Consider the following 112,330-nt stretch of genomic DNA (forward strand, 5'->3'; position numbering starts at 1 on the left):
GGGGAAAGGGGAGGGGGGGGGGGGGGGGGGGGGGGGGTGGGGGGGGGGGGTGGGGGGGAAACCCCACCCCCCCCCCCACGACCCCCCCGCTCAAAGTCGTGTATACGGGCGTGAATCAGACATTTCTCCACGCGAACGCGTCCTTTATGGACACTCGCGGTACGGCCGGCTCCCATCGGCGAGTCCGGAGCCAGGCCCCGATCACCTCAGGTCATTGCCGCGTCGCCGCAGTGAGCGGTAGAGCAGCCACAACGCCAGCGCGACCGGGGTCAGGACCGCCGTGAACAGGATTCCCGCGAACATCCCGTAGCCGTGCGGATCGGACGACAGGCCGGTCGCGCTGAGCACCGCGCGTCCGACGAGCAGCACGATCACCGCGGCGACGCAGGCGAACGCGCCCAGCACGATGCGGCGCAGCACCGTTCGCGAGGCACTCTCCGGCGTATCCATGAGCCATCACTCCGGGTCGGGAGTGCAGACGGTCAGGAACGACTTCCGGTTCTCACGCTGCACGGCCGCCGCGTCCATCCAGCCGCTCCGGCCGAACAGGTAGCTCCCGGACGGACGTTGGGCCGACTCGCGCAGCACCTGGGCGACGTCGGCCTTGGCGCCGTTCGCTTTCGGTCCGTCGACGGCGATGCTGAACGAGCCCGCCTTGGTCCAGTCGTAGTCCGCGGGCAGCGGTGTCCGCACCTGGAGCGGGCCACCTGTGTCCGGAAAGGACACCCCGAGCAGGTCCAGGTGCTCGACCCGCACTCCTGGCCGCGGCGCGGTCCACACCTGTTCCGTGCTCGCCTGGGTGCCGGAGTCGAACGTCAACCTCAGGCCGGTGACGCCCTCGCATGGAGTGCCCGTCCACAGTTTCAGGACACCGTCATCAACCCGGAATCCGGCCTCCGGTGGCAGCGACGGCGCGAACTGCGCCTTGGTGTCGCACGCCGCGGTCATCGCCACCACGAGCAAGGCGGCGCAGGCGACGCGCGAACCCCTAGTGATATCCGCCATCGGTCAGTCCCGCGTCTTCCTCGGTTTCGTTGCCGCCGGTGACCTGCTCCCACGCGTAGGAGGCAAGGAAGCCCGCGTAGCCTTCGCGCGCCCATTGCTGGGAGTGGCGCTCCTCGTGATGCAGCAACCGGTCCAGGTCGAGCGAACCCTGGGACGCGCCGTTGTCGCCCTCGTACCAGGCGTGGCCCGACTTCACGACCTCTCGGAGTTGCTGCGCCGGATCCTTCGGGTCGTCGATGTTCAGCATGAACGTGTCGCCCCAGGCGGTTCCGCCTTGCTGGCTGAACTGGTCCTGGACGAGGTTCCCGCCCAGGCCCATCATCATGCCGTTCGGGGTGGTCACCAGCCGTCCGCCGTTGCCGTGCACGAAGCCCACGTCGTCGTCGTAGCTCCAGGAGTTCTCCCGTTGCCGGTCGGTGATCCGCCGCAGTTCCTCGGAGCCGTACGGGGTCGGCGCGAAGTCGGTCTTCTCGCCTTCGGTCCCGTAGTCGGTGCCCGCGTTCAGGATGTAGGTCATCCGCACGGCCTTGGCCGCGTCGTCCCCGCTGATGTCGGTCGGCATCAAGAAGTACGACTTGAACGTCCCGTCGCCGTCCTCGTCCTCGCGGATCTCTTCCATACCGTCGAGGACCTTGAAGTCCTCCGGTGTGATGTCGTGGTCGTCGGCGATCTTCTTGATGGTGTCGATCGATACGCCCCGGCGTACGGCGTTCTCGAGCCACTGCCGGTAGTGGCCGGACGCGGGCGGCCCGGTCAGCAGCCCCGCCTCGCGCAGGGACTGCTCCATCTCGATGACTCCGGCCTCGATCTCCCCGCTCTTCCTGGCGCCCGCCAGGTCGGTCGCCCCGTGGTCGCTGATCTGGGCGTCCTGCGCGAGCCGCATCACCCGGGCGAGGGCGGCGTCGATGTTGGTCGCCGCCGTGAGGATCGCCTTGGTTTCCTGCTCCAGCTGCTTCCTGATGGTTTCGCGGTGCCGTCGGGACTCGGCGTACTCCTCGGCCTCGAATCGCGATTTCGGCGGTGGGTCGGCGGGTTTGTCGTCCACGAGCGCGCCGTCGGCGGCGACGCAGAACTGGTAGGTGCCGGCGAGGGAGTCGTTGTTGGCGACTCTGGTCTTCAGCGCGGACACCTCGTCCGACGCGTTCTGCAGGGCGGTTTCGACGGCGGACAGCTCCGCGATCAGGATCTCGGCCTTGTTCCGCGTGTCGCCCAGCGAACCGCGTGCGCGCTCGCCGGCGGGGCCTCGCCAATCGGGCAGTTTCCTGGCGTCGTCGAGTTCGTCCTGCAACCCGATGAGCTTGTCCCGCCGCCCGCCCAGGTTCGTGGCCGTCGTTTCGAGCGCCTCAGCGTCCCATTTGCGGACGTCGTCGTAGCCGATCGTCATCCCCCGAAAGCCTCCTCTGCGGAGTTCTCGTTTTCGGAGTACGCGTTCGCGGCCTTCGTGATCGAGTCGCTCCAGCCGTCGATCTCGCCGGCCCACCTTTTCCCGCGCTCGGTGAACGTCGACGCCAGCGTGGGCGCGTTCTTCGCGGCCTCCCCACCGGGCAACGCCGTCGCTATCGCGTCCACGCCGGTGCCCGGTTCCACGGCCCTGGCCTGGTCCGCGGCGGACCCCGCCGCCTTGGCCGCGTTCCGCAGCTGACCGATCTCGACCTCGTACCCGCTCACAGCCGGTGGACTCTACTTCAGCTCGGAAGCCTCCACAGGCGATTCGGGCGATTCTTCGACGACCGCAGGACGGGCGAGTTCGGCCAGCTGCCGGACGACGTCGTCGTACCGCGCCTGATCCGCGACGGCACGGGCCTGGGCCCGCTCCAGTTCTTCGGCCAGTGCCGTCGCCCGGGCTTCGGCGAGGCTCCTGGCCGTGTGCTCCTGAGCGAGTTCGGCTCGGACGCGGTCCAGTTCTCCACGCAGAGCGGCCGATTCCGCCCGCGCGGCGGCACAGTCCTTTTCGGATACCGTCGCCCTGGCCTTCGCCTCGTCGAGCCGGTCCAGCAGCGCTTCGAGTTCCGCGACCGCCCTGGCCAGCGCCGTGTCCCGCTCGCCAAGCTCCGCCGCCAGCCGGGTCTTCTCGTCCCGGACGGCCGCGAAGTCCTCGCGCAGCGTCCGGAGATCGGAGACCAGCGCGTCTCGGGCGCGTTCGGCCGCCACGGTCGCGGCTTCCGCGGCGCCCCGGGCCCGTTCGTGGGCGGCGACTTCGGCCCACGAACGCTGGCGGGTCTCCTCGGCGTCCTTCAGGGCCTGTTCGGCGGCGCGTTCCGCTTTGGCCTTGGCCATCTTGTCGTCGCGGGACGCGGCCAGCGCGGTCGCGCGCGCGGTGTCGGCCTTCGCCGCCGCCTGCTGCGCGTCCTCGGCCTCGCGCCGGGCCGCGGCCGCGTCGGTTTCGGCTTCGGTGACCCGGCCCAGCGCCGCCTCGGCGGCGTTGTCGAAGCGGGAGCGCATGGCGTCCAGCAGTTCCACGAGCGACGCCGCGGCCGGGGTGAACTCGTCGGCGATCCGGCGGACCTCCAGCAGCGGATCGGCCACGCTCGCCACGGCGGCCGCCCGCCGGGCGCGCGACGCGGCGTCGGCGTGGGTCTTGCCGCAGTAGGCCGAAGGCCTGCCGCCCTTGCGTTTCCCGTCGGCGTCCACCGCGGGCGGGGGCAAGGGATTCTCGCAGCCTTCCAGCGCGCACAGCCGGACCTCGTCGGCGTCCGTATCGATCACCGCAGCAGGGTAGCGCTGCCCACCCGTGCGAAAAGCGAGGCAACGCCGGTAAGACCGCCGATAGGGTCGATCGCATGCGTGTCCTGTTCACCTTCGCCGGCGGCAACGGTCACTTCCGGCCGCTGCTCCCCCTCGCCCGCGCGCTCGCCGACGCGGGCCACACGATCGCGTTCACCGGCGAGCCGTTCATGGTCCCGATCGTCGAGGCGGCGGGATTCGCCGCGTTCCCGTCGGGGCCCAATCTCGGCAGTGACGGCCGCCGTCGCCCGTTGCTGCCTGTCGACAGGGACCGGGAGGACGCCGACTTCCGTGACGGGTTCGTCCGTCGCACCGCACCCTTGCGCGCGAAAGACGTCTTGGCGCTCTGCGAAGACTGGACACCGGATCTGCTCGTCTGCGACGAAGCCGATCACGGCGCGATGATCGCGGCCGAAAAGCTCGATCTCCCCCACGCGACCGTCCTGGTCATGGCGGCGGGTGCCCTCATCCGTCCCGAACTTGTCGACGACGCGCTCAACGAGGTCCGTGCCGCCCACGGGCTTCCTCCGCAGCGGAACCTCGACATGGCCTATCGCCATCTCGTGCTCTCACCGTTCCCCGCGAGTCTCCGCGATCCCCGGTTCCCGTTGCCGTCGACGGCGCAGCCGTTCCACGATCCCGTTCCCGGACGTGGACCGGCGCCGGACTGGCACGTCGAGGGCCGCCCGACGGTCTACTTCACCCTCGGCACGATCTTCAACACCGAATCCGGCGACCTGTTCGCCCGGGCACTGGCCGGGCTGAAGGACGTCGACGCGACGTGTGTGGTGACCGTCGGGAACCTCATCGACCCCGCCGAGTTCGGCCCCCAGCCGGAGCACATCCATCTCACGAGGTACCTGCCGCAGGACGACGTCCTCCCGTACTGTGACGCGGCCCTCACCCACGGCGGGTCGGGCAGCCTGCTGGGCGCGATCGCGCACGGGCTGCCGATGGTGCTGCTCCCGATGGGCGCCGACCAGCCCCACAACGGTGACCGGGTCACCGAACTCGGGCTCGGCACCGTCCTCGGCGTCGCCGAAGCCACGCCGGAGGACATCCGCGACGCCGTGACCACGGTGCTGCGGGAATCGTCCTACCGAGAGGCGGCCGCGCGGTTGCGCGACGAGGTCACCGCGTACCCGCCACCGGAGAAGATCGTCCCGCTCCTGGAAGGGCTGCTGCGGTGACCACCGACCTCGGCGCCGCGATCACCCGAGCGTTCCGCGAGGAGTCCGGGCAGGTGCCAGGTGCGCAACGCGAGCGCGAACGCCTCCTGGACACATTCCTCGGCCTCGGCCTCGGCCGGCTCGGGGAGGCCGCCGGTGCCTACCGCGAGGCGTTCGCGCTCGCCGGTACCGACGCCGAGCGCGCCTACCTGTCGGGAAAACTCGCCGAAATCTCCTGACGCCGGGGTGTCTGTCCCCGGCGACGCCATTCGTCGGTGGGACGACAAGTCCCGAAAGGAAGGGGTCATCCGATGGCCGTTCTCGACGTTCCCGGCGCCCGGCTCCACCACACCGTCACCGGCAGCGGTCCGGCGCTGCTGTGCGTCCCCGGTGGTGCGGCCGATTCCGGCATGTTCGCGCCGATCGCGAGCCTGCTCGCGGAGCACTACACGGTGATCACCTACGACCCGCGCGGAATCTCCCGCAGCACCCTCGACGATCCCGACGAGGAGCATCGGATCGAGGTCCACGCCGACGACGCGCTCCGCCTGCTCGACAGCGTGAGCGAGGAACCGGCGGCGATCTTCGCGTCCAGCGGTGGTTGCATGCAGGCTTTCGAGCTCGTCGCCCGCCATCCCGGGCGGGTGCGGACGCTCGTGGCGCACGAACCGCCGCTGACCAGCCTGCTGGACGAACAGCCCGACATCGATCCCGACGAGCTACTGCGCATCCACCGCGAGCACGGCATCGAGGCGGCGATGGCGAAGTTCATGGCCGACGCCGGTTTCGAGGCGGGCGAGGGCGCACTCCCACCGGAGATGCGGAAGAACATGGAGTTCTTCGTCGCGCACCTGATGAAGATGATCGGGGACTTCACGCCGGATTACGCGGCTCTGAAGGCGTCGGGGACCCGGATCGTCGTCGGTGTCGGCAAGGAATCGGCCGGGCAGCCCGCACATGAGGCCGCGGTGCTCGCGGCCGGCCGACTCGGGCTGGATCCGACCTACTTCCCCGGTGACCACGGTGGTTTCGCCGCCGAAGCCACCGCGTTCGCTCCGCTGCTCCGGGAGGTGCTCGACGCCTGACCGGAGGTCAGCCGCGGACGTGCACGATCAGCCCGCCCACCAGAGCGCCGAAGCCACCGATCGCGGCCAAGGTCCGGACCAGGTTCCACCGCTCCCAGACACCCTCGAACTTCGCCCGCAGCGCCTCGAAGTCGGTTTTGTCGCCGTCGAAACCGGCTTCGAGCGCGTTGTTCAACGGCACGTTGAGTGCCATCGTCACGATCAGCATCACCAGCAGCAGGACGAACCCCGCGATGATCCACGGCAGCGCGGACCGCAGTTCCGACCGGAAGTGCAGCGCCGCCGCCACCGCGGCGAGCAACGGCGCGCCGCCGAAGCCGATCGCGAACCAGCCGTTGAGGATGGCGATGTTGATCTCCCGCATCCCGGTCACGTACGTCCGGGCGTCGGCCCGGCCCAGCCCCGGCATGACCGAGCACGTGTAGGCGTAGAACAAGCCCGCGATCAACCCCGCCGTGATGACGGCCGCGATCAGGACGATCTCGCTCAGCGTCGCCATTCCTGTCGCCTCCCTTCCGATTCCCGCTCGTTTCACTGATTCCAGACCCCGGTGGCCGCGGCCTTCGCGGCGTACTCGGAGAAGTCCCTCGCGGGCCTGCCCAGCACCTTCTCGACATCACCGGTGAGGGATTCGTTCCGGCCGTCGAGGACTCGAGTGAACAGGTCGGTCAGGCCTTCGATCTCTTCCTCCGGCACGCCCTGTTCGGCCGCTCCCGCGGCGAACTCCGCCGCGGAAACCGGAACGTACTGGATTTCCCGCCCCGAAGCCTTGCCGATTTCCGCCGCCGCGTCCGCGAAACTCAGCAATCGGGGCCCGGTCAGCTCGTACACCTCGCCGTCGTGCTCGTCGGTGGTCAGCGCCGTCACCACGACGTCGACGATGTCCTCGACGTCGATGAACGGTTCGGTCACCTGCCCGGCGGGCAGCACGATCTCCCCGGCGAGCACCGGTTCCAGCAGGAAGTGCTCGCTGAAGTTCTGTGCGAACCAGCTGGCCCGCACGACCGTCCACTCGGCACCGGAGTCCCGCACCCCCTGTTCGCTGACCACGGCCTCTTCCTCACCGCGGCCGGACAGCAGGACCAGTCGCCGGACGCCGTGGTCCACGGCCAGCTTCGAGAAGTCGCGGATCGCTTCGGCGGCACCGGGGAAGGCGAGGTCGGGGTAGTAGGTCAGGTAAGCCGCGCTGATCCCGGTGACCGCCGCCGTCCAGGTCGACCGGTCGTTCCAGTCGAACCCGGGACGCGACGCCTTGCGGACCTCGACGCCCCGCTCGGTCAGGCGTTGCGCCACCCGGCTCCCCGTCTTGCCGGTAGCGCCGAGGACCAGGACCGTCTCGTTGTTCTTCGTTTCTGTCATGTCCCTAGTCAAGCGTCTCCGAATGAGACGGAACATAGTTCAAAGGCTCTTTTCCATGTTTCATCGTCTATACTCCTCGGCATGGATCCCCTCGCCGGTCTGCTCGACGGACCCCGCGCCCGCGGCGCGTTCCTGCTGAAGTCGGTCATGACCCCGCCGTGGTCCCTGCGGATCGAGGACGAGGCACCGCTGACGGTGATGGCGCAGGTTCTCGGGGAATCCTGGGTCGTGCCCGACCACGGGGAGCCGATCCGCCTCGGCACCGGCGACATCGCCATCGCGCGCGGTCCGGACCCCTATCTCGTCGCGGACGACCCGGCCACGCCACCGCAGGCGATGATCCTGCCGGGACAGGAATGCCTGACCCCGGACGGACAGCACCTCACCGAACTGTCCGATCTCGGCGTCCGCACCTGGGGCAGCGATCCGGACGGCCCCGTCATCCTGCTCACCGGCACCTATCCGCTGGAGGGCGAGATCAGCAAACGGCTCCTCAACGCGCTGCCGTCACTGCTGGTCGTGCGGGACGAGGAGTGGGACAACCCGCTCGTGCCGCTGCTCGCCGGTGAGATCGTCAAGAACACGCCCGGTCAGGAAGCCGTCCTGGACCGCGTGCTCGACCTGCTCCTGGTCGCCGCGCTGCGGACCTGGTTCGACCGGCCCGGCGCCGAAGCGCCCGCCTGGTATCGCGCGCACAGCGACCCGGTCGTCGGGCGAGCGCTGAAACTGTTGCAGCACAAGCCTTCCGAACCGTGGACCGTGGCGAGCCTCGCGGCCGACACCGGAGTTTCCCGCGCCGCGTTCGCCCGCCGGTTCACCGCCGCCGTGGGCGAACCGCCGATGGCCTACCTCGCGAGCTGGCGTATCGCGCTCGCCGCGGATCTCCTGCGTCAGCATCCCGATGTCACGATCGGCGCGGTCGCCCGCCAGGTCGGCTATGGCAGTTCGTTCGCGCTCAGCACCGCGTTCAAACGCGAGCACGGCGTCAGCCCGCAGGGTTACCGCGCCGGCGTCGCGTAACGCTCGACCAGTTCCGCGCCGATCCGCGCGAGTTCCGCCTGGACCGACGGCGGCCCCAGCACTTCGATCATCGAGCCCCAGCCCGCGAGCTGCTGGGCGATCATCCATGCCACCGGCGCCGACACCGTCACCCGCACGCGTCCATCGCCGAGCGTCTCCTCCACAGTGGACTGCCGTCCGAAGTGGTCCTGGAGGATCGGAAGATGCCGCTCGGCGATGAGCACGGTCGCGTCCAGCCCGGAACGGCGTTCCTCGACCCGGTCGACGACCTGCTCCCACGCTCTCGACAGCTCGAAGTCGTCCGGGCGACCGGCGGGCAGGTCGCTGACCTCGGCGTCGGACATGCGGTCGACCCGGAAGGTGCGCTGGCCCTTCTCGGTGCCCGCGATGAGGTACCAGATGTCGTCCTTGTCCACGAGTCCCCACGGATCCACGATCCGCTCGACCGGTTCCGCGCCCTTTTTCGCGTAGCCGAAGCGGACTTTGCGGCGGCGGACGATCCCGGCCTGCAGCACGGTGAGCAGTTCGGGCCGTTCCTGCTCGCGCTCGCCCCACCGGGACGGGTCGATGACAACGGCGTCCGCGGCGGCCTGCGCGTCGACGCGGAAGGTGTCGGGCAGGGCCCGGACCAGCTTCCGCAGCGCAGATTTGACCTCGGGTGAGATCGACGCGGCCGGGCCCGCGAGCAGGAACAACGCCTGAGCTTCCGGCGCCGACAGTCCACTGAGGTCGGTCCGCGCGCCGCCGACCAGCGACCATCCACCGCCACGGCCGGGCTGCGGGTACACCGGCACACCCGCGGCGGACAACGCCTCCAGGTCACGCCGGGCGGTGGCGACCGAGATCTCGAGTTCCTCGGCCAGTTCGGCAGCCGTGACGCGGCCACGAGCCTGCATCAGCAGGAGGGTGGCCACCAGGCGATCGGCACGCATGCGCCCAGTCTCGCAGGCAAACCGCTCACCCGATGCACACTTTGCTCTCCCGCGTTTCGTCCTCTGAATGCGGTAGTTCGCGATGTCAACCACCGCATTCAGAGGACGAAACGCGAGGGGGGTTACCAGCGCGCGGGGTGCGCGAGCGACTCCGGCAGCTTCGTCGTCGCGTCACCCTTCGCCGCGTCCAGCTGGGACTGGATGAGGAAGAGCGCGTCACGGAAATCCGCGCCGCGGATATCGGCGTCACGCAGATCCGCTCCGGTGACGTCGGCCTGCCGGAGATCGGCTCCCCGCAGGTCCGCGCCGATCAGGTACGCCCCGCGCAGCAGCGCGCCGCGCAGGTTCGCCCCCTTCAGCTTCGCACCGATGAGGTCGGCGCCGCGCCGGTCCTTCTTCTTGCCGGGCACGGCGGCGCGGGCGAGTTCGCTCGCGCGCACCAGCAGCCCGTTCACCGCGGCCCGATGCGTGGGGACGTCGAGCTTCCTCAACACGCCGGGCGTGTCCAGTGTCATCCGCTCGGTCCGGTCGATCATCTCGACCAGGTCGTCGCGGATGGGCGCGGACGTCGGCAGCGCCGCCGCCTCGGTGAGGTAGTAGAGCAGTTCCTGCAGATCCCGCATGACCGGGAAGACCGCGAACATCGACTTGGCCGTCTTCGGCGCCTTCCGCCAGTCCTCGCCGTCGAAGGTGACCTGGGAGACCTTCTGGCCCGCGCCGAAGCAGTCATAGACCGTGCAGCCGGTGAAACCCTTCTTGCGGAGCTTGTCGTGGATGCCGCACCGGGAATCCTCGCGCAGGTTCGGGCACGCCTGACCGGCCGGTTTGGTGATCGCGAAATCGGCCGACGCCGCGAAGGCCGGGACGACACAGCACAGGCCGAAGCAGTTCTCGCAGTCGGCCCGCAGGCTGGAAAGGGCTGGCACGGTGGTTCGGACTCCAGATTTCGGCACGGTGTTCCAGCCACAGGGTACGGAGCGCACTTTCCGTGCAGGGCACCCGCCGCCAATGGCCGCCAGACGAAGGTCGGGTGCTGCCCCGTTCAGTCGATATCGGACATCTCGGCCGCTCAATAGCCTCGATCTTCGTGGGATTCGGCAGGTGCCGCCCCATGCGGTCGTGCCGGACCGCTTTCCGCCGCTGTGGTCCTGACCGGCCGGTCCCCTGCGAACGACAGGACGAACACATGCGAGAGACGAGACAAGCGCGTTGGCTGTCGCGTGCCGGAATGGTGAGCGCGGTCGCGGTGGCGATCAGCGTGACCGCCGCTCCGGCCCAAGCCGCCGAAGGACGGATCCTCGCCGCGGGATCCGCCGAAGCGATCCCGAACAGCTACATCGTCATGCTGAAGGACGGCGGCATCGTCGACGCGCTGGCGAACCGCTTCGGCGCGAAGGTCGAGCAGGTCTACAGCAGCTCGCTCAAGGGCTTCTCCGCGACACTGTCGGAGCGGCAGGCCAAGCGGCTCGCCGCCGACCCCTCGGTGGCGTCCGTCGAACAGAACCAGCTCGTCCACGCGGACGCGACCCAGACCAACCCGCCGTCCTGGGGTCTCGACCGCGTCGACCAGCGCAACCTCCCGCTCGACAACAAATACAGCTACACAAGCACCGGCGCCGGCGTGAACGTCTACGTCATCGACACCGGCGTGCGGATCAGCCACCAGACCTTCGGCGGCCGCGCCCGCAACGGCTACGACTTCGTCGACAACGACGCGGTCGCCCAGGACGGCAACGGCCACGGCACCCACGTCGCAGGCACCATCGCCGGATCGCAGTACGGAATCGCCAAGGGCGCCACCGTCTACGGCGTCCGTGTCCTCAACAACTCCGGCAGCGGCACCACCGCCGGGGTCATCGCGGGCATCGACTGGGTCACCAAGAACCACGTCAAACCGGCCGCGGCCAACATGAGCCTCGGCGGCGGCGCCTCCAGCACGCTCGATGACGCCGTCCGCCGGTCGATCGCCGCGGGCGTCACCTACGGCGTGGCCGCCGGGAATTCCAACTCGAACGCCTCGGGCTTCTCCCCCGCCCGCGTGACACAGGCGATCACCGTCGGCTCGGCCATCGAAACCGACGCGCGTTCCAGCTTCTCCAACTACGGCAGCGTCGTGGACATCTTCGCGCCGGGCACGAACATCACGTCGTCGTGGAACACCAATGACACCGCGACGAAGACCATCAGCGGCACCTCGATGGCGACCCCGCACGTGGTCGGTGTCGCGGCCCGCTTCCTGCAGAACAACAAGAGCGCCACACCCGCGCAGGTGGCCACCGCGCTGATCAACGCGGCCACCCCCGGCAAGGTGACCAACCCGGGCTCCGGTTCCCCGAACCGGCTCCTGTACTGGGCGCCGTCCGCCTGACGGCTCGTGCGTGGTCAGGACGGCTAGAGCCATGGCCCCCGGCTGCGGTTGATCCCCCGGCTCAAGTCCGTGAAGGCCTCCTTGCCTACCCTCAAGGTAGGCAAGGAGGCCTTCACGGACCCGGCTTACGAGCCCGCTACAGCACCTTCCGGATACTCGGCACCACGGCGGCGAGACCGGCGGCGTTCGGGTGCAGCGGAGCGAAGCTGTTGTTCACCACCGACGGGATGAGCCCCTCGATCCACTTGACGCCGATCGGCTGACAGGCGTCGTGACCGATGCTCGGCGTCCGGATGTCGACGTACTTCGCGCCGTGCGCGGCGGACTGCTCCGCCATCCGGGCGTTGAGCCGGTCGATGTTGGCCTGGATGTAGTCGGCGTCCTGCGGCAGGACCGGGACGAGCGGCCAGCATCCGCCCGGCTTGATCCCGGTCGGGTAGCCCACCATGACGATCTCGGCGCGCGGGGCGCGCTGGCGGATCTGCTCGATGACCGTGCCGTAGGTCGCGGCGAAGGCGTCGATCTTGGTGGCGTACTTGTCCACCCCGCCCGTGGTGTTGGCCGCTTTGCAGGAGGCACCCACCGGCAGCAGGTTCACACACGACGTCGCGAGCCCGACCAGGCCGACGTCGTTGCCGCCGATCCCGACGGTCACCAGTGTCGTGTCGGCCGAGAGCGCGTCGTACTGCGGCGGGTTGGTGCCGGAGACGATGCCCTTCTGCGGGTTGGTGAAATGGGACGTGGTCGCCGCGCCGCAGGTGACGTCGCGCAGTTCGTCGACATCGAGCTGCTTCGCCAGCAGGCCGGCGTAGTTGATCGCCGACCGGGCGCAGGTGAGCAGATCGGACTGCGGCAAGACCACCGAGCCCGCCGAGAACGAGTCGCCCATCGCGACGTACACCTGGCGTTCCGCCGTGGCGAGGGCCGGTGTCCCGATTCCGGCGAGGGTCAGTGCGGTGCCCGCCATCGCGGCGATCCGGGCGAGTCTTCCCCAGCGCGTACGTGTCACTGCCGCCTCCTGCATGCGTCGTCGAATGCCGCGATCAGCGTCCGCCGACCCGCGGAGAACCACTAGAACGGAGGCGCGCGTTCTTGATCGGGGTTTTGTAGGTTTCCTCTATGACGAAGGCGTCGGCACAGCCTTGGCGCAGGCTGGACGCTTCAGTGCTGACACGGCTGGAGCCGGACACCGCCGCGATCGCGTCCGCCGCGATGGACCAGGTCCGCGCCGGGCTCCGGACCCCGCTGGACGACCGGACGGCGGCGAACCTCCAGGTCACCCTCGACGTCGCCCTGCACGCCTTCTTCAGCGAGATCGGCCATCCCGACATCACGACCGACCGGGAGGTCTACCGGGCGCAGGGCCGGGCCCAGCACACCGCCGGCCGCAGCCTCGAGGAGATGCTCGGCTTCTACCAATCGGCGGCGCTGGGCGTCTGGCGGCAGCTCACCTCGGCGGCGCCCGCGGTGGATCTGCCGACCCAGGCGATCGTCGAACTCGGTGAAGCACTGTTCGCCTTCATCGCGGAACTCTCGGCGGCGGCCGCCGACGGGTACGCCGAAGCGCGATCACAGGCGGCGCGAGCCGGGCAAGCACGGCGCGACCGGCTCCTCGGCCTCCTGCTCGCCGAACCGGCCGCCACCCGCGACCAGCTCGACGACGTCGCGAACCAAGCCGCATGGGTGCTGCCCGGCCGACTCGTCATCGCCGTCACCAGCGCCGATATGGCACCGCAGCTGCTGGACCGGATGCCGGGACGGGTGCTGGTCGGCCGTCACCATGATCTGACCGCGATCGTCATGCCCGCCGACCGGCTCGAGTGGTACCTCGGCCGGTTGCGGGACCTGCTCGGCGACGACCAGGCCGGCGTCGGCCCGGCCGTACCGCTTCGCTCGGCCGCGCTCAGCGCCCGCCGGGCGAGCGCTCTGTGGCGGCTGACGCGCACCGGCGCGCTCGGCGACAGCCCGCTGGTCCACACCGTCGACCACCGCATCGATCTGCTGCTGACCGCCGATCCCGAACTCGCCGCCGAGTTCGCGAAGGACGTCCTCGCGCCGCTGGCCGGTCTGCCCGAACCGGCGAGGCAACGGCTCACCACGACCCTCGCGGCGTGGCTCGCCCGGCCGGACCAGCCACAGGCGATCGGCCTCGAACTGCACGTCCACGTCCAGACCGTCCGGTACCGGATCCGGCAGTTGCGGACGCTCTTCGGCGGCACGATCGACGATCCGGCCGGGCGATTCGCGCTGGCGATCGCGCTGAGAATCGATCCGCTGGTATCGAGGGAACCTACAAACCGTTCAGAGCTGGGCGTCCATTCGCTGCGTCCCGACGACGGACAGCAGGCGTAAGGCGTTCTCCGACGGCGTTCCGGGGTCGGCGGTGTAGATCACGACCTGCTGATCGCGGTCGGAAATGTCGAGGACGTCGCAGTTCACGCTGACCGGGCCGACCACCGGATGCCGGAAGGTCTTGCACAGGGTGGGCGCGGCGCACACGTCGTGCGCTGCCCACAGCCGGGCGAATTCCTCGCTGCCGTCGAGGAGTTCCCGGATCAGCCCGGTGACCTCGGGGTCGTCGGGATAACGACCCGCGGTGGCCCGGAGGTTGCGGACCGCGCTTGCGGAGAACTCGTCCACATCGGACACGCCGTAGAGCCGCCGCCCGTCCGGCCGCGGCGCGAGGAACGCGCGGCGCACGAGGTTACGGTCCCGCCGCGGCAGTGCGGAGAAGTCCTCCATCAACGCGGCGGCGAGGTCGTTCCAGGCGAGCACCTCGTAGGTCGCCGACAGTACGATCGCCGCCGCCTGCGGAAGACGGTGCAACAGCGCGAGAAGGCTCGGCCGGACCTCCCGGGACGGGCCGGGCGGTGGTCCCGGCGGCGCGCCGGCGAGGTGATGCAGGTGATCGCGTTCCACGTCCGACAACCGAAGGGCCCTGGTCAGCCCGGCCAGCACCTCACGAGAGGGCCGTGGACCACGGGACTGCTCCAGCCGGGTGTAGTACTCGGTCGAGATGAACGCCAGCTGTGCCACTTCCTCACGCCGCAGCCCGGGAGTACGGCGGCGGCGCCCGGCGGGGAGGCCGACGTCCGCGGGAGTGATCCGCTCGCGCCTGGTGCGCAGGAAGTCCGCGAGTTGTCGTCTGTCCACCACTCCAGTGTGGACGATGGCGGTACGTCAGCCAGGTACCGCCGGTGCCTGGATACGCGCCGACGGCGGAGGAACTCTCGGTGCCATGACCAACACAACGACTGTTCCGGGCCTGCTCGACGGCAAGGTCGCCTTCATCACCGGCGCCGGCCGCGGTATCGGCGCCGCCGCCGCGCGGCTGTTCGCCAGGGAAGGCGCCCGCGTCGTGCTCGCCGCCCGCACCGAGTCCCAGCTGAAGGCCGTGGCCGAGGAGATCCGCGCGGACGGCGGCGTCGCGGACCACGTGGTGTGCGACCTCGGCGACCCATCGAGCATCCGCGCGGCCGTCGGCCGTGCCGTGGAACTGCACGGCAGGCTCGACGTCGCGTTCAACAACGGCGCGACGAACGTGCCACCGGGCCCGATGGACCAGGTGACCGAGGCCGATTTCGACCGCATCTACGCGGTGAACCTCAAAGGCCCGTGGCTGGCGATGGTCGCCGAGATCGAGGCGATCCGGGCCACCGCGAAGACCGGTGCCATCGTCAACAACACCAGTGTCGGCAGCCTGATGTCCAATCCGGAACTCCCGGCGTACGGGGCGATGAAACGCGGCGTCAACAGCCTCACCGCCTCGGCAGCCACCACCTACGGCCCGGAAGGGATCCGCATCAACGTCGTCGCCCCCGGCACGACGTTGACCGAGATGTTCGACGAGTGGGTCAAGAGCTCGCCGGACATCCTCGACCGGCTCAACGCGCGCACGCCACTGGGCCGGGTGGCCGAACCCGAGGAGATCGCCGAGGCCGCCGCGTGGCTGCTGAGCGACCGCGCCTCCTATGTGACCGGGACGGTCCTGCGGGTGGACGGCGGCATGCTGTCCTGACCCGGGCGGGGTGGGTGATGCGCGGGAACCGGTGTCCGCCTGTCGGCGTCTGAACGCGCACGACCCACCCTGACCAGTGGTTGCCCGAGGAGAAGCCGATGCCGTTCCTGGATCCCGAACCGCTCTACGCCAAGCTCACTTCGGGCGACGCGGCGGGTATCGCCGAGGTCGGTGCCACCATCGCCGACACCAGGGCGTCGTTGCAGACGGTCGCGGACGGGATCTCCGACGGCGCGCTGCGGGCGGCACGGTCATGGCGTGGCACGGCGGCGGCCGAGTTCGTCGGCAAGGCGAAAGCGTCCTCGCGGGCCGTCGCCGAGGTGTACGGCCGGCTCCACACCGCGGAGGCGGCCGTCGAGGGCGCCGCGAAGGCGTACACCGCCCTGCGGACGGCAGCCGACGCCGCCATCAAGCCCTGGCGCGAACTCGGCCTGAGCGACCTCCTCGAAGCGCCGGAAATCGCGATGAAGACCGTCCGGGCGCTGACCGTGGCCCAGCAGACCTACGAAAGCAGGCTCACCGCGCTGGCGGCCACGACCGACGGCGGCGGTGAGGGCTGGGACAGCGAGGGCGACGCCGACATCAGCGGCGTCAACCCAGGCGAGCCGTGGACATCCCAAGGTCTGGCCTACGACGGCGAGAACCTGCTGGTGGGCTCGTACCACGACGGCGATGGGGACGGCTCCGGCGACAGCCCGATCGGGCCAGGGCTGACGCCGAGCAGGCTGACCTACGTCGACTACGAGACCGGTGTGGAAACGGGAAACGTCTATCTCAACGGCAACGGCGACGTCGGCGCGCCCACCCATACCGGTGGCGTCGCGACGGACGGCGAGCACGTCTGGGTGTCGTCCAACGAACATGTGTACGTCTACGACAAGGCCGAACTCGACGCCGCACAGGACAGCGGCAAGCCGGTCGACGCCATCGACGTGGTTCCGACGCCCGCCCACAGCTATGTCACCTACGCCCAAGGCAAGCTCTTCGTGGGTGACTACAAGAACAACCGGCTCTACGAAATTCCCGTCGGCCCGGACGGCTCACCCCAGCCGGACGAGGCCGGAGATCCGATCGAGACACCGAACAACGTCCAGGGCGTCGTGGTACGCGACGACGAGTTCATCTTCTCCTCGTCCGATGGGCACAGCGGCAAGTTCTATCGGCAGGATCGGACGCCGGAGTGGTACGACTTCAACGATCGTGAGGAGATCGAGCTGAAGGGCGGCGAGCCCGGCAACGAAGACGGCTACGACTCGCACGGTGTCGAGGAAGCCGTCGAGATCGACGGGGAGATCGTGCTGGCGCACGAATCCGGCGCCTACGGCTACCAGAAGAACCCGGGTTCGAAGTGGGACGAGCCCGAGCTGACCAGGATCGCCTTGGAGGAGCTGGGGCTCGATCCGGACGGCGCGCTCTCCCCCGGCGACGCCGGATACGAAACCGATCCCGATTCGCTGGTCGGTGCCGCGGGCGTCCTGGACGGGGCGACGTCGACGTTGAGCACGGCGGCCGGCGCGGTGTCGCGGCTGCAACTGGTGTCGCACCTGCTCGGCGAGGTCCCCGCCGCCACCACCTTCAGCGAGGCGCTGACCAAGCACATCAGCGCCGCCGGGGATCGGCTGACGGCGGGTGTGGACACGGTCGGTGGCATCGCCGACAGCCTGGTCACGGGTGCCGACACGTACCGGCGGATCGAGGACGGGATCCGCGAGGGGCTGGAAAAGCTCGGTAAAGCTCTCCCCTGAACAGGCCGCTCTTCAGGCGGCGGGTGTGCCGATCCTGTCGTGTTCGAGCGCGGTCAGGAGTTGCCGCAGTGCCTGCTAGGCGTCGCGCGGGGTCGAGGGCCGTCTGGATGAGCGCGCCGATGGCCGCGAACGTCTCGTCCGCTTCATGGACGAGTTGCGTGCCGGTGTCGGTGAGTTCCAGTAGCGAGGAGCGGCGGTCGGCGGGATCCGGAACGCGCCTGACCGAGCCGCGCCCTTCGAGGCGGTCGATTCTGAACCCGCCACGCCGTCTTTGCCTTACCCCTCAATAACTCTTCAGCCTCGGCTAGACGGCGCTGTTCAACCCGGGAAGCACCCCGGCCGCGTCCTGCCCGTAGCGGTAGTGGGCGATCACCGCGGCGCACCACGGCGCCCACGGGCCGGTCAATGCCAGCGGGCATGCCTGCGCGAAGTGCAGCTCGAGCCGATCGCCGATGAGCGTGAGGCGGGTGATCGTCTCGTAGTTGAGGTTGAGCCACTCCGTGGTCCCGCCACCGGGCAGCTCGACCCACAGCCGATGCGTCGTCAGCACCGCGCGCCACAGCGCGCGGGTACGCCACTGCAGTCCGGCGTGCCTGCGCAGAGCCCGCCGCTCCAGCATCTTCCTGATCGTCGCGCCGACGAGGTAGCCCGCGACCACCGGTGGCATCTCAGGCCCGGCGATCACGGTGGTCCCGCCATGGACGATCTGCGGTGCGTGCTCCCACAACCGCGCGTAGGTCAGCCCGGTCTGGACGGCGAGCGTGTGCTCGTCGGTGGTGCGCGCGAGGAACGAGAAGTCCTCGATCGGGCGAAGCCGGCCGCCGCGCAGGAGGTGTGCGTGAGTGGACCTCGCCTGCGCGCGGGGGTCGGTCGTCGTCTGGTCGTGAGTCATCGCGGCCATCGGACTTCCCCTTACTTCTCTGCGGCTTGAGCGAAATCGGAGCAGCCAGCGTACCGGCTACCCACGACATTTCGCAGCGAAAACGAGGATTTCGTGGCGCCTTCACCCATGTCGATCCGCATCCGGACCTGGATCACCTCACGGGCCGAATGGCGGAACGGGAGTAGCCTGCGAGCACGAGCGCCCGGTCGGCACTGCGAACTCCCGGCCCGGCGCGTGCAGGCAAGGTCTCGCGGGCGAAGACGTACCGGGGGATGGGGACGCGAGCGGGGGCTGCGCTGTGACTGAACCGGTGAGGAGATTGCTGGTCCCGAATTCGCCGTCGGCGAGCGCGCGGCTGGCGGACTGGCTGATCCGGGACCTGATGCCGATCGGGCTGCAGGCGTCCGGGTTGGAAGGGCCGGCCCAGGAATGCCGGGACCTGCCGCGTATCGACGTCGAGCGTGCCTCGCGGCCTGGCCTGCTCCGGCCTTACACACGCGCCGCCCGCCGTGCGGACGTCGCTGCTCACGAGATCTTCGAGCGCCGGACGGCTGGCCTGAGCTGGCCGCGACGCCGGCCCCGAGGCCAGTTCGGTACAACTCGCCCCCGGCAACCGGATCTGCTGAAGTCCTGATCGACGTCGACCCAGCACGTTCTCTCCCCCCTGCATCGATCTAGGTAGAGGAGGTCGACCGGCGCGACATCGGCCCCTGGTGGCCTCGACTGATGTCCGACCAATAGATCTTCGCCGGAACAGGACGCGCGCGGGGGGCCTACGGCAGGTCAGGCGTCGCTGACGCTGGTGTCTCTGCCAGGTCGTCGCCAAGGAGAATTGCCAACAGGTCGTGTCGAAGCGCAGTTGACGGTTCCGCTGTTGCGGCGAGGGCGCGCTGTCGGATGCGGGACAGCGTCGCCGCGACCTGCTCGTGTCGCGCTTGGACCTGGCTGGCCTGAGCCTGAGCTGCGGCGAGTTCGCCGAGCGCAGCCGCCAACTCGGCTCGGACGTCTGCGAGTTGTTCCTGTGATGCAGCCTCGCGTGCCGTTTGCTCCTCGATGGCCTCCTGGTGGCGGGCACCTTGATCTTGCAACTGCTTGCGGAGTGTGCCCAATTCTGTTGTCAGCTCGGTCTTCTGTGAGTCCAGGAGCCGCTCCCACGTTCTGCGCTGCCTCTCTGATTCGCTGAGTGCATCTCGTGCGGCGTCTCGTTCGGCAGTCCGTGTCGCCAGCTCCTCGCCACGGGTCGAGAGTGCGGCCGTCAGCTTGTCGGCACGGGTTCGTTGTTCGGCCGCTTCCTCAGCGGCTTCCTTTGCTCGCTGAGTGATCACTGCTGTGGCCGACTCTGCCGTCGCCTGCGCCAACTGGGCGGCAGACCGGGCCTCGACCGCCTCGTCAGCTGTCGCTCTGGCCGCAAACTCCGCCCGTTCAGCGACCCGGGCTACTTCAGCCGCCGCGTCGGCCGATTGCTCGGCCTCGACCGCTCGCTCCAGCGCTGCGTCCCGTTGCCGTCTGGCTTCCGTCGCCTCCTCCCGAGCTGCCTCGGTTTGACTGACGGCCGAGGTGATCTCGTCGCGCAGGTGCGCGGTGACAGCGTCGAGCGCGTTACTCAACGTTCGCAGGGGATCGATCACCGCGGCGGCGGCCTGGTCGAAGGCTTCTCCGGCCTCGGTCAGCGCCGCAGCGGGCAATGCCTCGTCGCCCAGCGCCTCCCGTAATGCCTGTTCCGCCGCGGCCAGTTGCTTGCAGCTCTTTCCGCCCGGCCACGTCCGATCAGGGCAGAACTCGTAGGGCCGACCCCCGCGCGGTCCCGGCGGCGGCAGCGGTTGCCGGCACTTGCGAAATCCACATCGCGCCTGCTCTGGCACACGGTCCTCGACGACCGCATCCTCGTTCTCGACCATGACCGGAGCCTACCTTGAGACTTACAAAACGCGTAACCGAGGTATCGGTATCACTATCTATAACCTAACTTAGCTACAGAAGGTACATTTTGTAGCTAAGTTTGGAGACTGCTCTCCGGAGCTTCGAGTTCTACCGCATGGGCCCTTGATCGCCCCCGAAACGGGCTTGAACGACCGTTCTGAAAACGCGTTTGACGTTACGGCCGGTAACAGGTTCAGCCCGCCATGCCAGATGGCCATCCCATTTCGTCACGGTGACGGTCTGAAGCCGCCACCGTGACGCGGCGCCCGCACACCAGGGGTCAGTCTTGCGGCGCCATTGCCTCACACATCTGGCCGAGACTGGCACGAGCCCGTGCCGCCTCGATCAGGGTGGGCATCACGTTGACGCCACTCGCCACCGCGTCTCGTATCGCCTTCAACTCGGCATCGCAGGCCCGACGCTCCACCCCTCGTTGAACCGACGGCAAGGGTTTATGGCGCTCCCGCTGGAGAACGACCTCTTCGGTCTCGGACCGAAGCTGGTCCTTGACTCCCACCCGGGGCCCTGGTTCACGTTGAGCCAGATCTTCGATCTCGGACTCCAGCCACCCGCTCCGGATACTGCCGAGCATGCCGCCATGGTCCTCGATCCGGCGGAGCCAGTCCTCCACCTCGGACCTCATCTCCGCCGCGATCCGCTCGATCACCGCCGAACCACCTAGCGGATCGACGTACCGGGCGACGTCCGTCTCCTCCGCCATGATCTGGTGGGTTCGCAGCGCGATACGGGCACCCAACTCCCCCGGCGTCTGATATGCCTCGTCGAAACTGCACACGTGCAGGGACTGCACCCCGCCCAGCACGGCCGCGAGCGCCTGGATCGTGGAGCGGACCACATTGTTCAGCGGTTCTTGGTGTGCGAGCGCGGAACCGAAAGTGTTGACCTGTACCCGCATCTTCATCGCGCGTTCGTCTGTCGCTCCCCAGCGTTCTCGCAACCGCTGCGCGTAGAGCGACCGCACCACACGAAACTTCGCGGCCTCCGCCAGCAATTCCATGTGCGCACCGAAGATGAAGGTGAACCGTCGAGCCACCTCGTCCACCCCCAGACCGCGGTCGACCATGCCTTGGAGGTACACCTCCGCGTCCGCGATCCCACATGCCACCTCAAGCGCCCGGCTGGCCCCCGCCTCGCGCGCGTGTCCGCCGGACAAAGACACCGGATTCACTGTCGGCAGGTGGCGAATACAGTGCTCCAGAACATCGAGCGAATAGCGCATGCTGGTGTCGATGTCGTAGATGTAGGCCTTGCGTGCCAGAAACTCCTTCGGCATCTCGTTCTGGAGCGTCCCGCGCAGCGAAGTCGGATCGACACCCGACTCCTCGGCCACCACCACCCACATGGCCAGCAGTATCGGTGCCGTGGCGTTGATGGTCATGGACACCGAGAGCCGGTCCAAGGGAATACCTTTGAACACCTCCGCGAGATCGTCGACGGTGGCGATCGAAACACCCGTACGACCGACTTCGCCTTCTGCTCGGGGGTCGTCGGGGTCGAGGCCGAGTTGCGTCGGCAGGTCGAACGCCAGCGACAGGCCGGTCTCGCCAAGGCCCAGCAGATAGTGGAAACGTTCGTTCGTAGAGCCCGCAGTGCTCAAACCGGCGAGCTGGCGCATGGTCCAGACTTTGGTGGTGTATCCGGTCGGGTGGATACCCGCGTCATAGGGGTACTCGCCGGGCCCTGCCATTTATGCCCCCTTCAGGCCATCAACGGCGCGATGTCCGCACCGAGTTTTTCGCGCATCACCGGATCGGTCACGCCGAGTCCTTCTTCGGGAGCCAGCGCGAGCACACCGACCTTCCCGAGATGAAGGTTCTCTTGCACCAGCCGTGCTGCTTCGGCGGCTTCGGCCAAGGGGTAGACGACCGAAAGGGCTGATTTGACGCGTCCGAGGGTGATGAGCCGGTTGACCTCCCATTGCTCTTGGAGATTCGCCCCATGGCTGCCGATCACCCGCTTGAGGCGCATCCACAAATAGCGATTGTCGAACTCGTGCTGAAAACCGGTACTCGATCCGCAAGTCACGATCGTCCCGCCACGCCCGGCGACGAAAACCGAAAGGCCGAACGTTTCGCGCCCCACATGCTCGAAGACGACGTGCGGATCGTCACCGACCGCTTTCCGGATTCTCTTGCCGAGTTGTTTTCCACCTGTCACCGGATCTTCGAGGTCGAGTTCGCGCCGGTTGATGACGTGCTCGCAGCCCATCAACCGAGCACTTTCCGCGCGCTCTTCCGAGCTGACCACACCGACCGCGATGCCACCACCGTTCCGGACGAACTGTGCCGCGTACACGCCGAGCCCGCCGGCCGCGCCCCAGATCAAGACGACATCGCCCTGCTTGATGCGCGCCCCGTGCTCACCGACCAGCATGCGATAAGCGGTACCCGCACACAGCGGACTGGCGGCGGCCTCCTCCCAGGTCAGATGAGGGGGCTTCGCCAGCAGTTGACTCGCCCGGACCACCGCGTACTGCGCCAGACCGCCGAAATTCGTCTCGAAACCCCAAGCGCGTTGCTCGCCGCCGAGCATGCTGTCTCCGTGCGTCGATGGCTCCTCATGGTCGACATGCGCCGTCGCGACCACGACATGATCGCCGACGGCCCAGCGGCGAACGCCGGAGCCGGCACGCACCACGACGCCTGCCGCGTCCGAGCCCAGTACATGGAACCGCTGGTCGTGACGAGCCGCGTCGCCACCCTGCCGTCCGAAATACTTGAGGAAGGCGAATGTCGGGACGGGATCAAAGGTCGCCGACCACACGGTGTTGTAGTTGATACCGCTGGCCATGACCGCGATGAGGACCTCGTCCGCCGCCAACGCCGGCATCGGCACCGGACCGATTCGCAACGAGCGCCGGACATCCTTGTCCTCGACACCTTGGAACATACCGACGTCTTCGGTGCGTGTGTGGACCGCGACGAATTCGTCAGGCACCGGTATGCGTTCCAAATCCTCCCTGGGCGCACCTTTGACTACAGCTTCGGCGAGAGCGTCCAAGTTCCCATCCAATCTCATCGGTTTCGGATGTCTTCGACAATGAGCGCGGCGACCGCGTCGCGGTCTGTCTTCCCGCTCGGCGTACGAGGCAGATAGGGCAGAACAGTCAGCGACAAAGGCAGCGATGCCTCGGGAAGCACTTCGCTCAGATAGGGGGAAATGGCGTGCCAGTCCGGTGGCGGACCTTCCTCCGACGCGGTGACGGCTGCCCGCAGGGTTCGCGTACCGGTACTCGCCTCGACGACTACACAGGCCGCGGCCTCGACGCCGGGCCTGCTCAGCAGATGGACGTCGATCTCCGTCAGGTTCACGCGGTACCCGCGGATCTTGACGTCGCTGTCCAGACGGGACATGAACTGCACGACACCGTCCTGGATGCGCACCAGGTCGCCTGTGCGGAAGACCCGTGTGTGGCCATGAGGCGTGGGGGCGACGGTGACGAAGCGTTCCGCGTTGAGTTCCGGCCGGTGTGTGTAGCCCAGGGAAACCGGTGATCCGGCTACGAGCAACTCACCGACGTCCGGCAATTCTTCGTCCTCCGGATCGATCAGCAGCTCACAGCCCGGCAAGGGAACACCGATCGGTGGCAGAGCAGGCCATTCGTCGGGATCGGCGGGCAGGATGTGCGACGACACCATCGCGGACTCGCTCTGGCCGTAATGGTTGACCAACCGGGCACCGGGCAGCCGTCGGAACATCGCACGGATCTGCTTGGTGGCCACCAGTTGCTCGCCCGCGGTATTAACTTCGACCAGCTGGATCCCGGCCAGATCAGGTGTCGCCTCCGCCACGATCGCCAGCATCTGCAGGGCCACGTAAGGCAGGAACATCCGCTCGACGCGGTGTTCCATCAGCCAAGCGAGCAGACCGACCGGGTCACGGCGCAGCCGTTCCGGCACGACGACCACTGTGCCGCCACCGCGAAGTGTGCCAAGTACCTCCTGGAAGTAGACATCGAAATTGAGCGGGGCGAACTGAGCGGTGCGCAGGTCCCGACGCGGTGAGTGCGAAGCCTGCCACTCCACCATGTTGTCCAGGCAGCCATGCGGGATCGCGACACCCTTGGGCCAGCCGGTTGAGCCCGAGGTATAGATGATGTAGAAGGCGGTATCCGGGTCGCAGGTGGCGGGCGGCTGGAAGACGACCACTTCGTCGGCGACGGAAAGCGAGTCGAAAGCGGGGATCGGGAGCGGTACCGGCGAATCGCTCAAGGCCGGGTCCGGTCCACTGTGGAGCAGCACCTTGGCGCCGCTGTCCTGGAGCATGTACTTCAGCCGCAACTCCGGATAGGCGGGATCGAGAGGTACATAGACGGCTCCAAGCAGCCCCGTCGCCAGCATCGCCGCGATGGTGGGCGCACCACGCTCGCCCGTGACGGCGACAGGGTCTCCTGTGGCGACGCCTTGCTCGTCGAGCAGAGCGGCGAGGCTCTGGGCCCATCGCAGGAGTTCCGCGTAGGTGAACCGGTCCTCGCCGTCGACGACCGCGATCGCTTGCGGCTGCCGGGCGGCTGTCCGCAGCAACGCAGTGATGAGGCAGGTCGGATTCGAGTCGCCACCCCACAGGGAGACCGGGAGACCGGCGTCCGTCATGCCCCCGCCTCCTGGCTCACCGCACAGTGTCCGTGCTCGCGCATCAGGCGCCCCAACTTCCGACGGTTTCCCTCACGGTCTTCGAAATGCCGGATCACCAGTTCCCGCATCTCGGCGGGCATCTCCTGGCTGAGCTTGAACATCGCGTCGACACCCTCGATCTCCAGGCGGAACGCCCCGACCCCCGGCAGAATCCGCCGGAAGTATTCCAGCGATGACGTCGGATCCCACTCTTCGCCTTGCGTGCTCTCCAGCTGTTTCACGGTCGCCAGGATGACTTCGAATGTCTCCTCGCGGTCCTGTACGAGACGGAGCCGGCCATGAAGGTGGATGGAGACGAAATCCCAGGTGGGGGCCGCCGGGTCCAGGCCATACGTCGCCGGAGTCACGTAGGCGCCCGGCCCCTGGAACACCAGCAGGGCCCGCATCCCGTCGGAAAGGGATCGCCAATGGGGGTTGGCCCGATTCAGGTGACCGATCACTTCCGAGCCGACCAGCGGCGCATCGTCCGGAATGGCGGGCGCGAGCAGAGCCGGGAGATGCGTGGAATAGGGAACGTCCGCCCCATTGGTGTTGAGCGTCGCCAGCGGATGGTCCCGCATGACGTCGCGCAGCCACGTCTCGTCGCGTACTTGATAGAGCTCGGGAACGAACACCGGATCACTCCTTCAGTGTTCAGTCAGAGACACACTCGACGATCGATTACGGGGATGCCGGGCGGGTCTTCCGGACGCCTCCAGCGCATCGGCGATCTCCCCAGCTCGTACCGCCACATTGGAAAGAAGACTGGACGAGATGCCGTGACTGTGTTCGGTGGAACCTTGCAGGAAGATGTCGACTTTCACGTCGTCCGTCGTCCGGACCCGGTAATCGCGCCCCACCTGGATGTTCCCGCGCTCGTCGCGCAGGCATCGCGTTCCGAGCTCGCCGAGCAATCGCAGCGGATCACCGGGGCGGTAGCCGGTCGCGTAGACGATAGCGTCGGCCCGGACCGCCGTGACATCGCCGGTCGGCAGGAACTCGAGCCGGACGTTCACGTCGTCGGTACCGACCTCTTGACCGCGCACCCGGGACACATTGTGGACGTGCAGACGCCGGACCCCGCTGAGGCTTTCCCGGTACACACGGTCATACAGGTCTCGTATGGTGTCGTCATCGACGACCGCGTAATTGGTGTTGGAATGGTAGTCGAGCAGCATCGCCTTCACGTCCGGCGGAGAAGTGAAATACCGGTCGACGGCGACCGGGTCGAAGACCTCGTTGGTGAACGAACTGTCGTCTGCGACGCTGAAGCCGTACCGCGCGAACACCGCGTGCACCTCCGCCTGCGGGAAACGTTCGTGCAGATAGCCGACCACTTCCGCGGCGCTCTGCCCGGCGCCGACCACGACGAAACGGGCAGGTGTCCCTGTTGCCGCCTTCTCCGCCTGGTAGAGCAAGTCCGAGCTGTGCCATATCCGGTCCCCCGCCTCGATACCCGCGGGAAGGACCGGCTCGAGCCCGGACGCGACGGCGATGGCTCGCGTCCGCACGGTCGACAGCGCACCTTGTCCGCGGACGACCACGTCGACGGCGGCCGTGGTGCCGCGAGCATCCGTGACCGGTCGTATTTCGACGACCTCACTGCCATAGTCGACATCGTCGGCGAGCTGATCGGCCGCCCAAGCCAGATAGTCGTGGAACTCGGTACGAAGTGGATAGAAGGACTTGCGGTTGAGAAACGTGGCGAAACGGCCTTTGGCGTGCAAGTAGGACAAGAATCCGAACCGGCTCGTCGGATTGCGCGGCGTGACCAAGTCCTTGAGGAATGACACCTGCATCGTCGCGCCGTCGATCAGCATGCCGCGATGCCAGCCGAACTCTTGCTGCTTCTCGAAGAAGCGCGCTTTGAAGACGGCCGCGGCGGACTCGGCCGATGCCCGTTCCCTGAGGGCTATGGCGAGTGCCAGGTTCGCCGGACCGAAACCCACGCCCACGACGTCCGCCGTATCGTCCGCCTCTGACTCGTACGCCATCGGTGATCCCTCCGTCGTTTCGTCACGGCAGCAGTCGAACTACGCCAACCAGCCGGGTCTACCGGGACTGCGGCGAGGGCTACCGGAGACGGTGGCAGAGACCGACGGCCTCGGGGCTACGGGATCGAAGCGTCTACAGGCGATGGCACATAGCATCTATTCCCCCATTGCGAATCAGCCGTTCCCGTGAAAGGAGGAGCGACCCATCAGGGTTCGTCCGTCTCCACGATGCCCCATACTGCCGTGCGAATACGTGGTGCGCAAACATTCCGATTGCGAAGGCCGGGAGCGGGCACGGTGAATCCGGTGTCCGGTCCTCACGGCTTTGCCATACGAGCAGGTTGCGGTGCCAGGACTTCCGGCGTCGGTGTCGCCCTGAGCCGGGAAAGGTAGTACAGCGTCGAGAACACCAGCACCGTCACCATGAAGATCAGCATCGGCCCGTGTCCGATCGTCCCGATCGTCAAGGAGCCGAGCGCGATGAATCCGGCCTGTGGCAGGCTGATGAGTGAATCGGCGACCGCGGACACCCTGCCGAGCATCCTGTCTGGGGCGAGATGCTGCACCTGCGTGTAGAAACCCACGATCACCGGGGCGATTCCGCCACCGATCACGACGAATCCCGCGATCGCGCTGATCGGGACCGGTATCAGGAGTGCGGCGTGTCCTGCGATGTATAGGAGCAGCCCGCAGAGAAGCAGCCGACGGGCACCAAGCCGGTCGACCATTCGGACGGTGACCATTCCGCCGACGATGGCGCCGACCGCTTGACAACTGCTCAGTACGCCCACAAAAGTGACAGAGAGCTGCAGGCCGTTCGACACAAGGGCGAACACGGTCGGCTGGATCAACCCGAAGACGGCGAGCACGCCCACCAGCGTGAAAGCGGTCTCCCGAAGTGGGGCGCACTGCCACAGGAATCGCGCGCCGGCGGTCATCTGGCGCACGAGAGGCTCACCACGCTCGTACTGTGGCTTGGGGTCATCGACGTCCACCAGCCAAACGCACACCGCGGCGACCAGATAGGTCGCGGCGTTGATCACCACCACCGCTTCCACGCTCGACGCGGCGAAAAGCGCGGTGCCGACGACCGGCGCGAACAAACGACTGATCTCTTTCAGGGTGCGCAGTTTCGCGTTCGCCCGGCCGATCCCCTTCGGTCCGGCGATCCTCGGGAGCAACGCGCCACCCGCGGCGTTGTGCAGACTCGTCCCGAACCCGGTGATCACCAGCACCGTGTAGATGATCCACACGTCCGAACTCGTGGTGGCGAACAGCACCAGACACGTGACGGGAGCGAGCACGAGGTTGATCGTCAACACGAGCCGCTTGCGCCGCACCCGATCGACGACCACTCCGAACAGCGGCGCAATGATACCTGGGGCGAGATAAGCCAGGAAGGTCATACCCGCCGCGCCGTCGCTGCCGGTCAAACTCTTCACCCAAAGGGCCGCTACCAGCCAAAGTGCGCTATCGCCGAACAGCGACAGACTCACGCCGGACAACCACAGGTTCAGGCTGCGAGTGCGGTGAGGGTTGGGTTCCTCTTGCAAGGGCTCTGGAGACATCCGGACCGGCACGGTATGACAATGTATCGGATGGTAGTCGTCGACGCGCAGCCTTCGACTCCTCGATCTCCGTTTCCGTGAAAGGCCGCTTGTGAACCCGAGCAATGAGAGAACAGCCGCACCGATGACCACCTGGGTCACGGCGGACTCGATCGACGAGATCCCGCCGGCCGAGTGGGACGCCGTGGCCGAAGGCTCCTCGCTTTTCGCTTGTCACCGCTGGCAGCGGTTTCTCGAAGACCGGCTCACCACGAAAATCGCGTATCTGCTGTGGCACGACGAGGACGGCAAGTTGATCGCGGCCCTGCCGACTTACTCCGGTGGGCCGGACGAGACACCGTCGCCCTTCACACTGACCAAGGTCATCCACTCGGAAGCCGCGTCGCCGTCGGGATTCGCGGTTCTGGGTGGGACGGCCTACGGATATCACAACGATGGATTGCTCATCCGGCCCGATGTGTCCGCCGGGGAGCGAGCCTCACTTGCTCGGACCATGGTCGAGACCTTCCGGGAGTTCGCGACTTCTCTGGGAGCCGAGTACACCGCTTTCCTCTGCGTGCCACAGGCGCGGCTCACCGAACTCTCCGAGGCGGGGTATGGGCACCCGTCGGTCGGACTGCTGAACACCGTCGCCACGCTGGATCTCCCGGCCACGACTTTCGAGGGGTACCTCCACACTCTCCCGAAGCGGCGGCGCCAGGAAATCGGCCGAGAACGCCGCATCTTCGAAAACAGTGGGCTCGTGTGGGGCCCCGCCACTTTACCGGATGATTTCGACGAGATCGCCGCGCTTTTCGAATTCACCTACCGCCAACATGGCTATCCCCCGGCCGACCCGGCAGGGCTCCGCCAGAACCTGGAGGCGCAAGCGCGATGCTTCGGCGAGGACACCTTGGTCCTCACCTGCCGCGACGAAGGGCGCCTGGTCGGCGCGGTGAGCGGATTCGTGAACGGGTCGCAATGGGTGGTCCCGTGGCTGGGCTTGGACTACGAGGTGGCGCGAAGGACGGCGCTCTATTTCAACCTCGGCTATTACCTGCCCATCGAATGTGCGCTGGCACGAGGGGCGACGACGATCGACTTCGGGATCAAAGCGCTGCACGCCAAAGTGTCGCGAGGAATGACGATCGAGCCGAAGTGGGCACTGGTCGAACCGTCATCCGAAGGAGCAAGTGGTTGGTCGGCCGCCGTTCGCGAACACAACCGCCAGAGCTTCGACGAGTTCCAGGAGGAGAACGGCGAGCGAGCGACGGAGTTCCTCACCGCGAAGTGGAGTCCCCAGGCGCCGCTTCCCGGCGCCGATTGATCGGACGCCCGGTTCGATAACGAATCCCTTGGCGATCGATCGGATCCCGGCTACGTTTGTTTCATGGTGGAGATGATCCCGGAAATCCACGGTCTTCCGATGACGCGCTCCTGCCCCTTCGATCCGCCCGACGAGCTCAGCGAGCTCAGGGAGCAAGCACCCCTTTCGCGGCTGATATTCCCCGATGGCCACCGCGGCTGGCTGGTGACCAACCATGCGCTGGCCCGGACCGTTCTCGCGGATCCACGGTTCAGCAACCGCAACGAATTCCGGCACTGGCCGGTCGAACGCGCGCGGACACAGACACGGCACGTGCCGACGCTGCCGGGGATGTTCAGTCGTCTGGACCCGCCGGAGTACACGCGCTATCGCCGTCTCCTCGCCGGGCAGTTCACGGTACGGCGCATGGCGACGCTCGAGCCGAGGATCACTGAGATCGCCGACGCCTGTGTGGACGAGATGCTCCGGGTCGGGCCTCCCGCCGATCTCCAACGCGATTTCGCGGTGCCGATCCCGTCGCAGATGATCTGCGAGTTGATCGGTGTGCCGCTGGAAGACCGCGAGGCTTTCCTCGAACGGACGAACGTGCTGGTCGACATGAAGTCGACCAGCACGGGCTCCGGCCATGCCTGGGCGTACATCCATGACTACGTCCGCAAACTGGTCGCCGCCAAGCGGGCCGATCCGGGCGAGGATCTGCTGAGTGGTTTGACCGAAAGCGACCTCACCGACGAGGAACTGACCGGGGCAGGGGTGACGCTCATCGTCGCCGGCCTGGAGTCGACCGCGAACATGATCGCGCTCGGCATCCATGCGCTTTTGCAGAACCCCGACCAGCTCGCCCTGTTGCTCGATGACATGACGCTGCTGGAAAACGCGATCGAAGAGTTGGTGCGCTACCAGACCATCATCCACATCGGCCCGTTCCGCGGCGCGCTGGAGGACGTCGAATTGGAAGGCGTGCAGGTCAAACGGGGCGAAGTGGTGCTGGTGTCGCTTCCCGCCGCGAACCGTGATCCGCTGAGGTTCGACGACCCCGACCGACTGGACCTGCGGCGCACGACGACCGGTCACGTCGGCTTCGGTCACGGCATCCACCAGTGCATCGGCCAGCAGCTGGCGCGCGCGGAGTTGCGGATCGGCTACTCCGTACTGCTCCGGCGGCTTCCCGGCCTGAGGGTGACCCTTCCGCCGGAGGAGATCGCGATGCGGCACGACATGGGTGTGTACGGGGTCAAATCATTGCCGGTGGAGTGGGATGCCTGACCAGTTGAAGATCGAGACGGACGTCGATGTCTGTATGGGCACGGGAGTCTGTGCCCTGACGGCTCCGGCGGTGTTCACGCAACGGGAAGACGACGGAACCGTCATCGTCAGGGTGGCCACGCCGGGAGCCGAGTTGCACGAAGTGACGCAGGCGGCGGCCTACAACTGCCCGTCCGGCGCGATTCGGCTGAACGTCAGCGAGACTCCGTGACGAAGTCCGTCATCAGAGCGGTCAGCCGACCGACAGCGGGTCCCGTCACCAGGCCGAAGTGATCGCTGGAAAGCGTTTCCTCGATCACTGCCCCGGTGAGGAATTCAGTCCACTTCCTCGTGGGTACAACGGTTTCCGATGCCGACACGAGCAGTGTCCGTACATCGACCGGGGCAGGCCGGTGGCGGTGGACCGCACGCACGATCGCCGAGTAGAGCCGGCGCCGATGCCGTAGTTCCGGAGACTCGCTCACGTCACGGTTGTCGAGCGTCAGCGCGATCTCAGCACGGAAATCGCTCGCGAGTCTTTTCTCATCGGGGAGTGAGCCGTCTGGCAGGACGGCGTCGACGAGAACGAGTCCGGCGATTTCGTGTTGCTGCCGCTGCCGCAGCCGGTGGGCCACGGCCTGCGCGATGATCCCGCCGAAGGACCATCCCGCGATGTACACCGGTCGGTCGGCGCAGAACCGGGTGATCAAGTCCGCGTACTGGTCCGCCATGGAAGTCACGGACGTCGGAAGAGGTCCTCCCGGCCGTTCCTCCGCTCCGATCCCCCAGCACTGGAATCTCGAGCCGGCCTTTTGCGCGAGCGGGGCGTAGCAGAGCGCCGAGCCTGAACTCGGGTGAATCAAGAACACCGGTGCCGCCTCGCGGTCGAGCCGAGCGCTACTGGTCAGGGCGGAAATCTGTGCCGGGAGCGCCTGCTGGGGCGCGACCGCCACCCGGTCCGCGAGCTCCGCGACGGTCGAAGCGGCGTAAACGTCGCCCACGGGCAAGGAGATCCCCAGCCGGCGCCTGAGCTCGGCCAGCAGGCGCACGATCCGGAGCGAGGTGCCGCCGAGTTCGAAGAAACCGTCGTGGATCCCGACCTGTTCGATGCCCAGTGTCGCGGCGAACGCCTCGGCGACGTGCCGTTCCGCGGTTGTCCGCGGCTGAGCCATCGGGGAACCGGCGGATGCGCCCGGTGACGGGAGCGCGGACCGGTCGACCTTCCCGTGCGGGGTCAAGGGGATGGCGTCGATCACGTCGACCGAGCTCGGCACCATGTAGTGGGGAAGCGACTCGCCGAGCCATTGCCGCAGCCGGGCAGGGTCACAGCTACCGCCTGGAGCGGGCACCACCCAGGCCGCGACCCGGGCATCGGCGCCGGAACCCACCAGGTGAACCACCACCTGCTGCACGTCAGGATGGCCGGCGAGAACCGTTTCGACCTCCCCGAGCTCCACCCGGAATCCGCGGATCTTGACCTGACTGTCGAGCCGGCCGCGAAAGGTCAGCTCACCGTCGCGACCCAGAACGCACCGATCTCCCGTCCGATAGACCGTCCCGCGACCGGGGACGAACGGATCCGGCACGAAAGCCTCACGGGTGGCCTCCGGGGCGTTTTCGTAGCCTTCGGCCACACTCACTCCCCCGATCCACAGCTCGCCCGGGACCCCGACCGGGGCCAAGTCTCCGAAGGCGTCGACCACGTAAGCGTGGGAATTGGCCCGCGGTCGCCCGAAAGGCAGGGGATCGACCTCGTCCGGCCCGCAGCGATGCCAGGCCATGATGACGGTCGCCTCCGTGGGCCCGTAACTGACCACCACCTCCCGTCCCCGCGCCGCCCAGCGAGCCGCGAGTTCAGCGGGGAACGCCTCGCCACCGATGTCGAGCAACCGGAGCGGCAGGTCGGGCCGGAGTGGCACGAGGTCCACGAAGGTCGGTGGCAGGACCGCCACGTCGATGCGCGCGTTCTGCAGGTAGTCGGAGAGATCGTCTGGTGCGCGGATCACTTCGAGAGAAGGCATGCACACGGTCCCGCCGCGGCACAGGGCGGTGAAGATTTCCAGGACCGAGACGTCGAAGGTGAGGTTCGAGAACTGGAGGACCCTGGTTCCTTCACCGATGTCGAAACAGTCGCCGTACTGGCGCACGAAGTCGGCTGCGGCCTCGTGGGACACCAGTACGCCTTTGGGACGTCCGGTCGAACCGGAGGTGTAGAGGACGTAGGCGGGACGGCGCCGGTCCTTTCCGGACGGACTGCGTATATCCCCCGCGCCGACCGCGCGCACCTCCGTGCCATCCACCATGACTCGGACACCTGAGTCGGCGAACTGCTTGTCCACCCGTTGCCGAGGCGCTTCCGGATCCACCGGCAAGTAGGCGGCTCCGGTTTTGAGAACGCCGAGGACAGCGGCCAAGAGCGCTACCCCGCGATCGGCCTTGACGGCCACCCGGTCCCCCGGCTCGACGCCGGCGTGCCGCAGTTTCCCGGCGACGGCGTTCGCCCTGATGTCGAGCTCGGCGTAGGTGAAGGTGCCGTCCGGACACTCGGCTGCGATCCGCGATGGTGCTACGTGCACCCAATGTGCGAAGGAGTCGTGCAGGTCCACCGTGGGCACCGGCCGCTCCGGGCCGGTCAGAGATTTGATGAGCTCTTTTCGAGTCGCGGGGTCCGTCAGCGTGATCTCCCGCAAGGGGCTCCGCGGTTTGGCGACCACCATCGTCACGACGTGTTCGAAGTGGTCCAGGAGCTGTTCGATCCGCCATCGGTCGAACAAATCGCTGGAGTACTCCACATAGAGAAGCGAACCGTCTCCGGCCGCCGACACCTGGATGTCGAGATCGAACTTCACCTGCCCGGTCGCGATCTCCCGGCTGTCTCTTGGCCGCAAGACCACCCCGGGCGCCAGAATCTGGTCCGGTGTTCCGCGCTCGAAGCCGAGCGCTGTCTGGAACAACGGGTTCGCACCTCGATGACGCGGCGGGCCGACCACCTCGACAACCTGGCTGAACGGGACCTCGCGGTGGCCGAGATCGGCGAGAAGGGCGTCCCGTGTCTGCCGGAGGAATTCGGCGAAGGGCAAGGTCTCGTCGATCCGGTTGCGGACGGCGAGCATGTTCACGAACAGGCCGACGGTGTCGAACGACTCGGCACTCGCCCGGCTTGAGGTCGGCACACCGATCGGGATGTCGGTACTGCCGGTCGTGCGGCTCAGCGTCCAGGCGAAGGCGGCGAGGATCACCATGAACGGCGATACCTGCTCACGCACCGCCAGATCCTCGACGTCGGCCATGAGCCCCGGCCGCAGTTCGCGTCGAAGCAGTTCGCCGTGATGTGCCCCCGCGGTGATCGGCCGAGGCCGGTCCGCGGGCAGTTCCACGTCTTCGAGGCCTGCGAGCCGCTTCTGCCAGTATGCGAGATGCTCGCCGATCGCCTCCTCGCTTCCGGAGGCGCGCTCCGTCCGGACGTGGTCGGCGAACTGCGGCGGCTCGATCGCCGAGGTGTCCTTTCCCCCGGCCCGGTAGTGCCGTCCGATCTCCTCGACCATCAGCTGCACCGACCAGCCATCGGCCACAATGTGATGAAACATCAGGAGCAGCACATGATGCCCGGCGCTCAAGCGATAGAGGGTGACCCGCAAGCGGTGCGGTCCGCCGAGATCGAGCGGCCGGAAACACTCCGCGCGCAAGGCTTCCCGCAGCTCCGGCTCGCCCGACGTCAGTTCCACCAGCGGGCACGCAAGTGGCGTCGGAGGCCGTACCCGGGCTGTGGGGATGCCGTCGACGTCCACGTACTCCGTGCGCAGGATCTCGTGGCGTTCGACCAGCGTTCCCAGTGCTTCACGCAGTACCTCGACGTCCAGCGCTCCGATGACGTCGTAGGCGATCGGAACGGTGTAGGCGGCCGACGGCTCCATCCGGTGAAGGAACCACAGTTGTTCTTGGGAATGAGACAGCATCAGAAGTCCAACTCGACGCCACAGTCCGTGGTCCAGTAATAGAGCTGGATGGCGGCTTCGATACTCAGCCGGTTCACGCCCGCGCCAAGCCCCTCGGACGGATCCGACAGCACCGCCTCGACCCGCTTGGCGTCCAGCAAGCCGGCGATACCGCTGGCCTTGTCCTCGCTGATCACTTGGAGCTGTTTGCGCAAGGATTGGCGATAGGCCGGATCCTGCGCCGTCGGAAAAGGAGACTTGCCGCGCCACAGGATACTTTCCGGCAGCAGGTCGGTCACCGCGGCGCGCAGCAGGCCCTTTTCCCTGCCGTCCAGATTCTTCATGGCCCAGGGGATGTTGTAGACGTACTCGACGAGGAGGTGATCGCAGAAAGGCACACGTCCTTCCAACGGGCCGGCCTGGCCCATGCGGTCTCGTCGATCCAGAACCGTCCGTAGATACCTGGTGAGATTGAGATAGGTGATCTCCCGCATCCGCCGTTCCTCGGCGGTTTCCGTTCCGGTGAGCGGGGTCTCCGCGATCGCCTCCTGATAGCGCTGGTCGATGTAGCCGGGCAGATCGAGCTCCTGGTAGAGCTGCCGATCGACGAGCCCCGAGTACATCTCCATTCCGTGGAAAGGCCCGATCCAGGGAAAGGTCTTGGCCCGGACATACCAGGGATCCTGGAACCAGACGTAGCCGCCGAACAACTCGTCCGCGCCGTCGCCGCACAGCGCCACCGTCGCGGTCGGCTGCATCCGGGCCGCCAGCCGGCGGAACGCGACATGCGTGTCCAGGCCTACGACCGGCCGGTCCATCCCGCTCACCACGGCCAGCTGTTCCAGCGGATCCATCAGGTCGTCGGTGGTCACCAGCAGTTCGCTGTGGTCGGTGCCGAGGCGCTCGACCATCGTCGCCACGTGAGGACTGTCCGGGGACTCGTGCATCTCGTTGCGACGGAAGTGTGCGAGGTTGTAGCCGTACTCCATCGAGAAGGTGCGCAACCGGTCACCACCGGCCCCCGCGCCGACCTCACGGTCCACGAGCGTGGACACGATGCTGGAGTCGAGGCCACCGGAAAGCATCACCCCGAGCGGTACATCGGAGACCACCTGGCGTTTTATGCTGTCTTCCAGCAGCTCCCGCACCGTGCGGATGGTCTCGGACAGGCTTTCGGCGTGCTCCCGGGCGGGGAGCTGCCAGTAATGGCGCCTGCTGAGCCCGTCTCGGCCGAAGGTCACGATCTCGCCGGGCATCACCTCCCTGACACCTCGGAAGACCGTGAGGCCGGGGGTCGGCGTATAGCCGAGAAGTTCGCGCAGGCCGTCGTGGTCGACGACGGGCCGTGCCTGTCCGGTGTGGAACAGCGCTTTGGGCTCCGACGCGAACGCGAATCCTTCGTCGGTCAGCGTGTAGTGGAGCGGATAGATCCCGAACCTGTCACGGATGAGGTGGAGCTGTTCCTTCGCCGCGTCCCAGACCGCGAACGCGAACATCCCCCGCAGCCGCTCCGCGCACGCGGGTCCCCATTCCTCGAAGGCACGGAGCACGACCTCGGTGTCGCTTCCCGTGATGAAGCGGTGCCCACGCCCGGTCAGCTCCCGGCGCAGGTCCACGAAGTTGAAGATCTCCCCGGTGTACGCGAGGACGGCCGGTTCCGCACCGTCCTCGGCATCTGCGCCCACCATCGGCTGGCTACCGCCGATCGGGTCGATGACCGCGAGCCGGGTGAACACCAGCAGCGCATGCCGCCCCAACCAGCGGCCGCCCGACTCGGGGCCGCGGTCGTGCAACGCCGCCGCGAACCGGTCAGCGGTCTGATCCCGTCCGCCGAGATCCGAGCTGAAGGAGATGATTCCGCCAATTCCACACACGTCGACTCCTGGAGGAACGGGGCACAGAGCCCGCCGATCGGTTCAGTAGACCTCGAAATACTCGCGCTGTTCCCAGTCGGTGACCTGGTCGGCGGCGTGCTCGACGCCGTCCGCGGCCGCCCACTTCTGGTAGCGCGTCCATTCACTTCGCTTGAGCAGCAGAAGAGCGCGCCACAGCGGTTCGCCCAACGTCTGCTTGAACAGCTCCGACGACTCGAAGGCTTCGAGCGCCGCAGCGAGCGAATCCGGTAAAGGTGCGGCATCGGTGGCGTGCGGGTCTGTGGACGCCATCCCCGGGTCCGATCCGCGATCGATGCCATCGAGTCCTGCGGCCGCTTGGGCGGCGATGAACAGATAGGGATTCGCGCACGGCTCCCCGATCCTGTTCTCGATGTGGGTCACCGGGTCCCCCTCCCCGCCAAGCACTCGAAGAAACGTTCCCCTGTTCTCCACGGACCAGACCACACGGTCCGGTGAAAGGCTGAACCGGTCGGCCATACGCCGGTAGCCGTTGACCGTCGGCACGCAAAGCAGGCTCGCGCTCTCCGCGTGCTCCAGCAGTCCTCCGAGATAGTGACTGCCGGTCGTGGAGAGGAATCCGCCCTCGCTCCCGGTTGCGAAGGCGTTGCGGTCACGGGCCAAGTCATAGAGGGACTGATGCAGGTGCCAGCCACTCGGGTCCAGGCCTGGAAGCGACGGGAGCGCCATGAACGAGGCGTGGTACCCGAGGCGAGCGCAGACCTGCTTGGTCAGGCTGCGGATCAGCAGCACCGCGTCGGCGGCGGCGAGACCGCTCATCGGGCTGAAGGTGCATTCCAGCTGCCCCGGCCCCGATTCGTGTTCGATCGTCCGCAGCGGGAGATCGACGTCCCGGTAGGCACGTGCCAACGGCGCGATGACCGGAAGCAGCTGATCGACGTAGAGATCGAGGTTGAACTGGTAGCCGGCGTTCACCGCCGCCACCGACGGTGCACTGCCCTGGATCCCGAAGCCGCCGGCGCTTTCCGGGCGGCCGTCATCCAGGAATCTGGTCAGTGTCCACTCGATCTCCAAACCGACGACCAGGTCGAGCGAGCGGGCGGCCAGCCGCTCGCTCTGCCGTTTCAGCACGGCCCGGCTCGACAGCGGATGCGGGGTGCCGTCCCTCAGGTACTCGTCCGCGACGACCCAACCGATCGCCGCCTCCTGGTGCGGCAGAACGCGGAACGTGTGCGGGTCCGGGACGAGGACGAAGTCTCCGGCCCCGGTCAGCTCGGGGACGCCGATCCCCGCGCCTTCGGTGAAGAAGTCGATGGCGACGGCATGACCGGTGTCGAATACGAGGGGGCCGGGGCTCGCGTCCATACCGTTTCGGAGGACAGTCCGGAACGCGGGTACGGTCAGGGTCTTGGAACGCACAAGGCCGTGGGGATCGCCGTAGACCACGCGTACCAGGTCCAGCCCGTCGAGCACAGTATCGAGCTTGGCGGCCTCCTCGCGTTGGGCCTCGCTCCACAGCCCGTGCCGGGCGATGAACCCGGGCGTACCGGTGCTGAACCCCGCGTAACGCTGGACGTTCGCGTACGCCGCGGCGACGCCGGGCTTGGCCTCAGTCATCGTTCCTCCTCAGATCAGACCTGCGGCGGTGCGTCCGTAGGCTGCTGCCCATGGCCGGATCCGTTCCAGGTCGCGGGCGACCGCGAGCACGGCGGAGTCCGCACGCCAACGGCCTACCAGTTGCACTCCCACCGGGATCCCGCGCTCGGTGAACCCGGCGGGCACCGACACCGCGGGCTGCCCGGTGATGTTGAACGGGTAGGTCGCCGGCGTCCAGGAAAGCCAGGACAGCCGGCCTTTGTGGACGGCTTCGGCAGGTTGATGAAGCTCAGTGGAGAACGGGCCGATCGGCACGGTGGGCATCGCCAGCACGTCCACATCGGCCATGGCCAGCCGTATCTCGTCGGCCAGCTTCCCCCGATCGCGCTCCGCGCGGGCGAGATCGACCGCCGACAGTTTCCTGCCGAGGTCGGCTACTTCCAGGCGTCCGGGTGCGGCGTGCTCGACGGGCTCTTCACCGGCACCTGCCGCTTCGGCGGCCGCGAGGATGGTTTCGAGAACGTGGTACGGGTCGGCGCAAGGGGGTCTCATCTCTCGTACCGTGTGCCCGGCCTCTCCGAGCGCGGCGACCGCGGCGTATGCGATCCGTTCGATCGCCACCTCCGGTTCGGGGCGGCCGAACGAGCGGATCCAGCCGATGCGCAGAGGCCGGTCCGTGGCTGGTCCCAGATCCCATTCGCCGGGCGGACCGGAGTAGGAATACACGTCCCTGGCGTCGGCCCCGGCCATGACCGACATCATCAGCGCCGTGTCGGAAACACTGCGTGTCAGCGGTCCCAGATGTGACAGGTTCTCCGGACTTGTTGGTACGTAGGGAATGCTGCCGAACGACGGCTTGAACCCGACCACTCCGCAGAAGGCCGCGGGAATGCGAACCGAGCCCGCGCCGTCGGTGCCAACGGCACCCGCGCCCAGCCCGGCCGCGACGGCCGCCGCGGCACCCCCGCTGGAGCCGCCCGAGGTGAGTTCGAGGTTCCACGGGTTACGCACCGGGCCGGCCAGCAAGCTGTTGCCCGAACCGCTCCAGCCGAACTCGGATGTCGCGGTCTTTCCGAGGAGCACCGCTCCCGCCGCTCGCAACCGTTCGACGACGGGGGGATCGAAGTCCGGAATCCAGTCGCGATGCTGCCAGGAACCTCTGGTCGTGCGCAGCCCTTTCGTCGCGATGAGGTCCTTGACGGAGATCGGAATACCCAGCAGCGGCGCTTCCCGCCAAGCCGTGTGACCGCCGTGTCGGATCCGGGTGGCGGCTGCCTCGGCCGCGGCCATCGCACCCTTCCGGTCCACCGTGATGAACGCGCCCAGCCTGGCGCCGACCGTCTCGATCCGCGCCAGCACGGTTTCCACGTGCTCGACCGGCGACAGCTCGCCTCGTGCGAACGCGTCGCGCAGGGTGGCCATGTCGCAGAACCGGTACTCGTCAGTCATCGAACCGGAACCCCCGATACCACGCGTTGTCGAACGCCGTGACCCGACGGCGATGAGCGGCCATCGCCTGGTGGAGCGTCGTCAGCATCTGGCCGACCGCGACCCCCGCGCGCAGATCGGCGAGTTCGAAGGGCGGCTCCTCGGCCCGCATGAGCCGCAGGTCGTACAGGCCGGGGCGGTAGGAGCCGTCGAAGTGAATTCCGATGGGTACACGGATCGCGTGACGAACGCCGAACGTGACATGGCCGGTGTGATGCTGGTCCGACCAAGTGGTGATGTCGGGCATCGAAGGCGCGAAGAACCAGTCGTCCCTGCCAGGGTGATGCCTGCCGAGCCCCATGGAGTCCGGAAGGTAGTGCCAGGTGTTGTAGCGCATCCTTGCGCTGTAGGAGGCCAGGGCTTTGATCAACGAGGCACGGTCATCGGCGAATCTCTCCCGGAACCGGTGGCTGGGCACGACGCAGCAGTAGTTCTCGTTCGTGGTCAGCCGCAGCACCCGCTCCGGTGAGTCGCTGCCGTCGGCCAGGTCGTCCAGGCATCGAGGTCCGCGTGCCATGGTCACATCCGAATCGGTCGCCTCGGCGACGGCGCCGAGCAATCCGTGGAGCAGTTGCTCGAAAGCCGAGCCGAAACGAGCGTCGCCTGCCGGTTCGGCCAGCGCTCGTGCCAGGTCGTCGGGGACGCGGAACGTACCGTCGGCCGTCTCGTCCAGGCTCGCCTCTTCGCGCAGGAACCCGACCACCTCGGCGGGAAGGTCGGCCGGGCCGACCCGAGGAACCAGCGGCCGCTCCTCCTTGTAGAGGTTGACGCCCTGGATGTACCGGTAGAACTGTTGACCGGAGCGGATCGATTCCGACCGCCGGGCCGCACACTGGACCGCCAGATCATCAAGCCTGCCCAGGATTCCGCCGGTCGGCATGGCCGCCGCGGAGTCGATTTCGAGGCCGCTGTAGCTGCACGTTTTCCGCCGAAGCCACGCCTCCAAAGCGGACGGTGTCAGCTGGCGGCTGTTGAACTCTTCCAGCCGAACCGCCGTACCGGACTTAAGAAGCGCGGCGGCGCACGCGACGAAGACGGCGTCTTCGACCCGCCACTCCGCCACTGCCGTCCGGCTCAGTTCGGTCAACACCGAATCCGGCGCACCGACGGCCAGCGACTTCCCCGGGAGGTTGGAGTGGCTGCCCAAGTTCGAATAGGTCCGGTCGCCGACGTAGATCCGCACCGGCGCGAGATGGACCAGCGCGTCGGAGACGGCGTTCAGCCGCTCGACGACCGCTTCGGGCGGCTCTTGTGCCAGCTCCGCAGCGAGATCGTCGAACTCGGATCGCTCGGCCCAGGCCGCTCCGCGCGCCAGGCGATCGGCAGTGGCGAGGGATTCAGGGGTAGGCCAGCAACCCTTGCCGATGCGGTATGCACCCTCGCCGGCGTCGGCATCACGTTGTCGGATCGCCAGCCTGCCTGTCGCGGTGAGCCAGAGCCACCAGCCGTCGTCGGTCCTGTCGTCGTCGGCCTCGGTCTCTCCATCACCTTCGAGCCCGATCCCCGAGCGGACCATCTCTTCCAGAAGACCCCGCTCCTGGCGACTGAGTGCGGCGATCCCCGTCTCCTCGTTGATGCGTCCATCCAGAGTGGCGGCGACGCGAGCCGCCTCCGACGCCGTCGACTGCTTCCTCGCCAGCGCGGCGGCCTCTGCCACGATCGCGTCGAAGCCGTTTGTCCTCAAGCCAGTCACCGTTCGCCCCCCCGAACCGATCTCTTCCGACTTTCGTGGATTCGTCCTGACTCAGCCCAACGCGTTCAGCACCCAGGCGGACTCGTGCCGGGTGAAGCCCACGTGGGGGTAGTAGTCGACCGCGGCGGGCGCGGACAGCAGGACGATCTTGGCTTGCGGCGCGAACTCCTGGGTGGCGCGGATCAGGCTCCGGCCCACTCCCTGGCGCTGGAACTCCACGTCGACCGCGATATCCGACATGTAGGTGACGTACGCTCCGTCGGTCAACGATCGGGCGATGCCGATCATGCGGCCGTCCAGCCGCGCGGTCACGATCAGGTTCGCCTGGCGGACCATGGTGGTGAAACGGTCACGTTGGTCGGTCGGACGGCGTTCGGCGAGTGTGGAAGCGTGGTAGAGCGCCGCCACTTCCTCCACATCGAGTTCCGCGCCGTCTTCGATTTCACATTTCCACATGCGATGAGGTCTCCTTGATCAAGTCGTGCAGCCGTTCTTTGAGGTGGCTCCGATTGGCCAGATACCTTTCCGGCCCGACGTCCAAGGGTTGTGCGACACCCCGTTCGCGCAATGCCTGTGCGAAATCCGCGGTACCGGACCAGGCCGAGTCGGCGGCACTCTGGACAGTCCGGTAGGCCTGTTCGCGCTCCATACCGGAAGAGACCAGATCGAGGTAGCCCATCGAGCTGTAGATCAGGCCCCGCGTGGCTTCCATGTTCTCCAGCATGCGTTCCGAACGTACGGTCAGGCCCGCGATGACGTCGGCGGCCGAAGAGAAGAGGAAATGGGTGATCATCAGGCTGTCGGGAAGAATCACGCGTTCCGCCGCCTGGTGGGCCAGATCGCGCTCGTGCCACAGCGCGACGTTCTCGAAGGCCACACTCGCGTGGGACCGCAGCAGTCGCGCCAGACCGCACAACCGCTCACTGGTGTTCGGGTTCCGTTTGTGCGGCATCGCCGACGAGCCTTGGTACTCGGAGGTTCGGGGCTCCTCCACCTCGCGGACCTCGGTGCGCTGCAGATGTCTGAACTCCAGGGCGATCTGCTCGACCACGGCGCCGGCGACGGCCAGCGCCGCCAGCAGCTCGGCATGCCGGTCTCTGGCCACGACCTGGGATGGGATCGGCTCGAAGCCCAGCCCCAAGGACGCGCATACGTGCGTTTCCACGCCTGGATCGAGGAACGCGTACGTTCCGATCGCGCCGGAAATCGTACCGACCGCGACGGCGGTGCGAGCCACCCGGACACGCTCCAGGCTCCGGTGCACCGCGAAGGCGTGAACTCCGAGCTTCTGGCCGAAGGTGGTGGGTTCGGCGTGGACCCCGTGTGTGCGACCCACGCACATCGTGTCCCAATGCTCCAGGGCACGGTCGACGAGCGTGGCGAGCAGGCGCGTCCCGGCGTCCAGGACGAGATCACAGGCGGCCTTCAGCGTAGCGCCCAGACCGGTATCGACCACGTCATAGCTTGTCAGGCCGTAGTGGACCCAACGGGCGGCTTCGGCGGGCATGGATTCGGTGTACGCGGCGAGAAATGCCAGGATCTCGTGATCGCGAGTCCGTTCCAGTTCGGCGACGCGGTCCGGGGTGGGCGGCGGTGCTTCGGCGATCAGGCGCAGTGTCGCGGCCGGGAAAGCCCCCTGCTCGGCCATCGCCTCGGCCACGAGGACTTCAATACGCGCCCACAGGCCATACTTGGCCTCGTCGGACCAGATGGCGGCCATCGCCGGCAACACGTAGCGGGGAATCATCCTCGTCCTTCGTCCAGGGCCTAGGGGATGTCTGCGGTCGACGGGCTCGTCGCATCGAGACAGATCGACCGGACTCGCGCGAGGTCGACCCTCCCTGCCCGGTCCCTGGGCAGCCGTTCGGTCAACACCACTTCGGTGGGCCGGGGTGCTCCCGGCGGCCAAACTCGAAGGACTTTCCGGCGCCACGTCCTCTCCGAGGCGGGATCCGATTCGGCGGTGCCGTCCGGCGCCAGCAGAATCCCGGGTGCCGGACGGCTCGCGTCGGCCCCGGGTACGACGGCCACCTCACGCACACCCGGCAGCGCCGCGATCCGGCGCTCGGCCTCCGCGCCTTCGAGATGCCGTCCCCCGAAATCGGCGGCCTGCCCCGCCAAGCCGAGGTAGTGGAGACGTCCCTTCGGATCGATGCGCGCGCGGATCTCGGTTTCCAGGTCGGGTCCTCCATCCCGCGGACGGAGCACCAGCGTTCCCGGAACCCGCGCCGGCAGTTCCCGCCCGTCGTGCGCGACCACGATCGGTCGCCAGTTCCCGGTGTTGTGGGCCAAGATCAGAGCGCCGTCGGGGACGTCCGGAGCCGGTTCCCACTCCCCCCACGCGATCGGGCCGGCTCGGTCGTCGTCGAGTACCAGCACGATCCGGCCACCCGAGTTCACGAAAGCCACCCGGTCCTCTGTGGGGAGGAATCGGTCGACCGGGACGATCATGGTGCCGGCTTCGAACTTCGGCACGGGTGCCACGGGCAGCGGGCAGCCGGGACTGTCGGAACGCCGAGACAGTGGTTCGTCGGGATCCGCGAGCGCCCGCTCCAAGGTCTCGTGCCAGCCTGACACGAAGTCCTCGGCGGTCTCGGCATCGAAAACGGAGGTCGCGTAATCCAGGCGGCCGAATACGCCTTCCGGGGTCTTTCGTAGCTGAAGCGTGACTTGGAAGGACTGGGACGAGTTCGGCGCGAAGAAATCCCAATCCAGCACAAGCCCCGGAACCTCGCCGAAGTCTGCTGCGACTCGCGGGTAGGAAACGCCGAACCGATCGAAGATGCTCGGCCCGATGTCGACGCCATAGCTCTGGCGGAGTTCGCGCATCAGAAGGTGGAACGGGACCCGCCGGAACCGGTCGATGTCGGCCAGGGCACGTCCGGCCGTGGTGACCAGGTCCCGGAGGCCGGCCCGCGGCGCATGCTCGATCACGCAGGGAACCATGTTGACCTGCATGGCAATGCGTTCCCTGGTGGCGGCGGTACTCGTGTCCGCCGGGATGGACAACGCGAAGCGGTCGTTTCCGTAGCGACCGAGCTGGGCGGCGGTCACGGCGAGCAGACCGGAGAAGAAGCTCGTCCCGGCTTCGGTTGTGAGAGCGGCGAGCCGCCGCAACCTTTGCTCGGGGAGTTCGAATCTCGACGTCGCGGCCATACTCGACACAGGATCGACGCGACTCGGCACGGGCAGTACCAGGCTGGGAAAGGTGCGCAGGTCGTGCCCCTGCCAATAGGTTGTCGCCGCCGCCAGCCCGGCTTTGTCCAAGTCGTCGGAGCCGGCCAGCGGAGCGACGGCTTCGACGGCCGCGGCCGGGCGAACCCCCGCTCGGATCTCTCGCAAGGCACTGACGAACTGGCGCGCGAACACGAATTTGGACCGGCCGTCGAACGCGATGTGATGAACCGCGATCACCAGCGTCCGCCGCTCATCACCGTGGTCGAGCAGGAAGAAACGGATGGGAGCACGGGACGTCAAGTCCCATGTCAGCGGCCGCCGGGCGCGATACCAGGCGCGGGCCGTCTCGTTCTCGGCGCCCGGCGCGCACGGAACAATGGGGTATTCGATTTCGAATACCGTTTCGGCGTCGTTGATCCGAAACCAGTACCGGTTATCCTGGTCGACGATTGTTCCGCGCAATTCCGGATGGTTTCGGCAAACTTCGGCGCAGGCCCCAGCGACCGCGTCGGCCTCCACTGTCCCGATCATCGTGACAACGAAGAATCCTGCGTTCACCTGTTCCGGATGCCGGAGCTGTTCCAGCCACACCGGTTCCTGCGCCATCGTCAATGGCACGGTCTCCCCGCATCCCCGCATCTGACTCTCTTCCATCGCTCGACGAGGGACAGTCAGGCGCTCTGCTCCTGCGCGAGGTCCGTCACCGCTGCCGCGAAGTCGCCGAGCACCGGGTTTTCGAACAACAGCAGAAGTGGGACGTCCACTTCCAATTCGGAGCGGATGAGAACGACGATCCGGGTGCCGACCAAAGAGTCGACCCCGAGCTTGAGCAGGTTGGCCGTCTGCGCCACCGGCTGCTTGAGGACGTCGGAGACAACTCTGGACACCGTCTCGCCGACGGCAGTGAGAAGGGGACCGGATATCGACAAGGAACGTAACCCTCCTGGTTGGGGACTTATCGTTCGCGCTACCTGGTGATGACCAATGATCCCAGTCTTACAGACGCCACCCCGAGCTGTCCACGAAGAACTGAGGAAATGGTTTCGCGGCAAGGAGTCGACCCGCGTCGTAACGAAGCCAGGACACCTGGGACATAGGACGGATATGCCGATTACGCGTGTATCCTCCCCCGATCACTGGCCATCCCGAGGCGACCGGCCGATGAGGGCGTCAAGATGAGACTCGCCGGGCATGTCACGAATTTCGTTGTCCAGCGGTGGCAAAAAAAGCTCTTCTCGCTCATTCGTGGAAGCTTTGCTTCCCATTTCGCACTATCGCTCGGCCGCTCGGCGGCGACACGGGATGAGCTGGACGAAATGAAGTGTGCGCCGATGGAACCAGTCCGGGCCCGCTGAAAGGAGTAATCACAACTCCTCAGCGGCCCCGGACGATACTCGAGGGCAGGAACGGGTCGCCGGCACGGTCCGGACAGCCGTGAGCAGACCCCGGAGGCGCCGCGGCTACTTCCCCTTTTCGGTGGCACCGATCTCTCGCGCGCGTTCCACTCGCTGCGCGAACACGTCTTCCATGACGTCGGCCATCTCCTGGAGCACCGACCGGCGCCGGCGCTTGGCGAGCCGGTCGATGTAGAGGAGACCGTCGAGGTGATCGGTCTCGTGCAGAAGACAACGGGCGAAATATCCGGTGCCCTCGATCACCAGCTCGTTCCCGTCCTTGTCCTGGCCGCGCACCACCGCTTTTTCCTCGCGGTGCAAAGCCGCGGTGGGACCTGGCACCGAAAGGCAGCCCTCATGAGCGTCTAGCAGACGTCGCTCACGTGGACCGAGTGGATCGACCGTGGGATTGAGGATATGGCCGACGTGGCGCACGCCGTCGTCATCGAAGCAGTCGTAGACGAACAGGCGCAGATCGACGCCGACTTGGTTTGCGGCAAGGCCGCAGCCCGCGGCCACGTACATGGTGACGAACATGTCGTCGATCAACCGGGACAGTTCCGGAGTACCGAACTCCGTCCGCGCGGGGGCGCAAGGCCGGTGAAGGATCTCCTCCCCCACGACCGTGACCCGCAGGACTTGGCCACGCGCGGCCTCGGGCGCACGGGCAGGGTAGTCGCCGTCCACAGGCACACCCTGGACTCGGGTGCGGCGGTCAGTGACCGGGATAGTTGCCATCGTCGTGCGATCCCTCCGAAATTCGCCGTCCCGTGACCAGGAAAGCCTGTTGGATTTGGTTCAATGGGCTCACTTTACCTTGGCGAAATGGCCGGTCCCGCAACGACACAGAGCCATCCGTGCGACAAAGCGAGTTCCCGTTTCCGCGGAGAATCGGACCGAAGCTGGCAGATGGAGCCGTCGCCGAAGTATCGTGACACCACGCGAGGCGGAGGGATGCCTGGACCTCACCCGCACCGCCGGAGGTGGTGAGAATTCGGGCGCCCGCATCGATTCACGATCCCGGAAGTGCAGACCCCGAGCAACCCTTCGAGGAGGAGCATGTACACCGACGCGCCGACGCCGGGACGTCCACTGCCGAGTCCGATCCGGGTCGTGGTCGCCAAGCCCGGTCTTGATGGCCACGATCGTGGCGCCAAGATCGTGGCGCGTGCTCTGCGCGACGCGGGCATGGAAGTTGTTTACACCGGGCTGCGGCAGTCTCCGGAACAGATCGTGCGTGTCGCCGTGCAGGAAGACGCCGACGCCATCGGCCTGTCCGTGCTGTCGGGAACGCACCTTTCGTTGTTCCGGCGCATTCTCGACCTGCTGGCCGAACAGGACGCGACCGACATCGTCGTCTTCGGCGGTGGCATCATTCCCGCCGAAGACATCGAAGAGCTGGCCGCGATGGGGGTCGCGCAGATCTTCACCCCCGGCGCCGCGACGACCGAAATCGTCGACTGGGTCCGGGACACCCTCGCCCCGGCCTCGATGGCATGATTTCCGCTGTTCTTGTGTACCCGGCACAACCACTACGGTGATCGGATGATCGTCGCGACCGACCGGAGCCCGGAGGACACCCGACAGTGAAACTCCTGTCCGGCCTCGATTCAGCCGCTGCCTCACCCGGAAAACCCGTGCGAGAGAGCGAAGTCTGGCCGGGGGTCACGGATCCGGCCGGTCTGCTCTCCGGCATCACGGAGTGGTTGACCGGATACGGCAACCACCAGACCCGCCGTACTTACGCCGAAGGACTGGGGCTGCCGGTGACCACCGACGATATCGGCGGCTGGATGGGGCCCCGGATCGGTGCCCCGGTCCGGGATCGGTGGGCTGACGCCTTGGCCGACTACGCCGAGGCCGTCGTCATCGCGCCCGCGGCCAAGCCGCCGGGACGGGCAGGACCTCCGCCCGCGGGCCGGGGACGGTTACGGGATTGCCATTGGCTGCGGTGGTGCGCGGCCAACGGGGTGGATCCGACGGTGGCGACATCGGCACAGGTGAAGACGTGGCTGAGGGACCTGGAGTCGGCGGGAGCGGCGCCGTCGACGCGGGACCGGATGTTGGCGACGGTGAAGACCATGTACGCATCCCTGGCCGATGCGGGGCTGGTGGCGGCAAACCCGGCAGCGCTGGACCGGCGGCGGCTCGGGCTGACCGCAGCAGCGGCGAGCACGTCGGCGACGGTCACCTTGACGACCCGGCAGGTCGCGGCATTACATCAGGCGGCGGGGACACCGCGGCGGGGCGCGAGTGCGTGTGATGTCGCACGCGCGGTCGCGATCGTCGCGTTGTTCACGCTGGGTTTGCGGGTCAGTGAGCTGTGCGGGCTCGACGACGCCGACCTGCATGTGACCCGGGGGCGGCGGGCGCTACGCGTGCGCGGCAAAGGCGGGAAAGTCCGCATCGTGTATCTGAGTGTGCCCGCTGAGCGCGCGTTGGTGGAGTATCTCGCGCTGCGTGCGGACGGTACGGGAACCGCGGTGGTGACCGGCGCCAGCCGCCGCGCCCTGCCCTCAGACCGCCCGCTGCTGGTGACCCGTGGCGGGCGCCGATTCGCCCGTCAGGCGATCTGGCAGCTCCTGCGCCGTCTCGCCGCGGCCGGCGGCCAGGACTTGGCCGGCGTCGCCGAGGCGATGCATCCCCACGCGCTGCGGCACTTCTACGTGACCGCCGCGGTCGAGGCAGGGGCCTCGCTGGAATATGTGCAGGCCGACGTCGGGCATGCCAGCATCGACACCACCAGCGGCGTCTACGATCACGCGGCCCGTGACCCGGCGCGCAGCGCGGTCGACCTCGTCGCCGACGCCTGGCACCCGAGCGGCACCTGACCCATGGTGACGCGGGCCAGGGTGGTGGCCCGGCAACGAGGCGGCTGCTGACGCCGCGGCTGGGACGGCTGTTCGACTGAGGTTTCCGCTCAGCCCAGGGACGCGCTCGCGGCGCGCAGTTCGTCGAGAGCCTTGATCAGAAAGGCGGCGAAGTCGTCCTCGGGAGCGCGGTCGCCTTCGGACCATTCGACGTAGCCCCGCTTGAAGGCGAGGACGCCGAGTTCGCTGGCGAGGGCGTCTCGTTCCTGAAGTTCGGCGCTCGCGGCGACCGCGGCCTTGAGCCGCGGGCGATCTCCCGGCTCATCGGGCCCATCGCGGTCGACGCGCGGACGAGACCCGCGGCGACCGCCTCGAGCGGACTGGCTTCCGCGGGCGCTTCGGAGATCCCTTCGGTCAACAGCCGACTCAGCGTTTCCTGTCCGGCGACCAGCAGTTCGCGCTTGTCGGGGAAGTGCCGGAAGAAGGTGCTCTTGGTGACCCCGGCCCGTTCGGCGATCTGCACGACCGTCGTGGCGTCGTAGCCCTGCTCGGTGAACAGGTCGACGGCCGCCACGACGAGGCGTTCACGCGCGTCCGGCACCCATCGACCCATGGGCTCATTCTCTGTGATGGGACTCTTGTCCCATCACTTTACGGAGAATCCATGCGCGTCTTCATCACCGGCGGCACCGGCCTGATCGGGTCCGCCGTGGTCGCCGAACTCCTCGGCAACGGCCACACTGTCCTCGCACTCGCCCGCTCCGAGGGCGCGGTTAAGGCCGCTTCGGCGCCGATCCGAGGCGGTCTGGCCGATCTGGACGTCCTGCGGACCGCCGCCGCCCAGGTGGACGGAGTGATCCATTTGGCTTTCGCCAACGACTTCAGCAGCTCCGAAGCCGTGGCGAACGCGGTCGCCGAGGAAAGCGCCGCCCTCGCCACCCTCGGTGAGGCGCTCGTCGGCACCGGCCGCCCTTCGTGACCTGTTCGGGCACGCCCGCCACGCCGGGCCGCGCCTCCACCGAGAGTGACCCGATTCCGACCGACGGGCCGGTCGGCGGCCGCGGCCGCGTGGTCACCGGGGTCCTGACGAGGGCACGGGCGGGTTCGCCGGCGTGCTGACCGGGATCGCGCGCCAGAGCGGAGTCTTCGGTTACCCGGGCGACGGCACCCAGCGCTGGCCCGCGGTGCACGCTCTCGACGCCGCGGTCCTGCTCAGGCTCGCCCTGGAGAAGGCCGAAGCAGGCACTGCCTGGCACGCCGTCGCCGACGAGGGCGACCCGGTGCGCGACATCGCCGGGGTCATCGGTGGGCGGCTGGGACTGCCCGTCGAATCCGTGCCGGTGGAGACCTACGGGCCTCTCGGCGTCATCTTCGCGGCCGACCAGCCCTCGTCCAGCGCCCACACCCGCCAAACGCTCGGTTGGACTCCCCAGCACCCGAGCCTGCTGAAGGACCTCGAGAACATCCAGCCCTAGGCCTCGAGGACGAAGAACAGAAAACTCAAGAAGGCGGTCTTGCCCGCGAGTTCCTCGGGGAAGCGCTCGTGCGCGCCCGGTGCCGGATGGGGCTCACTGATGACGGCGGTCCGGAAACCTGCCGCGGTGAACGCGTCGGTCATCGCGTGCAGAGGGCGATGCCAGTACGTCAGCACGGCTTTCCGGCCGTTGAAGGAGTACTCGTCGGACCACTTGGCGATCTTGAAGTAGTCCGAGTCGGGATGGACCAGTTTGAACAGGAGCGGGTGGTTGACGGCCATGATCAGCCTGCCGCCGGGTTTCAGTACGCGCCGGATCTCGGCCAGCGGAGCGGTCCAGTCTTCGAGGTAGTGCAGGACGAGGGCCGCGATGACGTCATCGAACGCGCCGTCGGGAAAGGGCAGCGGGGCGCCGATGTCGGCGACCTGGAGGGCCGTGTCGTCTCCGAGTCGTTTCCGGGCCAGCTCCAGCATCTTGGTGCTGGCGTCGAAGCCGGTCACGATGGCGCCCCGCTCCCGCAGCGACTCGAACAGGGGGCCTGCGCCGCAGCCGGCGTCGAGGATCCGCCTGCCGGCCACGTCCCCCGCGAGGTTCAGGATCGCGGGCCGTGTGTAGTAGGCATTGATCAGGCTGTTCTCGGACTCGGCCGCGTATGCCTCGGCGAAGCCGTCGTAGTCGTTCTCCATCGCTATGCCTTTCACCGGGCCGATCCGGGGTTCTTGCGGTGGTTGGCGTTGAACCGCGCTTTCTTCTGGCGATTCCCGCACGTGTTCATGTCGCACCATCGGCGGGTGCGGCTTTGACTGGTGTCGAAGAAGGCGGCCCGGCAGGTCGGTGACGCGCACAAGGCGAATCGTCCGTCGCGTTCACCCGCGATGATGCTGATCGCGTCGGCGGCGATCACGCTGAGGGCGTCTTCCACGCCGGAAACCCGCCATCGCCGCTCACCCTCGGGTGTCAGGACGGCAGCGGCCCGGCCCCGGGCGCTGCACTCGTTGATGACCCGGACGGCAGGCGCGGGGAGCGTGTCCTGGAGCGCGGTCGCGGTCGCGGTGGCGTGAATCGCTTCCCTCAGCTCACGGGCGAGGTCGAGCTGGGCGGTGGTGCAGGAGCCCACGTCGAGGCCGTTCACGGCCAGCCAGTCCACGAGCCGGTGCGGCGTGGGTATGCGCTCGACGGCGTCGCCACGACGCTCCGTCAGAGTCGCCGTGAAGCTGGTCGCCAGCACGCTACCGAGGCGGAAGTCGGGAAACCCAGCAGGCATGGAACCACCTTAGCCGGTTGCACACCGTCGGCCGGAACTGTTAGAACCGTCTTAGCCGGTTCCGCAACGCCAGGAGGTCTCATGACCAATGAGGTGCGAGCATTCGAAAGCCGGGCGACGGAGGCCGACCTCGAGGAGCTGCGGGCGCGATTGGCCGCGGCGCGGCTGCCCGAGGCCGAGACGGTCTGTCGCCCGGCGCCCGACCCGCGCCGATGGGACCAGGGCGTTCCTCTCGCCGACCTCGTCGAGGTCGTGGACTATTGGCGCACGGAGTACGACTGGCGGTCGTTCGAAGAGCGCCTCGACCGGATCGGCCAGTTCCGCACGACCATCGACGGCCTGGGGATCCACTTCCTGCATCGCCGATCCGCGCGTGCGGATGCCACTCCCCTGATCTTGACCCACGGCTGGCCGGGCAGCGTCGCCGAGTTCGTCGACGTGATCGAAGAGCTCGCGGATCCGAAGGACGCGGACGCGCCGGCGTTCCACGTCGTGGCCCCGTCGTTGCCGGGATTCGGGTACAGCGACAGGCCTGCCACCACCGGATGGGGCACCGAAAAGATCGCGTCCGCGTGGGTGGAGCTGATGGGAAGGCTCGGCTACGGCGAGTTCGTGGCCCACGGCGGCGACTGGGGAGGCAATATCACCACGGTGCTCGGCGGCAGGTTCCCGGCGCACGTACTCGGCATCCACACGACGTTCGCGCAGGGGCCGCCCGGGTTGTCCATGGACGGGCTGACGGCGGCCGAGCGCGAGTGGGCCGAGCAGACCCGTGATTTCTGGGGCCGTCGCGCGGCGTACGCGAAACAGCAGGCGACCCGGCCGCAGACCATCGGTTACTCCCTCGTCGACTCACCGGTCGGGCTGCTCGCCTGGATCCTCGACAAGTTCGCCGAGTGGTCGGACACCGAAGACGGTCCGTTCGAGACGATCTCCAGAGACCGCGTTCTCGACGACGTGACCCTGTACTGGCTGACACGGACCGGCGCGTCGGCGGCCCGCATCTACTACGAAAGCCACGATTCCCTGGACCCCGGACTCCGGGTCGACGTCCCGTCGGCGATCACCATGTATCCCCGCGACATCGAGAAATGCCCACGTCCTTTGGCGCAGGAGCGGTACCGGCGGATCGTTCGCTGGAGGTCTCCCGAATCCGGGGGTCACTTCCCGTCGCTGGAGGTTCCCGGATATTTCGTCAAGGACCTGAGGGAAGGTCTAGCGGCGGTACTGGCCGCAGCGGGTCGTTGAGGTTCTCGGGGAACGAAGCGCTCGCCGTCGAACACCATCTCGAGCGGCGGTCGTCGCGCGGCGGGCTGCCAGCCGGCGCGAAAGGCGTCACGAATGGCGCGGCGGACCTGCGTCTGCGTGGGCAGGAAGGCGTGGTGGTAGGGGTCGAGAACGAGAACCTGTCCGCCGGTGCCGTCTTCCTTGACGCGGATCACGCGCGTTGTCGTTTCCCAGTCGGCATCGAGGTGCCAGAGGAACCACTGGCCGTTCCGGAGCGAGACCCGGCGGGTGTCCTTCTCGGGCCAGGTCATCCCAGCGTGCTGCCGAGGAGGGCGAGCAGTCGTTCCCAGTGGCGCCGCGATCCGGCCTCGTCGAAGGCGTCGGTGTCGGACATGGTGAAGCCGTGGACGGTGCCGGGGTAGATCTCACAGCTGTAGCCGACGCCGGCGGCGTCGAACGCCTGGCTGATCTCGGTGATCGCCTCGGGTGTCATGTCGTTCTCGGCGAGTCCGAGGTGGACTTTCGCGGTGAGGCCCGGGATCTGCCGGTGCGGGCTGTCGGGCCGGTCGGTGACCAGGGCACCGGGATGGAACCCGGCGACGGCGGCGACGCGATCGGGGTGGGCCGTCGCGGTGCGCATCGCGAGGACGGCGCCCATGCAGTAGCCGATCGTGGCGACCGGTCCGCCGCGGACCTCGCGCCGGGAGGCGAGGAAGTCGAGGTACGCGGCGGCGTCGCTCAGTGCGCGTTCGGTGGTGTGCGCTTCGATGAGCGGCATGATCTGGCCGAAGAGCGCGGGACGGTTTTCGGTGGTGATGTGCTCGGGCAGGTCGAACACGGGTGCCGGGCGGTGCCGGTGGAAGACGTTCGGGACGAGTACGTAGTAGCCGTGTCCGGCCAGTTCGCGGGCCATGTCCCACAGGACGGGGCGTGGCCCGAACGCGTCCGGGTACAGGAGGACACCCGGATGCGTTCCGCCGTCGCCGGGGATGGCGGCGAAGGCGTCGGACTGGCCGTCCGGGGTGGGAATGCTCAGCGTTGTGGCGGGAATGGCGGTGCTCCCTCGTCTCGTCGGTGTAACCCCGAACGTAGACGATCAAGCTCAGCCCAGCCGCAGCCGATCGGCCAGTCCGGCCGCGGTGAACGCCGTCACCAGGTCGTCGCGGCCTTCGGTGAAGTGCGCCCAGCTGTCGATGTGCACGGGGACGACCGTGCGGGCACCGAGAATCCGCGTCGCCTCCGCGGCCAGCGCGCTGTCGAGGACGAGCAGGGCGCCGTCGAAGACCGGCTTCAGCCGCGGAGCCCCGGCGAAGAGCACAGCGGTGTCGACCGGGCCGAACCGGTCGGCGACCTGGCGGACGACGTCGAGCGAGGCGTTGTCGCCGCTGATGTAGACCGTCGGCAGGCCCTGGCCGGTGAGCACGAATCCGACGACGTCGCCGGTGACCTTCTCCGAGCCTTCCGGCCCGTGGAGCGCGGGCGCGGCGGTCACGGTCACGACTCCTCCGCCGGGCCGGTCGAGCTCGACCGTCTCCCAGGTCTCCAGCCCTTTCGCGGTGCCGCCCAGCCTGCCGGCGCCACTGGGCGTGGTGAGCGTCAGGGGCACGTTCGCCAGCAGCTTCCGGCCGGAGTGGTCGAGGTTGTCGGGGTGCTCGTCATGGGAGAGCAGGACGGCGTCGATGTGGCCGAGGTCCGCGGGGTTCAGCGATGCCGGCGCGGTCTTGGTGAGGCCGGGTTTCCCGTCGGGCCGCCCGTAATGGCCGGGTTCGTCGAAGGTCGGGTCGGTCAGGAATCGCAGGCCGCCGTAGTCGATCACCGCGGTCGGGCCGCCCGAGACCTGGACCGAGAGCTGTTCGCCGAGCTGGCGCATCGTTCTCCTCACGGATAAGTAATTCTGCTTCCGTGAGTACTCTAGCCAGTTCTCACGGACGAGTTCAATAACTTCCGTGAGGAACTACCATGAGAACGTGAACGACACCGCTGCCCTTCCCCCGGCCCCCGGCGCCGAGCAGTACGTCGCGCTGGCGCTCGCCAACACCACGATCGCGTTGCCCGGCGGCCAGTTCACCGATCTGCTCGGCACTCCGGCCGCCGCGACGAAGTGGCTCGCCGAACAGGGGCTCGCCCCGGTCAACGCCGGTTTACAGGAGATGTGCGCGGGACTGGTCCAGTCGTTGCGCGAGCAGGTGCGGGTGCTGCTCGCGTCGAGGTCGTGCTCGGATCCGGCTCCGAAGAGCGCCCTCAACGCCGTCAACGAAGCGCTGAGCAAGGCGCCCACCGCGGAACTCCTGCGCTGGGACCCGGCCCGCGGGCTGTACCGCACCGCGTCGCATCCGATCACCCAGATCGTCGAGCACGCGTTGGCGACGCTCGCCGCCAACGCCGCGGACTTGCTGACCGGTCCGGACGCGGAGCGGATCGCCGCCTGCGGGTCGCCGCCGTGCACGCGGTTCTTCCTGCGCAACGGGCGGCGCCAGTGGTGTTCCGTGCGTTGTGGTGACCGGGCTCGCGCCGCCCGCGCCTATGCCAGGCGCTCGCAGCCGGTCGGTCAGCGGTAGGACGCGAACTGGTCCAGCAGGGGCTTCGGGGAGTCTTCGGCGAAGCAGAGGACGAGGCTTTCGGCGGGCCGAGTTCGGCTACGTCGAGCATCGCGAGGGTTGGCGCCCTCTCCGGCGAACGGCGACATCAGGTGGGCGGCGTCCCCGAGCAGGGTGACACCGGGGACACGGTCCCAGCGGTGGCCGATGGGCAGCGCTTGGATCGGCCGCAGGATCAGCTCGCCGGTGATCAGCGCCCGCAGTCCCGTGTCCACCCGTCGAAGTGGTTCAGGACGACCTCAAGGACAACGGCAGAGAGATTGACTCTCCCTGCCACTTCCAACATATAGCGCACCCGGGGGCTTGCGGCAAGACCCCGGTCATGCCGCAGAATCCCCCGCCGTACCAGCACGAGTTCGACAAACGGGGGAACTCTTGATCGACGTGATCATCGCGGGCGGCGGACCGACCGGCATGATGCTGGGTGCCGAACTGCGGCTGCACGGCGTCCGCGTGGTCGTCGTGGAGAAGGACCTGGAGCAGACCAAGGTCGTCCGCTCCATGGGCCTGCACGCACGCAGCATCGAGGTGATGGACCAGCGTGGCCTGCTGCAGCGATTCCTCGAGAACGGAACGAAGTACCCGGTCGGCGGCTCCTTCGCGGGCATCATCAGACCGGCGCCGCCGCTGGACAGCGCGCACGCCTACATCCTCGGCATCCCGCAGACCGTCACCGACCGGCTGCTGACCGAGCACGCCGCCGAAGCGGGCGTCGAGATCCGCCGTAGCCGCGAACTGGCCGGGCTGAGCCAGGACGAGGACGGAGTGGAGGTCGAACTGGCCGACGGCACGAAGTTGCGCGCGCGATACCTCGTCGGCTGCGACGGCGGGCGCAGCACGGTGCGCAAACTCCTCGGGATCGGCTTCCCCGGAGAACCTGCCACCGCCGAGACCCTGCTGGGCGAGATGGAATTGACCGAGGACTGGGAAACCGTGCTCGCCGTGATGACCGAAGTCCGCAAGACCCAGCTGCGCTTCGGCCTCTCTCCCATCGGCGACGGGGTCTACCGGGTCGGCGTGCCCGCCGAAGGCCTGGCCGACGACCCGCGGATCCCGCCGGCCTTCGACGAGGTCAAACGACAGCTCAAAGCCGTCGCGGGCAGCGACTTCGGCGTGCACTCACCGCGCTGGCTCTCCCGCTTCGGTGACGCCACCCGCCTGGCCGAGCGTTACCGGGACGGACGCGTGTTCCTGGCGGGCGACGCGGCGCATATCCATCCGCCGGTCGGCGGGCAGGGGCTCAACCTCGGCGTCCAGGACGCCTTCAACCTCGGCTGGAAACTGGCCGCCGCGGTCAACGGCTGGGCGCCGGAGGACCTGCTGGACACCTACCACACCGAACGGCATCCGGTGGCCGCCGCGGTGCTGGACAACACCCGTGCGCAGATGCAGCTGATGTCACTCGATCCGGGGTCCCAGGCGGTCCGGCGGCTGCTGGCGGAACTCATGGGGTTCGAGGACGTGAGCCGGTTCCTGGCCGAGAAGATCACCGCGACCGCGATCCGCTACGACTTCGGCGAAGGGCACGAACTTCTCGGCCGCCGGATGCGGGACCTCGATCTCAAGCAGGGACATCTCTACGGGCTGACCCGCGGCGGCCGGGGTCTGCTGCTCGACCAGACCGGCGCGCTGTCGGTACAGGGCTGGTCGGACCGGGTCGATCACGTCGTCGACGTCAGCGAGGAACTGGACGTGCCGGCCGTCCTGCTGCGGCCGGACGGACACGTGGCGTGGGCGGGCGAAGACCAGCACGAGCTCGTCGGTGCCTTGCGCCGGTGGTTCGGAGAGGGCGAAGTCCTCTAGCGCGCCCGGGGACGGCGGCTATTGGCTGAGGACGTTCCGAATCCGCTACCACGACAGGAGTTGATGACCAATGGCCGGACGGGTGGTGCACTTCGAGATTCCGTTCGAGGACGGCGAGCGCGCACGCGGCTTCTACCGGGAGGTCTTCGGCTGGAAGGCCGACACGATGCCGGGGATGGACTACACGATGGTCGCCTCGGGGCCGACCGCCGAGACCGGCATGCCCGCGGAGCCGGGGTTCATCAACGGCGGGATGCTGGCCAAGGAACTCAGCCCCGCGTCGGGACCGGTGATCGTGCTCGACGTCGACGGCATCGACGACACGCTCGCGGTCATCGAGAAACAGGGCGGCACGACCCTCGTCGGCCGGACCGCGGTCGGCGACATGGGTTTCGCCGCCTACTTCAAGGACCCGGAAGGCAACGTCATGGGGCTCTGGGAGAACGCGGGCCAAAGCTGAACCCCGCGGGCCCGTGGCCGTCGTGGTCACGGGCCCTGCGGTCCCCGGTACGGCAACGTCTGGTTGTAGACGATGTTGGTGTTCGTGCTGCCGAAGAGCGCGAGCTCGTTGACGATCTCCTCCAGCCGCCCCATCGACGGGGCCGCGATCTTCAGCGAATAGCAGTCGTCACCGGTCGTGCGGAGGCATTCGAGGATCTCGGTCCGCTCGGCCAGGAGCTTGTGCAAGGGTGCGTGCTTGCTGCCCGGGTACTTCAACCGCACCACCGCGAGCACCACGTACCCGGCCTTCTCCAGATCGACCTCGGCGCGATAGCCGGTGATCACCCCCGCCGACTCCAGCCGCTTGACCCGTTCCGTCGTCGCCGACGCGCTCAAGCTGACCCGCTTCCCCAGCTCGGTGAGTGGCAGGCGCCCGTCCTTCTGGAGCTCGACCAGGATCGCCCAGTCCGTCGCGTCGAGAGTCTCGGCCATCCGGGGAGAATACCGGCAGATCCACGGCGGAAACGGCCATACGCCGGGAAAGATCCCTTCCCGGGATTCGGGCCCCGCCTATAGCCTTGACCTGTGCGAATAGGTGTCAACGTCCCGAATTTCGGACCGGGGACCGACCCCGGGATCCTCCGCGGCTGGGCCACCACGGTCGAAGGCCTCGGCTACGACCTGCTGATGGTGTCCGACCACGTCGCCATCACCCCCGACGTCGCCGAGCAGTACCCGGCTCCATTCTACGAACCGTTCACGACGCTGTCGTGGCTCGCCGGCGTGACCGACCGGATCCGGCTGGGCACCACCGTGCTCATCGTCCCGTACCGGCATCCACTGCTCATCGCCCGTATGGCCGCGAACCTGAACCAGCTCAGCGGCGGCCGGCTCGTACTCGGCGTCGCCTCAGGCTGGGCCCGTCAGGAGTTCGAAGCCCTCGACGTCCCGTTCGAGCACCGGGGACGGCTGACCGACGGCCACCTCGACGCCGTCCGGAAGGCGTGGGCCGACGACGCCGACTACCGCGCCGGCGAAATCCCGATCTGGGTCGGCGGCAACAGCGACGCCGGGATCCGCCGCGCCGTCCGGATCGGGGACGCCTGGCACCCGCTGCGGGCCACCCTCCCCTGGCTCACCGAAGCACTCACCAGGGTCAAGACCATCGCCGATGCCCACGATCGGCCGGTCCCCGCGTTCGCCCCGCGGATCGTGCTCAACGTCACCGAACGCCCCGCGACCGGACCCGATCGCCCCGCCGGGGAAGGCACGATCGAGCAGATCGTCGACGACCTCGACCGCCTGCAGCATCTCGGCGCCGAGACGATCGTGCTCGACCCGTTCTCCGGCGACCCCGACGAGACCCTCCGCCCGGAAGCCGCCTGGCAGGCACTGGCGACCGTGGCCGCACACTGGGAACTGGGCCGCTACCGAACCGAACAGGACCGACGATGACCGAAGAAGACGAGAAGTTCCTCCGCCGCGCCATCGAACTGGCCGCGAAATCCCGCAAGGACGGCGACCCGCCCTTCGGCTCGCTGCTCGTCGGCGCCGACGGCACGGTGCTGGCCGAGGACCACAACACCACGGTGTCGCAATCAGACATCAGCCTGCACCCGGAGCTGAAACTCGCCGTGTGGGCCGCCCGCGAACTCGAACCCACCGTCGCCGCGAAGACCACCATGTACACCAGCTGCCAGCCATGCGGGATGTGTCAGGGCGCCATCGAACGCTCCGGCCTGGGCAGGGTCGTGTTCGCCCTCTCCGGCGAACAGGTCACCGCGCTCAAGCCGCCCGTCACCGCACCGCCTGTTCGGCTGGAGGGGCCTGCGCTGTACGACGAGGCCCGCGTCCCCGTCGAGGGCTACTACACCTGAGCCCCGGTCCGTGAAGGCCTCCTTCCCTACCCTGAAAGTAGGGAAGGAGGCCTTCACGGACTTGCGGGTCGTGAAGGGGGACTTCACGGACCGGCGCATAGGATGATCACGATGTCCGCCGAACTCGTGCCCACCGCGCCGGAACCGCCGTCGCGGCTTCCGGAGACCAGGCCCGAGAACCGGCGGCGGATCCTCGCCGAAGCCGTCGCACTGCTGCCCGCGCTTCCTCCGGCCGACCCGCTCGACCGGTACGCGATCCGGCACATCACCACGCTCTGGCTCGAGACCGACAAGACCGATCACACCCGCCGCGCCTACTACGCCGACCTCTCCGCCTGGCTCGGCTGGTGTGCCCGCACCGGGCTCGACCCGCTCATGGCGCGCCGCGCCGACGTCGACGCCTGGAAGAACACCCTCACCGTCACCGGCAAGGACGGCCTGCCGCGGACTCCAACGTCGCGCGCACCCTCGCCGGCATCTCCAGCTGGTACCGGTACCTGCAGTCCAACGACATCGCCGACCGCAACCCGGTCTCCGCGGTCAACCGGCCCAAGACCGGCAAGACCCCGCCACTGCCGGCACTCGGCGGCGAGTCGACGGCGAAACTGCTGAACCACATGGAGAAGCGCGCCCGCGCGAACGACACGGAACCGTCCTGGCGCGACGCCGCAGTCGTCGCGATCCTGTTCTACACCGGCCTGCGCGTCTCCGGCCTCACCACCGCCACCGTGCAGGACCTCGTCCCCGCCGCCCAGCACCCGCTGCGCCGCTACCTCGAACTGCGCGCCGCGCGCACCGGCGTCCGCCCCGACGAGCTGACCGGCCCGCTGCTCGCGACCATGCCCCACCGCTACGACAGCACCAAATCCGGCGGGAAACCACTGGCGCAACGGGATGTCTGGTTCCTCCTGCGGGCACAGGCCCACGCCGCCGGACTCGCCGAAGCGAACACCATCTCCCCGCACACCGCGCGGCGCACCACGGGAACCCTGCTGCTGGCCAACGACGTCCCGGTCCAGAAGGTCCAGGACCTGCTGGGACACGCCGACATCCGCACGACCCGCGACCGCTACGACGCGCATCGCCACAAGCTGGAGACCTCTCCCGTGCACGCGCTCGCGCAACTGCTCGCCGACGCGCGACACCGTCAGAACTGAGCCTGCCCCAGCTGGGACTTCGTCGCCCCGATCACCACACCGTCGACACGCGCGAGCCAGCTCCCGCACAGGCACCGGACGTACTCAAGCCTCCCCTGGGAGACCCGCTGGGAATTCGTCGCGCTTCCAGGCAGTTCGGCCAGCGGCCACCCACACCGCGGGCACTCGTTCGCTTCCATGCCCCGATCGTGCTGTAATGAGTCAATGCACTTCAACCCTTACGGCGGTGCGGCGGCGCAGATCGCCGCCGACCTCGTCAACCTCGGCGACGCCGCCGACCCGGCGACGCTGACCACGATCTTCCGCGACCGCATGACCGTCGCCGCCGTAAAGGACCACGAATCGACCGAGATCATCGCCTGGACCAAGAGACTCCGCGACGTCTTCGAAGCCGACCCCGCCACCCGCGTCGACCTGGTCAACGCGCTGCTCCACGATTCCGCGTCCAAGCCCTACATCTCCACCCACGACGGCAAGGCACCCCACCTGCACTACGTCGACGCACACGCCGGCACCGCGTCCCGAGTCCGGGCCTACACCGCGGGCGGACTCGCACACCTCGTCTGCGACACTCCGGACCGCTTCGGCGTCTGCTCACGCGAAGGCTGCGAAACGGTCTACGTCGACGTCTCCCGCAACGGCCGCCGCCGATTCTGCTCCACCCGCTGCGCGACCAGGGTCCACGTCGCCGACCACCGGAACCGGCAAGCGGGCTGGATGTAGTCCGGCGTTGCCGGAGTACGGGCGCACGTACGCCCACTTGTCGAGCAGGGTGCGATTCAGACGCTCGACCGCGGCAGGAGCCGTCGTCTGTGAGGACACGTTCGGCGATGATGCCGTGGCCTGCCGATCATTGGCGATCCGTGCTCCGATTTTCGCCGGGACGCTCGCCGGGTGCGTCCCGTGAGCCGAAGCCACTGCCCAGGATGCGGAAGGCGTTGGAGCGCAGGGCGTGCCCGGACAGGGTGATCGCGTCTCCGCCCATGCCGCCGATACAGCTAGATCGCGTACCGCCACGCCGTCAGAGCGTGCGCCGAGAACCACGCACCCAGCACCACCCACGCCACCGCGGCCGCCACCGCCGTGACCGTCCGCCGTTTCGACAATCCGATCGCGATCGGCACCAGCACCGGGAAGGCGGGCAGGATGAACCGGATCTTCGCATCCGGCAACCCCCGCGTACCGATCGCCAGCAACAGCACCCCGGCCCCGTACAGCGTCAACGGCCACGGAACCCGGATGAACGCCGCCACCAGCACCAGCACCACCGCACCCAGCAGCAACAACACCGTCAGCGTGCTGAACACCGACTCGTCCCCGGTCAACCGCGCCAGCACCGAATCCGCGGTCTCCGCACCGAAGTCGAACTCGGTGTTCCAGCCCCGCAACTCGATGTCCTGCCAACCGGTCCAACTGCCCGTCCGATACGCGACGAACCCCAGATACCCGGCGACCCCCAGCGGAGCCACCACCGCACCCGCCAACGCCCACCAACGCTTCTCGGTACGCCGGAAGACCGCGACCAACGCCGCCACCACGACCACCGCGACCAGCACCACCGCCGTCGACCTCGACAACCCGGCCGCGAAAGCGCACAGGCCAGCCAGCATCCAGCGCCGCTCCAGCACACCCACCAGCGACCACACCGCGAAAGCGCAGAACACCGCTTCCGTGTAAGCCATCGAGAACACGATCGCCATCGGCGCCCCGGCCCACAACGCCACCAGCAACAACCCGGTCTGGTCACCCCGCTCCGGCGAAACCGCCCGCCCGATCCGGATCAACCCGCACGCCAGCACCAGACCGGCCAGCACCGACACCGTCAACGCCGCCGTCACCACATCCGGCCCTAGCCACATCACCGCGCCGACGAGCTTCGGATACAACGGGAAGAACGCCATCGGCGCGTCCGAATACGGCTGCCGCGCCGCGTCCAGCGTCCCCGGCAGATCCGCGTACCCGTGCACCGCCAATCGCAGATACCACTGCCCGTCCCACGCCGTGAGCCGATCGGTCAACGTGGCACCACGCCGAGCGGCCAGCAGATCGAGCAGCTGGACACTCGCCGTCCGGATCACGAGATACAACAGGATCGCCCTCGGATAAGGCGACCACGCCAGTCTGTCGAGCGCTCTCTCGAACACGCGCGCCGGACGCCCCTGCCGGGGCGCCCTCTCGGGAGCGGCGGGCTGATCAAGGTCGTCGACTTCTCGGAGCACGCTCAGAGTGTCCACAATGCGGGGCCAGCTCGCCGCTCGATCCCGAAGATTCCCAGGCTCCGCGCAGGTGGGGAAGGCCACAAACCCGGCTTGTGACCCCACCTCGATCTTGTGTTTCCCAGCCACCGCCCCCGCTCCTACGTTCGAAGTCATGAGCGAACAGAACCTCAAGGACACCGTCGCCATCATCGCCGGCGGCGCGAAGAACCTCGGCGGGCTCCTCTCCACCACCCTCGGCGAAGCCGGCGCCAAAATCGTCGTCCACTACCACGGCGACGCCTCCGCGGCCGACGCCGGCAAGACAGTCGAAGCCGTCCGCGGCGCGGGCTCCGAAGCCATCGCCGTCCAAGGCGACCTCACCGCGGTCGCCGACGTCCGCCGCCTCTTCGACACCGCCGTCGACACCTTCGGCGGCGCCGACATCGCGATCAACACCACCGGCATGGTCCTGCGCAAGCCGATCCTCGAAACGACCGAGGAGGACTACGACCGCATGTTCGCGGTCAACGCCAAAGCCGCCTACTTCTTCATCCAGGAAGCCGGACGACGCCTCTCCGACAACGGCAAGATCATCAGCCTCGGCACGTCCCTGCTGGCGGCCTTCACCGACGGCTACTCCACCTACGCCGGCGGCAAAGCCCCGCTGGAGCACTTCACCAGGGCCGCCGCCAAGGAGTTCGCCGACCGCGGCATCTCGGTCAACGTCGTCGCACCCGGCCCGATGGACACCCCGTTCTTCTACCCGCAGGAAACCCCCGAGCGGGTCGAATTCCACAAGTCCCAGGCGATGGGCGGACGACTCACGAAGATCGAGGACATCGTGCCGATCATCAGGTTCCTGGCCACCGACGGCGCCTGGTTCACCGGCCAGACGATGTTCCCCAACGGCGGCTACACCACCCGCTGACCCTTACGCTGGCCAAGACGCCGTAGACCGGACACGAAAAGGAACCCCGGGGTGGGCCTGGACCTGTACAAGCTGAACCACCTCATCGCCGTCGCCGAAGAAGGCAGCTTCACCCGCGCGGCGGCCCGGCTGCACCTGAGCCAGCAGGCGCTGTCGACGTCGGTGCGCACGCTCGAGCGGGAGGTCGGCGTCCCCCTGCTCGAGCGGAGCGCCACCGGCGTCACCGTGCTCCCCGCCGGACAGGCACTGATCGCCGACGCCCACCTCCTGCACGGCATCGCCGACTCCGCCGTCCGGCGCGCCAGGCGCATCGGCCGCAGCGAACCGGAACGCCTCCGCGTCGGCCACACCCCGGCCGTCACCGGCGACGAGGTCACCGCCCTGCTGCGCAAACACCAGAGCGACCCGGACCTGATCATCGACGTCAACCAGCGCTACCCCGACGAACTCGTCGCACAACTGCTCGGCGGGCAACTGGACCTCGGCCTCGGCCGCGCGCTGACCCTCGCGCACGGCCTGGTCGGGACCACCCTGATCCGGCAGCGGCTCAACGTCGCGGTCGCCACCGGACACCGGCTCGCCGAACGCGAGTACCTCGCCTTGACCGACCTCGACGGCGAAGAGATCACCGTCTGGGGACACCCAGGCCGGTCCGGCTACACCGATCTGCTCGTCAACCTCTGCCGCGACGCGGGATTCGAACCCAACGTACGCCGCAACCCCATCCAGGGAACGCCACCGGTGGCCGCCGTCCTCGACACCGAAGGCGTCGCGTTCGTGACCGCGTCACCCGGACCGGCGGCGGGCGGCGCCGTCCAGGTCAGGGAACTGCGGCCTGCCGCGCACGTCCCGCTGCAAGCCCTTTGGCCGCAGCACAGCACTTCCGACGCACGCCAAGCGTTTCTCGCGTCCGCTCAAGGCTTCTAGAGGCCGAGCCGGTCGTGGTGGTCCAGTAGCTTCGACAGCAGCTCGGTGAACCGCTTCCGCTCGTCGGCCGAAAGCGGAGCCAGCAGCTCGTCCTGCCGTTCGGCCAGCTGTTTCTCCAGCCGTCGCAGTTGCCGCCTGCCCGCGGTGGTCAGCGAGATGACGTTACGCCGCCGATCGGCCGGATCCGGGGCACGCTCGACCAGCTCACGTTCGGCGAGCTCGTTGATCGCCGCGACCATCTCGCTCACGTGGATGCCGCTCCGGCGGCCCAGCATCGCCTGGCTGGCAGGCCCGAACTCGTCCAGCGTCGCCAGCACGCGGTAGTGGTAGCCACGGGAGTCGACCGCGGCGAACCCGTCGGTCACCAGGCGATGCGCGTGGTTCGCGGTCTGCGTGAGCAGCCAGCTGGGCAGCTTCCGCCAGCCGCCGCACGGCTCGTCCGAGGAGTTCTCCATGTGACGAGTCTAACGAATCGTTGGGCACCCGAACGATTCCGGTATCGTTGGGACACCAAACGTTTATCTGCCCAACGAATCGAGCCAGGCGTGACGATCAAGCCCTTCCACATCGACATCCCCCAGACCGATCTCGACGACCTCGCCGACCGGCTGGCCCGCACCCGCTGGCCCAACGAGGTCGCCGACGCGGGCCTGGACTACGGATTTCCGCTCGCCCGTCTCAAGGAACTCGCCGAATACTGGCGAACCGGATACGACTGGCGCGCCCACGAAACCGAACTCAACAAGCTTCCGCACTTCACCACCGAGATCGACGGTCAGAACATCCACTTCGTGCACGTCCGGTCGGCGAACCCGGACGCGCTCGCACTGGTCCTCACCCACGGCTGGCCCGGTTCGTTCCTGGAGTTCCTCGACCTGATCGAGCCGCTCTCACCCGACTTCCACCTGGTGATCCCTTCGATTCCGGGCTTCGGGTTCTCCGGCCCGACCCACGAACGAGGCTGGAGCACCGACCGGATCGCCCGGGCGTGGGCCGAGCTGATGCGCCGCCTCGGGTACGAGCGCTACGGCGCACAAGGCGGCGACTTCGGTTCGGGGATCTCGACGGCACTCGGCGCGGCGGCACCGGAGCACGTGGTCGGGGTACACGTGAACTACCTGCCGACCCGGCCGGATCCGGACGCCGGTCTCGAACTGTCCGAAGAGGACGAAGCTCGCTTGGAGAAGGTGAAGCGACTCATGGCGAATCGCCCGCCGTATCAGGCATTGCAGGCCGCCACCCCGCAGACCATCGGCTACGCGTTGACCGATTCACCGGTCGGCCAGCTCGCCTGGATCGCCGAGCGCTTCGCACAGTGGACAGACCCGCGCACGCCGGTCAGCGACGACCGGATGCTCACCGACATCTCGCTGTATTGGCTGACCGCGACCGCGGCGTCGTCCGCGCGCCTCCACCACGACACCGGAAGGGGGAACGCTCCTTGCCGCGCCCCACTCGGCGTGGCGGTGCTCCCGCATGACATCACGCAGTCGGTGCGACCACTGGCCGAGCGGCTGTACGACATCAGGCACTGGTCGGAGTTCGACCGGGGCGGGCACTTCGCCGCGATGGAGGTTCCGGACCTGCTCGCCGAAGACATCCGGAAGTTCTTTCTCGGCCTCACCTCTGTGCAGCTTTTTGCGAGATGAGTCTGGGTTTTCTCTTTTGCCGTGCTGTATAGGTCGTTATACATTTCGAAGGTTCAGCATGTCGTCGGGAGGCCGGTCGGCCTCCCGACTGACCGGACGGCGATCGCCGCGCCACACTCCCCCGCCGTCCAGCGTCCTGTATGGCGCGCCACTCCGCTCCCCCTGGACGACGCCTGGCAAGCACCTCCGTGGCACTGAGTGCCAGTCCTTACTGTTCGGCCAAGGCGGCGTTGACCTTGGCGATGACGTCGTGCAGAGGCGTCGACGTGGTCATCACCGCCACCATGGTCGTTTCGACCGCGGCGTCCTGCACCTTGAACGCGTCGATCACCAGCGCGAATGCCTCCGCCGCGCTGGCCGCGATGTCGTCCTGCCCGCCACTGCGCAGCCAGCGCCGGAGCACGTGGTTGTTGGCGGCCGCGATCGCCGCCGCGGCCACGGCCGCCCGCAGGCTCGCCGTCTCGTCACCCTGTTCGGTGAACCGCGCCCGCAAGTAGCGGGCGAGCACGCGCTGATAGCGGTCGACGGTCGCGACTTCCTTGTCCCGCAACGAAGGCACCGTCCGCGTCAGCGTGAACCGCTTGAGCGACACGTCGAGTTCCGCGGCGTAGGAGTCGAGGACCAGTCCGACGGCGGCGCATGCCACCTCGACGGGATCACGGTCCGGATCCGCGGCGGCGAACGTCTCCTCCATCTCCGCCACGATCTCGTCGTGGTTGGCGAAGAGCACGTCGTCCTTGGCGTCGAAGTACCGGAAGAACGTCCGGCGGCCCACCCCTGCCGCGGCCGCGATCTCGTCCACCGTGGTGGCCTCGTAGCCCTTCGCCACGAACAGGTCCACGGCCGCCGCCGCGAGCGCACGACGCAGCCGGCGCCTCCCCGCGGGGGTCGCGCCGGCTCTGGTCACCGGCACCCGGCGCGGCGAATCGGTCATAGCGGGACGGTAGCAGCCACTTGCTAGTGGCACTGAGTGCCGTTAGGCTGTGCGGAGTTCCCGGGGCCGTGTCCCCTCCCCCGCTCGGAAGGCGCCGACGATGTCGCTGGACCACCAAGTGCTCCCGGTCGAGTCACGTTCGATCCGCCCCCGGGGCGATGCCTTCTACGGTCGGCTCTTCGGCTGGTCGCTCAAATGGCGAGGTCCGCAGCCGTTCCTGGTCCTCGAAAGCGGGATCTGCGCGGTGACCCTGCCCAAGATCAACGGCGCCCAGGTCCTCGCCCGGCTCGCCGAGACCGGCTGCGAAGGCCCCGCCATGACGGTACTGACGCAGCAGGGACCGCGTGTGGCCATTCTCGCGGAGACCGACGGGCTGATCCCCTCTCGGGATTCCCTGCCGCAGCACGTCGAAGTACTCGCCTGGGGCACACTGCTCCCCCTTCCCGCCGACTCCGGCCGGGCAGAGGCCCACGCGGAATGGCTCTCGGCACCGGATCCCCGACAGCGGTGGCTTCCCAGCCTGGACGCCGTCCTCGCGGGCGTCCGGCCGAGGTAGCGCACGCGGCTCATGCCGCCACCGACGCCTGCGCGGAAACGAGCAGCGCTCCACCGTCCGATTCGGACAGGGTGATCTCGAGAGTCGCCCCTTCCGCCAGCGGCGGCAGATCGCTCAGGGTCACGCGGCCGATCAGCCGTTGACCGCGGCGGGCGTTCACCACACCGGAACGCCGGACTTCGATTCCCGAGCGGTGCCACACGCGAACGCTGCCCGTCGCCCGGCCTCGCCACCGGCTTCCGCACCAGGCCGCGAGCGCGGCCCCGGCCGTGTTGCACAAGACGTCGTCCAGCGAACCCACCCGTCCGGCGCCCTGCCAGACCTGAAGGCATTCGATCGATACGGACACCGCGAACGCCGCCAGGACGATCCGCGGAACCGGCTTCGCCCAGTCGAAGCGCACCGGCGCCAGCACCGCGAGCGGCGCCAGCAGCAAAACGTTGCCCGCCAACTGGAACAAGGCGAGATCCGGGCGATCCTCGAAGACGGGCAGGACATCACCCAGCAGGTGGAGACTCACCGAGGAACCGCGGCCCGCCGTCGGCGCCGGCACGAACACGACCGGAAGCACCGCGAAAAGCGAGGCCAGCAAAGCGAAATCCAGCGCGATCGCGGACCGGCGACGCCGGTTCCCCCGAAGCCGCGCGACGAATTCGGCGACGACGGCACCGGCCGCGGCGGCGAGCAGCGACCACGGTGCGACGTCGGAGAACGCCCGCCACCACCATCCCATGCACTCCCCTTTCGCCGATGATCGTCTTCGGCGAGGGTGGCAGCATCGTGAAGACCAGACAAGGACCCTGGTTATTGTCGGTGAATAACTACCATCCGCGTTGATAGTTCACGGGGTTCGATTGTCACGGCCGTGCGGTCAGCGCCGGACCGATCCATCGTCGGACCAAGGCCCTCAACTGTTCGTCGGTGTGCGCCGGTGTCGAGGGGTACTGCAGGAACGACAGGAACAGCCGCATCAGCATTTCAGCGAGGCCCTCGAAGTGCTCGTCGGCCGTGACGCCCACCGCGGCCCAGTCGACCGGCACGTTCCGCAGGATCCGCGCGCCGAGCGCGAACGACTGCGAGGAAGTGACCGCCACGGTGAAGACATCGGCCTCACCCGCTTTCAGGAGCAGTCCCAGGTACGGCTCGTCGGGGACCGCACGGACGCCGAACACCACGGATTCCACCGCGACCTCGGCGGGGTCGGCGAACGTGGCCAGATGCCGCTCCATCCGGCCGGCGAACTCTTCGACCCGGTCCAGCGCGACGGCGCTGAGGATGTCGGCGAGACTCGGAAAGTAGCGGTAGACGGTCTGCCGGGTGACGCCCGCTTCCGCGGCGACGTCGGAGAGGCTGGTCTTGGCGAGGCCGACCCGGTCGATGCAGGCGGTCGCCGCCTCGACGATCCGGCGACGTGCCTCGCGCTCGGTTCCGGGCGGATTGCCCCGCCATCCGTGGTGCCCCATGCGCCTCATCTTCCCCGAACGGAGAATCTCAGACGGTGGCAGGTGCCAGGCGACGCACGTGGTACAGCGCGGCGAGCATCAGGCCGGCGGCCACGAAGCAGGCCAGTACGTACAGGCCGCTCCCCAGTGTGACACCGTCTTCGATGACGGCGCCCAGCCAGAACACGGCCATCACACCCAGGTAGACGGCGGGGAAGTACCGGACGAAAAGCGAACGAGGCTCTTCAGCGCCTCGATGCCGGACGAAGATCCAGATTCCCGCCGCCCACAGCAGCGCCAGCTCGACGGCGAGAATCCAGGTTCGCACCGTCACGTTGCCGCCGAAGAGGCTCGACGCGAGCCCGGCGATCGCCATGCTCAGCGGCGTGAGGACCCCGGCCACCACGATGCGTGCCACCAGCGACCACCCGCGCCTCGAACCACCGGCGAGCCGCACCACCAGATAGGTCATGGCGCCCATGGATACGGACGCGAAGAGCAGCATGCTGGTCATGGGCACGGAATCCAGTGCCGGGTGATTGACGATCCGGTTGTTCCCGTTCCAGGCCCACCACTTCAGCCGGGGCCCGAGGTGGTCGAAGACCTCGTAGAAGACCTGGCAGGCGAAGGCGACCGCCACCGACCCGGCCAGCGCGCCGCGCGCACGGAAGATCCCCAGCGACCGGACGAGTTCGTAGGCGAGCTGGCTGATCATCGGATAGAACGCCACGATGTAGAGGGGCAGCCGGTCCCACATGAACTGCACGGTGAACCGGTTGTGGGCGAAGATGAATCCGTACTGCCGCTCGAGGCCGAACCATTCCGGGAAGTACAGGGGCGGTTCGATGACGAAGAGGTAGACCAGCGAAGCGCACCACAGCGCCAGATTGACCGAGTCGCCCTGGCGGTGACGGCGGACGGCGTGCACCAGCGCGAACACGGCTCCGCCGAGGACGAGCAGTTCCAGCAGCGGCATCGTCCAGTGCCCCGCCGCCCACGGTGGGCGGATCGAGAGCCAGGCGGACACGTCGTGACAGTCGAAGCCGAGGCCTCGGGTGACGGCTTCCGCGTCCGCACCGCATACGGCGCTCATCGGGCGACCGCCGGTTCGGCGGCGCCACCTTCCGGTGAATAGTCCGTGACCGGCGGCTCGGCGCGGGCGTCGAAGTCGAACGGGATCCGGTGCCGCCCCAGCGCCGCCCGGATCCGGTAGCGCACGAGGCCCCCGATCACCCTCGGGTTCGTCATCATGTCGCGCAGCGACTCGTCGAGGTTGAACACCTTCGCGAAATGCTCGTCGACCACGTCGTCTTCGCGAGCTGCGCCGACGATGAGCCTGAACGCCGGACCGGACACCGCCGAGAGCAGACGTCGCTTCCACTCCCCCGCCTTTTCGGTGCCCACCGCGCAGGCGTACCCCTGGTCCCTCGCCATCGCCAGGCTCCACGGCACGGTGAGCAGCTTGCGCTGGGCCGCGAGGAAACGTGCGGAGAACCCGGTGTCGAGACGCTCGGCGCCGGCGAGGTGCTCGCGCAGCAGCAGCGCCGAACCGGCGGCGGAACTGATGCCCTGTGCGTAGAACGGGTTGAACGCGCAGATCGAGTCGCCGACGAACGCCAGCCGTTCCGGCGGGGTGCGGAGCCGGTCGTAGCGCCGCCATTTGTTGCCGGTCGATCGGGTGAGGTGCACCTCGGAGATCGGCGTGGACCGGTCCATCGCGGCCGCGAACAGCGGTGCCCGCACTCGGCGGGCGGACTCGACGAACGCCTCGGTGGTGCGGGGCATCTCGATGCCCCACGAGCCCATGCACGCGATGACCCGGTTGCCCTCGATCGGGAAGAAGTTCACCAGGAACTCGTGCTCGTCCGGATGCGGGCCCTTGTCGGGGGTCGGCATGATCACCAGATGCCGCCACCACCACGACGGCGGGCGCTCCTCGGGTGACGGCAGGTCGTACCAGCGTGAGGTGTAGGTGACCTTGGCGTCGAGGGTCCGCACTTCGGGTTCCGGCCAGCCGGCCGCCACCAGCCACGCGCCGACCGGGGAACCGCGGCCCATCGCGTCCACCACGAAGTCTGCGTCGAGGTGCTCCTCGCCGTCGCCCGTGGAGAAGCCGACCCCCGTGACGGCGCCGTCCCGGGTCTTCAGCCGACTGACCGCGACGCCCTCACGGATCACGACGTTGGACAGCCCGCGGACCTTGTCCCGAAGCACGCGTTCGATGAGGATCCGCGAGCTGTAGATCATCGTCATCGCGCTGCGTTTCCGCGCCGACCAGCCCTTCCCGTCGAGGTAGGCGGCGTCCATGGACGGCATGAGATGCAGTCCGCCGGCGGCGATGAGGTCGTCCTCGAATTCGGGGAACAACGCTCCGATCGCGCGGCGGCCCGAGTTCAGGAGGAAATGCGGATGTTTGCTCTGCGGCACCCCGCGCCGGTGTTCGGCCTCGGCCGGGAGCTCGTCGCGTTCGAGCACCAGCACGCGGTCGAAGTACGGGGCCAGCGCGCCCGCGGTGCAGAGTCCGGCGGCGCTGCCACCGAGGACGACGGCGGTCTTGCCGAGTCGCATACGACCAACTCCCAGCGTCATTCATACAGTTTGACAACGCTTGTATGAATGTATGAACGACGCCACAGGCTGTCAAGATGCCGACAGATGTGCCTGATGCCGTAACTCGCGTGATTAGAGCCGTAACTCGCGTGTTTGAAGCCGCATCACGCGTGTCTCGGGCCGGATCAGCGAGTTACGGCTTCAATCACGCGAGTTCGGTCTTCAATCACGCGAGTTCGGGCGGACGGACACGATCCGGAGCCTCGACCTCGCGGCGTCCGAGCAGCAGGCCGCCGACGGTCGCCGTACCGGCGCTGCCGAGTGCGATCCCCCAGCCGACCGGCCCGAGCGGCGTGCATCCGAAGAACTGGCTGACCCCGGGAGTCTGGACCAGGATCGCCAGCAGTGCGGCGGAGCCCAGCCCCGCGGCGAGGACGGTGCCGTCCCGGCCGCCGACGGCCAGCGTCTGCCCGAGCTGGGTACCGATCAGGGAGACGAGCGCGATCGTGCTCGCCCGCCGTCGCCTGCCGGTCAGCCGCGCGAGGGTCCACGCGGTGGATGCCCCGAGTGTCGTGGTCACCGCCCGCGTGGTGATGTCGCGCCGGAGAGCGTTCCCGAGCGACGCGCTGGGCCCTTCGCGCAGCAACTCCGGCACGGACTCGCCGTCCGGCCTGCTCAACGCGATCGCCAGCGCGGGCGCCAGGTCGGTGAGGAGGTTCATCAGCAGCAACTGGCGGGCGGTGAGCGGCGAACGCCCGGTGACGGCCGAGCCGAGCACGGTGAAGGCGATCTCCCCCAGGTTCCCGCCGAGCAGGATGCCGAGCGCCTCGCGGACCGACGCCCACATCGCCCGGCCTTCCACCAGCGCGGCGACGATCGTCTCCAGCCGGTCGTCGGTCACCACGAGGTCCGCGGCCGCCCTCGCCGCGGCCGTACCCCGCTGACCGAGCGCGATCCCGACGTCGGCGAGCCGGATGGCCGGGGCGTCGTTCGCGCCGTCACCGGTCATCGCGACGACCCGGCCACCGCGTTGGTACGCCTGGATGATCCGGACCTTCTGCGCCGGGCTGCACCGCGCGATCACGTCGACGTCGGCGAGTTCGCGATCGAGCTCTTCGTCGGCGAGTTCCTCGATCCTCGCGCCGGTGAGCACCTTGGTGTCGCCGTTGCGGCCGGTGATCTCCTCTGAGACGGCCTCGCCGGTGGCCGGATGATCGCCGGTGATCATCACCGTGCGCACTCCGGCCTCGCGAAGCCGATCCGCCGCCGGTGCGGCACTGTCGCGCACCGGATCCGCCAAGGCGATGAAGCCGAGCAACCGGAGATCGGCGACGTCGTCCTCCGAAAGGTCCTTTGTGGACACCGTGCGCTCGGCGACGGCGAGGACGCGGTGCCCGGCAGCGGCCAGGCGGCCGACCCGCTTCTCCAGCCTGCTCCGGACACCCACACTCATCGGCCGATCGCCGTGCCTGGTGCACAGCGGAAGGACGGTCTCCGGTGCGCCCTTGACGCACACCACGTGCCGTTCGCCGAGTTTCCCGTTGGTCGCGTGGAATCCCCGCGACGGCTCGAACGGGACGGCGCCCGTCTTCTCCCAGCCGCCGGCGTCCACGCCCGCGGTGATGCCGCCTTCGAGCACGGCTTGATCCGTGTGATGCGGCAGCTTCTCGGGGTTCTCCGCCCGGGGCGTCGCGCGGACGGCGGCGGCCAGCACCGACCGGTGGCTCTTCCGCAGCCGGCTCACCGAGGCGGTGGTCCTGCCGTCGTCGATCCGGTTGACGCTCAGCTTGCCTTCGGTGAGGGTGCCGGTCTTGTCGAAACAGAGGACGTCGACCCTCCCGAGCGCTTCGATGGTCCGCGGATTACGGACGAGCGCGCCGTGTCGGGCGAGCCGTCGAGCGGCCGCCAGCTGGGCCGCGTTCACCAGGAACGGCAGGCCTTCCGGCACCGAAGCGACCGCGAGGTTCACCGCCGCCCCGACACTTTGCCGCAGCGGTACGCCACGGATGAGCCCGGCGCCCGCGACGGCGGCCGCCGAGCCGGCCGCGACCGGCAAGGCTTGTTCGGTGAGCGACGCGAGCCGTGCTTCGACGCCGGTCTCTGGGGCGGCACCTCGTGCGGCGGCCATCCCCCGTCCGACCTCGGTCTCGTCTCCGGTCGCCACGACGACGGCGGACACCTTGCCCGCGGCGACCGTGGTGCCCTCGTACAGCATCGACGCCCGCTCGGCGAGTTCCGCGGCCACGACCGGCGCCGGGGTCTTCGGTACCGGCAACGACTCCCCTGTCAACGAGGACTCGTCGAGTTCCGCGCCGGTCGTCTCGAGCACCCGGCAGTCCGCGGGTACGACGTCGCCGGACCGCAGCGACACGACGTCACCCAGCACCAGCGCGTCGGCGACGATCTGCCGCTCGGCACCGTCACGCACGACGGTGGTCACCGTCGCGGACCGTTCGAAGAGCCCGGCGAGGGCGCGGTCGGTGTGCACCTGCTGCGCGCTGCCGATCAGCGCCGACACCCCGACGATTCCGGCGACCAGCGCGGCGTCGACCGGAGAGCCCACCGCGGCCGAAACCGCCGCGCCACCGGCCAGTACCGGGGTCAGCGGGTTGGCGAGCTCGGCCATGAACGCCTTCGCGATGCTCGTGCCCACGTTGCCTTCGCCGCCCGCGCGATCGGCGGGCGCCCGCCGCCGGGCCTCGCGCTCGTCCAGACCACGCGGGCCCGAACCGAGCCGGTCGAGCACGACGTCCGGCGGCATCAGGTGCCATGGCGGCGCCACACGGCCCGAGGAAGGAGCCTTCCGCTCGCCGGTGAGAGTGCGGGCGCGCCAGATCCCGTCACCGAAAGCCATGAGCGCCCCGGCGTTCACCGCGCGAAGCCCGCTCGCGGCGGGCCTGCGCCGGGCGCTGAGCGCGGTCACGCCACCGATTCCGCTGGCCGCGGTCGCGAACATCGTCGAGTCACGGACGACCGCTTTGGCGGCGGTGATCGCCTCGACGAGCAGGACGGCCGTGCCGATGTCGCGGCCGATCAGCACATGCGCGCCCCACGGCGGTGGGGTCCCGTCCTCGTGCACGCCGACTCCGCAGTCGGACGCCCCCAGCGCCCGGCGATCATCGGAGACCAGCATGACCACACGTCCGTCCGCCTGGAGTTCGCGGACGGCGTCGAGTACCTCCTCACCGTCGGTCTGGACCACCCGCACCCCGGTGGCCTCGGCCGCGGAAGCCAACGCGTCCACGTCGGGTGAGCGCTCCTGCGTGACGGCGAGCAGTCCCGCCGGATTCCCGTCACGGACCAGCCCAAGCACCATGTGGGCGCCCTGGTCCAGCATCCGCTGCCGGTCGGGGAATCCTTCGCCACCGTCCAGGTCTTCGACCGGCCCGAGCGTCCACTCGCCGTCCCGCCGGACCACCTCGGGTTTCTCCGGGTCGAATAACGCGAAAGCGGCAGCCGTCAGGTCCACGGGGTCACCACCGGGAAACGGGACCAGATCGCTGAGGACGTTCGCCCCCGCACCGAGCGCCGTGGTGTCGATGACGATCGTGTCGAGCAGGTCGAGCCCGCGCAGCACGGACCGGTCCATCACCAGCGCGCCGCGCCTGGCGAGGACTTGGCCCAGCTGGGCGGAATAGGCGGCCGCGCCGTTGGACGGGGCCTTGGGCAACGCGGAGATCCCGACCGCGGCGGCGCGCCTCGGCCCGACGAACGGCAGGGTCGCCGCGGCGGCCGCGGCTCCGGCGGTGATGGACCGGCGGGCGTGACGATCGGCGGCACTTTCCGGAAGCGGCCGTGGTCGTTCGCTCACCACCGAGTCCGCGCCGGCGTGCTCGCGCTGTCCGACCAGCCTGGACTCGGCCTCGCACCAGGCCCGCTGGTGCGCCTTGGCTTCCCGCCATTGGGTGCCGCGGACCATGATGTCCAGGACCGTCCCCTCGCTGCGGGCCGCGAGTCCGTGGACCAGCGCCGCACCGATGGAGGTGGCCGAATCCGCCCTTTCCCGTCCGCGCAGCTTCCGGTCCGCCAAGGCACGCAACCGCGGGTGCAGGTCGACGAGTGACGCCAGTGCCGCGACCTCCGTCGGCAACGGAGCCCACGGCATGATCTTCGAAGCCACCGACAGCATCAATCCCGCGGCGTCCGCCGCGAGTGTGGAGGGCAGCCGGGTCGCCGTGGTGCCGTCCGCCGGATGGTGCAGTTCGTCCTCCTCGACCAGCTCGGCTTCGGAAGCGGGCTCCGCCTCGGCTCGTTCGACCGCGCGGATCAGCTCCAGACGCCGGGGTCCCGGAGCCCCGACCGCGACGACGACTCGCGACGTCGGCGCGTTCACCTGCGCCCATCGCACACCGGGGATCTCCGTCAAGGCTCGTTCCACCCGCCGGGCGACGTGGGCGCCGTTCGGCCCTTTCACGCCGTGCGTCTCGATGTAGAGCCTGCCGGGACACGACCAGACCGCCCGCCGCGGTCCGCGTCCCGGGATTCCCTCCAGCGGCAGAAGTGCCAGCCCGGCCAGCCCCCGGGCGACCCGCCCCAGCGTCCGCGACGGTTTGGGGAAGGCGACACCCAGCACGTCCACGGTCTCCAGGTCCGTCCGCCGCATGCGGAATCCTCCTCGCGCTCGGTGCCTTGTGGATCTCACCGAGTACCCGCGTGCCGGAAGGTCGAATCCCCTTTCCGCCTCAAGAGGTGACGGAGTCGATCAACCGGTTGTACCGGAGCCTCAGCGCGCGTTCGAGGGCGGAGAAGAATCCCGCCACCCCGAGAGTGATCTTCGCCCACTGCGGCAGCGGTACCGGCGAAGTGAACGTGCCGACGTGTTCGGCGACGACGGGGATCTTCGTGACGGCCTCCGCGCCTTGGAGCAGACCCACGACGAGCGCGATCAGCAGGAATACGAGCGAGACCGCGCCGATCGCGGCACTGGTACGGGGGAACCGCCGTCCGAACCTCGCCCGCAGTCCTTCCTGCGAACGAGGGTGAGGACGCAGTGCTCGCTCGCCGCCGTGGTCGGGGACGAAGTGCATGCGCTTCAGCCCGACCGCGCTGGTGGCGACTTCGATGACACCTCCCGGCACGGGGAACGCCGCGGGAAGGTTGGACCGGAAGAGCTGGACACCGTCCCGGTACAGCGCGGCGGGGCTTTTCCCGACCGCGTCCTCGTGCTGCTTCCGGGTTTTGGCGTCGGCGAGGTACCGGACGTCGACCGCGTAGACGTGTGCTTCGAGATCGAGGAAGAACAGCGAACGGGAGAACAGCTGCCATCGGCGGTACTCGGCCAGCGCGGATCCGTCCCCGGACCTGACCCTGGAGAGCTGCCACCGTCGTTTGAGTTTCTTGACCATGGTCAGGACGTCGCTTCCGGTGGGTTGAGGTCGAGCAGGGCGTTCACGCGCTGCAGAACGTCGAGCTGGGCCGGGTTGTACAGATCCACCACGCCGTGGAGGACGACCGGTTTGGTGAGGGCCTTCCACGTCTTCGCGTCCAGCAACCCGGGCTGGGCTTCGTACTGGTCGCGGGCGACCGGCGCGAGGGCCTCGGCGATGCGCTGCCTCGTCGCGTCGTCGGCGTCCGCGGGCAGTTCGTCGAACTCCGTCTGGACGGCGGGCCGGGACGCCGGTTGGAGCGCGTGCAGCGAAGCCATCGTGGCCGGGTCCAGCACGGTCGAAAAGATCATCATCAACGACCGTTCCTCCTCCGTCATGCCCTCGACGTTCCCGTCGAAGCCCGGTGGCAGGTCCACCAGGCTGCGGCGGCGCAGGATCAAGGCCAATTCGTCGCGCATCCGCTGCTGCCGCTCGATACTCGCCCGCAGTTCCTCGTCCAGCGCGCGCAGCGTCTGCTCCGCGCGTTCGTCCGAGTCCGCCATCGCCGGGATTTCGGACAGCGGCACACCCAGGTCCACCAGCCGCCGGATCCGCAGCAACCGGACCAAATGCTCGACGCGATACCGTTTGTACCCGTTGTGTGCTCTTTCCGGCTCGTCGAGTAACCCGATCCGGTGGTAGTAGCGGACGGTCTTCAGCGTCGTGCCGGCCAGTTCCGCCAGCTCCCGTGTGCTCCAGGACATCCCCCGCATTGGACACCGTGCCCCAGGGGCATGGTCAAGCGGCTTGACCATGCCCCGAGGGCACGGCCTCGAATACACCGTCGGTGATCACACCAAGATCGGGGAAAGATGATGAGACGGAATCGAGTTGTGGCCCTGGCGGTGCTGCTCGGCCTCACGGCGCCGCTGTTCACGGCGCCCGCCGGGGCGGCCGAACCCGCGCAAGGCCTGGCGTGGGCCGCGTGTCCCGAGGACGTGGTGGTACCTGCAGGCATCGTGCTGCAGTGCGCCACCGTGCCGGTGCCACTGGACTACCGGATGCCGGAGGGCGAGCGGATCGACGTCATGATCTCCCGGCTGGCCAGCACGAAACCGGCGGCGCGGCGAGGCGTGCTCATGCTGAACCCGGGCGGCCCGGGTGGGCCTGGGCTGTCGTTCCCCGCTGATCTGGCCTCGCACGGCATGCCCGCGAGTGTCCTGGACGCCTACGACGTGATCGGCATGGACACCAGAGGCATCGGGCACTCGACGCCGGTGAGCTGCGGATTCACAGCGGAGCAGGAGTACCTGGGCAACATCCCGCCGTACGCGGTGGACGAAGCGGCCGTCGCCGAACAGGCGAAGATCGCGAAAGGCGTGGCCGCGCAGTGCGCCGCGAACGACAAGGACGGCAGGCTGCGGCACATCTCCACGGCGAACATGGCGAGGGACCTCGACCGGATCCGGGCCGCGCTCGGCGAGGAGAAGGCCAGTTTTCTGGGGTACTCGTACGGTTCCGCGCTCGGTGCGGCGTACGCGTCGATGTTCCCCGAGAAGTCCGACCGGGTGGTGCTCGACAGCAACGTCGGCGACACCCACCTCAACCGCGAGGGGCTGCGCAGGTTCGGGCTCGGCGCCGAGGAGACCTTCCCGGACTTCGCGAAGTGGGTGGCGGCACGGCATGAGTCGTACGGCCTCGGCCGTACAGCCGCCGAAGTGCGCAGGACGTACTTCGCGCTCGCGGAGAAGCTCGACAAGACCGCGGTGAACGGCCTCGACGGGCGTTTGTTCCGGCTGGCCACCTTCGCGGGCCTTTACGGGAAGACGCGGTACGGGCAGACCGCGCAGTGGTGGCAGTCGGTCCGTGACGGCGACAAGGCGGCGGCGGAACGCGTCGCCGCCGAAGCGAAGCGCCTGTCCCTGGCGGCCACGCCGTCGCCGACGGACAACGCGTGGTCGGTGTTCCTCGCGGTGACGTGCAATGACGTCGCGTGGCCATCGGAAATGCGCACCTATCAGCGGGGCGTGGCCGAAGACCGCGAGCGGTACCCCCTCTTCGGCGCCGCCGGAGCGAACATCCTGCCGTGCGCGTTCTGGCCTTACGCACCGGCCGAACCCCCGGTGGCGGTCAAGGACAAGGGGCCGGAGAACGTGCTGGTCGTCCAGAATCGGCGGGACCCCGCGACACCGCTGCGGGGCGGGCAGCTGATCGACGAGAAGTTCGGTGACCGGTCGCGGCTGGTGACCGTGGACGCCGACGGCCACGGCGTGTACGTCCTCGGCGGCAACGCCTGCGCGCTGAACACCACGACGAACTTCCTGATCTCCGGGAAGCTGCCGAAGCGCGACGTGTTCTGCAGGTGATCGACAGCGGGAGGGCCCAGGCGCGGTCCTGGGCCCTTTTGCTCCGGGCACGACGGGTCCCGGTGATCGCCGAACCGCGGTAAAGCCCTGTCTGCCGAAGGAAAGCGAAGACCGCGCTGAGCGCGTCGAGCAGAGCGCACGGCTGGATCACCAAGGCCGTGCCGACTTCGGGGAGATCGGAACGCAGCGGCACCAGTCCCAGTCTGCGGTCGACCACGATCATCTTCAGCCGGGCGGTGGTGACCACGCGGGCCTCTTCGCCGAGGGAGAGACACGCCTCGATGTCGGATGACAGATCGTGCGGTTCCAGCGTGCTGCGCTCGTAAACCCCGCGGAACCGCACACCCCGGCTCAGGAGGTCACGTTCGGCGGATGCAGCACACTCGGCGGTTGTGCGTACGGAGGTTTGTTGACGAAGGCGACCTCCTACTCGGCAGAGCGCAGCAGCTGATCGGCCCCGGTCGGCGATGAGCGTGTTCCCGTGGATCACCTCGATGAGGTCGACCGGGCGTTCACCGGACGTCGCCCGGTACCGCTCACGCAACCGGTCGGCGACCAACCGCGCACTCGCGAGTTCCCGCTCCTTCTGCCGGAGCATCGCCTCCAGCGCGATCTCCGGTCGCACCGCCGAATACGCCTCGGCCGGGCCGGGCAACCCGGTTCGCTGCCGGATTTCGGCGACGGTCATCGAACCGGTACCGGCGAACGCGTCGTAGACCTCGACGTCGATTTCGCTCAGACCGATGATGTCCAGCAATTCAGCTCCCGCCACGGTCGCTTTCGCCTGACGATACCGCTGGGCTTGGGCGGGCAAAAGGGACCGCGTTACGCCGAGGAGGGGGCTGCCAGACCCAGCGCACCGGTCTGGGTAGCATCCTGGTATGAGCAAGCGCTTAGTCAGTCTCGGAGACTCCTTCACCGAGGGTGTCGGTGACGAAGACCCGTCATCGCCCAACGGCGTCCGGGGCTGGGCCGACCGCGTCGCGAGTACCCTCGCGGCCAACCACCAGGACTTCCGTTACGCGAACCTCGCGATCCGCGGCAAGCTCCTCGGGCAGGTTCTCGCCGAGCAACTCGACCCGGCACTCGCGCTGAACCCGGATCTCGTGACGCTGTACGCCGGCGGCAACGACCTGATGCGGCCGAAGGTCGACATCGACGCCCTCATCGACGACTACGACGCCGCGGTCGGCAAGGTGGTCGCCACGGGTGCGCGGGTCATCCTCTTCACCGGTGTCGACGGGGTCGAGGACGCGTTGTTCCGCACGATTCGGGGTCGGGTCGCGATCTACAACGAGCACGTCCGCGGCATCGCGGCGCGGCACGGGGCACTGCTGGTGGACATGTGGGCGATGCGGCAGCTGCGGGACAGGCGGCTGTGGGCTCCCGACCGCTTGCACCTGAACTCGTTGGGGCACAACGAGATCGCCATCGCCGTCCTCGAAGCTCTCGGCGAACCGCACAAGCTGAGGCCCGCCGAACTCGGACCGCGGCCGCTGCTGAGCCCGCAAGCGCGGCGCACCGAGAACCTCCAGTGGGGCAAGGAGCACGCTGTCCCGTGGATCAAACGCAGGCTGCGTGGGGAGTCTTCGGGCGACTCGCTCGCGCCGAAGCGGCCGACGATGGAACCCTACGCCTGACGCGGCCGAAGCCCGTCGAAGAGGACGCAGATCGTCCGGGCCCGGAATTCGGGCCCGGCATGCTCCGCCGCCTTCGCCGTTCCGATGATCACCGCGATCAGTTCGTCGACGCCGATGTCTTTGCGGACGTCGCCAGTGTCCTGTGCCCTGCCCAGCAGGACGCCGAGTGCGTCTTTCAGCCGCGCGCCGATGACGGACCCGGCCTGCGGGACAGTGACCCCGGCCGCTGACAGCGCTTCGAAATAGGCGTTCTTGGCACCCGCCATCTCGATCCAGCCGGTCAGGAAGCCGAAGAACGTGGCACCAGGGTCGGGCGACTCGACGGCCACCGTGGCCTCCGCTTCGTCGACGAAGCGGTGCAGACGCGCGAAGAGCACAGCCTCCAGCAGCGCTTCCTTCGTCGGAAAGTGCCGGAATACAGTGCCCACCCCGACGCCTGCTTCGCGGGCGACTTCTTCGGTCGGCGCACTGGTGCCTTTGGCCGTGAAGACGCGCTCCGCGGCCTCCAACACCCGCGTGCGGTTACGGCGGGCATCGGCTCGGAGCGGTTTCTCGTCCGTCACAGCGGGGATCCTAGACCCGTTGTCGAGGGGTACAGCAGAGGTACCGGGCAAGACACGTCCGCTTTTAGCCGTCCGGCATCTCATCCAATACGCGCGCCAGCGCCTTCGGGACTCCGGTGCGCCAGCCACCGCCCATGATCCGGCGCGACATCCGCTGGAACTCGTCGTCCGGGTCGAAGCCCTCGTGGCTGAGGAACAGCCGCGTCCCACGCCCCTCGGGTTCGAGCCTCCAGGTGACCGTCCACTCCGGACCCCAGCTGATGCTGAGCAACCGCTCCGGCTCCACGGCCAGCACCTCGCAGGCGACCGGGCCGCCCGCGAACCCGGCGGCGGGAACCGGGTCGGCGAGCAGTTCGAACCGATGTCCCACAACGGGTTTGATGTCGTTCGGCATCCGCAGCCAGCGTTCGAGCAGCTGCGGTTCGGTCAGCGCGCGCCACACCTTGCGCGGAGGATGCGCCAGGAACTGGTCGACGTGCACGGCCGTAGGATCCTCGTCGTTCAGAAGTCCTCCTCGTCCAGCAGTTCGCGCAGGTTGCCCAGTTTGCCGCGCCAGTACCGCTCGTACGGCGAAAGCCAGTCGGAGACCTCTTGCAGCGGCGCGGCCTCAAGAGAGTAGACGCGGTTGCGGCCCTGCCTCTCTTCGCGGACGAGCCCGGCTTCACGCAGCACCCGAAGGTGTTCCGACAGGCTCGGCCGCCGCATGTCGAACCGTTCGGCGATCTCCCCCGCCGCTCGTGGGCCGTCGAGAAGGATGCCGAGAACTTCGCGGCGGGCCGGGTTGGCGAGCGCGGCGAAAACGTCGTCGTTGACCGGCACTAGCGCGGCCAGTTCCCGTAACCCGAGGGTTCGAGTAGTCCCATCGCGTTGCCGTCGGCGTCTTTCAGGGAGGTCACGCGACCCCACGGCATCTCCTCCGCGTCCCCGACCTCGACGCCTTGAGTACGGAGTTCCGCGATGTCGGCATCAATGTCGGTGGTGCTCAGCTGGAAGTGCACGCGTGTGTCAGGGTCCAGGTCGCCGACGGCGCGGTCCACGAGGACGATCCCGGTGTCCGCCCCCTTGGGGCCGACCATGACGAACGGACCGTGCGGGCCACTGACGTCGACGAGCAGGTCGAACCCCAGCTTGCCGACGTAGAAGTCCCGCGCCTTCGCCTGATCGGAGACCGGCACGGTGAGGAACTGGATGCGGTCGATGTTCATACCGTGACCATACGTAGGAGATTTCCTACATGTCAACTCGTGCCACCATCGACGACAAGGAACATCTGGGCACCAAGAGCGTCAGGAGTCGCCTGGGAGCCGCCGAACACTGCCGGTCGCCGGACGATTTCGGCCGCTTCCAAGGCTTCCATGAGGTTCCAGATCAGCTCATGGGCGGCCACGACCACATCGGGCTCCGGCATGTCCCGCAGCAGCACCGAGACGACCTTCGCCGCGATCCGCAGGCCGATCGCGTGGACGGGATCGGACTCGCGTCGCCTGATGAGCGGAATCGTCGGCCACGCGCCGTCGCCGGCGAGCGTCCACGTATGCCCTTCTCCTGCCACGAGAGTCGCGCGCGGAAGATCGCCACGACCGACCGCGCGCAAAGCCGGGCGCAGCGCCGGAGACTCGGCCAGCCGATTCAAGGACTCGACCGTCGGGTCCGTCCAGACCATCGTCAATCCGGCCCCGGCTTCCTTGATTTCATTCGTACCCATAGCCCCCTCCCGCGGCGGGTAGACCGCCCAAAAGGCACCATTCCAATAAGGACGTTCGACACTCAGCTCCCCGAAAGGAAGTAAGCCGTCCGACCGGAGACAGTCCCAGACGAGACCATCGATCACGTATCCGAAGAGCACCCCGTAGACACAGTGAGCCAGTCCCCGACCGGCCAAGACGTCGGCGAACGCGGACACGTCGGCCGCGATTTCCGGCGCGATCACGTCAGCGAGGCCGGCCATCCGGCCGCGCAATGCGGCCGTCTCCTGGGAACCGAGCACGGGAAAAGTGGTCACCAGCCGATCACCTTCGACCGCGATGAGGTGGTACGCCCGCAGAAGCGCGATCTGACTGTCCAGCGGGCCGATTCCCTGGTGCCGCAGTTCCGTGCGACTGACGCCCAGACGCGCGCGAAAGAGAAGACGGCCGTTGTCATCCATCTTCACAACGTGATGCGGAGTGCTCCGCGCGCCGAGGCAAAAGCAGTGTAGACCCCATTTCGCCAGGTCATCCGGGTCATCGTCGAGGTGATCCATGACCGAAAGACATACCACACCGGCAGCGCTACAACCTCGACCTAAATAGAGGTCCAGGGTTCGTGACCAGGGACGCAAGAGCTTGAGTTCACCTATGGACGAACTTTTAGCGTCTTCGTCATGAGCAAAGAAACCACCGCCCAGTCCCCCGTTCGCCTCGCCGTGATCATCGGCAGTGTCCGCCACGAACGCTTCGCCGACGCCATCACGGGCTGGCTGCTGGCCGAACTCGCCGCGATCGACGGCCTGGAAGTCGACCCGATCGACCTCGCCGACGTCGATCTCCCGCTGCAGGGAACGCGGCCCGGCGGCACCCGGACGGTGATCAGCGACAGGCTGCGCGCGGCTGACGCCTACCTCGTCGTCACCCCGGAGTACAACCACAGTTTCCCGGCGGCGCTGAAGAACGCGATCGACTGGCACTTCACGGAATGGGCGTACAAGCCCGTCGGGTTCGTCGGTTACGGCGCGGGTTCGGGCGGCATCCGCGCGATCGAGCAGCTGCGGCTGATCTTCCCCGAGCTGCGGGCGACCACGATCCGCGACGCGGTCCTGCTGAACGCGCCGTGGACCCGGCTCGGTCCGAACGGCTACGAGGGCACCGAAGGCGAACGCGGCGCGCTGGTAGCGACGATGACCGAACTGACCTGGTGGGCCCGCACCCTGCGCGCCGGACGCGTCGCGGATCAGGTGAGTGCGGCATGAACCGCCTGACCGCACATGAACTGCGTATCGCGGCGGTGATCGCGCTCGGCGGCTTGATGGCCGTTCTCGACACCACGATCGTCGCCGTCGCGCTGCCGCGGTTCATGACGACCTTTTCCGCGTCCCTCACCACGATCCAGTGGATCGTGACCGCATACGCGCTCGGCATGGTCGCGGCGATGCCGCTCGCCGCGACCTTCGCGCTGCGGTGGGGAGCGCGCCGGGTGTATCTGGCCGCGCTGCTCGTGTTCGCGGTGGCGTCCGCGGCGGCCGGAGCCGCCGGTGATCTGGGTTGGCTGATCGCCGCACGAGCGATGCAGGGCCTCGCCGGTGGCCTGATCAATCCCTTGGGCATGACCATCGGCTTCGGCACGGTGGCCCCGGAGCGCCGGAGCCGGATGACCGCGATCACCGGTCTTCCGTTGCTGATCGGGCCGATCCTCGGCCCGATGCTCGGCGGGATCCTGCTGGACAGCCTGTCGTGGCGGGCGCTGTTCTTCATCACCGTCCCCCCGGCTCTGCTCGCCGTCGTAGGGGTGCTGCGCTGGGTGCCCGCCGATACTCCTTCGGCGGAACGCGCTCCGATCGATTTCGCCGGCGGCCTGCTGCTCGTCCCCGGCGTGGTCGCGGTGGCGTACGGCTTCAGCGAAGAGACGCTCGGCGTGGACGTCCGGTCGGGCATCGTCGCCGCCGGGCTGGTGCTCATGGCCGTGTTCATCCGGAGGTCATGGGGTCATCACGCGCCGCTTCTGAACGTCCGGCTCCTGCGCGACCGGACCTTCGGCCGCAACACCGCCGTCCTCGTCCTGTACGCCGCGCCCTACTTCGGCTCGATGCTGCTGATGCCCGCCTACATTCAGGTGATGCGCGGCGACTCGGCCCTGACCAGCGCGCTGATGATGGTCCCCGGAGCGATCGGGATGGGCATCACCATCCAGTTCGCCGCCCGCGTCCTGGAACGCTTCGGTCCGAGGATCGTCGTCGGGACGGGACTGAGCCTGGCGATCGTCTCGACCGCTCTGACGGTGCTCGTCCTCACGCCGGACACCCCGTACCTCGTGCTGGGGATCTTGGGAGTGTTCCAGGGAGCGGGTACCGGAGCGATCATGATGCCCACCATCGTGAGCGCCGGCCGCGAACTGCGGGGGCCGGATCTCGCATCCGGTTCCGCGATCCTCCCCTTGGCCAGCACCATCGCGAGCGCGGTCGGCACCGCGGTGGTGAGCGCGGTGTTCACCGGGCTGATCGCGTCCGCCACCGCTGGACAGGGTCTCGCCGCGCTGAGCGATCCGTCGGCGGGCTCGATGCTCACCGAGGAGATCGTCGACGCGTATCGTCTGACTCTCGTCGGAGTCCTCGCGATCATGGTGCTCGCCCTGGTGGTCAGGCTGCGGACACGCCCCGCCCCGACGACGGAACCCACCACGGTACGGAGCGCAGCATGACGACGTCGACACTGTCCCCGCTCGATGCCCGGCTGACCGTCAGCGAGGTCGCGAGCAAAGCCGGGGTCTCGGCGAACGCGGTCCGGTACTACGAGCGCTACCGCGTCATCACCGCGGAGCGGACAGCGGGCAACGCACGCCGGTTCACGATCGACGCCATCTGCCGGATCCGGCTCGCGGTCGCCGCCCAGCGGGTCGGGCTCAGCCTCGCCGAAAGCGCGGAGATCCTGGCCGAGATCCCGCCGATGTCCCCCGATCTCGAACAGTGGTCGCGGGCGGGGCAACGGCTCATCGACGCCGGGCAGGCTCGTATCGCCGAGCTCACCTCGGTGGTCGACGAGTACCGGACACTCGAGTTCCTCAGGAGTTGAACGGTCCTTCCGCCGCGCTCGACCAGCGGAACACAGGACGGTTCTCGAGACCGGGGTAGGCCACGGCCATACCCCGGTCAGGGGACATCGACCACAGCCGCGCGTCAGGCGACGCGGCATGATCCGCCCAGTCCGCCGACCAGGCGGGGATGTAGCGCTCGTAGATGCGTCGAATCCGGGCCATATCTTTGACTTCCAGTCTCGCGGGACCGGTCATGCGGACCTGACGGACGTCATCGGGTGGGTCGAAGGTCGCGATCATGACCGCGACCTCGCGATTGTCGCGGGCCGCGGCCAAGAACGGCGACGGCCGGCCGTCGGACACCGGGGTGTGGAACCACAACCGGCTCTCCTCGGCCACGAACCACATCATCGCCAATGCCGGATTCCCGCGGCCGGTGGTTGCGGCGACGCTGGCAGGCAGACGCGGTTCGTGGAGGAAGTCTTGTACCGCAAGAATCGATCGGTCCATCACCTCACCCTGCACTCTCGACCGCGATCGAGGTCCAGTGACGACGAGGTTTCGCCCCCGCGAACGAGTCCGTGAAGGCCTCCTTGCCTACCCTGAAGGTAACGATGGAGGCCTTCACTACCTATGCGGCCACCTGTCACAGCGGCAGTACGAAAGAGGGCCGCCCCGAACGGGACGGCCCTCTTTCACGTGACTCAGCGCTGCGGCGGCGGACCACCCTGCGGACCGCCGAACGGTCCCTGCTGCGGGAACGGGCCACTGCCCGGCCCCTGCGACGGCGGCCCCTGGTACGGGCCACCCTGCGGACCGGCGGGCGGCTGCGCCTGCGGCAACCGGGTGGGCGGCGGGGCCTGCGGCCGCTCCGGAGCGGCCTCCGGCTCGGGAGCAGGCGCGACCTTGGGGACCTGACGCGGAGCGGGCGGCTCCTGTCGCGGCGTCGCGACACCCAGCGCCGGAACCTCCTTGCGCGCCACGGCTTCCGCGGCCGCGACGGCTTCGGCGACCTTCGGGTCGCTGGAGGTGTCGAACCAGCCCTGGACCTCTTCGTCCTCCAGGTCCGGCTTCTCGACCGGGTCTTCCTTCGGCGGCTCGTAGCGGAACACGCCGTCGTCGCCGGGTGCGCCGAGCGCGCGGGCGAAGCCCTCCAGGGCCTTGCCGTAGTCGCTCGGGATCATCCAGACCTTGTTCGCGTCGCCCTGCGCCAGCTGCGGCAGGGTCTGCAGGTACTGGTACGCCAGGACCTCGGGCGTGGGACGTCCGGCCTTGATCGCCGCGAAGACCTTCTCGATGGCCTTCGCCTGACCCTGCGCCTGCAGGTATCGGGCAGCACGTTCACCCTGCGCACGCAGGATCCGCGACTGCCGCTCGGCCTCCGCGCTCAGGATCGCGGCCTGCTTGGCACCTTCGGCCGCGAGGATCTGGCTCTGCTTCTGGCCTTCCGCGGTCTTGATCGCCGATTCCCGCTGACCTTCGGCGGTCAGGATCATCGCGCGCTTCTCACGGTCGGCGCGCATCTGCTTCTCCATCGAGTCCTGGATGGAGGGCGGCGGGTCGATCGCCTTCAGCTCGACCCGGGCGACGCGGATGCCCCAGCGGCCGGTGGCCTCGTCCAGCACGCCGCGCAGCTGGCTGTTGATCGAGTCGCGCGAGGTCAGCGTCTGTTCGAGGCTCATGCCACCGACGACGTTACGCAGGGTCGTCGTGGTCAGCTGCTCGACACCGACGATGTAGTTCGAGATCTCGTAGACCGCGGCCCGCGAGTCGGTGACCTGGAAGTACACGACCGTGTCGATGGACACCGTCAGGTTGTCCTCGGTGATCACGGGCTGCGGAGGGAACGAGACGACCTGCTCGCGGAGGTCGATCCGCGCCCGGACCTTGTCCAGGAAGGGCACCAGAAACGTCAGGCCGGGAGAAGCCACCGTCCGGAACCGGCCCAGCCGTTCGATCACAGCGGACTGTGCCTGCGGCACCACCATGATCGCCTTGACCACGACGACGACCACGAACAACGCGAGCAGTCCGACGACGATGAACACCACTGTCTCTGACAACTACCTTCCCCTTACGTAGAAACCTGTTGCGGTACGGCCGTCCGGCTCACAGCTCGGCCGAGACGACCGCCGTGGCGCCCGAGATCTCGACGACCGTCACCGATGTCCCCGGGGCGATCGGTTCCCCGCCAGTCATGCTCCGTGCCGACCAGACGTCGCCTGCCAGCTTCACCTGACCCGCATCGCCGTCCACTGTGGACACTACTATCGCCCGCGCGCCGATCAGCGCGTCGGTGTTGGTCTTGATGTCCGGCCCCGCGAGGAACCGGCGTTTGAGGGTCGGCCGGACGAGGACGAGCATCCCGACCGAGGCGACGGCGAACACCGCGACGTCGATGAACGGGTTCCCGGTCAAGGCGGCCGAGCCCGCTCCGAACAGGGCTCCGACGCCGACCATGAGCAGGAACAGATCACCAGAGAGCAGCTCGGCGATGATCAAGAGAATGCCGGCGATCAGCCAGATGAGCGCGCCTGTCATGCGTCCATGCTCCCAGATCGCGCCGATTCATACCGAGGAAGCGAATCCGACGTGACCGACGCGTGACCTTGAGTGACCTCGCACAAACCGGGCATTCAGAACTCTTCGCCCGGGTCCGAGACGAAGTCGATGAGCCGTTCCACCGCTCCGATCAGCGGCGTTTCCAGATCCCGGTAGCTGCCGACCGCCGCCAGGATCCGCTGCCAGCCCTCCCACGGCTCGCCCCAGCCGAGCGCGTCGCAGACGCCCTGTTTCCACTCCGTGCCGCGCGGGATCTTCGGCCAGGCACGGATACCGACGACCGACGGCTTCACCGCCTCCCAGATGTCGATGTACGGATGCCCGGTGATCAGCACGTTCTCGTCGCGGATCGCGTCGACGATCCGCGACTCCTTGCTGCCCGCGACCAGATGGTCGACCAGCACGCCGAGGCGTCGGCCGGGTCCGGTGCCGAACTCGTCGATGCGGTCGGACAGCACGTCCACCCCATCGAGTGGTTCCACCACCACGCCTTCGACTCGCAGGTCGTGGCCCCAGACACGTTCGACGAGTTCGGCGTCGTGCTTGCCCTCCACCCAGATGCGTGAATCGCGAGCGACCCGCGCCTTGAGCCCTTGGACCTGGACCGACCCGGACGCGGAGATCCGCCGTGCCGGGGCTTTCGGGGCGGCCTTCGACGGCACCAGCGTGACCGGTTTGCCCTCGAGCAGGAAACCCGCGGGATTCAGCGGGAACACGCGGTGCTTGCCGTGCCGGTCTTCGAGGACGACGTTGCCGTACTCGATCTTCACCACGGCACCGCAGTAGCCGCTGGCCGGGTCTTCGACCACGAGCCCCGGCTCCGCGGGCACCTCGGGGATCTTCCGCTTGCGCGGGCCGGACAGCACGTCGTCGTACGAATGGGAGCGCACGGCGGACGACGCTATCGGTGCCAGGGGCCGTCGTCTCCCCGCCACGCCGGTCAGGCGGCCATCCGCCGCCCTGCCGACGTCGATCGCGGACTCGGGTTCACCAACAGAATGACAGCATCGCGTCGACGAACGGGGTGCGCTCGCCCCGCTCGAGCGGGCGCATCACGAACAGCGGCGCGAGCGCGGCACACCACGCGCGCACTCGTCCGGCGTCGAAACCCGGCAGATGCGGCGCGATCGCGTCGAAACCGTCTTCGAGCGTTCCGCCGTCGCGCATCGGCAACGTGACCCAGTCGGCCAGATCGAAGGACGGGTCGCCGACGCTCGGCCGCGGGTCGATCGCGACCGCTCCCCGTCCGGGCCCGCCGTCGAGGACATTGCCCGGATGCAGGTCCCCGTGCACGATCGCGTTCCCTCCCCCGCCGGTCGCGAGTTCGAGCGCCCGCAGCCGCGCGCGATCGAGCGTCTCCAGCGAGAGCGTGGCCTCGGCCACCGAGCCGCGCAGCCCCCGCTCGGCGAGCCGGTACATGAAGACGACACGGTCTTCCAGCGGCGGGAAATCCGACGGCGGGGTCACCGAGTGGATCTGGGTCAGCAGGTCGCCGACCTCGGCCCACGGGACGTTCGCCCCCGCCTCCAGTAGCTGCGTGCCTGGGTCGATGCCCTCCAGCAGGATCGCCCCGGCGGCCAGTTCCGTGTCGAGCACCTGCACGACCCGCGAGCAGCCGTCCCATGCCCGCAACGCGGCGGCTTCCGATTCGGCGATCGTGTGATCCGGGGTCAGCTTGAGGACCTTCGTCAGGCCGTCGTCCCCGTGGCAGATCAAGGTCCGGCCGGTGTTGCCCGGTTTGGTGTCGACGACGGTGAGCCCCCACCGCGCGGCCAGCCGCTCCACGAGGGCGGGCAGCTCGTCACACCACGTCGCGACGTCCTTGCCGAATCGCGTGATCAGACGCGCGCGGGCCTGCTCGTCCAGCACCTTCAGAACAGCGGCCACGGGATGGCGCGCCAGTCGTCGCCGGGCTCAGGGAAGACACCCTCCGCCAGAAGCAGTTCGGTCCGTTCGGCCAGCGCGCGGATCTCGAAGCCGGTGAGGTGCTCGCCGAGCGCGTCCCCGAGTTCCCCGTCCAACCGCTCGCGAAGGCCGTGGAGCTTGCTGACCTCGGCATCGGTCAGCCGCTCGCCGATCCAGCCCCAGAGCACCGTCCGCAGCTTCGGGTCGGTGTGCAGGCAGATCCCGTGATCCACGCCGTAGATCCGGCCGTCGGCACCGGCGAGCACGTGGCCGCCCTTGCGGTCGGTGTTGTTGACCACGATGTCGAGCACGGCCAGCTCCCGCATGCCCTGCCGGTCCGCGTGCGCGAGTACCGCGGGTTCGCCGTCGCGATCGTGCGCGTGGAGCACGACACGCCAGTCTTCCGGCAGGCTCTCCGGCGACCGGACGTCGACGAGCTCCTCGTCGATGGTCTCGATCCACAGCTGCACCATGCCGGGCCCGAACGGCCCGTCGCGCAGCACCGTGGGCGGGATCGCGCCCAGTCCGGAGGCTTCGGCGACCATGGCCGTCGCGACCTCGCGGCCCGCGAGCGTCCCGTCCGGGAAGTCCCACAGCGGCCGCTCACCGGAAACCGGCTTGTACACGACGTTCCCGGTGACGCCGTCGAGCTCGATCGTGCAGAAGAGCGTGACGTTGGAGGCGTCGACGAGCCTGCCTTCGACGTCGATCTTGCCGCGCGTCACCAGCTCCCGAGAAGACTCCTCCACCTCGTCAGTCCTCGAGGACGTCGACGTCGCGCCGGTACCCGTTCTGGCGCGGGCAGATGTGGCCCGCCGGGTCGAGCGGTTCCGCGCAGAGCGGGCACGGCTTGCGGCCGGCGTTGACCACCCGGTCCGCTCGTTCCGCGAACGCGCGCGCCGCGCCAGGACTCAGGAAGACGCGCACGGCGTCCGGCCCCTCTTCGGTGTCGTCCAGCACGACCGTTTCGTCCACCTCGCCCTCCGTCATCGCGAGCAGCTCGATCACGACGGCTTTGCTCTCGGCGTCCCAGCCGAGTCCCATCGTGCCGACGCGGAACTCCTCCTCGACCGGAACGGTCAAGGGGTCGACGTCGAGGAGCTCTTCGGGCGCGTCGTCCGGTACATCCGCTCCGAACCGGCTGGCGACCTCTTCCAGCAGCGAGCTGAGCCTCTCGGCCAAGACCACCACCTGCTGTTTTTCGATGGTCACACTGATCGTGCGGACGTCCTCGGACGCCTGGAGGTAGAACGTGCGGTCGCCGGGCTCACCGACGGTTCCTGCGACGAACCGGTCGGGCTGGCGGAAGACGTGGATTACGCGAGACATGGCACCTTTGACACTAGGCCACGGCCCCGTGATCGGCATCCGCCGCCCCAAGGTTCAGCCCAGGGCGAAACCGCCGCGCCCCGGGCCGTCATGGGCAAAGGGCCGAACCTAGTCTTCAACCGTGGTTGAGATCGCCCCTTACGGCACCTGGACGTCTCCCCTGTCGGCCGCCGCTGTCGCGGCCTCGGGAGTCAGCGCGCAATGGCTCGATACCGTGGGAAACGAGGTCTGGTGGGCCGAAGCGAGAACCGGTGAAGGCGGCCGCGTGACCCTCGTACGGTCCCGCGCCGACGGCACGGTCGAAGACGTCCTCCCCGCTCCGTGGAGCGTCCGGAACCGGGTCCACGAATACGGCGGCCGGCCCTGGCTCGTCCTCGGTGACATCCTGGTCTTCACCCACTGGGCGGATCAGCGCGTCTACCGCCGCGACCTGACCACCGGCGAGACGACACCGCTGACCCCGGAACCGGCGACCCGGCACCAGATCCGCTACAGCGACCTCCGTCCCGGCCTCACCGGCGAAGTGTGGCTGGTCCGCGAACGCAGCACCGGCCCCCGTCGCGTCGACATCGCCCGGGATCTCCTCGCGGTGCCCCTCGACGGCGGCCCGGAACGGGTTCTGACGGCGAGCCATCACTTCCTCACCGCGCCGCGGCTTTCGCCGGACGGCGCACGCGCGGCGTGGATCGGCTGGAACCACCCCGCGATGCCTTGGGACGGCACCGAACTGTGCGTCGCCGAACTCGACGAGGACGGGGCGTTCGGCCCGCACCGTGTACTCGCCGGCGCGGCCGGCATCTCCGTCTGCCAGGTCGAATGGGAGTCGGCGGACAGCCTGCTGGCGTTGCTCGACCCGGACGGCTGGTGGAACCTGCACCGCGTCGGACTCGACGGCGGCATCACGAACCTCGCCCCGGCCGAACAGGAGATCGGCGGCGCGCAGTGGAAACTCGGCACGCGCTGGTTCACCCCGCTCGGCGACGGCAGGTTCGCCGTCCTCGCGTCGGGCAGGCTCGCCGTCCTCGACGAAGCGACGCGGGAAGTGACCCCGGTGGCGGCCGCCACCGATCTGACCGCGTGGTCCACCAACGGGTTCGCCGTCCACGAAGGCGACATCGTCGGCGTCGCGGCGGGGCCGAAGCGCGAAGGTGCCGTCGTGAAAGTCGGTCTCGACAGCGGAACGGTGACCGAACTCGCCGCAGCACCCGAACCGCCGTCGCCTGCCTACCTGTCGACGCCCGTCGAACGGATCTTCAAAACCGACGACGGCGCTCGGATCCCCGCCTTCGTCTACCTTCCCGCCAACGACGACTTCGCCGCTCCGGACGGGGAACTGCCGCCGTTGCTCGTGTACCCGCACGGCGGGCCGACCGGCCGGGACAGCGCGGTACTCGACTACGAGATCGCCTACTTCACCAGCCGCGGCATCGCCGTCGTCACGGTGAACTACGGCGGCTCGACCGGCTACGGACGCGCTTATCGCGAGCGGCTGCGGGAACAGTGGGGCGTCGTCGACGTGGCCGACTGTGTCACCGTCGCCGAAGCCCTCGCCGCCGAAGGCACCGTTGACGGCGACAGGCTGGCCATCCGTGGCGGCAGCGCGGGCGGGTACACCTCCGCCGCCTCGCTGACCACCACCACGACCTACCGCGCGGGCACCGTGATGTACCCGATCCTCGACCTCACGCAGTGGACCGGCGACGGCGGCGAGACGCACGACTTCGAGTCCCGCTACCTCGACGGGTTGATCGGGCCGCTGCCGGAGGCCGTACAGCGCTACCGGGACCGGTCGCCGATCAACAACGCGGGCACCCTCGCCGGCCCGCTGCTGTTCCTGCAGGGGCTGGAGGACGAGATCTGCCCGCCCGAACAGGCGGACCGGTTTGTGGCCGGGCTGGAAGGACGCGGCATCGAGCACGCCTACCTCAGGTTCGAGGGCGAGCAGCACGGTTTCCGGAAGGCGGAGACGATCGTGGCCGCGCTCGAAGCGGAGTTGTCGTTCTACGGTCAGGTCCTCGGCTTCGAGACACCCGGCGTGCCGAAACTCCGGCTGAGCCGATGAGGCCACCGAAGACACGGCCGGGTGACACGATCGCCCTTGTCGCCCCGGCGGGGCCGGTCCCGCCGGACCTCGTCGAGAAGGCGCTGCCGGTGCTCCGCGGCTGGGGCGTCGATGTCCATGTCGGTGAATGCGTCCGCGCGACCTCCACCGGCTATCTGTCCGCCTCCGACGAGGCGCGGGCCGCCGAGTTCACCCGCGCCTGGCTGGACCCGGGAGTGACCTGCGTCCTCGCCGCCCGTGGCGGCTACGGCTCGCAGCGCATGCTCGACCTGGTCGACTGGGCGGCCTTGAAGGCGGCCGGACCCACGATGTTCGCCGGATCGAGCGACGTCACCGCGCTGCACCGGGCGGTGAACGTCCACTTGGGACTGGAGACGCTGTTCTCCCCCATGCCCGCGACCACCCTGTTCGACGCGGTGGCCGCCGAACACCTGCGGCTGTCGTTGTTCGAACCGGAGAGTGTGCGGCTGATCACCTCACCGACGGCGTCGCCACTGGTGCCGGGCACCGCGACCGGGACGCTCATCGGCGGCAACCTCGCCCTCCTGACGTCGGGCCTCGGCACACCGGAGCAGGGCTCGGGGCGTGACGCGCTCGTACTGCTGGAGGACGTCACCGAGAGCCCCTACCGGATCGACCGGATGCTGACCCAGCTGCTGCGTTCCGGCTGGCTCGACGGGGTTCGCGGGTTCCTGCTGGGCTCGTGGAAGTCCTGTGGTGATCCGGAGGTGATCCGAGCCCTGATGCTCGAGCGCTTCGGCCCGCTCGGCGTGCCGATCGCCTGGGACTTCGGCGTCGGGCATGTCCCGGCGTCGCCGACCATCCCCCTCGGCGCACCGGCCACCCTCGACGCCGACGCGGGCACCCTGCTGATTTTGCCATAACAGCAACGGGACTTGCGGAACCGGCCGAGGCGGAGGCATCTTGCGGTCATGGATTCCACACAGCAGTTCTGGGAAGACTTCTACCGGGACAAGGATCAGGTCTGGAGCGGGAAGGCGAACCCGATCCTGGTGAACGAGGTCGCCGCGCTCACGCCGGGGACGGCGCTCGATCTCGGCTGCGGCGAGGGCGGCGACGCCATCTGGCTCACCCAGCAGGGCTGGCGGGTCACCGCCGTCGACATCTCGGACGTCGCGCTCGAGCGCGCCGCCGCACACGCGGCCGAGGCCGGAGTCGAGGGCATCACCTGGGAGCGCCACGACTTGGCGAAGTCGTTCCCGGAGGGCCGTTTCGACCTCGTCTCCGCGCAGTTCTTCCATTCCCCCGTCGCGGAGGACGGCGAGCGGGACAAGGCGCTCCGCCGCGCCGCCGAGGCCGTCGCGCCGGGCGGGACCCTGGTGGTCGCCGGCCATGCGGGCTGGCCGACGTGGATGGACGAACCGCCGCACAAGGACGTCCATTTCCCGACGACCGCCGAGGTCCTCGAAGCGCTGGCCCTGGCCGACGGCGAATGGACCGTGGAGCGACAGGATCTGATCACCCACGACTTCCCGGGACCGGAAGGACAGCAGGGAACGCGTTCGGACAACGTGCTCCGCGTGCGCCGCGCCTAGGTACCGTCTGCGACATGCGGATGACGCGTGCCGAAGCCAGGTCACGGTTCGAAGGCGAGCGGATAGCGAGGCTGGCGACGACGGGTTCGGACGGCGTGCCCCATGTGGTGCCGGTGACGTTCGTTCTCGAAGGCGACTCGGTGGCGTTCGCGATCGACCACAAGCCCAAGAGCACGACGGCGTTGCGGCGCCTGAAGAACATCGCGGAGAACCCCGCGGTCAGTTTTCTGACCGACCACTACGACGAGGACTGGGCAGGACTGTGGTGGGCTCGGGCCGACGGTGTCGCCCGGGCGCTGACCGATCCCGACGAGCAGGCGCTACCGGCGCGGCTGCTGCGGGACAAGTATCCGCAGTACGAGGCGCAGCCTGCACCGCATGCCGTGGTGAGCACCCTCGTTCACTCCTGGAGTGGGTGGCGCGCTTCTTGAGCTTCTTTTGGCCTTGTTGCCGTTCTACGGCAACAAGGCCTTCCCCATGCCGTATAGGTCGTTATACATTTGATGAGATTCCTTGAAGGACTCTGGGTCCGTGAAGGCCTCCTTCACTACCCTGAAGGTAGTGAAGGAGGCCTTCACGGACTGAAAAGTCAGGACGAGCGTGGAGCCTCGGCAGGCAGGAACTGCTCCACCGGCTTCCCCCGCCAAGCGGCGACGATCCCCAGCGGATCCGGCCGCAGCAGCGAAGCGGCCGCGTACACGCTCGCCGCGACGACGCCCGCCATGAACCACCAGTCGTACAGCGCCTGCTCCCCCGTCGGGTAGTAGACCAGCGTCACGAAAACCGACACCGCGACGACGACCGCGAGATTACGGCGGCGCCATTCGAACGCGGAAAGAACGACGAAACCCCAGGTCAGGTACCACGGCAACGAGGGCGGCGGGACGATCGCACCGGCCAGCAGCACGATCGCCATCCGGTGGATCGCCGGGTAGCCGCCGTCGCGGGCGAGCCACCACTGCCAGCCGGCGAAGATGAACAGGCCGACCATCGCGATCGCGCGGAACACCGTGACGAACGGCGACACCTCGACGTCGATCACCAGGTCCACCAGCGAGTAGAAGATCTCGCCGATCCCCGTCGGGAAGTTCATCCAGTTCGCGATCAGCGTCGGCGCCTTGAGACCGGTCAGCCAGCCGAGGTTGACCGAGCCGAGCGACAGCCAGGTGCCGGCGACGAACACCGGCAGGAAGATCCCGACCGACGCGGCGCCCGCGCGGAAGAAGTTGACCACCTTCCGGTCGCCGGGCAGGTGGTTCGCCCACACCCAGACCAGGAACGGCAGCGCCCACGCCGCGGTGGGCTTGATCAGCATGCCGATGGTGACCAGGACGATCGCGACGACGTGCTTACGCTCCAGCGCGGCCAGCACGCCGACGGTGAGGAAGCCCAGCATCAGCAGGTCGTTGTGCGGTCCGCCGACCAAGTGGATCACCGTCATCGGGCTGGCGATGGCGAGCCACAACGTGATCGGCAGTTTGCCACCGAGGTGCTTGACCAGCCGCGGCAGCGACCACAGCATCCCGACCAGGCCGAGCATCAGGACCAGCCGGGTCGCGATGACACCGGCGATCATGTCGTTGCCGGTGACCGAGACGATCCCCTTGGCGACCAGCAGGAACAGCGGGCCGTACGGCGCGGGCGTGGTCTGCCACAGCGGATGGACGTTCTGCACGACGTCCGGCAGCACGGCCAGTTCGGCCGGGCCGTTGGCGTACGGGTCGAGCCCGTTGAGCAGCTGCGCGCCCTGCGCGAGGTAGGAGAAGACGTCGCGGGTGAACAGCGGCGGCGAGACCAGCAGCGGCGCCATCCAGCAGGCGGCGGCGATGACGATCGGACGACTGCCGATCCGGCCCGCGAGCGCGTAGCGACCCAAACGGACCCACGCCCAGATGATCAGCGCGAAGCCCGTGTAGAGCATCACGTTGGCCAGGATGCGGCCATGGCCGTAGCGGATCCACGACAGCGGTCCGTGCCCCAGGATCGGGTCACGGATGAGGATTCCACCGGCGCCGAGCGCCGCCAGCATCAGCAGCGTGCTGCCTATGGTTCCCATCGCGATGGTGCGGTACGGGAACCGGGAAGGCACCCGGAGCCGCTCGCCGAGGGAGCCGGCCGAGGGCGTCTGCTGGGGGTCTGTAGTGGTCGCCATTTCGAGATTGGAGGTTACACACCGCGCCTGTGCGAGTGCGCGGCAATGGGTGTTTCCCGCGCGGTGCCACCGGGCAACGCGGCGAGCAGCGACTTCGTGTAGTCGTGCTTCGGGTCCAGCAGGACCTCCTCCACGGTACCCACTTCCACCAGCTCCCCGCGATACATCACGGCGACCCGGTCGGCGATGTTCCAGGCCAGTCCGAGGTCGTGGGTGATCACCAGCCCGGCGAGACCCAGTTCACGCCGCAGGCGCAGCAGCAGCGCGAGGATCTCCCCCCGCACCGACGCGTCGAGTGACGCCACCGGTTCGTCCGCCACGATCACGCCGGGGTCCAGCGCGAGCGCGCCCGCGATGACGACCCGCTGCCGCTGCCCGCCGGACAGCTCGTGCGGGAGCCGGTCGAGGAACTTCTCCGCAGGCCGCAGTTCGGCCGCTTCCAGTGCCTTGACGACGATCTCGTGCTCGTTCGCGCCCATTCCGTGGATGCGCGGGCCTTCCGCAACGGCCTCGTACACCGTGTGATTCGGGTTCAGCGCGCTCGTCGGGTCCTGCAGCACCAGCTGGACCTGCCGCCGGTACGCCTTGAGCCCGGCGCCACCGAGCGGAACCGGCTTGCCGTCGTACCGCACCGCGCCGGAGTCGGGTTTCTGCAGCCCGAGCAGCGTCCGGGCCAGCGTCGTCTTACCGGAGCCGGACTGGCCGACCAGCGCGACGATCTCGTCCTTCCGCACCTGGAGGCTCACCCCGGCGACGGCGTTGATCCGCTTGCCCGTACGGTCGCGGAAGCTGACGCGCAGATCCTCGGCCTCCAACAGCGCCGGCTGGTCACCGGTGCGTTCGGGCTCCGGTGGCAACGGCGTGCTGGTCGCGGGCGCGAACCGGGACGCAGGGTCGCCGACGGTCGGGAAAGCGGCCGCCAGCGCCTTGCTGTGCTCGTGGTGCGGCGCGCTCATCAACTCCGCGCTCGGCCGCTCCTCGACGATCTCGCCGTCGTACATCACCGCGATCCGGCGACAGGTCGCGGCGAGTACCGACAGGTCGTGACTGATCATGATCAGCCCGATCCCCTGCTCGGTGACCAGCCTGCCCAGCAGGTCGAGCACCTGAGCCTGGACGACGACGTCGAGCGCGGTCGTCGGCTCGTCCGCGATGATCAGCCGCGGCGAACAGGCCAGCGCCATCGCGATCATGACGCGTTGCTTCTGCCCACCGGACAGTTCGTGCGGGTAGGCCCCGGCACGGCCGGGTGGCAGGTCGACCTGTTCGAGCAGCTCGGAGACCTTGGCCTGGATCTCGCTGTCCGAAAGCGCCTTGCCACCGGGCGGGTGCAGGCGGATCGGCTCCGCGATCTGCTCGCCGATCTTCCGCACCGGGTTGAGCGCGTGCATCGCGCCCTGGAACACGACCGAGGCCTCGGCCCAGCGCACCGCGCGCAGCCTGCCCCATTTCATGGCCGTGACGTCTTCGCCGTCCAGCAGGATCTCCCCGCTGACCTTCGCCGACCGCGGGAGCAGCCGCAGCACACTCATCGCGACCGTCGACTTCCCCGATCCCGACTCCCCCGCGACCCCGAGGGTGTCGCCGGCTTCGAGGACAAGGTCGACGCCGCGGACGGCGGCGACCTCACCGCCTCCGGTGGCGTAGGTGACGCCGAGGTTCTTCAGTTCCAGCAAGGGGCTCATGAGTGCTGTCCCTTCAGGCGCGGGTTCAGCACGGTCTCCAGCGCGCGTCCGACGAGGGTGAAGGCGAGGACGACCACGACGATCGCGACACCCGGCGGCAGCAGGTTCCACCAGGCACCCTTGCTGATCGCGCCGTTGTTCAACGCGGTCTGCAGCATGGCTCCCCAGGAGACGGTGTTCGGGTTGCCGACGCCGAGGAACGCCAGCGTCGCGTCCGCGATGACCGCGTTGCCCACGACGAGCGTGGTGTTGGCCAGCACGAGCGGCATGACGCCGGGAAGGACGTGCTTGCCGACGATGTGCAGGTGACCGCCGCCGAGTGCCTTCGCGCGCTCGATGTACGGGCGGCCCTCGATCGTGAGGGTCTGCGCGCGGACCAGGCGCGCGGTGCTGGGCCAGGCGGTGACGCCGATGGCGATGATCACCGTCATCGTGCCCTGGTCCAGCACCGAGGCGAGCGCCACGGCGAGGACGAGCGACGGCAGCACCAGGAAGAAGTCCGTGAACCGCAGCAGCAGCCCGGACAGCCAGCCGCCGAAATGCGCGGCCGCGATCCCGATGAGGGTGCCGATCAGCACCGAGAGGAACGCCGCCGAGAAACCGGTGAGCAGCGAGATCCGCGCACCCCAGAACGTCATCAGCAGCACCGAACGGCCGTCGATGTCGGTGCCCAGCCAGAACTCCCCGCTGGGTGACTCCAGCGAACCGCCCTGGGCCTTGGTGACGTCGAGTCCGGATTCGTCCGAGATCACCGGCGCGAGGATGGCCAGCACCGTGATGACACCGAGGAAGGCCAGCCCGAAGACGCCCGCCTTGTTCGTCGTGAACTCGTGCCAGCGTTTCGCCACGGCCTCGCGGCGGCGGCGCCAGACGATCGAACCGGGTTTTTCCGCAGTGGTCATGCCGTCCGCACCCTGGGGTCGAGCACGCGGTAGAGCAACTCCGCGAGCAGGTTCATCAGCACCACCGCACCCGCGAGGGTGACGAAGACTCCTTGCAGGACAGGTAGATCAGGTCCGCGGAGCGCTTCGTAGAGCAGCTGCCCGAGCCCCGGCCAGCTGAACACGGCCTCGACCGAGACCGCACCCGAGACCACCATGCCGAACTGCATGAAGACCAGCGTCACCGTCGGCAGCAGGGCGTTGGGCACGGCGTGCCGCTTGCGGACGAGGTCGTCACGCAGGCCCTTGGCCCGCGCGGTGGTGAGGTAGTCCGAGTTCATCTCACCGATCAGGGACGAACGCATGACCAGCATGTACTGCGCGTAGAACACCACCAGCAGGGTCACGCATGGCAGCACCAGATGGTGGAGCACGTCGAGCCCTTCACTGAAGAAGCCCGGCGCGACATCCGGGGAATGCATGCCCCGGCTGGGAAAGAGTCCGTTGGTGGCCACCAGGAGCATCAGGCCGAGCCAGAACTGCGGCACCGACCACAGGGTCAGCGCGAGTCCTGTTTGGACCTTGTCGAACCTGCTCCCCCGGCGCCAGCCCGCGCGGATGCCGAGCCACAGGCCGAGCGCGACCGCGAGCACTGTCGCACTGCCGACGAGCAGGATCGTCGGCCACAACCGCTCGCCGACCATGTCCATGACCGGGCGCCGCTGCAGGTACGAGACCCCCATGTCGCCCTGGAGCAGGCCGGTGAGGTAGTCCCAGAACTGCTGCAGCAGCGGCTTGTCCACGCCCATCTGCGCCCGGAGCTCCGCCATCATCTTCGGATCGGTCGGCCGGTCGCGGACCATGAACCGCACGGGATCGCCGGGCAGCGTCCGGAACAGGAAGAACCCCAGCACGACGACGAGCGCGAGGCTCGCCAGCGCGCCGCCGATCTTGGAGAGCACGAACCGGGCGGTGCCGGTCCCGCCCCGGCGCTCGTCGGGATCGCCGAGCGCTGGGGGCTTTTCGAGGGAACTGAGTGCTTCGGTCAACGCGGTCCTTCTGATTTCGTCGGTGAACCCGCGTCCGCGAGCGGCCAGCCAGACTGGTTCACGCGTTGTGTCCCTTTCTCGGAGTAGATCTCAGCTCCGCCGACAGGTGCTTACTCCCGGTCGTCGGCCGACTTGCCGCGCCGCCCGAGCAGCACCCCGCCGCCGACGAGCACCACGAGCACGACCGCGCCGATGCCGATCCACAATCCGGTGTTGCTGCTTTCCTCGGCGCCCGCCGCGGCGGCGTCGGCCGGAGTGGCGCCGTAGACGCCCCAGTAGCCGGACTGTTCGAGGATCGCGCCGTCGGGCTGCGGCTGCTTGGTGAACGAGGAGAACTTGTCCGAGCGGTAGGCCTCGAGCACGTTGTCGTAGTCCAGGACGACGTCGACGTACTCACCCGCCAGCACCGCCTGAGCCTGCTTGACGAGTTCGGCGCGCTTCGCCGGGTCGAACTCGGTCAGCTGCTTCTTGTACAGGTCTTCGTAGCGCGGGTCGCAGAAGAACGTCGCCGAGCTGCCGCCGTTGCCCTCCGCGTTCGGGCGGCCGGCGCAGGTGTTCAGGCTGAGGGCGTAGTCCGGGTCGGGTGAGGTGCCGTAGCCGGAGATCGCGAGGTCGTAGTTGCCCGCGGTGGTGCGGTCGTCCAGTTCGTCGTCGGAGACGAGCTCCTGCTTGACACCGATGCCGACGTCCTTGAGCCAACCGCTGACGAACTGCGCGGTGCGCTGGTCGAACGGCCGGTTCGCGTGACCGGCGAGCCGGAACTCCAGCTTCGCGCCGCCGGGGGCGACGCGGATGCCGTCCGCACCCTTGGCGTAGCCGGCCTGATCGAGGGTGGCGTTCGCGGCCGCGATGTCGAACTTGGTCTTCTCGGCGTCCGACGGGCTCCAGGTGTAGGCCTTGTAGATCGCCGGAACGACACCGGTCCCCGGCTGGCCGTACCCGTTCATCACCTTGTCCACGATGGTCTTGGTGTCGATGGCCTGCGCGATCGCCTTGCGGACGCGGAGGTCCTTCAGGATCGGGTTGCCGTCACCGATCGGCTGGTCGAGGACGTTCTTGACGCCGAAGTTGATGATGAGCTCGTTGTACCGGCGGCCCGGCGCCTTGTTCGTGGTGATGTTCTTCTCGCCCTTGAGCGCGTCGAACTGCGTCGGCGTGAGCCGGTTGATGACGTCGACCTCGCCCTGCTTCAGCGCGTTGACCGCGGCCTCGGCGTCCTTGAACTGCAACAGTTGCAGCTCGTCGACCTTGGGCGCCCCACGCCAGTAGTCCTTGTTCGCCTTGAACTTCACGAACTCGTTCTTCTTGTACTCGGTCAGCAGATACGGTCCGCTGCCGACGCCGACCACGGCCATGTCGTCGGTCGAGGGGGCGTTGAGATCCTTGATCGGCTCCCAGATGTGCTTGGGCACGATCGGGACGTCGAGCGAGGTCATGCTCGACTGCGGGGCCTTGGTCTTGATGACCAGCGTCTTGTCGTCGGGTGCCGACACCGAGGCGAAGTTGGTCACGTAGCTGCCGTTCGCGGTGCGGGCGTTCTCGTCGTCGAGCATCCGCTGGAAGGTGTACGCGGGGTCCTGCGCGGTGATCGGCTTGCCGTCGGACCACTTCATCCCCTGGCGGATGGTGAAGGTCCAGGTGAGCTTGTCGTCGGAGGTCTTCCACGACTCCGCGATCCCGCCCGTGGGCTGGGTGTCCTCGGCCGAGGGCAGGGTCAGGAACTCGTAGTTGAACCGGCCGACCTGCGTCGACGCCGCCAGCTGGGCGGTGAAGGGGTTCAGGTGGTCGATGCCGGTCGTGAGCGCCACCCGGAGCACCTTGCCCTGTTGCTGCGCCGACGCGGCGGGCACGAAAGGCACCGTCGCGACCGCCGAAGCGGCGAGGACCGCGACCACGCGAAGACCGCGCCGTCGCTTCGGAAAACGCTCTGTGCGCACGAAGACCACCCCATCGAAACTCGCTGTAACCCAACCCCCGAGGCGGAAAAGTAACCACATGTCGCGGTAACCGCGCAATGACTCGCCAATACCGATCGTGCACAGCGGATGTCGTCGCGTGGTCGGCAGCTACTTTACGTCTCATCGACGTTGCGCTGTGTCACCATTTCGGCGCGCGAACGGGCAACACGTGCAGTGTCCTGGGTATTCAAGGGAAGCGGGCTTGCAAAAGCCTTGCGCGCGATGATGCCCAATCGATACGTGCGACGAAGTGAGAGCAAAGCGTTTCGTCCTCTGAATGCGGTAGTTGCACACGCAAGTACCGCATTCAGAGGACGAAACGCGAGGCGTCAGCCGACCGGGACCTCACGCCGCCGCGCGGTGGCCGCGGCCGCGTAGAGCCACGCGAACAGCGCCCACATACCGGCGAAGATGAGCCCCACGGTCACGTAAGCGACAGTCCACAGCACGGCGGGCGTGTCCGACTTCCGCTCCCGTTGCAGGAACTCGATCTCCGACATGAACGGGCGCGTGCCGGACGTCGCGTCGATCGACGGCGCGTTCGCGGCCGGGTCGGCGGGCGCGTAGATCGGGGCGAGCCCCATCACCCGGTTCGGGACGTGCACGCGGATCCCGGTCTTCCACTGGCCGAACACCGGCAACGGCTGGGCGGTGCGGTACACCCCGTCGCCGATCTTCTCCAGCGGCGCGGTGAAGAAGTCGCCGCCCTGCCAAGCGAAACCGTTGAGCCACACGGCATCGTCGGCCAGGTCGGGCCGCGAGATCGTCACGGTCGCGTCGACCCAGCGGGGTGTGCCGCCGCCGTGCGGATTCGAGATCGGCAGCCCGGTCGCGGCCTCGGTCAGCCGGACGTCGGCAGTGAACCCCGGTTCCGGATCCTGCGGGACGGCGACCGCCGACATCAGGGCGACCGCGCCCAGCGCGCCGACGAGTCCGACGGCGTGCCGGGGCCCCGCCGCGGGCACCCGCGTCGCCGTCTCTTCCACTCGCTGGTACTGCCAGACACCGATGAACGCACCCGCGAGCGCCGCGCCGGTCCCGAACAGGACGAACAGCGGCAGATGGGCGGCGGGCCACGGGTTCGGCATCAGCCAGTGGGTGAACGCCGCCTCGGCGAGCATCCCGGCGGTCCCCACGAGCAGACCGGCGACAGCGGCGAACGTGTAGCCCTGCCGGTTGCGCATCGCGAGGGCGACGACCTCGATGATCACCGCTTCGGCGACGTACGGCAGCAGCGAGGCCACGTGCAGGTCCGCGAACAGCGGGATGACGGCGAACGAAGCACGGGACGCGAGGAAGACCACGAGCACGATCAGCGCGCCGCCCGGCCCCCAGGACAGCCGCCCGTAGGTCAGCGTCCACGCGCCGATCAGACCGACGAGCACGACCTGCGACAGCATCGGGAACTGTGGGACGCCGAGGTCGAACTCCATGAGGAACGCCGAAGCACCCATCATCCAGGCACCGGCGAGCACCGGGCCGAGCAGGCGCACGACCGGCCCGGTCGCGCCGACCTGTCGGGCCTCGCCGAGCAGCAGTTGCAGGCCCAGCACGACACAGACGCCGCCGCCGATCATCAGGACGTGCGTCGGTCCCCATTCGGTGACGTCCTGGCCGAACAGGCGATGCCACACGTCGTCGAGCGGGAAGCCCGCGATGCCGACCAGGCCGGTCGCCATCATCTGGATGGACCCCATCGGCGCCCGCCAGTGCGGGCCGATCTTGAACGTGCGCTTGGGCAGGTCCTTCGTCGCGAGGGTCGCGCTGAGCACGCCGCTGGCGAAGATGCCCATCAGTCCGAAGTAGATCGGGTAATGCGAAGGGTTCGCGAGCGGGCCTTCGTCGCGGCCGAGTTCCATGTGGATCGGCACGTCCCAGTAGACGCCGATCAGCGCCGACATCCCGGAGAGGAAGGCGACGAACATCGGCAGCGCCGCCCAGCGCGGCAGACCGCTGAACCCGCCCATCCAGTCGGCGACGCGGCCGAAGACCGTCCGCTTCCCCGCGCGCTCGCGGAGCACGAAAAGGGCCAAGGGCAGGAAGACCGCGGTGAACATCAGGCCCGCGATGACGATCTGCCCGAATTGCGCGCCGCCGGCAGGCGGGCTCTCCTGAGCCATGAACACCGTGCTCGCCTTCCTGCTAACCTGAGTAACTGTTACCTTGGGGTAACACGATAGGCGCAAGGTCCCGGCCGGGCAAGCCGGGGCGTACGACTTGGAGGCACCTCGATGCGGAGGATCGGCGGGATCCGCGGGATCACCGTGGCCGCACTGCTGGCCGTGACCGGCTGTTCGGGAACGACCGGTTCCGAACAGGCGCCGGGCGCCGGCACCCGGACCGTCAAGTTCTCGATCACCGAGGGCAAGCGCACGGCGGGGCCGGAAGAGGTCGCGGTGCGCACGGGCGAGAACGTCGCGCTCGAAGTCACGTCGGACCAGCCGGACGAACTGCACGTCCACGGCTACGACAAGGCCGCCCAGCTGTCTCCCGGGGTTCCGGGGACGGTCGCCTTCACCGCGAACATCGACGGGATCTTCGAGGTGGAACTGCACAAGAGCGGCGCGGCGGTGACCAAGCTCCGGGTGAGCGGATGATCCTGGCGCACGGTCTCGGCGGCCGGTCCGATCTGCCGGTCCCGCTGTGGCTCGCGCTCTACGCGGGAGCGGCGGCCGTCGTGGTCTCCTTCTTCGCGCTCACCGTGCTTTGGAAGAAGCCCAAACTCCGCGGCGCCGACGCCGGCCGCCCCCTTCCCGAGGTCCTGCAACGGTTCGCCGATGGTGGGTTCTCGCGGATCGCGGCGCGCGTACTCGGCTTGGCGCTGTTCGCGGGCTTCCTCGCGATGGCATGGGCAGGCCCGGACAACTCGGCCGGCAACCCGGCTCCGGCGTGGTTCTACGTCTGGTTCTGGGTCGGGCTGGTCCCGCTTTCGCTCCTGCTCGGCCCGGTCTGGCCGCGGTTGAATCCACTGAGGACGATCGCGGCACTGATCCCCGCGCGACGGCGCGAACTCCCGGATCGACTGGGTTACCTGCCCGCGATCGTCGGCCTCCTGGCGTTTCTTTGGCTGGAACTGGTGTTTCCGCATTCGGACTCGCCCAGGGCGATCGCTCTTTTCGCCACCGTGTATGCCGTTATACACATCGCTCTCGGGGCGGTGTTCGGTCCGCGCTGGTTCGACCGCGGCGACGCTTTCGAGGTCTATGCGCGCCTGATCGCGGCCCTCTCCCCTTTCGGGAGGCGGACAGATGGGCGCCTGGTGATCCGGAATCCGCTGGACGGCCTGCTCACCGTCTCCCCCGCGCCTTGGCTGACCGCGCTGGTGCTGGTGGTGCTCGGCTCGACGGCGTTCGACGGCCTCACCCGGCTTCCGTTCTGGACGTCGCTGGACGCGGGCGTCTTCGGCGGCACCGCCGGGCTCGCGGTCTGTATCGCGCTCACCTACGGCGCCTACGCGGGCGCCATCAGCCTGACCAGGCCGTATCTGCGCCGAGGGTTCGACCCGTATCCCGCGTTCGCGCCGTCGTTGATCCCGATCATGGTCGGCTACACGGTCGCGCATTACTTCTCGTTCGCCGTGTTCTCGGGCCAGCAGGGATTCGGCCGCGCGATCGACTACACGGTCGTCTCGGCCGGGGTGATCGCGCTGGTGCAGATCGCCGGGATCGTCGCCGGGCACGTGCTGGCCGTAACCTCGGCGCATGACCGTTCCGTCGGCGTGCTGCGCTCGAACTACGTCAAGGTGGGCCAGTACCCCATGCTGGCGCTGATGATCGGCTACACCGCGCTCGGGATCGCGCTGGTCTCCGGCTCATGACCATCGCGGCGCGGGTGGTGATGATGCACCAGGGCGGCTGGGACGAGATCCTCATCTTCGCCGGCCCCGTGGTGATCATCGGGCTGCTCGTCTACGTCGCGCGCAAGCAGGTCCCGACGACACCCGAAGAAGACGACGATTAGTTTTCGCGCCGCCCCCGTCAGTACGTGTGAGATCGACTCACAGGAGGCTGACGCCATGCGGAAATTGACCTTCGGCATGAACCTGACCGTGGACGGCTACATCGCCGCGCCCGGCGACGACCTCGGCTGGAGCGGCGGTGACGGACCGGACTCGTCACCGAGCGACGAGCTGTTCGGGTGGTGGTCCGACCGGGTGGCGGCGACGGGCCTGGCGCTGTACGGACGCAAGCTGTGGGAGGCGATGAGTTCCCACTGGCCGACCGCCGGCCTGCAGCCCGGCGCCACCCCGGCGGAGACCGAGTTCGCCCGCCGCTGGCGGGACATGCCGAAGGTGGTGTTCTCCTCGACGACCGGCACGGTCGACTGGAACACCCGCCTGGTCACCGGCGACGCGGTCACCGAGATCACCCGGCTCAAGACCGAGGACGCCGGTCCGATGGACATCGGCGGCGCGACGCTCGCCGGGGCGGCCATGCGGGCCGGGCTGATCGACGAGTACGTGCTGGTCACCCATCCGGTCCTGGTGGGCGGCGGCACGCCGTTCTTCACCGCCCTGGACAACTGGGTGAACCTGGCCCTGGTGGAGACACGGACGTTTCCCGGCGGTGTGGTGCTGACCCGATACGAGACAAGGCGCTGAGTGGTCACAGTGCCGGGGGCACGTCCAGCCATGGTTTGCCGGCGGCGTCGAATCCGGTGAGCTCGGCGATCTTCCCGTCGACGACGCGCAGGACAGCGATGGCGAAGAGCCGGTACTCCGGATCGCCGGGGGTGCGCAGGTAGAGCGCGGCGGCCGGCATGCGGTTGACCGTCGTGGTGATACCGCGCCAGTCGTCGTGGCCGCGCTGGAAGAGCCCGCCGGAGACCCAGCCGTCCACCGCGTCCTTGGCCGTCCTGACCGCGGTGCCCGAATCGGGCAGCATCGCGAAGCGCAGGTCGGCCCGCAGCAGGGAGATCAGCCCGTCGAGGTCGTTGCGCTCATGGGCCTCGATGTACGACTTCACCACTCCGCGCTCGTCATCCGACAGCTCGTGGGTGGCGGGGCTCCGCCAATCGAGGCGGCTGCCGGGCAGCCGCTCCCGCATCGTCACGCGCGCCCGCTGCAGTGCGCTGGTCACCGACGCGACGGTCACCTCGAGGGCGTCGGCGGCCTTCGACGCCGGCCAGCCGAGGACGTCGCGCAGGATGAACACCGCCCGCTGGCGCGGCGGCAGATGCTGGACGGCGACGATGAACGCCAGCTCGATCGTCTCCCGCACCACCACCGATTCCTGCGGGTCCTCGGGGAGCATCCGGTCGGGGTACGGCTGCAGGTACAGCACCTCGGAGTCCGGCAGCTCGGACGGTGCGGGCGTGCGGTCGTCGCGCTTCTCCAGGAAGTCGAGGCAGACGTTGGTCGCGATCCGGTACAGCCAGGTCCGCAACGTGGCGTGGCCCTTGAAGGACTCCCGCTTGTTCCACGCCCGCAGGAACGTCTCCTGCGTCATGTCCTGGGCGTCCTCGTAGTTCGCGAGCATCCGGTAGCAGTGCACCTGCAGCTCACGCCGGTGGCGCTCCGTGATGAGCGCGAACCGCGCGGTATCGCTGGAGCGGGCCGCCGCGATGAACGTGGCCGCGTCGGCGCGCAGCGCTCCAGCGTCGGTCATCGTCATCAATCCTTCCACTGGATGCGAGGGCTACCGGAACTGACGACGTGGTGGCCCGCCTCAGCCGTCATGACCGGGCCGACCGCCGAGAAGCAGTGCTCCGGCCAGCTCGGTGACCTCGTCCCGGGTACGGCCACCGTGGTCGGCGGCCATGAAGTGCTTGCCGATCAGGAGTGAGAACGCGAGCAGGCAACGGGCCTCGACCTCGTCCTCGTCGGCGAAGATCTCGCGCATGAGGGAACGCAGGTAGTCCATTCGCTGGTTGTCGACCCTCCGGAGCCGCTCGGCCACGGCCGGATCGCGCCGGGCCCAATCCCGGATGGCGAGGTCGATCGGCAGCAGACGATCGCCGGCGAGCAGACCCGCGCGCCGGATCTTCGCCCTGGCGTCACCGCCTGTGCTCTCGACGCTTTCGAAGAGCAGGTCGGTGCTCATCCGCTCCCACGTGGCGAGCATTCCCTCCAATAGCGCCCCCCGGTCGGCGAAATGGCCGTAGAACCCGCCTTTGGTGACTCCCAGGGCTTTCGCGAGCGCCTCGACGCGCACGGCGTCGGGACCTCCGGCGGCGAGAGCGTGCAGCCCCGCGTCGATCCAGGCGCTCGGCGGGGTCCGGGTTGCGGCGGCCATGGGATCACCGTATCTCCCGTCACTCCGGCACCACTAGGACGATATATACGCTACCGTATAGATGGCGGAAGTCCACTGGGAGGAACAACGACGATGACTGTCGGATTCGTGGCCACGCATTACCCGCACACCGATCACCACGACGAATTCGTCGCGCGAGTCCGGCGAGTCGCCGACGTCTTGCGCTGCACGCCGGGCTGTCTCGCCGCCGAATGCCGGGTCACCACCGCGGGTGACGCCGTGGTGTCGATCGTGCGCCGGGAATCCGAGGCGGCCCAGGCGGCCTCGATGCAAGCTCTGGGGTTGGCGGACGTGGACGTCGCCTTCGACGACCGCGAGGTCCGTCCGCGCGAGATCGTCCAGTTGGTGTCGGCATGAAGCTCGCGAACACGGCCCACACCACACGTTCGTGGCGGATCCACGAAATCGCCGGGGACTTCGACCTCGAAGACGTCTGGGCGCTCGGAACACCCGGCGGGCCGGACGATTTCGGCAAGCTGGTGGTGCAGTTCTCGTCGGGGAATTTCCCGGACGGGGCGCCACCCCCCGTCCGGGCACTGTGGGCGCTGCGCTGGAAGCTCGGTCGCCTACTGGGGCTGGACAAACGGAATTCCGGCCTCGACACCCGAGTGGGATCGCTCCGCGGCAAGCTGCCGGAAGACCTTCGCGGCACACCCACCGGCCCGGACGAGGACTGGCTTCCGTTCACCCCGCTCTACCGGCTCGACGACGAATTCGCCGCCGAAATGGCGAACCGGACCATGCACGGCGTCCTGCACATCGCCTGGGTCGAAGACGGGCGTGGCGGGTATCGCGGTCAGATGGCGGTGCTGGTCAAACCCAACGGGTTGTTCGGCCGGGTGTACATGGAATTCATCAAGCCGTTCCGGTACCTGATCATCTATCCGGCGCTCATGCGGATGATCGCGCGGGAATGGACGAGCCACTCCTGAGACCAGCCTCGTGAGTGGTAAGGACGGTTAGAACCGTCCTTACCACTCACGAGGAAGTGGCGCGACGACTGCTCCGTACCAGCGTCATGTCCTTCTCCCGCACCGGTTCGCGGCAGTGCGCGCATACGGTCTCCGGGGCGAGGACCTCGCCGCACGAATGCCGCCACACCGTCGGCGGCGGCCCCTCCGTGACGTGCGCGTCGCCCCAAGCCATGAGGTTCAGCAGCACGTGATTGAGGGCGTGCCCGGCCTCGGTGAGCACGTACTCGTAGCGCGGCGGATGCTCCTCGTAGAGCCGCTTTTCGAGGATTCCCGTCTCGACGAGCTTCCGCAGCCGCGCGGTCAGGATGTCCCGGCTCGCCCCCGTGTTGCGGACGATCTGGTCGAACCGCCGCGCACCGAAGAACACTTCGCGCAGCGCGAGCAGGCTCCAGCGCTCCCCGATCACCTCCATCGCGTTGGCGATCGAGCAGTCCCTCGGTCCTTCGGTCATGCGACCAGCGTAAACCCAGTGAGTCTTGATTTCCAACCCACTCGATGCCACAGTGAGTTGGAGATACCAACTCACCCCTGGAGGCAGCCGTGCACGACGCGGTCATCGTCGACGCCGTCCGTACCCCGATCGGCAAGGGCAAACCCGGTGGCGCCCTGCACGGGGTCCATCCGGTCCAGCTGCTCGCCCATACGCTGCAGGCTCTCGTCCGACGCAACGGCCTCGATCCGGAGCTGATCGACGACGTCATCGGCGGCGCGGTCGACCAGGTCGGCGAACAGGCCCAGAACGTCACACGGTGGGCGGCGCTCGCGGCCGGGCTGCCGGAAACCGTGCCGGCGACCACCGTCGACAGGCAGTGCGGAAGCAGTCAGCAGGCCGTTCACTTCGCCGCGCAGGGCGTGATGGCCGGCGCGTACGACGTCGTCATCGCCTGCGGCGTCGAGTCCATGAGCCGCGTCCCGATGTGGTCGAACGTCCTCCCGGGCACCGATCCGCTCGGCCCGGGCGTCGCCGCCCGCTACCCGGAAGGCCTGGTGCCCCAAGGGATCAGTGCCGAACTCATCGCCGCGAAGTGGTCGCTCAGCCGCCAGGCCATGGACGAGTTCGCGATGTCCTCGCACCAGAAGGCGGCCAGGGCGCACCAACTCGGGCGGTTCGCGAGCCAGATCGTGCCGATCGAGACACCGTCGGGCCGGGTGTCCACCGACGAGTCCGTCCGGCCGGGGACCGACCTCGAAACGCTCGCCAAGCTGCGCCCGGCGTTCCAGGATCCGGCTGTCGCCGCGCGTTTCCCGCAGATCGACTGGTCGGTGACCGCTGGCAACAGCAGCCCGATCAACGACGGCGCCTCCGCCCTGCTCATCACCTCCAGCGCGACCGCGGCCCGGCTGGGCCTCCGCCCGCGCGCCCGCCTGCACAGCTTCGCCGTCACCGGATCCGACCCGCTGCTCATGCTCACCGGGG

The 112,330-nt window shown here is 68.3% G+C and carries 111 protein-coding genes and 3 pseudogenes (1 of these 114 cut by a window edge); 45 read left to right on the plus strand and 69 right to left on the minus strand.

The window, feature by feature from the left end:
- Nucleotides 1-201 precede the first annotated feature (201 nt).
- From AC069I_RS40035 to AC069I_RS40055, 5 genes are read right to left on the minus strand one after another with little or no spacing between them, the layout of a single operon-like run.
- Entirely contained in the window at nt 202-450 is a 249-nt protein-coding gene (locus tag AC069I_RS40035; protein ID WP_478228782.1) for a hypothetical protein, read from the minus strand.
- Between the two features lie 6 nt (nt 451-456).
- Nucleotides 457-1,005 carry a hypothetical protein gene (locus AC069I_RS40040; protein ID WP_478267708.1) on the minus strand — a complete coding sequence of 183 codons (549 nt, stop codon included), beginning with the start codon at nt 1,003-1,005 and terminating at the stop codon, nt 457-459.
- Nucleotides 989-2,389: a WXG100 family type VII secretion target gene (locus tag AC069I_RS40045; RefSeq protein ID WP_478267709.1), complete on the minus strand. Its 1,401-nt coding sequence runs from the start codon at nt 2,387-2,389 to the stop codon at nt 989-991. The genes AC069I_RS40040 and AC069I_RS40045 overlap by 17 nt, the downstream gene beginning before the upstream one ends.
- A complete protein-coding gene (locus AC069I_RS40050; RefSeq protein WP_478228785.1) occupies nt 2,386-2,673 on the minus strand; it encodes a hypothetical protein in 288 nt (95 codons plus the stop codon). The genes AC069I_RS40045 and AC069I_RS40050 overlap by 4 nt, the downstream gene beginning before the upstream one ends.
- Nucleotides 2,674-2,685: 12 nt before the next feature.
- The gene (locus AC069I_RS40055) at nt 2,686-3,711 is read right to left on the minus strand and encodes a hypothetical protein (RefSeq protein ID WP_478228786.1); all 1,026 of its coding nucleotides are present in this window, start codon (nt 3,709-3,711) and stop codon (nt 2,686-2,688) included.
- 74 nt (nt 3,712-3,785) lie between these two features.
- On the opposite strand from AC069I_RS40055, the gene AC069I_RS40060 reads away from it, so the two are divergent.
- The 3 genes from AC069I_RS40060 to AC069I_RS40070 all read left to right on the plus strand — a co-directional run bounded on the left by AC069I_RS40060 (nt 3,786) and on the right by AC069I_RS40070 (nt 5,983).
- Nucleotides 3,786-4,919 carry a glycosyltransferase gene (locus tag AC069I_RS40060; protein WP_478267710.1) on the plus strand — a complete coding sequence of 378 codons (1,134 nt, stop codon included), beginning with the start codon at nt 3,786-3,788 and terminating at the stop codon, nt 4,917-4,919.
- Nucleotides 4,916-5,137, plus strand: coding sequence for a hypothetical protein (locus tag AC069I_RS40065; protein WP_478267711.1), 222 nt, complete (start codon nt 4,916-4,918; stop codon nt 5,135-5,137). The genes AC069I_RS40060 and AC069I_RS40065 overlap by 4 nt, the downstream gene beginning before the upstream one ends.
- 72 nt (nt 5,138-5,209) lie before the next feature.
- Nucleotides 5,210-5,983 carry an alpha/beta fold hydrolase gene (locus AC069I_RS40070; RefSeq protein ID WP_478228789.1) on the plus strand — a complete coding sequence of 258 codons (774 nt, stop codon included), beginning with the start codon at nt 5,210-5,212 and terminating at the stop codon, nt 5,981-5,983.
- 7 nt (nt 5,984-5,990) lie between these two features.
- On the opposite strand, the gene AC069I_RS40075 is transcribed toward AC069I_RS40070, so the two are convergent.
- Nucleotides 5,991-6,482, minus strand: a complete 492-nt coding sequence (locus AC069I_RS40075; protein ID WP_478232745.1) for an anthrone oxygenase family protein — start codon at nt 6,480-6,482, stop codon at nt 5,991-5,993.
- Between the two features lie 32 nt (nt 6,483-6,514).
- On the minus strand, nt 6,515-7,342 hold the full coding sequence (locus AC069I_RS40080; RefSeq protein ID WP_478267712.1) for a Rossmann-fold NAD(P)-binding domain-containing protein: 828 nt from the start codon (nt 7,340-7,342) through the stop codon (nt 6,515-6,517).
- An 81-nt stretch (nt 7,343-7,423) separates the two neighbouring features.
- Here AC069I_RS40080 and AC069I_RS40085 point away from each other — a divergent pair, with 81 nt between their 5' ends.
- On the plus strand, nt 7,424-8,362 hold the full coding sequence (locus tag AC069I_RS40085) for an AraC family transcriptional regulator (protein ID WP_478267713.1): 939 nt from the start codon (nt 7,424-7,426) through the stop codon (nt 8,360-8,362).
- On the opposite strand, the gene AC069I_RS40090 is transcribed toward AC069I_RS40085, so the two are convergent.
- Together AC069I_RS40090 and AC069I_RS40095 are read right to left on the minus strand one after the other, a co-directional pair.
- Nucleotides 8,341-9,294, minus strand: a complete 954-nt coding sequence (locus AC069I_RS40090) for a helix-turn-helix transcriptional regulator (protein ID WP_478267714.1) — start codon at nt 9,292-9,294, stop codon at nt 8,341-8,343. The genes AC069I_RS40085 and AC069I_RS40090 overlap by 22 nt on opposite strands.
- A 122-nt stretch (nt 9,295-9,416) precedes the next feature.
- Nucleotides 9,417-10,220 carry a pentapeptide repeat-containing protein gene (locus AC069I_RS40095; protein WP_478267715.1) on the minus strand — a complete coding sequence of 268 codons (804 nt, stop codon included), beginning with the start codon at nt 10,218-10,220 and terminating at the stop codon, nt 9,417-9,419.
- Nucleotides 10,221-10,480: 260 nt separating this feature from the next.
- On the opposite strand from AC069I_RS40095, the gene AC069I_RS40100 reads away from it, so the two are divergent.
- Nucleotides 10,481-11,662 carry a S8 family peptidase gene (locus tag AC069I_RS40100; RefSeq protein ID WP_478228795.1) on the plus strand — a complete coding sequence of 394 codons (1,182 nt, stop codon included), beginning with the start codon at nt 10,481-10,483 and terminating at the stop codon, nt 11,660-11,662.
- 136 nt (nt 11,663-11,798) lie between these two features.
- On the opposite strand, the gene AC069I_RS40105 is transcribed toward AC069I_RS40100, so the two are convergent.
- Nucleotides 11,799-12,629: an SGNH/GDSL hydrolase family protein gene (locus tag AC069I_RS40105; protein ID WP_478267743.1), complete on the minus strand. Its 831-nt coding sequence runs from the start codon at nt 12,627-12,629 to the stop codon at nt 11,799-11,801.
- Between the two features lie 152 nt (nt 12,630-12,781).
- Here AC069I_RS40105 and AC069I_RS40110 point away from each other — a divergent pair, with 152 nt between their 5' ends.
- Nucleotides 12,782-14,014, plus strand: coding sequence for a PucR-like N-terminal domain-containing protein (locus AC069I_RS40110; protein ID WP_478267716.1), 1,233 nt, complete (start codon nt 12,782-12,784; stop codon nt 14,012-14,014).
- On the opposite strand, the gene AC069I_RS40115 is transcribed toward AC069I_RS40110, so the two are convergent.
- On the minus strand, nt 13,964-14,815 hold the full coding sequence (locus AC069I_RS40115; protein WP_478228797.1) for a helix-turn-helix transcriptional regulator: 852 nt from the start codon (nt 14,813-14,815) through the stop codon (nt 13,964-13,966). The two genes, AC069I_RS40110 and AC069I_RS40115, sit on opposite strands and share 51 nt — an antisense overlap.
- An 85-nt stretch (nt 14,816-14,900) precedes the next feature.
- On the opposite strand from AC069I_RS40115, the gene AC069I_RS40120 reads away from it, so the two are divergent.
- Both AC069I_RS40120 and AC069I_RS40125 read left to right on the plus strand, forming a co-directional pair.
- Nucleotides 14,901-15,680 (plus strand): SDR family NAD(P)-dependent oxidoreductase, encoded by a 780-nt coding sequence (locus AC069I_RS40120; protein WP_478267717.1) that lies wholly within the window; start codon nt 14,901-14,903, stop codon nt 15,678-15,680.
- Nucleotides 15,681-15,778: 98 nt separating this feature from the next.
- A complete protein-coding gene (locus AC069I_RS40125) occupies nt 15,779-17,425 on the plus strand; it encodes a WXG100 family type VII secretion target (RefSeq protein WP_478232737.1) in 1,647 nt (548 codons plus the stop codon).
- Nucleotides 17,426-17,729: 304 nt separating this feature from the next.
- Here the strand turns inward: AC069I_RS40125 and AC069I_RS40130 are convergent, their stop codons facing one another.
- A complete protein-coding gene (locus AC069I_RS40130) occupies nt 17,730-18,326 on the minus strand; it encodes a hypothetical protein (protein WP_478228800.1) in 597 nt (198 codons plus the stop codon).
- Nucleotides 18,327-18,606: 280 nt separating this feature from the next.
- Between AC069I_RS40130 and AC069I_RS40135 the strand changes: the two genes are divergently transcribed.
- A complete protein-coding gene (locus AC069I_RS40135; RefSeq protein WP_478267718.1) occupies nt 18,607-18,942 on the plus strand; it encodes a hypothetical protein in 336 nt (111 codons plus the stop codon).
- A 139-nt stretch (nt 18,943-19,081) separates the two neighbouring features.
- Here AC069I_RS40135 and AC069I_RS40140 read toward each other — a convergent pair whose 3' ends face one another.
- From AC069I_RS40140 to AC069I_RS40170, 7 genes are all read right to left on the minus strand, one after another.
- Nucleotides 19,082-20,206, minus strand: coding sequence for a response regulator receiver protein (locus tag AC069I_RS40140; protein WP_478267719.1), 1,125 nt, complete (start codon nt 20,204-20,206; stop codon nt 19,082-19,084).
- A 302-nt stretch (nt 20,207-20,508) separates the two neighbouring features.
- Complete coding sequence (locus AC069I_RS40145; RefSeq protein ID WP_478228803.1) at nt 20,509-21,936, minus strand: methylmalonyl-CoA mutase family protein; 1,428 nt, start codon at nt 21,934-21,936, stop codon at nt 20,509-20,511.
- A gap of 11 nt (nt 21,937-21,947) precedes the next feature.
- Nucleotides 21,948-23,249 (minus strand): crotonyl-CoA carboxylase/reductase, encoded by a 1,302-nt coding sequence (ccrA, locus tag AC069I_RS40150; RefSeq protein WP_478228804.1) that lies wholly within the window; start codon nt 23,247-23,249, stop codon nt 21,948-21,950.
- Between the two features lie 14 nt (nt 23,250-23,263).
- Nucleotides 23,264-24,841 (minus strand): amino acid adenylation domain-containing protein, encoded by a 1,578-nt coding sequence (locus AC069I_RS40155; protein WP_478228805.1) that lies wholly within the window; start codon nt 24,839-24,841, stop codon nt 23,264-23,266.
- Nucleotides 24,838-25,497 carry an FMN-binding negative transcriptional regulator gene (locus tag AC069I_RS40160; protein WP_478228806.1) on the minus strand — a complete coding sequence of 220 codons (660 nt, stop codon included), beginning with the start codon at nt 25,495-25,497 and terminating at the stop codon, nt 24,838-24,840. Before AC069I_RS40160 ends, AC069I_RS40155 begins: the two co-directional genes overlap by 4 nt.
- 12 nt (nt 25,498-25,509) lie before the next feature.
- Nucleotides 25,510-26,856 carry a lysine N(6)-hydroxylase/L-ornithine N(5)-oxygenase family protein gene (locus AC069I_RS40165; RefSeq protein ID WP_340681969.1) on the minus strand — a complete coding sequence of 449 codons (1,347 nt, stop codon included), beginning with the start codon at nt 26,854-26,856 and terminating at the stop codon, nt 25,510-25,512.
- Between the two features lie 317 nt (nt 26,857-27,173).
- A complete protein-coding gene (locus AC069I_RS40170) occupies nt 27,174-28,436 on the minus strand; it encodes an MFS transporter (RefSeq protein WP_478228807.1) in 1,263 nt (420 codons plus the stop codon).
- Nucleotides 28,437-28,548: 112 nt separating this feature from the next.
- On the opposite strand from AC069I_RS40170, the gene AC069I_RS40175 reads away from it, so the two are divergent.
- The 3 genes from AC069I_RS40175 (at nt 28,549) to AC069I_RS40185 (ending at nt 31,207) form a co-directional block, all read left to right on the plus strand.
- Complete coding sequence (locus tag AC069I_RS40175; protein WP_478228808.1) at nt 28,549-29,730, plus strand: GNAT family N-acetyltransferase; 1,182 nt, start codon at nt 28,549-28,551, stop codon at nt 29,728-29,730.
- A 63-nt stretch (nt 29,731-29,793) separates the two neighbouring features.
- On the plus strand, nt 29,794-30,996 hold the full coding sequence (locus AC069I_RS40180; protein WP_340681972.1) for a cytochrome P450: 1,203 nt from the start codon (nt 29,794-29,796) through the stop codon (nt 30,994-30,996).
- Entirely contained in the window at nt 30,989-31,207 is a 219-nt protein-coding gene (locus AC069I_RS40185; RefSeq protein ID WP_340681973.1) for a ferredoxin, read from the plus strand. Before AC069I_RS40180 ends, AC069I_RS40185 begins: the two co-directional genes overlap by 8 nt.
- On the opposite strand, the gene AC069I_RS40190 is transcribed toward AC069I_RS40185, so the two are convergent.
- The 10 genes from AC069I_RS40190 to def form a co-directional block, all read right to left on the minus strand.
- A complete protein-coding gene (locus AC069I_RS40190; RefSeq protein ID WP_478267720.1) occupies nt 31,191-34,931 on the minus strand; it encodes a non-ribosomal peptide synthetase in 3,741 nt (1,246 codons plus the stop codon). The genes AC069I_RS40185 and AC069I_RS40190 overlap by 17 nt on opposite strands.
- A complete protein-coding gene (asnB, locus tag AC069I_RS40195; RefSeq protein ID WP_478267721.1) occupies nt 34,931-36,784 on the minus strand; it encodes an asparagine synthase (glutamine-hydrolyzing) in 1,854 nt (617 codons plus the stop codon). Before asnB ends, AC069I_RS40190 begins: the two co-directional genes overlap by 1 nt.
- A gap of 42 nt (nt 36,785-36,826) precedes the next feature.
- The gene (locus AC069I_RS40200; protein WP_478228812.1) at nt 36,827-38,380 is read right to left on the minus strand and encodes a glutamine synthetase family protein; all 1,554 of its coding nucleotides are present in this window, start codon (nt 38,378-38,380) and stop codon (nt 36,827-36,829) included.
- 9 nt (nt 38,381-38,389) lie between these two features.
- Nucleotides 38,390-39,808: an amidase gene (locus AC069I_RS40205; protein WP_478267722.1), complete on the minus strand. Its 1,419-nt coding sequence runs from the start codon at nt 39,806-39,808 to the stop codon at nt 38,390-38,392.
- A complete protein-coding gene (locus AC069I_RS40210; RefSeq protein ID WP_478228814.1) occupies nt 39,801-41,531 on the minus strand; it encodes a hypothetical protein in 1,731 nt (576 codons plus the stop codon). The genes AC069I_RS40205 and AC069I_RS40210 overlap by 8 nt, the downstream gene beginning before the upstream one ends.
- Nucleotides 41,532-41,591: 60 nt before the next feature.
- The gene (locus tag AC069I_RS40215; protein WP_478228815.1) at nt 41,592-41,996 is read right to left on the minus strand and encodes a GNAT family N-acetyltransferase; all 405 of its coding nucleotides are present in this window, start codon (nt 41,994-41,996) and stop codon (nt 41,592-41,594) included.
- Nucleotides 41,983-43,287, minus strand: a complete 1,305-nt coding sequence (gene purB, locus AC069I_RS40220; RefSeq protein ID WP_478228816.1) for an adenylosuccinate lyase — start codon at nt 43,285-43,287, stop codon at nt 41,983-41,985. The genes AC069I_RS40215 and purB overlap by 14 nt, the downstream gene beginning before the upstream one ends.
- Nucleotides 43,288-43,307: 20 nt before the next feature.
- Complete coding sequence (locus AC069I_RS40225; RefSeq protein ID WP_478267723.1) at nt 43,308-45,371, minus strand: condensation domain-containing protein; 2,064 nt, start codon at nt 45,369-45,371, stop codon at nt 43,308-43,310.
- 17 nt (nt 45,372-45,388) lie between these two features.
- On the minus strand, nt 45,389-45,604 hold the full coding sequence (locus AC069I_RS40230; RefSeq protein WP_340681980.1) for a phosphopantetheine-binding protein: 216 nt from the start codon (nt 45,602-45,604) through the stop codon (nt 45,389-45,391).
- A 573-nt stretch (nt 45,605-46,177) separates the two neighbouring features.
- Entirely contained in the window at nt 46,178-46,798 is a 621-nt protein-coding gene (gene def / locus AC069I_RS40235) for a peptide deformylase (RefSeq protein WP_478228818.1), read from the minus strand.
- A gap of 426 nt (nt 46,799-47,224) precedes the next feature.
- On the opposite strand from def, the gene AC069I_RS40240 reads away from it, so the two are divergent.
- On the plus strand, nt 47,225-47,611 hold the full coding sequence (locus AC069I_RS40240; RefSeq protein WP_478228819.1) for a cobalamin B12-binding domain-containing protein: 387 nt from the start codon (nt 47,225-47,227) through the stop codon (nt 47,609-47,611).
- Nucleotides 47,612-47,748: 137 nt separating this feature from the next.
- Nucleotides 47,749-48,942: a tyrosine-type recombinase/integrase gene (locus AC069I_RS40245; RefSeq protein WP_478228820.1), complete on the plus strand. Its 1,194-nt coding sequence runs from the start codon at nt 47,749-47,751 to the stop codon at nt 48,940-48,942.
- Nucleotides 48,943-49,031: 89 nt separating this feature from the next.
- On the opposite strand, the pseudogene AC069I_RS40250 reads toward AC069I_RS40245, so the two are convergent.
- Nucleotides 49,032-49,534 (minus strand): annotated as a pseudogene (locus AC069I_RS40250) (TetR/AcrR family transcriptional regulator).
- Nucleotides 49,535-49,585: 51 nt separating this feature from the next.
- Between AC069I_RS40250 and AC069I_RS40255 the strand changes: the two are divergent.
- A pseudogene (locus AC069I_RS40255) lies at nt 49,586-50,396 on the plus strand (NAD-dependent epimerase/dehydratase family protein).
- On the opposite strand, the gene AC069I_RS40260 reads toward AC069I_RS40255, so the two are convergent.
- Both AC069I_RS40260 and AC069I_RS40265 read right to left on the minus strand, forming a co-directional pair.
- Entirely contained in the window at nt 50,393-51,082 is a 690-nt protein-coding gene (locus AC069I_RS40260) for a class I SAM-dependent methyltransferase (RefSeq protein ID WP_478228821.1), read from the minus strand. The pseudogene AC069I_RS40255 and the gene AC069I_RS40260 sit on opposite strands and share 4 nt — an antisense overlap.
- An 11-nt stretch (nt 51,083-51,093) precedes the next feature.
- Nucleotides 51,094-51,660, minus strand: coding sequence for a CGNR zinc finger domain-containing protein (locus tag AC069I_RS40265; RefSeq protein WP_478228822.1), 567 nt, complete (start codon nt 51,658-51,660; stop codon nt 51,094-51,096).
- Between the two features lie 81 nt (nt 51,661-51,741).
- Between AC069I_RS40265 and AC069I_RS40270 the strand changes: the two genes are divergently transcribed.
- Complete coding sequence (locus AC069I_RS40270) at nt 51,742-52,908, plus strand: epoxide hydrolase family protein (protein ID WP_478228823.1); 1,167 nt, start codon at nt 51,742-51,744, stop codon at nt 52,906-52,908.
- Between the two features lie 286 nt (nt 52,909-53,194).
- On the opposite strand, the gene AC069I_RS40275 is transcribed toward AC069I_RS40270, so the two are convergent.
- The gene (locus AC069I_RS40275; RefSeq protein WP_478228890.1) at nt 53,195-53,938 is read right to left on the minus strand and encodes a dienelactone hydrolase family protein; all 744 of its coding nucleotides are present in this window, start codon (nt 53,936-53,938) and stop codon (nt 53,195-53,197) included.
- Between the two features lie 51 nt (nt 53,939-53,989).
- Nucleotides 53,990-54,757: an MBL fold metallo-hydrolase gene (locus AC069I_RS40280; protein ID WP_478228824.1), complete on the minus strand. Its 768-nt coding sequence runs from the start codon at nt 54,755-54,757 to the stop codon at nt 53,990-53,992.
- A gap of 97 nt (nt 54,758-54,854) precedes the next feature.
- Between AC069I_RS40280 and AC069I_RS40285 the strand changes: the two genes are divergently transcribed.
- Nucleotides 54,855-55,445 (plus strand): CGNR zinc finger domain-containing protein, encoded by a 591-nt coding sequence (locus tag AC069I_RS40285; protein ID WP_478228825.1) that lies wholly within the window; start codon nt 54,855-54,857, stop codon nt 55,443-55,445.
- Here the strand turns inward: AC069I_RS40285 and AC069I_RS40290 are convergent.
- Complete coding sequence (locus AC069I_RS40290) at nt 55,436-55,699, minus strand: hypothetical protein (RefSeq protein ID WP_478228826.1); 264 nt, start codon at nt 55,697-55,699, stop codon at nt 55,436-55,438. The two genes, AC069I_RS40285 and AC069I_RS40290, sit on opposite strands and share 10 nt — an antisense overlap.
- A 160-nt stretch (nt 55,700-55,859) precedes the next feature.
- Here AC069I_RS40290 and rox point away from each other — a divergent pair, with 160 nt between their 5' ends.
- Entirely contained in the window at nt 55,860-57,287 is a 1,428-nt protein-coding gene (rox, locus tag AC069I_RS40295; RefSeq protein WP_478267724.1) for a rifampin monooxygenase, read from the plus strand.
- Nucleotides 57,288-57,357: 70 nt separating this feature from the next.
- On the plus strand, nt 57,358-57,747 hold the full coding sequence (locus tag AC069I_RS40300; protein ID WP_478228828.1) for a VOC family protein: 390 nt from the start codon (nt 57,358-57,360) through the stop codon (nt 57,745-57,747).
- Nucleotides 57,748-57,773: 26 nt separating this feature from the next.
- Here AC069I_RS40300 and AC069I_RS40305 read toward each other — a convergent pair whose 3' ends face one another.
- Nucleotides 57,774-58,220 (minus strand): Lrp/AsnC family transcriptional regulator, encoded by a 447-nt coding sequence (locus tag AC069I_RS40305; protein ID WP_007034427.1) that lies wholly within the window; start codon nt 58,218-58,220, stop codon nt 57,774-57,776.
- 93 nt (nt 58,221-58,313) lie between these two features.
- On the opposite strand from AC069I_RS40305, the gene AC069I_RS40310 reads away from it, so the two are divergent.
- The 4 genes from AC069I_RS40310 (at nt 58,314) to AC069I_RS40325 (ending at nt 60,762) form a co-directional block, all read left to right on the plus strand.
- Nucleotides 58,314-59,183, plus strand: a complete 870-nt coding sequence (locus AC069I_RS40310) for an LLM class flavin-dependent oxidoreductase (RefSeq protein WP_478228829.1) — start codon at nt 58,314-58,316, stop codon at nt 59,181-59,183.
- Nucleotides 59,180-59,605 carry a nucleoside deaminase gene (locus AC069I_RS40315; RefSeq protein ID WP_478228830.1) on the plus strand — a complete coding sequence of 142 codons (426 nt, stop codon included), beginning with the start codon at nt 59,180-59,182 and terminating at the stop codon, nt 59,603-59,605. Before AC069I_RS40310 ends, AC069I_RS40315 begins: the two co-directional genes overlap by 4 nt.
- 111 nt (nt 59,606-59,716) lie before the next feature.
- The gene (locus AC069I_RS40320) at nt 59,717-60,217 is read left to right on the plus strand and encodes a hypothetical protein (RefSeq protein ID WP_478267725.1); all 501 of its coding nucleotides are present in this window, start codon (nt 59,717-59,719) and stop codon (nt 60,215-60,217) included.
- Between the two features lie 5 nt (nt 60,218-60,222).
- Entirely contained in the window at nt 60,223-60,762 is a 540-nt protein-coding gene (locus tag AC069I_RS40325) for a tyrosine-type recombinase/integrase (protein WP_478267726.1), read from the plus strand.
- On the opposite strand, the gene AC069I_RS40330 is transcribed toward AC069I_RS40325, so the two are convergent.
- Nucleotides 60,753-60,941 carry a hypothetical protein gene (locus AC069I_RS40330; RefSeq protein WP_478267727.1) on the minus strand — a complete coding sequence of 63 codons (189 nt, stop codon included), beginning with the start codon at nt 60,939-60,941 and terminating at the stop codon, nt 60,753-60,755. The two genes, AC069I_RS40325 and AC069I_RS40330, sit on opposite strands and share 10 nt — an antisense overlap.
- Before the next feature lie 25 nt (nt 60,942-60,966).
- Here AC069I_RS40330 and AC069I_RS40335 point away from each other — a divergent pair, with 25 nt between their 5' ends.
- Complete coding sequence (locus tag AC069I_RS40335; protein WP_478228833.1) at nt 60,967-61,485, plus strand: CGNR zinc finger domain-containing protein; 519 nt, start codon at nt 60,967-60,969, stop codon at nt 61,483-61,485.
- A gap of 3 nt (nt 61,486-61,488) precedes the next feature.
- Here the strand turns inward: AC069I_RS40335 and AC069I_RS40340 are convergent.
- Both AC069I_RS40340 and AC069I_RS40345 read right to left on the minus strand, forming a co-directional pair.
- Nucleotides 61,489-61,609 (minus strand): annotated as a pseudogene (locus tag AC069I_RS40340) (IS481 family transposase); the annotation flags it as partial.
- Between the two features lie 151 nt (nt 61,610-61,760).
- Nucleotides 61,761-62,981 carry a hypothetical protein gene (locus AC069I_RS40345; protein WP_478228834.1) on the minus strand — a complete coding sequence of 407 codons (1,221 nt, stop codon included), beginning with the start codon at nt 62,979-62,981 and terminating at the stop codon, nt 61,761-61,763.
- A gap of 151 nt (nt 62,982-63,132) precedes the next feature.
- On the opposite strand from AC069I_RS40345, the gene AC069I_RS40350 reads away from it, so the two are divergent.
- Nucleotides 63,133-63,888: an SDR family oxidoreductase gene (locus AC069I_RS40350; protein ID WP_478228835.1), complete on the plus strand. Its 756-nt coding sequence runs from the start codon at nt 63,133-63,135 to the stop codon at nt 63,886-63,888.
- Nucleotides 63,889-63,939: 51 nt separating this feature from the next.
- Complete coding sequence (locus tag AC069I_RS40355; RefSeq protein WP_478228836.1) at nt 63,940-64,815, plus strand: LysR substrate-binding domain-containing protein; 876 nt, start codon at nt 63,940-63,942, stop codon at nt 64,813-64,815.
- Here the strand turns inward: AC069I_RS40355 and AC069I_RS40360 are convergent.
- Nucleotides 64,812-65,270: a MarR family winged helix-turn-helix transcriptional regulator gene (locus AC069I_RS40360; RefSeq protein ID WP_478228837.1), complete on the minus strand. Its 459-nt coding sequence runs from the start codon at nt 65,268-65,270 to the stop codon at nt 64,812-64,814. The two genes, AC069I_RS40355 and AC069I_RS40360, sit on opposite strands and share 4 nt — an antisense overlap.
- 90 nt (nt 65,271-65,360) lie before the next feature.
- On the opposite strand from AC069I_RS40360, the gene AC069I_RS40365 reads away from it, so the two are divergent.
- On the plus strand, nt 65,361-66,464 hold the full coding sequence (locus AC069I_RS40365; protein ID WP_478267728.1) for an epoxide hydrolase family protein: 1,104 nt from the start codon (nt 65,361-65,363) through the stop codon (nt 66,462-66,464).
- Between the two features lie 208 nt (nt 66,465-66,672).
- On the opposite strand, the gene AC069I_RS40370 is transcribed toward AC069I_RS40365, so the two are convergent.
- Nucleotides 66,673-67,398 (minus strand): TetR family transcriptional regulator, encoded by a 726-nt coding sequence (locus AC069I_RS40370; protein ID WP_478228839.1) that lies wholly within the window; start codon nt 67,396-67,398, stop codon nt 66,673-66,675.
- Nucleotides 67,399-67,498: 100 nt separating this feature from the next.
- On the opposite strand from AC069I_RS40370, the gene AC069I_RS40375 reads away from it, so the two are divergent.
- On the plus strand, nt 67,499-67,954 hold the full coding sequence (locus tag AC069I_RS40375) for a glycogen operon protein GlgX (RefSeq protein WP_478228840.1): 456 nt from the start codon (nt 67,499-67,501) through the stop codon (nt 67,952-67,954).
- Nucleotides 67,955-67,964: 10 nt separating this feature from the next.
- Here AC069I_RS40375 and AC069I_RS40380 read toward each other — a convergent pair whose 3' ends face one another.
- The 7 genes from AC069I_RS40380 to AC069I_RS40410 all read right to left on the minus strand — a co-directional run bounded on the left by AC069I_RS40380 (nt 67,965) and on the right by AC069I_RS40410 (nt 78,016).
- Nucleotides 67,965-68,687, minus strand: coding sequence for a VanZ family protein (locus tag AC069I_RS40380; RefSeq protein WP_478228841.1), 723 nt, complete (start codon nt 68,685-68,687; stop codon nt 67,965-67,967).
- A 124-nt stretch (nt 68,688-68,811) separates the two neighbouring features.
- Nucleotides 68,812-69,417 carry a TetR/AcrR family transcriptional regulator gene (locus tag AC069I_RS40385; protein WP_478228842.1) on the minus strand — a complete coding sequence of 202 codons (606 nt, stop codon included), beginning with the start codon at nt 69,415-69,417 and terminating at the stop codon, nt 68,812-68,814.
- Between the two features lie 28 nt (nt 69,418-69,445).
- The gene (locus AC069I_RS40390; protein ID WP_478267729.1) at nt 69,446-70,489 is read right to left on the minus strand and encodes a hypothetical protein; all 1,044 of its coding nucleotides are present in this window, start codon (nt 70,487-70,489) and stop codon (nt 69,446-69,448) included.
- Nucleotides 70,486-71,964: an FAD-dependent oxidoreductase gene (locus AC069I_RS40395; protein WP_478267730.1), complete on the minus strand. Its 1,479-nt coding sequence runs from the start codon at nt 71,962-71,964 to the stop codon at nt 70,486-70,488. The genes AC069I_RS40390 and AC069I_RS40395 overlap by 4 nt, the downstream gene beginning before the upstream one ends.
- Before the next feature lie 208 nt (nt 71,965-72,172).
- Nucleotides 72,173-76,549: an HAD-IC family P-type ATPase gene (locus tag AC069I_RS40400; protein ID WP_478267731.1), complete on the minus strand. Its 4,377-nt coding sequence runs from the start codon at nt 76,547-76,549 to the stop codon at nt 72,173-72,175.
- Nucleotides 76,550-76,628: 79 nt separating this feature from the next.
- Nucleotides 76,629-77,291: a hypothetical protein gene (locus AC069I_RS40405; protein WP_478228846.1), complete on the minus strand. Its 663-nt coding sequence runs from the start codon at nt 77,289-77,291 to the stop codon at nt 76,629-76,631.
- Between the two features lie 2 nt (nt 77,292-77,293).
- Nucleotides 77,294-78,016, minus strand: coding sequence for a helix-turn-helix domain-containing protein (locus tag AC069I_RS40410; protein WP_478228847.1), 723 nt, complete (start codon nt 78,014-78,016; stop codon nt 77,294-77,296).
- A 129-nt stretch (nt 78,017-78,145) separates the two neighbouring features.
- Here AC069I_RS40410 and AC069I_RS40415 point away from each other — a divergent pair, with 129 nt between their 5' ends.
- From AC069I_RS40415 to AC069I_RS40425, 3 genes are all read left to right on the plus strand, one after another.
- On the plus strand, nt 78,146-79,618 hold the full coding sequence (locus AC069I_RS40415; protein ID WP_478228848.1) for an alpha/beta hydrolase: 1,473 nt from the start codon (nt 78,146-78,148) through the stop codon (nt 79,616-79,618).
- A 494-nt stretch (nt 79,619-80,112) separates the two neighbouring features.
- Nucleotides 80,113-80,334 carry a hypothetical protein gene (locus tag AC069I_RS40420; protein ID WP_478228849.1) on the plus strand — a complete coding sequence of 74 codons (222 nt, stop codon included), beginning with the start codon at nt 80,113-80,115 and terminating at the stop codon, nt 80,332-80,334.
- A gap of 165 nt (nt 80,335-80,499) precedes the next feature.
- Nucleotides 80,500-81,258 carry an SGNH/GDSL hydrolase family protein gene (locus AC069I_RS40425; RefSeq protein WP_478228850.1) on the plus strand — a complete coding sequence of 253 codons (759 nt, stop codon included), beginning with the start codon at nt 80,500-80,502 and terminating at the stop codon, nt 81,256-81,258.
- On the opposite strand, the gene AC069I_RS40430 is transcribed toward AC069I_RS40425, so the two are convergent.
- From AC069I_RS40430 to AC069I_RS40450, 5 genes are all read right to left on the minus strand, one after another.
- Complete coding sequence (locus AC069I_RS40430) at nt 81,249-81,821, minus strand: TetR/AcrR family transcriptional regulator (protein ID WP_478228851.1); 573 nt, start codon at nt 81,819-81,821, stop codon at nt 81,249-81,251. The two genes, AC069I_RS40425 and AC069I_RS40430, sit on opposite strands and share 10 nt — an antisense overlap.
- Nucleotides 81,822-81,885: 64 nt before the next feature.
- Entirely contained in the window at nt 81,886-82,302 is a 417-nt protein-coding gene (locus AC069I_RS40435) for an SRPBCC family protein (protein WP_340682020.1), read from the minus strand.
- Between the two features lie 20 nt (nt 82,303-82,322).
- Nucleotides 82,323-82,640, minus strand: a complete 318-nt coding sequence (locus AC069I_RS40440) for a metalloregulator ArsR/SmtB family transcription factor (RefSeq protein WP_007034535.1) — start codon at nt 82,638-82,640, stop codon at nt 82,323-82,325.
- Nucleotides 82,640-83,026, minus strand: a complete 387-nt coding sequence (locus AC069I_RS40445; RefSeq protein ID WP_478228852.1) for a VOC family protein — start codon at nt 83,024-83,026, stop codon at nt 82,640-82,642. Before AC069I_RS40445 ends, AC069I_RS40440 begins: the two co-directional genes overlap by 1 nt.
- Before the next feature lie 32 nt (nt 83,027-83,058).
- On the minus strand, nt 83,059-84,063 hold the full coding sequence (locus tag AC069I_RS40450) for a hypothetical protein (RefSeq protein ID WP_478267732.1): 1,005 nt from the start codon (nt 84,061-84,063) through the stop codon (nt 83,059-83,061).
- 120 nt (nt 84,064-84,183) lie between these two features.
- On the opposite strand from AC069I_RS40450, the gene AC069I_RS40455 reads away from it, so the two are divergent.
- The 3 genes from AC069I_RS40455 to AC069I_RS40465 are packed head-to-tail and all read left to right on the plus strand — an operon-like array spanning nt 84,184 to nt 86,584.
- Nucleotides 84,184-84,768 carry an NADPH-dependent FMN reductase gene (locus AC069I_RS40455; protein WP_340682024.1) on the plus strand — a complete coding sequence of 195 codons (585 nt, stop codon included), beginning with the start codon at nt 84,184-84,186 and terminating at the stop codon, nt 84,766-84,768.
- Nucleotides 84,765-86,213 (plus strand): DHA2 family efflux MFS transporter permease subunit, encoded by a 1,449-nt coding sequence (locus AC069I_RS40460; protein WP_478267733.1) that lies wholly within the window; start codon nt 84,765-84,767, stop codon nt 86,211-86,213. Before AC069I_RS40455 ends, AC069I_RS40460 begins: the two co-directional genes overlap by 4 nt.
- Nucleotides 86,210-86,584, plus strand: a complete 375-nt coding sequence (locus AC069I_RS40465) for a MerR family transcriptional regulator (RefSeq protein ID WP_340682026.1) — start codon at nt 86,210-86,212, stop codon at nt 86,582-86,584. Before AC069I_RS40460 ends, AC069I_RS40465 begins: the two co-directional genes overlap by 4 nt.
- Here the strand turns inward: AC069I_RS40465 and AC069I_RS40470 are convergent.
- The 7 genes from AC069I_RS40470 to AC069I_RS40500 form a co-directional block, all read right to left on the minus strand.
- Nucleotides 86,574-87,071, minus strand: a complete 498-nt coding sequence (locus tag AC069I_RS40470; RefSeq protein ID WP_478267734.1) for a pyridoxamine 5'-phosphate oxidase family protein — start codon at nt 87,069-87,071, stop codon at nt 86,574-86,576. The two genes, AC069I_RS40465 and AC069I_RS40470, sit on opposite strands and share 11 nt — an antisense overlap.
- 179 nt (nt 87,072-87,250) lie before the next feature.
- The gene (locus AC069I_RS40475) at nt 87,251-88,597 is read right to left on the minus strand and encodes an SPFH domain-containing protein (protein WP_478228891.1); all 1,347 of its coding nucleotides are present in this window, start codon (nt 88,595-88,597) and stop codon (nt 87,251-87,253) included.
- Nucleotides 88,598-88,655: 58 nt separating this feature from the next.
- Complete coding sequence (locus AC069I_RS40480; RefSeq protein WP_478228858.1) at nt 88,656-89,087, minus strand: NfeD family protein; 432 nt, start codon at nt 89,085-89,087, stop codon at nt 88,656-88,658.
- Nucleotides 89,088-89,182: 95 nt separating this feature from the next.
- A complete protein-coding gene (locus AC069I_RS40485; RefSeq protein ID WP_478228859.1) occupies nt 89,183-89,998 on the minus strand; it encodes a DUF3097 domain-containing protein in 816 nt (271 codons plus the stop codon).
- A gap of 97 nt (nt 89,999-90,095) precedes the next feature.
- Nucleotides 90,096-90,995 carry an aminoglycoside phosphotransferase family protein gene (locus tag AC069I_RS40490; protein ID WP_478267735.1) on the minus strand — a complete coding sequence of 300 codons (900 nt, stop codon included), beginning with the start codon at nt 90,993-90,995 and terminating at the stop codon, nt 90,096-90,098.
- Nucleotides 90,980-91,762: an SCO1664 family protein gene (locus AC069I_RS40495; RefSeq protein ID WP_478267736.1), complete on the minus strand. Its 783-nt coding sequence runs from the start codon at nt 91,760-91,762 to the stop codon at nt 90,980-90,982. Before AC069I_RS40495 ends, AC069I_RS40490 begins: the two co-directional genes overlap by 16 nt.
- A gap of 4 nt (nt 91,763-91,766) precedes the next feature.
- Nucleotides 91,767-92,342, minus strand: coding sequence for a DUF3090 domain-containing protein (locus tag AC069I_RS40500; RefSeq protein WP_378439468.1), 576 nt, complete (start codon nt 92,340-92,342; stop codon nt 91,767-91,769).
- A gap of 121 nt (nt 92,343-92,463) precedes the next feature.
- Here AC069I_RS40500 and AC069I_RS40505 point away from each other — a divergent pair, with 121 nt between their 5' ends.
- Genes AC069I_RS40505 through AC069I_RS40520 form a run of 4 tightly spaced genes read left to right on the plus strand, consistent with a single transcriptional unit; the run spans nt 92,464 to nt 96,391 of the window.
- On the plus strand, nt 92,464-94,404 hold the full coding sequence (locus AC069I_RS40505) for a S9 family peptidase (RefSeq protein WP_478267737.1): 1,941 nt from the start codon (nt 92,464-92,466) through the stop codon (nt 94,402-94,404).
- Nucleotides 94,401-95,288 (plus strand): S66 peptidase family protein, encoded by an 888-nt coding sequence (locus AC069I_RS40510; protein WP_478228863.1) that lies wholly within the window; start codon nt 94,401-94,403, stop codon nt 95,286-95,288. The genes AC069I_RS40505 and AC069I_RS40510 overlap by 4 nt, the downstream gene beginning before the upstream one ends.
- Before the next feature lie 48 nt (nt 95,289-95,336).
- Nucleotides 95,337-95,960, plus strand: a complete 624-nt coding sequence (locus AC069I_RS40515; protein WP_478267738.1) for a class I SAM-dependent methyltransferase — start codon at nt 95,337-95,339, stop codon at nt 95,958-95,960.
- A 14-nt stretch (nt 95,961-95,974) separates the two neighbouring features.
- Complete coding sequence (locus tag AC069I_RS40520; RefSeq protein WP_478228865.1) at nt 95,975-96,391, plus strand: TIGR03668 family PPOX class F420-dependent oxidoreductase; 417 nt, start codon at nt 95,975-95,977, stop codon at nt 96,389-96,391.
- 158 nt (nt 96,392-96,549) lie between these two features.
- Here the strand turns inward: AC069I_RS40520 and mptB are convergent, their stop codons facing one another.
- The 6 genes from mptB to AC069I_RS40550 all read right to left on the minus strand — a co-directional run bounded on the left by mptB (nt 96,550) and on the right by AC069I_RS40550 (nt 105,805).
- A complete protein-coding gene (mptB, locus tag AC069I_RS40525; protein ID WP_478267739.1) occupies nt 96,550-98,112 on the minus strand; it encodes a polyprenol phosphomannose-dependent alpha 1,6 mannosyltransferase MptB in 1,563 nt (520 codons plus the stop codon).
- A 14-nt stretch (nt 98,113-98,126) separates the two neighbouring features.
- Complete coding sequence (nikE, locus tag AC069I_RS40530; protein WP_478232698.1) at nt 98,127-99,797, minus strand: nickel ABC transporter ATP-binding protein NikE; 1,671 nt, start codon at nt 99,795-99,797, stop codon at nt 98,127-98,129.
- Nucleotides 99,794-100,699: an ABC transporter permease gene (locus AC069I_RS40535; protein ID WP_478228868.1), complete on the minus strand. Its 906-nt coding sequence runs from the start codon at nt 100,697-100,699 to the stop codon at nt 99,794-99,796. The genes nikE and AC069I_RS40535 overlap by 4 nt, the downstream gene beginning before the upstream one ends.
- Nucleotides 100,696-101,727, minus strand: coding sequence for an ABC transporter permease (locus AC069I_RS40540; protein WP_478228869.1), 1,032 nt, complete (start codon nt 101,725-101,727; stop codon nt 100,696-100,698). Before AC069I_RS40540 ends, AC069I_RS40535 begins: the two co-directional genes overlap by 4 nt.
- A 110-nt stretch (nt 101,728-101,837) precedes the next feature.
- Nucleotides 101,838-103,622 (minus strand): ABC transporter substrate-binding protein, encoded by a 1,785-nt coding sequence (locus AC069I_RS40545; protein ID WP_478232930.1) that lies wholly within the window; start codon nt 103,620-103,622, stop codon nt 101,838-101,840.
- Nucleotides 103,623-104,014: 392 nt separating this feature from the next.
- Entirely contained in the window at nt 104,015-105,805 is a 1,791-nt protein-coding gene (locus AC069I_RS40550) for a hypothetical protein (RefSeq protein ID WP_478267740.1), read from the minus strand.
- Between the two features lie 111 nt (nt 105,806-105,916).
- Here AC069I_RS40550 and AC069I_RS40555 point away from each other — a divergent pair, with 111 nt between their 5' ends.
- The 4 genes from AC069I_RS40555 to AC069I_RS40570 are packed head-to-tail and all read left to right on the plus strand — an operon-like array spanning nt 105,917 to nt 108,285.
- A complete protein-coding gene (locus tag AC069I_RS40555) occupies nt 105,917-106,282 on the plus strand; it encodes a cupredoxin domain-containing protein (RefSeq protein ID WP_478228871.1) in 366 nt (121 codons plus the stop codon).
- Nucleotides 106,279-107,502 (plus strand): hypothetical protein, encoded by a 1,224-nt coding sequence (locus tag AC069I_RS40560; RefSeq protein WP_478228872.1) that lies wholly within the window; start codon nt 106,279-106,281, stop codon nt 107,500-107,502. The genes AC069I_RS40555 and AC069I_RS40560 overlap by 4 nt, the downstream gene beginning before the upstream one ends.
- Entirely contained in the window at nt 107,499-107,645 is a 147-nt protein-coding gene (locus tag AC069I_RS40565) for a hypothetical protein (RefSeq protein ID WP_378444531.1), read from the plus strand. Before AC069I_RS40560 ends, AC069I_RS40565 begins: the two co-directional genes overlap by 4 nt.
- 55 nt (nt 107,646-107,700) lie before the next feature.
- Complete coding sequence (locus tag AC069I_RS40570; protein WP_478228873.1) at nt 107,701-108,285, plus strand: dihydrofolate reductase family protein; 585 nt, start codon at nt 107,701-107,703, stop codon at nt 108,283-108,285.
- Nucleotides 108,286-108,289: 4 nt separating this feature from the next.
- Here AC069I_RS40570 and AC069I_RS40575 read toward each other — a convergent pair whose 3' ends face one another.
- Nucleotides 108,290-109,291 carry an RNA polymerase subunit sigma-70 gene (locus tag AC069I_RS40575; RefSeq protein WP_478228874.1) on the minus strand — a complete coding sequence of 334 codons (1,002 nt, stop codon included), beginning with the start codon at nt 109,289-109,291 and terminating at the stop codon, nt 108,290-108,292.
- A 60-nt stretch (nt 109,292-109,351) separates the two neighbouring features.
- Nucleotides 109,352-109,918 (minus strand): TetR/AcrR family transcriptional regulator, encoded by a 567-nt coding sequence (locus AC069I_RS40580; protein ID WP_478228875.1) that lies wholly within the window; start codon nt 109,916-109,918, stop codon nt 109,352-109,354.
- 93 nt (nt 109,919-110,011) lie between these two features.
- On the opposite strand from AC069I_RS40580, the gene AC069I_RS40585 reads away from it, so the two are divergent.
- The gene (locus tag AC069I_RS40585) at nt 110,012-110,296 is read left to right on the plus strand and encodes an antibiotic biosynthesis monooxygenase family protein (RefSeq protein WP_478228876.1); all 285 of its coding nucleotides are present in this window, start codon (nt 110,012-110,014) and stop codon (nt 110,294-110,296) included.
- Nucleotides 110,293-110,871, plus strand: a complete 579-nt coding sequence (locus AC069I_RS40590) for a DUF2867 domain-containing protein (RefSeq protein ID WP_478228877.1) — start codon at nt 110,293-110,295, stop codon at nt 110,869-110,871. The genes AC069I_RS40585 and AC069I_RS40590 overlap by 4 nt, the downstream gene beginning before the upstream one ends.
- Nucleotides 110,872-110,917: 46 nt before the next feature.
- Here the strand turns inward: AC069I_RS40590 and AC069I_RS40595 are convergent, their stop codons facing one another.
- Nucleotides 110,918-111,364: a winged helix-turn-helix transcriptional regulator gene (locus tag AC069I_RS40595; protein WP_478228878.1), complete on the minus strand. Its 447-nt coding sequence runs from the start codon at nt 111,362-111,364 to the stop codon at nt 110,918-110,920.
- An 89-nt stretch (nt 111,365-111,453) separates the two neighbouring features.
- On the opposite strand from AC069I_RS40595, the gene AC069I_RS40600 reads away from it, so the two are divergent.
- A protein-coding gene (locus AC069I_RS40600) for a thiolase family protein (protein ID WP_478228879.1) crosses the window boundary here: on the plus strand, nt 111,454-112,330 show its 5' portion. 305 nt of this gene lie beyond the right edge of the window; 877 of the gene's 1,182 nt are visible here — the first part of the coding sequence; the start codon lies at nt 111,454-111,456; the stop codon falls past the right edge of the window.

The sequence above is a fragment of the Amycolatopsis sp. NPDC043885 genome, from assembly GCF_056435685.1.

Excerpts from the sequence above, each read along its gene's own strand:
- AC069I_RS40465 (WP_340682026.1), top strand. The coding sequence starts at position 86,210 with ATGACGACGTCGACACTGTCCCCGCTCGATGCCCGGCTGACCGTCAGC.
- AC069I_RS40395 (WP_478267730.1), bottom strand. The coding sequence starts at position 71,964 with ATGCGACTCGGCAAGACCGCCGTCGTCCTCGGTGGCAGCGCCGCCGGA.
- AC069I_RS40315 (WP_478228830.1), top strand. The coding sequence starts at position 59,180 with ATGACCGAAGAAGACGAGAAGTTCCTCCGCCGCGCCATCGAACTGGCC.
- AC069I_RS40305 (WP_007034427.1), bottom strand. The coding sequence starts at position 58,220 with ATGGCCGAGACTCTCGACGCGACGGACTGGGCGATCCTGGTCGAGCTC.
- AC069I_RS40185 (WP_340681973.1), top strand. The coding sequence starts at position 30,989 with ATGCCTGACCAGTTGAAGATCGAGACGGACGTCGATGTCTGTATGGGC.
- AC069I_RS40280 (WP_478228824.1), bottom strand. The coding sequence starts at position 54,757 with ATGCGCCAGCTCGGCGAACAGCTCTCGGTCCAGGTCTCGGGCGGCCCG.
- AC069I_RS40090 (WP_478267714.1), bottom strand. The coding sequence starts at position 9,294 with ATGCGTGCCGATCGCCTGGTGGCCACCCTCCTGCTGATGCAGGCTCGT.
- AC069I_RS40175 (WP_478228808.1), top strand. The coding sequence starts at position 28,549 with ATGACCACCTGGGTCACGGCGGACTCGATCGACGAGATCCCGCCGGCC.
- AC069I_RS40515 (WP_478267738.1), top strand. The coding sequence starts at position 95,337 with ATGGATTCCACACAGCAGTTCTGGGAAGACTTCTACCGGGACAAGGAT.
- AC069I_RS40105 (WP_478267743.1), bottom strand. The coding sequence starts at position 12,629 with ATGGCGGGCACCGCACTGACCCTCGCCGGAATCGGGACACCGGCCCTC.
- AC069I_RS40125 (WP_478232737.1), top strand. The coding sequence starts at position 15,779 with ATGCCGTTCCTGGATCCCGAACCGCTCTACGCCAAGCTCACTTCGGGC.
- AC069I_RS40500 (WP_378439468.1), bottom strand. The coding sequence starts at position 92,342 with ATGTCTCGCGTAATCCACGTCTTCCGCCAGCCCGACCGGTTCGTCGCA.
- AC069I_RS40535 (WP_478228868.1), bottom strand. The coding sequence starts at position 100,699 with ATGACCACTGCGGAAAAACCCGGTTCGATCGTCTGGCGCCGCCGCCGC.
- AC069I_RS40260 (WP_478228821.1), bottom strand. The coding sequence starts at position 51,082 with ATGGAGAACGACTACGACGGCTTCGCCGAGGCATACGCGGCCGAGTCC.
- AC069I_RS40595 (WP_478228878.1), bottom strand. The coding sequence starts at position 111,364 with ATGACCGAAGGACCGAGGGACTGCTCGATCGCCAACGCGATGGAGGTG.
- AC069I_RS40100 (WP_478228795.1), top strand. The coding sequence starts at position 10,481 with ATGCGAGAGACGAGACAAGCGCGTTGGCTGTCGCGTGCCGGAATGGTG.
- AC069I_RS40360 (WP_478228837.1), bottom strand. The coding sequence starts at position 65,270 with ATGGAGAACTCCTCGGACGAGCCGTGCGGCGGCTGGCGGAAGCTGCCC.
- AC069I_RS40445 (WP_478228852.1), bottom strand. The coding sequence starts at position 83,026 with ATGAACATCGACCGCATCCAGTTCCTCACCGTGCCGGTCTCCGATCAG.
- mptB (WP_478267739.1), bottom strand. The coding sequence starts at position 98,112 with ATGGCGACCACTACAGACCCCCAGCAGACGCCCTCGGCCGGCTCCCTC.
- AC069I_RS40400 (WP_478267731.1), bottom strand. The coding sequence starts at position 76,549 with ATGCGGCGGACGGACCTGGAGACCGTGGACGTGCTGGGTGTCGCCTTC.
- AC069I_RS40575 (WP_478228874.1), bottom strand. The coding sequence starts at position 109,291 with ATGACCGACGCTGGAGCGCTGCGCGCCGACGCGGCCACGTTCATCGCG.
- AC069I_RS40080 (WP_478267712.1), bottom strand. The coding sequence starts at position 7,342 with ATGACAGAAACGAAGAACAACGAGACGGTCCTGGTCCTCGGCGCTACC.
- AC069I_RS40140 (WP_478267719.1), bottom strand. The coding sequence starts at position 20,206 with ATGGTCGAGAACGAGGATGCGGTCGTCGAGGACCGTGTGCCAGAGCAG.
- AC069I_RS40580 (WP_478228875.1), bottom strand. The coding sequence starts at position 109,918 with ATGGCCGCCGCAACCCGGACCCCGCCGAGCGCCTGGATCGACGCGGGG.
- AC069I_RS40585 (WP_478228876.1), top strand. The coding sequence starts at position 110,012 with ATGACTGTCGGATTCGTGGCCACGCATTACCCGCACACCGATCACCAC.
- AC069I_RS40405 (WP_478228846.1), bottom strand. The coding sequence starts at position 77,291 with ATGGTCAAGAAACTCAAACGACGGTGGCAGCTCTCCAGGGTCAGGTCC.
- AC069I_RS40570 (WP_478228873.1), top strand. The coding sequence starts at position 107,701 with ATGCGGAAATTGACCTTCGGCATGAACCTGACCGTGGACGGCTACATC.
- AC069I_RS40510 (WP_478228863.1), top strand. The coding sequence starts at position 94,401 with ATGAGGCCACCGAAGACACGGCCGGGTGACACGATCGCCCTTGTCGCC.
- AC069I_RS40190 (WP_478267720.1), bottom strand. The coding sequence starts at position 34,931 with ATGCTGTCTCATTCCCAAGAACAACTGTGGTTCCTTCACCGGATGGAG.
- AC069I_RS40350 (WP_478228835.1), top strand. The coding sequence starts at position 63,133 with ATGAGCGAACAGAACCTCAAGGACACCGTCGCCATCATCGCCGGCGGC.
- AC069I_RS40550 (WP_478267740.1), bottom strand. The coding sequence starts at position 105,805 with ATGGCTCAGGAGAGCCCGCCTGCCGGCGGCGCGCAATTCGGGCAGATC.
- AC069I_RS40560 (WP_478228872.1), top strand. The coding sequence starts at position 106,279 with ATGATCCTGGCGCACGGTCTCGGCGGCCGGTCCGATCTGCCGGTCCCG.
- AC069I_RS40035 (WP_478228782.1), bottom strand. The coding sequence starts at position 450 with ATGGATACGCCGGAGAGTGCCTCGCGAACGGTGCTGCGCCGCATCGTG.
- AC069I_RS40110 (WP_478267716.1), top strand. The coding sequence starts at position 12,782 with ATGACGAAGGCGTCGGCACAGCCTTGGCGCAGGCTGGACGCTTCAGTG.
- AC069I_RS40555 (WP_478228871.1), top strand. The coding sequence starts at position 105,917 with ATGCGGAGGATCGGCGGGATCCGCGGGATCACCGTGGCCGCACTGCTG.
- AC069I_RS40060 (WP_478267710.1), top strand. The coding sequence starts at position 3,786 with ATGCGTGTCCTGTTCACCTTCGCCGGCGGCAACGGTCACTTCCGGCCG.
- AC069I_RS40330 (WP_478267727.1), bottom strand. The coding sequence starts at position 60,941 with ATGGAAGCGAACGAGTGCCCGCGGTGTGGGTGGCCGCTGGCCGAACTG.
- AC069I_RS40200 (WP_478228812.1), bottom strand. The coding sequence starts at position 38,380 with ATGACTGAGGCCAAGCCCGGCGTCGCCGCGGCGTACGCGAACGTCCAG.
- AC069I_RS40375 (WP_478228840.1), top strand. The coding sequence starts at position 67,499 with ATGTCGCTGGACCACCAAGTGCTCCCGGTCGAGTCACGTTCGATCCGC.
- AC069I_RS40370 (WP_478228839.1), bottom strand. The coding sequence starts at position 67,398 with ATGACCGATTCGCCGCGCCGGGTGCCGGTGACCAGAGCCGGCGCGACC.
- AC069I_RS40180 (WP_340681972.1), top strand. The coding sequence starts at position 29,794 with ATGGTGGAGATGATCCCGGAAATCCACGGTCTTCCGATGACGCGCTCC.
- AC069I_RS40040 (WP_478267708.1), bottom strand. The coding sequence starts at position 1,005 with ATGGCGGATATCACTAGGGGTTCGCGCGTCGCCTGCGCCGCCTTGCTC.
- AC069I_RS40480 (WP_478228858.1), bottom strand. The coding sequence starts at position 89,087 with ATGACAGGCGCGCTCATCTGGCTGATCGCCGGCATTCTCTTGATCATC.
- AC069I_RS40070 (WP_478228789.1), top strand. The coding sequence starts at position 5,210 with ATGGCCGTTCTCGACGTTCCCGGCGCCCGGCTCCACCACACCGTCACC.
- AC069I_RS40225 (WP_478267723.1), bottom strand. The coding sequence starts at position 45,371 with ATGGAAGAGAGTCAGATGCGGGGATGCGGGGAGACCGTGCCATTGACG.
- AC069I_RS40455 (WP_340682024.1), top strand. The coding sequence starts at position 84,184 with ATGAGCAAAGAAACCACCGCCCAGTCCCCCGTTCGCCTCGCCGTGATC.
- AC069I_RS40045 (WP_478267709.1), bottom strand. The coding sequence starts at position 2,389 with ATGACGATCGGCTACGACGACGTCCGCAAATGGGACGCTGAGGCGCTC.
- AC069I_RS40215 (WP_478228815.1), bottom strand. The coding sequence starts at position 41,996 with ATGTGGAAATGTGAAATCGAAGACGGCGCGGAACTCGATGTGGAGGAA.
- nikE (WP_478232698.1), bottom strand. The coding sequence starts at position 99,797 with ATGAGCCCCTTGCTGGAACTGAAGAACCTCGGCGTCACCTACGCCACC.
- AC069I_RS40335 (WP_478228833.1), top strand. The coding sequence starts at position 60,967 with ATGCACTTCAACCCTTACGGCGGTGCGGCGGCGCAGATCGCCGCCGAC.
- AC069I_RS40155 (WP_478228805.1), bottom strand. The coding sequence starts at position 24,841 with ATGACGGACGCCGGTCTCCCGGTCTCCCTGTGGGGTGGCGACTCGAAT.
- AC069I_RS40410 (WP_478228847.1), bottom strand. The coding sequence starts at position 78,016 with ATGTCCTGGAGCACACGGGAGCTGGCGGAACTGGCCGGCACGACGCTG.
- AC069I_RS40085 (WP_478267713.1), top strand. The coding sequence starts at position 7,424 with ATGGATCCCCTCGCCGGTCTGCTCGACGGACCCCGCGCCCGCGGCGCG.
- AC069I_RS40450 (WP_478267732.1), bottom strand. The coding sequence starts at position 84,063 with ATGGATCACCTCGACGATGACCCGGATGACCTGGCGAAATGGGGTCTA.
- AC069I_RS40565 (WP_378444531.1), top strand. The coding sequence starts at position 107,499 with ATGACCATCGCGGCGCGGGTGGTGATGATGCACCAGGGCGGCTGGGAC.
- AC069I_RS40325 (WP_478267726.1), top strand. The coding sequence starts at position 60,223 with ATGGAGAAGCGCGCCCGCGCGAACGACACGGAACCGTCCTGGCGCGAC.
- AC069I_RS40390 (WP_478267729.1), bottom strand. The coding sequence starts at position 70,489 with ATGAGCGCCGTATGCGGTGCGGACGCGGAAGCCGTCACCCGAGGCCTC.
- AC069I_RS40460 (WP_478267733.1), top strand. The coding sequence starts at position 84,765 with ATGAACCGCCTGACCGCACATGAACTGCGTATCGCGGCGGTGATCGCG.
- AC069I_RS40320 (WP_478267725.1), top strand. The coding sequence starts at position 59,717 with ATGTCCGCCGAACTCGTGCCCACCGCGCCGGAACCGCCGTCGCGGCTT.
- AC069I_RS40265 (WP_478228822.1), bottom strand. The coding sequence starts at position 51,660 with ATGCCTGCTGGGTTTCCCGACTTCCGCCTCGGTAGCGTGCTGGCGACC.
- AC069I_RS40520 (WP_478228865.1), top strand. The coding sequence starts at position 95,975 with ATGCGGATGACGCGTGCCGAAGCCAGGTCACGGTTCGAAGGCGAGCGG.
- AC069I_RS40145 (WP_478228803.1), bottom strand. The coding sequence starts at position 21,936 with ATGGCAGGGCCCGGCGAGTACCCCTATGACGCGGGTATCCACCCGACC.
- AC069I_RS40385 (WP_478228842.1), bottom strand. The coding sequence starts at position 69,417 with ATGGGGCACCACGGATGGCGGGGCAATCCGCCCGGAACCGAGCGCGAG.
- AC069I_RS40120 (WP_478267717.1), top strand. The coding sequence starts at position 14,901 with ATGACCAACACAACGACTGTTCCGGGCCTGCTCGACGGCAAGGTCGCC.
- AC069I_RS40380 (WP_478228841.1), bottom strand. The coding sequence starts at position 68,687 with ATGGGATGGTGGTGGCGGGCGTTCTCCGACGTCGCACCGTGGTCGCTG.
- AC069I_RS40270 (WP_478228823.1), top strand. The coding sequence starts at position 51,742 with ATGACCAATGAGGTGCGAGCATTCGAAAGCCGGGCGACGGAGGCCGAC.
- AC069I_RS40075 (WP_478232745.1), bottom strand. The coding sequence starts at position 6,482 with ATGGCGACGCTGAGCGAGATCGTCCTGATCGCGGCCGTCATCACGGCG.
- AC069I_RS40420 (WP_478228849.1), top strand. The coding sequence starts at position 80,113 with ATGAGGTCGACCGGGCGTTCACCGGACGTCGCCCGGTACCGCTCACGC.
- AC069I_RS40165 (WP_340681969.1), bottom strand. The coding sequence starts at position 26,856 with ATGGCGTACGAGTCAGAGGCGGACGATACGGCGGACGTCGTGGGCGTG.
- purB (WP_478228816.1), bottom strand. The coding sequence starts at position 43,287 with ATGATTCCCCGCTACGTGTTGCCGGCGATGGCCGCCATCTGGTCCGAC.
- AC069I_RS40205 (WP_478267722.1), bottom strand. The coding sequence starts at position 39,808 with ATGACTGACGAGTACCGGTTCTGCGACATGGCCACCCTGCGCGACGCG.
- AC069I_RS40300 (WP_478228828.1), top strand. The coding sequence starts at position 57,358 with ATGGCCGGACGGGTGGTGCACTTCGAGATTCCGTTCGAGGACGGCGAG.
- AC069I_RS40130 (WP_478228800.1), bottom strand. The coding sequence starts at position 18,326 with ATGGCCGCGATGACTCACGACCAGACGACGACCGACCCCCGCGCGCAG.
- AC069I_RS40425 (WP_478228850.1), top strand. The coding sequence starts at position 80,500 with ATGAGCAAGCGCTTAGTCAGTCTCGGAGACTCCTTCACCGAGGGTGTC.
- AC069I_RS40590 (WP_478228877.1), top strand. The coding sequence starts at position 110,293 with ATGAAGCTCGCGAACACGGCCCACACCACACGTTCGTGGCGGATCCAC.